Source organism: Rhizobium sp. S163 (assembly GCF_030380805.1).
Lineage (GTDB): Bacteria > Pseudomonadota > Alphaproteobacteria > Rhizobiales > Rhizobiaceae > Rhizobium.
Genome location: NZ_JAUDSA010000038.1, coordinates 283,053 through 395,313, shown reverse-complemented (window position 1 = coordinate 395,313; position 112,261 = coordinate 283,053). Strand labels below are relative to the sequence as shown.

Below are 112,261 nucleotides of genomic sequence, written 5' to 3'. Positions count from 1 at the left end.
GGTGTTGGACAGCCGGCCGACTTCGTCCTTTCCGACGAGGCGCGGCATCATGGAATCGTTGAAGACGATCGAGAATTCCGCGGCGATCGACGCCAGGATCATGAAGATCACCGGATAGATGACCGGTGAACCGGGTGCCGCGAACCAGAGGCAGCAGAGGCTGGCGATCTTGATGACGGCGAAGAAGCCGATCCACGGCTTTCGCCCGCCGGACTGATCGGCGATCGAACCGAGAATGGGCGAGAGAATGGCGATGATCACCGAGGAGATCGTCGCCATGTTGCTCCAGAGCGTTTGTGCGGAGACCGGATCGGCCGTCAGCCTGGCCACGAAGTAGGGGCCGAAGATGAAGGTGGTGACGACGGTGAAGAAGGGTTGCGCCGCCCAGTCGAAGAACATCCAGCCCCAGATGCCGCTGCGCGTGGCGCGCTGGGGCTGTGTTCCCGTCCAGTCAATGCGATTCACCGGCCTGCTCCTGATTTGGGAGCGGACTGTCTCACCTCGTCCCGTCTCTGGCAAGATCGGTCAGCAGGCCAGCGGCGACGGTGATGCGGGCGAGATTAGGATCGCCACCCTCGCTGAGACCCGCCAGTTCCTCGGCGATGCGGTTGATCCTGATCCGGTCGCTCGCATGCCATGCCTGCACCGGCAGCTTTTCCTTGCCGTTGTTTGAGAGCGCGGAGCTCACGATATCGCGGCGCGCGGTCGCGATCTGGTCGAGGCTTCGCGCCAGCGCCAGGTTTTCGTAGTGATCCGAAGTGGTGATACGGCTGCCGGCTGCCAGCAGCCGGCCGATCCGGAAGGTCTGGCTGACCGCGAAATAGCTCTCGGCGGCGCGGATCAGCGGCTCGCCCGTGCGTTCCGCGATCTGCATGATCTCAGGCACGAGCGCGAAGCCGATCAGATGCGCGATCTCGGCCGAAAGCTTGTCCGGCACGCCGGCGGCCTGATACTCGGTCTGGCGCGCCTCGAGTTCGGGAACGACCTGATTGGCGAAGACCGGCTGCAGCTTCTTGAAGGCCGCGCGAAGCCTGTCGATGGTCTCGGCGATGTCACCCTTGGCCATCTGCATCTTCAACAGCAGACGCGTCAGGACGGTGAAGATATGGCTGATTTCCTCGTAGATGCGGTTCTGCATCTGACCGGAAATCCGGCCGTCGAGCGCATCCGTCTCGCTCCAAAGCCGGCTCAGATCGAAGCCGTCGCGGGCGATGATGGCGGCGCGCACCACTTCGGGTGCCGAAGCGGCTGTCGCGTCCATCATGCTGACGGCAAAGCTCGGGCCGCCGCGGTTGATCGCCTCGTTGGCCAGCACGGTCGCCACGATCTCGCGCTTCAGGCGGTGGTTGGCGATATCCGAAGCGTTGGACTTGCGCATCTTGGCCGGGAAGTATTGCGAGAGCGTCGCTTCGAAGTAAGGATCATCCGGCAGATCGCTTGCCGCGATCGCGTCGAAGAGAACGATCTTGGCGTAGGACAAGAGGACGCCGATCTCAGGCCGCGTAAGGGGTCTGTTGGCGGCGTAGCGTTCGGCCATGGTGGTGTCGTCGGGGAGCGTCTCGACCTTGCGGTTAAGCTGCTTGGCGGTCTCCAGCACACCCATGAAGCGGGTGAGCTCGAGGCCGTTCCCGGTGCCCTTGCGCTCGGTCAGTGAGATGGCGAGCGACTGCAGGTAGTTGTTGCGCAGCACCAGTTTGCTGACTTCATCGGTCATCGAGGACAGCAGCTGGTCACGCTTCTGCCGCGTCAGCCGGTCGTCGTGCATGGCGGCTGCGAGCGCGATCTTGATGTTCACTTCGACGTCCGAGGTGTTGACGCCGGCCGAGTTGTCGATCGCATCGGAATTGCAGCGCCCGCCCTTCAGGCCATAGGCGATGCGGCCGCGCTGGGTGACGCCGAGGTTCGCGCCCTCGCCGATCACCTTGGCGCGCACCTCGTCGGCGCTGATGCGGATGGGGTCGTTTGCGCGGTCGCCGACGTCGGTATCGGTTTCGGCTGTCGCCTTCACATAGGTGCCGATGCCGCCGAACCATAGCAGGTCGACAGGGCTTTTCAGGATCGCGGTCATGACTTCAAACGGCGTCGCGACCGTCTTGTCCATGCCGATCGCGGCGGCGGCCTGCGCGGTGAGCGTCACCGATTTCGCCGAGCGCGAGATGATCATGCCGCCCTTCGAGAGCAGGTTCTTGTCGAAATCCTGCCAGCTCGAGCGCGGCAGATTGAACAGCCGCTGACGCTCCGCCAAGGTCTTGGCCATGTCAGGATCGGGATCGATGAAGATGTCGCGGTGGTCGAAGGCTGCCAAGAGCCGGATCTTCGGCGAGAGCAGCATGCCGTTGCCGAAGACGTCGCCCGACATGTCGCCAACGCCGGCGACGGTGAACGGCGTCGTCTGGATGTCGATGTCCATCTCGCGGAAATGGCGCTTCACCGTTTCCCAGGCGCCGCGCGCGGTGATGCCCATCTTCTTGTGATCGTAGCCGGCGGAGCCACCCGATGCGAAAGCATCGTCGAGCCAGAAGCCGGCTTCCTGCGCCAGCGCATTCGCGGTATCGGAGAAAGTTGCCGTGCCCTTGTCGGCGGCGACGACGAAATACGGATCGTCGCCATCGAGCCGTACCGTGTTTTCAGGCGGGATGATTTCGGTGCCGGAAATGTTGTCGGTGATCGAGAGCAGCGTGCGGATGTAGGTCTTGTAGGCTTCACGCCCGGCATTGAAGATCTCGTCGCGATTGCCGCCGACAGGGAGCTTCTTCGGATAGAAGCCGCCCTTGGCGCCGACAGGCACGATCACGGCGTTCTTAACCTGCTGCGCCTTTACGAGGCCGAGCACCTCGGTGCGATAATCCTCGGCGCGATCCGACCAGCGGAGGCCGCCGCGCGCTACCCGGCCGAAGCGCAGGTGAACGCCCTCGACCTCGACGCCGTAGACGAACATCTCGCGGAACGGCTTCGGCGCCGGCAGGCCGTCGATCAGATGCGGATCGAGCTTGAAGGCCAGCATCGCCTTTGCGGAACCATCGGGATTGCGCTGGAAGTAGTTGGTGCGCAGCGTCGAGTCGACCACGTTGACATAGCGGCGCAGGATACGGTCGTCATCAAGGCTTGGAACGTCCGACAGCGCGGTCTCGATCTTGGCGTGAAGATCGGTCGCCTTTTTGATCCTGTTCTTCTCGGTCAGCTTCGGGTCCAGGCCGTCGTGGAATAGGCGGAAGATGAGCGAGGAGATAGCCGGGTATTTATCCAGCGTCGTTGCGATGTAATCCTGCGAATAGGCGATGCCGGCCTGACGGAGATAGCGCGAGTAGGCGCGCAAGACGCTTGTCTCGCGGGCCGACAGGCCTGCCGAGATGATCAGGCGATTGAAGTTGTCGTTGTCGATGACGCCGGCAAAGGCGAACAGGAAGGCTTCTTCCAGCGCGGCTCCATGCTGCTGCAGATCGATCTCGGCGCCGCTTTGGGCCTCAAGTTCCATGTCATGCAGCACCACCAGCTTCTCGCTGCCGTCGGCCAGCGTCACGTTGATGTCGAAGGTGCCTTCGCTGATTACGCTGAAACCGAGGTTCTCGAGGAGCGGAACGCGGCGGGAGAGCGCGAGCTGGCCATTGAAGTGGAAGATCTTCAGGCAGAGCAGCGACACGCCATCCTTGATGCGCGTGTAGAATTCGATGCGGATCTGCTCGCCCGTGGCGCAGGCGACGATGTCGGCGAAGTCGGCGAAGGTTTCTTCCGGCGGGAAGAGATCCTGGTAGGCGTTGCTGACCTTGATCTTTGGCGCCTTCGGACCGGCAAGCATTTCGAAGCGGTCGTCCCAGCGGGCCGTGATGGCGCGGATCGCTTCTTCGAGCTTTGCCTGAGGAATGCGCGGGGTCTTTCCGCCGGAGCGTCCGATGATGAAATGGACGCGCGCGACGCCGCCTTCGGGGAAAGCCGGGTAATAGGCCGAGACGCGGCCATCATAGATGGTCTTGAGGTAGGTGCCGATCTTCTCGCGGACGATTGAATCATATTCCTCGCGCGGCACGTAGACGATGACGGAGACGAAACGATCGAAGTGATCGATGCGCGGCAACACCCGCACGCGCGGTCGGTCTGTGAGATCGTTGATCTGTTCGGCGAAGGTGGCGAGCAGGGCGGTGTCGATCTGGAAGAGATCGTCTCGCGGGTAGGATTCCAGCGTGTTGTCGAGCATGCGGCCGGAATGGCTCATCGGATCGAAGCCGAAATGCTCCTTCACCTTCTCGACCTTCGAGCGTAGCAGCGGGATATCAGTTGCGAGCGACGTATAGGCTGTCGAGGTGAAGAGGCCGACGATGCGCAGTTCGCCGGTGACATTGCCGTTCTCGTCGAAGCGTTTCACGCCGACATAATCCATATAGGCGCGGCGGTGGACGACGGATTTGACGTTCGCCTTCGTGACGATCAAGAACTCTGGGCCATCAAGGAAGGCGAGGATTTCAGGCGTCGTGGTGACGGCGTCGCGGCCGGTCCGGAGCACCAGGACATCGGGATTTGAGAGGATGCCCAGCCCCGTGCCCTTGTCACGCTCGACCTTCGCATCCGAGCCTTTGCCGGAATAGACATATTCGCGCATGCCCAGAAGGGTGAAATTGGCGTCGCGCAGCCATGTCAGGAAAGCGACGGCTTCGTCGCGATCTGCCTTGCGGCGGCCGACATTGCGCGACGACAGTTCATCGATGGCGGTGCCGAGCTTGTCCAGCATCGGTTTCCAATCGGAAACCGACAGGCGCACCTGTTCGAGGACGATTTCGATCCGCTCGATCAGATCAGCGGACTGCGCCGGGGTGAGCGGGGCGAGGTGCAGCTGGATGTGGCTGACGCGGTTTGCCGGCTCGCCCGGCATATCCGGCGAATAGAGTTCCGGCGGATGACCGGGCTGCATGACGAGAATGGGATGAACCGCCATGAAGAGATCGCGGTAGCTGCTCGTCACCTCACCCATGACCGATTCGTAGAGGAACGGCATGTTGTGATCGGTCACCGACAGGACCGAAACCGCCACGCCATCCGGCTCGACATTGTCGAGCGAGGTGACGGTGACGTGCGGCGCGTTGCCTGTCCAGGCGGCAAGCTCGGCTGCGCAGTGGACGGCGGAAATCGCCAGCATTTCAGGCGTGTAGGATTCAAGATCGTCGCCGCTGGCGCGTCCGAAGAGGATATCCGGCGCGAGATAGTGCTCGCCCATCGCCGTCGCGATCTTGTTCGCGCTCTCGATCTGCTTTTCCCGTCTCGGATTGTTTCGAGCAGCCATTGACTGTGTCCCCCATTTTCTCGATTGCGCGCAGGTTAGCAGAAGGTTTGACAGAAAAATTGCTAAAATAGGGACGTCGATCGCAGTTTTCGTGCGAATTTAGCCGGCATGTCGTCAATTCTGTAAAAAATGATCCGAATGTGATTTTCGTCGCCAGAACTTTGATCACGTCCGAATGAAGAGTTGTTGACAGTCGCGCAGCAAAAAGACGATCAACTGAGGATCGGAACCCGGATCGGATAAACATGTCGCAGAATGCAGCAGGCACGGTCATCGTCATATCGAGCCACGTCGTTCGTGGATCGGTCGGCAATCGGGCGGCGGTTTTCGCGCTCGAGACGCTCGGCCACCAAGTATGGGCGCTGCCGACCATCGTTCTGCCCTGGCATCCAGGCCACGGCCGTTCGACGCGGCTGACCTTCGCGGAGGCCGATTTTGATGCGGCGATCGACGATCTCATTCGCGCGCCCTGGATCGGCGAGGTCAAGGCGGTGCTTTCGGGCTATTTCGGCAATGCCGCGCAGGCCCGCTCCGTCGGCCGGTTGATCACTGCGCTCAGGGAGCAAAATCCCGATCTGTTCTACGTTTGCGATCCCGTGATGGGCGATCTCGGCGGGCTTTATGTTCCCGAGGCGACGGCCGAGGCGATCCGGGACCATCTGATCCCGCTGGCATCACTGGCTACCCCAAATCGCTACGAACTCGCCTGGCTTTCCGGCGCGCCGCTGGAGAGCAACACCGAGATCATGGAGGCGGCACTCGCCCTTGGGCCTGCACGCATGCTGGTCACCTCGGCGGTGCCGATGATGGCTGGTGGAACGGGCAACCTCTATCTCTCAGGCCGCCACGCGCTGTTTGCCGAGCACCGGCTGATCGACAATCCGCCAAACGGGTTGGGCGATCTTCTCGCCGCGCTTTTCCTGTCGCGGCTCCAGTCCGGCATGGAAGATGAGAAGGCGCTGCAGTTGGCGACGGCAAGCGTCTACGAGGTGCTGGCCCGGGCGGTGAAGCGCGGCAGCGATGAGTTGACGCTCGCAAACGACGCCTCCAGCCTGTCGACGCCAATGGCAATGGTGCAGATGCGGCATCTGCTGCACCCGGCGCAGCGGCGAAAGAGCTAGCGGCCGCGCCGTTAACGCATTTGGCGCTGCGATATTGATCTTGCATCGTTCACGCTGTAATCGAAGATCATGCAGCGTTTTCCAGATACACTTCTCGACGGCTATCGCAACTTCATGAGCGGGCGTTATGCCGACGCTCGTGACCGGTACAGGACGTTGGCGGAGCACGGGCAGAGCCCGAGCACGCTGGTCATTGCCTGTTCGGACTCGCGCGCGGCGCCGGAGCTCATCTTCGATTCCGGACCCGGCGAGCTCTTCGTCGTCCGCAACGTCGCCAACATGGTGCCGCCCTACGAGCCTGACAGCAATTTCCATGCGACCTCGGCGGCACTCGAGTTCGCGGTTCTGGCTCTGAAGGTTACCGATATCGTCGTCATGGGGCACGGTCGCTGCGGTGGTATCCGCGCGGCGCTCGATCCCGATGCCGAACCTTTGTCGCCTGGCGATTTCATTGGACGCTGGATGTCGCTGGTGCGGCCGGCGGCCGAGCAGATCCAGAGCAATGACGTGATGACCCCTGGCGAACGCCAGACCGCGCTGGAGCGTGTGTCGATCCGCAACTCGATCGACAATCTCAGAACATTTCCGGAGATCAAGGCGCGCGAAGAGGCAGGTGACATCCAGCTGCATGGCGCCTGGTTCGATATTTCGACCGGCGAATTGTGGGTCATGGACGCAGAGACGCGCGACTTCATTCGTCCTGACGTCTGACACTAAAATCCGAGACAAGCAAAAAGGCGCTGCGGTTTCCCGCGGCGCCTTTTCCATTTCATCATCAGGTGTGGATCAGTTCGCGTCGATCTGCTGGCCGATATAGGCGATTGCCTGCTGGTAGACCGTTGCGGCGTTCCAGCCGGAGATGGCTGCGAAGTTCGGCTCGCCCGGCTGATAGCCGGCGCCCGGACGCCAGCCGTGGCCCTTCAGGAAGTTCGCGGTCGAGGCCAGAGCGTCGGCGCGTGAGCCGACCATGTCGACCCGGCCGTCACCATCGCCATCTGCACCGTAGAGCACGACGTTGCGCGGGAGAAACTGTGTCTGACCGATTTCGCCGTGGGCGGCGCCGCGCGCCTGCGGGCTGAGGAAGCCTTCGCCGACGAGTTGAAGCGCTGCGTAGAGCTGGTCAGTGAAATAGGCGGTGCGGCGGCAGTCGAAGGCGAGCGTGGAGACCGCAGACATGGTGTGCTGGGTGCCCATGTAGCTGCCGAAGCCGGTTTCCATGCCCCAGATCGCGATCAGGGGGCCGGCCGGAACACCGTACTTGCGTTCGATGTTGGCAAAGAGCGCTGCGTTGGCGCGCTTCATGCCCTTGCCGCGCGAGATGATGGCCTGGCCACCGCGCTTCTGCATGAAGGCATCAAACGAGAGCTTGAAGCTCTTCTGGCCACGGTCGGCGGAGATGGTCGGTCTGTTGTAGACGACGTTGGCGAAGGCCTTGTCGAGAACGGAACGGCTGACGCCGTTGGCCGCGGCTTCCTGCTTGAAGGCAACCACCCACTGGTCGAAGCCCGCGCTGGTGTTGCTGCACTGTGGTGCCGCTTCAGCCGTTGCCGGAAGTGCCTGGAACATGGCGAACACTGCCGCCGCTGCCAGCAAAAGTCTTGTCTTGCGCATCGAATACCCCGATCCCAATCAGCCTAGCCTTCAGCCGGGCTGCAGCCCGCTATCGGCGATATTGTCCCGACCATCCTTTGATTAAGCGCGGGGAAGCCTTTCGGCACCCCGCGCCTTTGAGAATAAGCCTTAACTTAAGTAACGGGCTTAACAAGACATGGTTAAGAAAATATTCAAGCAGCCTGCTTGCGCGGCTTCACAAGTCCGCGATTGACGAGCAGTTCGGCGATCTGGATCGCGTTCAGTGCTGCGCCCTTGCGCAGGTTGTCGGAAACCACCCACATGTTGAGGCCGTTCTCGACGGTCGCGTCCTCGCGGATGCGCGAGATGAAGGTCGCGTCTTCACCCGCGGATTCGTAAGGCGTGATGTAGCCACCGTTCTCGTGCTTGTCGATCACTTGGCAACCCGGTGCGTCGCGCAGGATATCGCGAGCCTGATCGGCAGTGATTTCCTTCTCGAATTCGATGTTGACCGATTCCGAGTGGCCGATGAAGACGGGAACGCGCACGGCCGTGCAGGTCACCTTGATCTTCGGGTCGAGCATCTTCTTGGTTTCGGCCAGGACCTTCCACTCTTCCTTCGTGTAGCCGTCTTCCATGAAGCTATCGATGTGCGGAATGACGTTGAAGGCGATGCGCTTGGTGAACTTCTTGTTCTCGATCGGATCGGCGACGAAGACCGCGCGCGTCTGATTGAAGAGTTCGTCCATGCCGTCCTTGCCGGCGCCGGAAACGGACTGGTAGGTCGAGACGACGACGCGCTTGATGGTGGCGGCTTCGTGAAGCGGCTTCAGGGCCACGACGAGCTGGGCGGTCGAGCAATTCGGGTTGGCGATGATGTTGCGCTTGGTGAACTGCTCGATGGCGTCAGGGTTCACTTCCGGCACGATCAGCGGAACGTCCTGGTCGTAGCGCCATGCAGAGGAGTTGTCGATGACGACGCAGCCCTGCGCGCCGATCTTCGGCGACCACTTCTTCGATACGTCGCCGCCAGCAGACATCAGGCAGATATCGGTGTCGGAGAAATCGTAGTTTTCGAGGTTCATGACCTTCAGCGTCTTGTCGCCGTAGGACACTTCAAGACCCTGCGAGCGCGCGGAGGCGAGCGCTACGACTTCGTCAGCGGGAAAACCGCGTTCGGAAAGGATGTTGAGCATCTCCCGGCCGACATTTCCGGTGGCTCCCGCAACTGCAACTTTAAAACCCATTTTCAAGCTCTCTTTCTCATCTCTCCTCTTGTTCGGTGAGGGGGAAAGCGCGCAACGATTGCGGCTTTCTGTCCCCAGCCGAGCCGGGGAGAGAGCGGCAGGCCAGAGACGTCAGACGGTTTTCGTCGTCGTTTTGGCCTTGGTTTTGGAAGAAACCGGAAAAATCATAACCATCCCGGCAACTCGTGCCCGGTCACTGCGTGCAGCAATGGCGTGTTCTTGGCGAACCATGGATATTCCTTTTCCACCGCTGCTCTTAAAAGGTTTTCCACAGGAGTCAAGGTTTTTGCGAACGGCCGCGCCCGTGTTGATAGCGCGGACGCGGCCCTTACGATGTCACTTCCGATTGATGCCACGGCCGTTATCGGCGCGCACGGAGACTGTTTGGAGTGCCCGGCCCTGGGGCGCCTTCAGCTTGGCGGAAGCGGCGCGACCCAGCTTTCTCTTGCGCTCCAGATGGTAGGCGTAGACGAACTGGATCACGATTCCGAGAACCACGAAGATCGGGCCGACGATCTTATCGCCATTGTTGATGTAGAGCAGCACCTGACCGACCATCGCCAGGATCGTGCCGGCGACGAAGATGTTGAGCGAATGGCGGCCGAAGATCACCAGCGGGTTGTCCTCGGGACGACGCAGCAGGTCGGAGAGCGCGCCGATGTTGAGCACCAAGTAGGTGAGCGCCAGAACGTGCAGCAGGCGTGGCAGCGACAGGAAGGTCTTGTCGAAGCCGGTGATGACTGGCGGCAGGCCGAGCGAGGCCAGCGCATTGCCGATGCCCCAGAGCTGGCCGACGACCCATACGAAGGACAAGGCGACATAACCGGCGGCCAGAGCCATCAGCAGAGGATGCTGGGGCAGCTTGCCGCCACGGCGCACATGCATCATGCCGACGATGCCGATCGTGAACAGGAACTGCCAGGAGAGCGGATTGAGGAACCAGTAGCCCTCAATCAGGGTGTTGTGAGGGGCGATCTCATATATCCCCGACAGCAGCCAGACCGAACCGGAGACGGCCAAGGCCAGCAGCGGGTTTTTCGCTTCAAGCAACAGGATGATTGGGACCATCAGCATCAGCGCGCCATACATCGGCAGAATATTGTTGTAGCCGATCTGATGGCCGAGCAGCATCAGCGCCGGAATCCCGGCCTGCGGGTTCGTGAGAACCGCAAGAATGTTGATTTCGCAAAGAAGGCCCGCGCGATGGAACAGCCATGCACCCGCGATGAAAAGCGCGAGCGTCATGAATGTCGTGATCATATGGGCGAGATAGAGCGTGAAGGCGCGCTTCGTCGATTTCTTGGCCGTTTCGAACCAGGCGGCGACCTTGAAGCGCGAGCCATAGGCAATGCCCACGGCGATGCCCGAGATCAGCACGAATGCTTCGGCGGCATCAGAGAAGCCGTAATTCTTGGTGGTCAGATGCTCGAAGATCTGGCCGGGCACGTGGTTGATAAAGATCGTGACCAGCGCGAGACCGCGCAGAACGTCCAGCCGCGTGTCTCGTTTGGATGGCGCCGCAGTCACAATTCTGCGTTCTGCACCGAACGTGTTTTCGGGCGTCGATACCATTGACCTCTCCATGCTTCCATTTTGCAAACGCGGTTGAGGCCAAAAGGTTTCCCTCTTGGCCTCAACGAATCGCCGGATGGTTTGCATGAAAAGTGCGGTTATCCGACCGGATATCCCTCTTCGGGATCGGTGACTTGACGTCCGTTGATGGTCAAATCGTAGCCCCTTGGATGGGACGATTTTGAGACCAAAATGAGGTATTTAGCTCCTGCGTGTTCGATTTCCGCGGAGAAGCCTTCCCACGTTGTCGGCAGCGACGGCTTCACATGGATACGGCCGTTCTTGAGCCGGATTCCAAGAATGCCCTCGACTGCCGCGCGGTAGAGCCAACCGGCGGAACCGGTGTACCAAGTCCAGCCGCCACGACCCGTCAATGCGCCGTCGCCATAGACGTCGGCGGCGATGACATAGGGTTCCACGCGGTAGTGCTCGGCGGAGGCTGGGTCCTTGGCGTGGCTGATCGGGTTCAGGAGGTCGAAGCAACGCAGCGCGTCGTCACCGCGATTGAGCTCGGCCAGCGCCATGACGACCCAGGTGGCCGCATGGGTGTACTGGCCACCGTTTTCGCGAACGCCGGGCGGATAAGCCTTGATGTAGCCGGGATCCTTGGCCGAGTTGGCGAAGGGCGGCGTGAACAGGCGGATGATGCGCGCGTCCATGTCGACAAGCTTGGCGAGGACCGAATCCATGGCCTTTGCGGCATGGGCGGGATCGCCCTCCCCTGACAGAACGCTCCAGGACTGCGCGATCGAATCGATCTGGCATTCCAGGCTTTCCTTCGATCCGAGCAGGCTGCCGTCGTCGAAAGTGCCTCGGCGGTAGTGTGCGCCGTCCCAGGCAGCGGTTTCGAGCGCTGCCTTCAGTTCGGTCAGGTGCTTGCTCCAGCGTTCCACGCGGGCGGTGTCGCCACGCGCCTCAGCGAAGGCGCTGAAGGAGCGCAGCGCGCCGGCGAGGAACCAGCCGAGCCATACGCTCGTGCCCTTGCCGCCGATACCGACGCGGTTCATGCCGTCGTTCCAGTCGCCGCCGAGGAAGAGCGGCAGGCCGTTCGCTCCCTTGCGGGCGATGGCGAGATCGAGCGCGATGGCGGCATGCTCGTAGACGCTCACCTTGTCCTCGGATTTTTCCGGGCGGTAGAACGAATCGTGCTGTCCCTGGAGAAGGGCTGGGCCCTCGATGAAGGCTAGCTCGTCGTCGAGAACGCTCTTGTCACCAGTCACCGTGCAATAGTGATGGATGGCATAGGCCAGCCAGACCACGTCGTCGGAGATCAGCGTGCGAACGCCGGCACCCGTTCCCGGCAACCACCAATGCTGGACATCACCCTCGCGGAACTGGCGCGAGGCGGCGTTGACGATCTGCTTGCGGGCGATCGACGGCTCATGCAGCACGAAAGCCAACGTATCCTGCAGCTGGTCGCGGAAGCCGAAGGCGCCGCTCGCCTGATAGAAGGCCGTGCGTGCCATGATGCGGCAGCCGAGGCTCTGGTAGGGGAGCCAGGTGTTGATCAGGGTGTTCATGCCCTGGTCTGGGGTCGAGATCTGCAGCTTGCCGGTGAAGGCTTGCCAGAAATCCCGATTTGCCTGAACCGCGCCGTCGAAGGACGACTTGCGGATATCGGCGATCAGCGCGCGGGCCTCCTCCTTCGTCGCGGTATCGCCGAGATAAAGGATGACATCCCGCTCCTCGCCGACGGCGAGGTCGACGTCGATTGCGAGAGCCGCTGCCGGATCACCATCCAGATCGATGTTGCTCGACAGAATTGTAGCCGGATTCAAGGCTGCAGGAGCCTTGATGGTGCCCGCCTTGCCGATGAACTCGCGGCGGCTTGCCGTGTAGCCCGACAGCGTCTCGCTGGCGGCAAAGAAGGCCACGCGCGAGGAGTAGTCGATGCTGTAGTTGTTGCTCGCAAACAGGGCACCGGTCTCGGCGTCGTGCTCGGAGAGGATGAACGGCGCCGTCTTCTGCGGATTGTTGCCGAGTACCCACTCGACGTAACTGTAGAGACGCAGCTTGCGCTGGCTGCTGCCGTTGTTGCGCAGGCGCAACCGCTGCAGCTTCACCGGCCGTTCGCGATCCACGGTCTGCGTCAGTTCCAGAGAAACGTCGTTCTGGACGCTGGAGAAGACCGAGTAGCCGAGGCCATGGCGGGCTTCGAACTGGATGTCCTGGCGGTCGGACAGGGCGGCAAACGGCGTCATCACGGTTCCGCTGTCGCGATCCATCACATAGATCGCTTCGCCCGGCCGGTTGATGACAGCATCGTTGGTCCAAGGGGTCAGCTGGTAGTCACGCGAATTGGTGCTCCACGTGAAACCGGCGCCTTCGGCCGCGACGTGGAAACCGAACTTCTCGTTCGAGATCACGTTGATCCACGGCTGCGGGGTGGCGTGGCCACCCGGGATGCGGACGACATATTCGCGTCCGTCGCCGGAGAAGCCACCGATGCCGTTCCAGAAGTTCAGATCGCCATGCTCTTCGACAACCCGTGCCGGAACCTGCGCCTTGGCGACCGGTGCCGTGCGCTTGGCACGTGATTTCGTGGCGTTGACCTTCTCGAGTTCCTGCTGCTCTTCCTTGGTCGGCGCAAACAGCGCCACGGCACGATTGATCTGATCGATGATCTTGCCGTTCTTGGCATGGAAGGTGACGCGGGATGCCGAGATCAGCGCATGATAGGTCGATTCTTCCATCAGATCCTTGCGGACCGTGAAGATGTGCTGGCGCAGGCCGTCTGCCTGGCCGAGACGACGGACGTTTTCGGCCATCTGGTCGACGGCGTGTTGCATGTCCTGTGCGTAGGAGGATGCACGCTCGTTCATGATCACGAGATCGGCGGTGACGCCGCGCGAGCGCAGGTATTCCTGTGCCAGCAGGGCCTCTCTGGCGATATCCAGATCCATGTCGTCGTTGATGCGCAGGGTGAAGATCGGGAAATCGCCCGAAATCGCCAGTGGCCACAGCGAGGATTGCGACTGCATACCCGCCTGAACCGCTGCCGTATCCGCACGTAGATACATGTCGGGGTAGACGAGGTGGCGGCCGAGATGCTGGAAGGCGGATGCCTGCTGCGAGGTGACGCCGACATGGCGCATCTGCACCTGCGTGCGCGTCCAGGCCTGGACGAGCTCGTGGTTGAAGGCATCGGCGTGGCGATAGCGATCGACCGCCTGGTCCACCTCGTTGCGTGATGGCGCCGCGATGGTCCAGAAAATGACGCTGACCTTCTTGCCGGCAGGAACACGGACCGTGCGGCGCAGCGACAGTACCGGATCGAGCGTGAAACCGTCGGTGCCCGAGAGCGTGGCGCCTTGGTCGAAGGCGGCAGCGTTTGCAAGGCTGCGGCCGCGTCCGAGGAACTTGCGGCGGTCGGTTTCGAATTCGGTGTGGCGCGTCGCGCCGGCGTTATCGACGATCAGATGCGCGACCGCGATATTCGGCTCGTTGCCGTCGCGCTTGTTGCGCTCGACGCGGATGACGTCGCCGCGCTTGCCGATCTCCGTCTTCACGAACATGCGGGCGAAGGCCGGATGCGCGTTGTCGGTGTCGTCGTTGGTCAAGACCGGCTCGAGATAGGAGGTCACTTCGATGAAGCGATCTTCCGTGCCGGTGTTGAGCAGCGTCAGGCGGCGGCCTTCGGCATCGTGCTCGGTGGCGACGATGACCTCGACTTCGCTGATGAGCTCGCCGACGGTCTTGGTGAACTCCGCCTTTTCATCGGCGAAGAGAACCTTGACCTGCTCGCCTTCGATGCTTTTCGGTTCCGCCGTCGCCGACCACCATTCGTTGGTAGCGGTGTCGCGCAGGAAGATGAAGGTGCCCCAGCGATCCTCGGTCGGATCGGGCTTCCAGCGGGATACGGATTGGCCGTTCCAGCGCGAATAGCCGGCGCCGGTGGCGGTCAGCATCATCGAGTAGTGGCCGTTGGAGAGGAAGACAAGTTCGCGGTCGCGTGCGGCCGGATCGTAGATCTTGCGGATCTCCGGGCGCAACAGGTCGTCCTGGATGCTGGCCGGGGTGTCGGACTCGTGCTTGCCGCTCATGACGGGAATGTCGCGCGGCGCCTTTTCCTGCAGCATCAGCTCTGCCGCTTCGATGACGGGATCGGAGTGGAAGAGTTCGCGCAGGTGACCGTTGAAGGCAACGTTGGCGACGGCCGCGATCGACATGCCATGGTGGTGGGCATAGTAGTTGTAAACGACAGCACAGGTCTTGCCCTCGGGCACGCGGGTCGGCGTGAAGTCCACGGCGTCGTGGAAGCCGTATTTGCCGAGCGCGCCGAGCTTGCGCAGGCGTTCGAGGTTCTCGATAGCCGCCGGCGGATTGTACTGGCTGGCGAGGATCGAGGCGTAAGGGGCGATGACGGCGTTGTGGCCGAGACCGCGCTTCAGGCCGAGCGTCGGTACGCCGAAGTTCGTGTACTGGTAGTTGAGGTTATGGTCGCGGGCGTTGAAGGCCGCTTCCGAGATGCCCCACGGAATGCCCAGCTTGCGGGCGTAATTCATCTGCTCGACCACGACCAGATTGTTGGTCTGGTTGAGGATACCGCCGCCACGCTCCTGCATGACGAGAGGCGGCATCAGATATTCGAACATCGAGCCGGACCAGGAGACCAACGCGCCGCGCGAGCCGACCGGCACGACCTGACGGCCGAGGCGGTACCAGTGTTCGGTCGGCAGGTCGCCCTTGGCGATGCCGAAGAGACTTGTGAGGCGGCATTCCGATGCCAGAAGGTCGTAGCAGGCCTGATCGAGCTCGCCGCTTTCGACGCGGTAACCGATCGACAGAAGACGACGCTCCGGACGGAAAAGGAAGCCGAAGTCCATCGAGAAGGCCAGATCGCGGGCCTTGTCGCGCAGCGCGATCAGGCGCGGGCGTAGAGCGTCGATATTGGCGAGGTCGAAGGTGCTGTCGGAGATATGCGCTTCGCAGACCTTGACCAGCGCCTCGGCCCACTGGGTGACCTCGGCGCTCAGCGCCGACTTCACCTCGTGATCGAGGTTGGCGGCGAGCTTCTGAATGTCGCGGGCAAGAACCGAGAGGTTGATGATGCGGATCGACGCGAATTCGTGCTCGCGCTTGACGGCGGCGAGCGCGTTCTGGAAGCCGATGATGCGTTCTTCCAGGCGGCGGCGCAGCGGACGGACGGTCTTGCGATCATCCGGCAGGTCGGCCAGCACTTCGGCCAGGATGCCCGCCGTGTCGCCGACGCCGTCGAGGCTGCCTTGCATGTGCGCGGACGGGGCTTCGGCCCAGTTGCGGCAGGCGGACGAGATCGCGATCAGGTGGCCGGCGAGGTTGCCGCTGTCGACGGCCGAGACATAACGCGGTCCAAGCGTTTCAAGTGTGTCGGTGTGGTACCAGTTGAACAGGTGGCCGCGGAATTTCTCCATCTTGTCGATGGTGGCGATCGTCTGCTCCAGGCGTTCGATGGTTTCCTCGAAGGAGAACCAGCCGAACTGGCGGCCGGAGACCACCGAGAGCAAGTAGACGCCGATGTTGGTCGGAGACGTGCGGGTCGCGACGATGACGTGCGGCGTCTCCTGAACGTTATCAGGCGGCAGGTAGTTCTGTTCGGCCGTGGTGAAGGTGTCGAAATAGCGCCAGGTGCGGCGCGCGATCTTGCGCAGATCGTTGGAGACGGATTCGGCAACTTCGAGGCGATCTTCAGTCTCGGCCGACTGGCTGACGTAATAGGCGACCAGCGGGGAGAGAATCCAGAGCGCAACGAAGGGGATGCCGACCAGATAAGCCTTGTCGCCGGAGACGACGGCGAAGGCGAGGCCGAGCACGGCCAGCACCGGTGCATGCCACATGGCCTTGTAGTAGGACCAGATCGTGCCCTGCTTACCGGCCTGGACGCTGGCTGCGGTTTTCCACTGCAGCATCAGCTTGTGGCTGACGAAGAGGCGGTAGAGCGAGCGGCCGATGGCATCCGCCATCATGCAGGCGCCGTCGGCAATGAAGACGATGCGGAGCGCCACCTGCGCATTGGCGGCGCGGATGTCGGACCAGACGGTGTAGAGGTGGGCGCGCGCGACGATATCGCTGGTGCGCGGAATGATGCCGTTGATGAGCGACAGCGTCGGAGCGACGAACAGGCAGAAGATCAGAACGATCTGCCAGATCAGGGCGCCGAGCGGATCCATGAAGTACCAGCCGAGCACGGATGCGAAGAACCAGGCGATCGGGGTCAGCGAGCGGCGCAGGTTGTCGAACATCTTCCAGCGGCCGAGCGCGGTCACGCCGTGCTTGGTGCTGAACATGTAAGGCAGCAGCTGCCAGTCGCCACGCGCCCAGCGATGCTGGCGCGACGTCTCGACCTCGTAGCGGGTCGGGAAGTCCTCGACGAGTTCGAGGTCGGTCACGAGCGCGCAACGCGCCATAGAACCTTCGAGAAGGTCGTGGCTGAGAACCGAGTTTTCCTCGATGCGTCCCTTCAGGGCCGCTTCGAAGGCATCGACGTGGTAAAGGCCCTTGCCGGTGAAGGTGCCCTCGCCCGCGAGGTCCTGATAGACGTCGGAGACGGTGAAGACATAGGGGTCCAGACCGCGGTTGATCGAGAAGACGCGCTGGAAGACCGAGGCGTCCTTGCCCGTCGTCAGAGACGGCGTCACGCGCGGCTGCAGGACGCCATAGCCGCTTTCGACGCGACCGGTTTCCGGGTTGATCACGGGGCGGTTGGTCGGGTGATAGAGCTTGCCGACGAGCTTGGTTACGGCGTCGCGCATCAGGCGCGTATCGGCGTCGAGCGTCATCACGTACTGCACGTTTTCAGGCACGATATTGGCGCCCGGCAGATAGGTCGTGTCGCGGTCGCCGCGCAGGAGCAGGTTCAGTTCGTGCAGCTTGCCGCGCTTGCGCTCCCAGCCCATCCACGCGCCTTCCGACGGATTGTAGAGGCGGCGGCGGTGCAGGAGATAGAAGCGGGTCTTGCCGTCATAGGCATAGCGCGCAGAGAGGTTGGCGACTTCGCGGCGAGCGTAGTCGAGAACTTCGAGATCGGCGGCCGTCTCCTCGACCTGGCTGTCTGGCCAGTCGCTCAGCAGAGCGAAATAGATTTCGCCGCGCGGGTTGGCGAGATAATGAACCTCAATGTTGCGGACGAGTTCATCGACGCTGTCGCGGTTCGAGATCAGGCAGGGGACGACCAGAAGCGTGCGGGCGTCCTCAGGAATGCCTTCCTTGAATTCGTAGCCGACGAGGCGCGCCGGCGTGACGAAGAAGGAGAGCACGGTGTTGAAGAGACCCGTCGCGCCTTCCGATGCCGGTAGAGAGAACATGATCAGGAGCAGGATGATGGCGATCGGCGCCATGCCGGCGCTCGCCATGAAATGGCCGACGATAACCATCGCGAGAATGGTCAGGAGCAGCACCGGAACCGCGATCGACAGCCAGTTGAACCGGCGTACTGCGCGAACGAAATGCTGCACCAGCGTCGGGCTGTAGGTCGCTCTCGCTTCCAGCTTCGGGCGCTGCGCGCCGGCCAGGAATGCGCCAACATTCGGCTCATGGGGTTGCTCGTCGGCAGATGCCTTGGCTTCATCCGTCATGTCGAGCGCGAGCTGCGCGATCTCCATTTCGGTCATGGTGGAGCGCTTGGCGAGCTTTTCGATCTGCTTGCGGTACTTGTTGCGCGAGCCGGAATCGAGAAGGCCGTAGTCCGAGTTGTCCCAGAGCAGCTTGTCGACGTGGCTGACCTGCTCGACCCAGACGGACCATTCGGTATCGTCGATCTCGCGCAGGCTGCGAATGATGTTGCCCATCGTGACGTTGCCGGACGAGAGACGGCTGTGCTCGGCCATCGTCGTCGCTTCGGTATCACGGCCCAGCGCCTCGAGGCGCTCATCCAGCCAGGTGATGGCAAGGCTTGAGGTCTGCGAGCCGTCGCGCATGCGGTAGAGGAACTGCGTCGAGAAGGTATTGTCCTCGGCAAGCGGCTCAAGCGTCTTCAGATACTCGGCTGCCTTCGCGGGATCGGTCAGGCGCACCAACTCGTCGGCGGCCTCGTTGGCGCGGCGGCGCATGCGGCGGCTGCGCTCGACGCGGATCGAGATGCGGCGCAGGTTTTCGACCAGAACATAGCGCACCAGCGAAGGCAGCGCCCAGAGCTCGCCGATCCGCAGTGTTTCATGTTCCTGGAAACCATCGACCAGTGCGGTGAGGCTTTCCTGAGAAATGGTGCTGTGCGTGTGCGCGACATAGAGCCAGGCCAGCGCCAGTGTGCGCGGGATCTTGGTGCCGTTCACATCAATCGTCGGCAGTTCGCGGTAGAAGCGCTTGGGGAAGTCGCGGCGGACTTCCTGGATTGCTTCCTCGACGATGTAGTGGTTGTCCAGAAGCCACTCGGCGGCCGGCGTAATCGTTTCGCCTGCCTCCACGTCCGCCGCCGTCGTGCGGTAGACGCGCAGGATTTCCTTCTCGTTCTCCTTATGCCGGGCGAAGAAGTCGAAGGGTGCGAAAGCGACCAGCGAGTTGACACCTGAGTTGGCTGCGGATGCACCCATCGCCCTGATGTCTTCGATCGACATATAGGTCGCGCGGATCGAGTCGTTGTGATCGATCTGCTTGGTTTCGGACTCGCGGGACGGGCTCGGAGACGTGGGGGAAATAGACATGGGTTCGGTTCTGGATCCAAACAAAGTTATGGTCGGTAGGGTTTGCCTTGTGCACTGCCAAATATGACTGCCGCATGAACAATACCGGTCTTTTGCGGCCACACTGAAAACATTGGCAGTGGCAATCGAACGGCAATGCGAATCGATTTAGATTTGATCTTGCGACCAGCCGGGCAAAGAGGTGGGTGAGATTGAACGACGCCTCCCCGCCAAGCCAATCGGGAAAGTTGGACACTATTGCGACAATTCAAGTCAAGAGGTTTCGGCAAGTGGCGAACGCACGAAAAATCCGGCGCCTTTTGGACGCCGGATTTCGTTGATTATGCTGGATTTAGACGCGACGCATGAGCCGCGCGACAAGCGATACAACAAACAGCACCAGGAATATGAAGAACAGTACCTGGGCAATCGATGCTGACGCGCCTGCGATGCCGCCGAACCCCAGAACGCCGGCGATCAGGGCTACAACAAGAAATACGAGTGCGTAGTAAAGCATTGCCATCTCCATTTAGTCGTTCCTGACCAGATAACGATGGTGTGCCTTGTTGGTTCCGTGCCTGGTGAAAAAGGGTTTGTTTTCGGTGCTCTAACCGATAACGCCGCAGACTACGGCTGCGAGAAAGGTGAACGCGGCCACGACCAGCGCCGCATTGACTGCCAGGTGCAAGCGACCACGCGTCGTTGCCGGCTTCTTGGAGCGTGCGGAACGATAGTGGTCCGCGTGAGTATGCGACATACCCAAGTTTGCCATGTGTTGCCTCCGCCTGTTTTCAGCTCTTATTGAGAGCTCAGTTTCTTATATAGTCTATCTGAATGGTAGAGATAAAATTCCACCAGATGTCGCTTGCTGAGAAAATCCGTCTTGCCTTGGACGGCTTAAAAGGGACGGTCTAACAGATGGTGTGCCAGGCCCAGATCAGGGAGCGCTCTACCGCTGTGTCCTTGTAGGAGCTCTTCTTCTTCGCAACGATCTTTCGATCCCGCTTTGCCATCTTGAACAGCGGAGCTGCCCGCTTGGCAGCCTTGGCTGGAGGCGCGAAGTAACCCATGGTCATGCCGCCGAGAAAGAACATCTTTATCTCCATGATCACGAAAGCTAACAGCCGTTAACGCAATCATGACAGAAGCAAGGCAGCTGTCAATAGTCTAGTCGATTGGTCGTGTTTTAACGGACCGTTATTCTTAACGGTCCGCCGATTGTTAAAAATTTCAATTACTTGAAAAGATTGGGCTTCAGACTTTCACGAAGCCCTTGCTCGCGACCATCAAACTTTTCGTGTAGTCTTCGTGAACCTCGGCCTTGGCGAGCTGATCGGCAGTCAAGCGCTCGACCACGGTGCCACCGCGCATGACGGCGAGGTTTTCGCACATGTGGGTGATGACGCCGAGATCGTGGCTGACCATGACGAAGGTTAGTTTCCGGTCGCGCCTGACCTGCTCCAGAAGGTTCAGCACTTCGGCCTGCACGGAGGCGTCCAGCGCGGATGTCGGTTCGTCGAGCAAGAGGATGGACGGCTCGACGATCAGGGCGCGGGCAATGGCGACGCGCTGGCGTTGACCACCGGAGAGCTGATGCGGATAGCGGAAGCGGAAGCCGTTGCCTAGACCGACTTCATCAAGCGCGCGGGCAATGCGTCTGTCGCTGTCCGAGATGCCGTGGATCGCCAGCGGCTCGAGCAGCAGCCGGTCGATTGTCTGGCGTGGATGCAGCGAACCGTAGGGGTCCTGGAACACCATCTGGACCTTGCGGTAGAAGGCCTTGCTGCGCTTGGAACCAGAGAGCTGCTCGCCGTGGATCTTGATCGTGCCGTTCTTGACAGGAGCAAGGCCCGCGACGGCGCGCAGCAGCGTGGATTTCCCAGAGCCGGATTCGCCGACGAGACCGAAAGACTGGCCCTCGGCGATCTCGACGCTGACATCCTTCAGCGCGTGGAAATGGTCGTAGATGACGGTGACATTGTCGACGGAAAGGGCTGCTGTCATGCCGCCCACTCCGGCTTGCGGTCCAGCACCGGCAGTGGATGCCTGTTTTCGCCGATCTGGGGCATGCAGTTCAAAAGTCCTTGCGTATAGGGATGCTGGGCGTTCTTGAGCTCGGAGGCCTTCAGTTCCTCGACGACCTTGCCGGCATACATGACGATGACGCGGTCGCAGAAGGAGGAGACGAGGCGCAGGTCGTGGGACACGAAGATCAGGCCCATGCCGCGCTCGGACACCAGGCGGTCCATGATCCTGAGGACGTCGAGCTGCACGGTCACGTCGAGCGCCGAGGTCGGCTCGTCGGCGATCAGCAGTTCGGGGTCGGCGATCAGCATCATGGCGATCATGGCGCGCTGGCCCATGCCGCCGGATACTTCATGCGGATAGAGATTGAAGACGCGCTGCGGCTCGCGGATCTGCACGGCTTCGAGCATGGCGATAGCGCGGTCGCGCGCTTCGCCCTTGCCGATCTTCTCGTGCGTTCTCAACGTCTCGCAGATCTGCTTGCCTATCGTCATGACCGGATCCAGCGAATATTTCGGATCCTGCAGCACCATGGCGATGCGCTTGCCGCGCAGTTGCCGGCGCTCCTTGGCCGAGGCCGACAGAAGGTCGATGCCGTTGAAGTCGAGCGTGTCGGCGCTGACGATGCCGTGCGGCGGCGTCAGGCCCATGATGGCGCGGCCGGTCTGCGACTTGCCGGAGCCGGACTCACCGACGATGCCCAAGCGTTCCTTGCCGAGCGTGAAGGAAACGCCGCGCACGGCTTCGATGACGCCGGTGCGTGTTGGGTAGCTGACCTTGAGGTTCTTGACGGTGAGAAGCGTGCTCATTGGCCGCTCTCCTTCGGGTCCAGCGCGTCGCGCAGGCCGTCGCCAAGCAGGTTGAAGCCGAGGCTGACAACCAGGATGGCGATCCCCGGCATTGCGGCAACCCACCACTGGTCGAGGATGAAGCGGCGGCCCGAGGCGATCATCGCGCCCCATTCCGGCAGCGGCGGCTGGGCGCCGAGGCCGAGGAAGCCGAGGCCGGCTGCCGTCAGGATGATGCCTGCCATGTCGAGCGTGACGCGGACGATCAGCGAGGAGATGCAGAGCGGCATGACATGGCGCACGACGATGCGCAGCGGCGATGCACCCATGAGGCGGACGGCCGAGATATAGTCGGAGCGCCGCACCGTCAGGGTTTCGGCGCGCGCGATACGGGCGTATGGCGGCCAGGAGGTGATGGCAATGGCAATGATGGCGTTCTGGATGCCCGGGCCGAGCGCTGCGACGAAGGCGAGCGCCAGGACGAGCTTCGGGAAGGCGAGGAAGATGTCGGTGATGCGCATCAGGATGGCATCGACCCAGCCGCCGGCATAGCCGGATACGGTGCCGACCAAGAGGCCGATCGGCGCCGAGATGATGGCGACGAGGACGACGACCATCAGCGTCAGGCGGGAGCCGTAGATCAGGCGCGAATAGATATCACGGCCCTGATCGTCGGTACCGAGAAGATAGCCCTCGGCGCCCGGGGGCAGCAGGCGGGCGTTGCGGAGATCGCCGACGACGGGCGAGTGCGTGGCCAGCACATCGGCAAAGGCGGCCATCACGAGCAGCGCGATGATGATGAAGAGCCCAACGACGGCCAGGCGGTTGGCGGTAAACTGCCGCCAGGTAACGTAAGCACGGCCGAGACGGGCCTGCGTGCGCGACTGCGGGCGGTCGGAAAGCAGCCACTCGCGGCGGGTCATCGGTCTGACATTGGTTGCGGTGTTGTTTGCTTGCATGCTCATCGGGTTCGGGTCCTGGGATCGAGGGTCCGATAAAGAAGATCAGACAAGAGGTTGATGCCGATGAAGACGGTGCCGATGACGATCGTGCCGCCAAGCACGGCGTTCATGTCGGCATTCTGCAGCGAATTGGTGATGTAGAGGCCGATGCCGGGCCAGGAGAAGACCGTTTCGGTAAGGACCGAACCTTCAAGCAGACCGGCATAGGAGAGCGCGATGACGGTGACGAGCGGCACCGCGGCGTTGCGCAGCGCATGGCCCCAGATGACCCGGGTTTCCGACAGGCCCTTGGCGCGCGCGGCAACCACATATTCCTGGCTGAGTTCGTTCAGCATGAAGCTGCGGGTCATGCGGCTGATATAGGCGAGCGAGAAATAGCCGAGCAGCGAAGCGGGCAGGATGATGTGGCGGAAGACGTCATAGAAGACGTCCCACTGCCCCTGCATGGCGCTGTCGAGCAGATAGAAGCCGGTGACCGGCGTGAAGCTGTATTCGAAAACGATGTCGATGCGGCCAGGGAAGGCGACCCAGCGCAGCTTGGCGTAGAAGATCACCAGTGAGATCAGCGACAGCCAGAAGATCGGCACGGAATAGCCGATCAGGCCGATGACGCGCACGATCTGGTCGGCGAAGCTGCCGCGCTTGACGGCGGCGAGCACACCGAGCGGCACGCCGATCACCGAGCCGATGATGGTGCCGAGCGTGGCGAGTTCGATCGTTGCCGGGAAAACGCGCTTGATGTCGACCATGACGGGATTGGTCGTCAGCACCGAGGTGCCGAAATCGCCGGCCAGGATCCCCTTGAGGTAGATATAGAACTGCTGGTAGAGCGGCAGGTCGAAGCCCATTTCGCGCCGTACGCGCTCAACCACGTGGGCGGGCGCGCGGTCGCCGAGAATGGCGAGCACTGGATCGATGGGCACGACGCGGCCGATGAAGAAGGTCACGGCCAGAAGGCCGAGATAGGTGGTGACGGCGGCGACCAGAAAACGGCCCACAGCCTTCGCAACAGGAAGAGCACGGCCGGGTTTCGGCCGTGCTTCCGTCTTTGTTTCGACGATGCTCAATCTATCAATCCTGCCGGATCATTCCTTGCCGATCGTGCCGACATAGTTGGTGTCGAAGCTCGGGCCGAGTTTGAAGTTCGATACGCCCTTGCGGTAACCCGCGACTTCGGTCTGCTGGAAGATGAAGACGAACGGGCTGTTGGCCAGGTACTTCTTCTGGATATCCTGATACATCGCCGCGCGCTTGTCGTTGTCGCGTTCGAGCAGGGCAGCCTTGGCTTCCTTGTCCAGTTCAGGCGCTTCAAACGTGTTGCGCCAGGCGAGCGTCTTCACAGTACCGGCGTCGGAGTTATCCGGGTTGCTGGTGAAGGTGTCGGCGTTGGAGTTCGGGTCGAAATAGTCGGAGCCCCACTGGCCGATGTAGATGTCGTGCGTGCGGGCGCGGAACTTGGTCAGCGTCTGCTTGCCGTCACCCGGGATGATCTCCATCTTGATGCCGGCCTGGGCGACCGACTGCTGGATGGATTCGGCGATACCGGTTACCGGCTGCGTGTTGCGCACGTCGATGGTGACCGAGAAGCCGTCCTTCAGGCCTGCCTTGGCGAGCAGTTCCTTGGCCTTGGCGACGTCGAACTTGTAGGGGTTCTCGTCAAGCGCGCCGAGCTGGCCCTTGGGCAGGAAGGTCTGGTGGATTTCGCCGATGCCCTTGATCAGCGTCGCGCCAATCGCGTCGTAATCGACCAGGTACTTGAAGGCTTCCTGGACTTCCGGCTTCTTCAGGTTCTCGTTCTTGGAGTTGAGGCTGATGAAGTAGACGGTGCCCTTCGGCGCGCTTTCGCTGGCGAGATCGGCGTTCTTTGCGACTGCGTCGAGGTCGCCGGGCTCAAGGTTGCGGGCGATGTCGATGTCACCGGCCTCGAGCGCCAGGCGCTGCGCCGAGCTTTCCTTCATTAACCGATAGATGACGCGGGCAAGCTTGGCCTTTTCGCCGTAGTAGTTGTCGTTGCGCTCGAGCACGACCACTTCGTTGGCGCGCCATTCGCGCAGCTTGAAGGCGCCGGAGCCGGCATAGCCGGTCTTCAGCCACTCATTGCCGAAATCGTTGTCGTACTTGTAGTCGGCCGACGGGGTGACCGGCTTGACGTGGTCGAGAACCAGCTTCTTGTCGACGACGGAAGCAACCGTTGCCGTGAGGCAGTTCAGGACGAAGCTTGGTGCGTAGGGCTTGTCGACTGTGAAGGTGAAGGTGTTTTCGTCGGTCGCCTTGGCCTTTTCGGTGACGTTGTCGCCGGTGATGCCGAACTGGGTGATGATGAAGGCGGGGCTCTTGTCGAGCTTGACGGCGCGCTCGAAGGACCATGCAACGTCTTCGGCGGTGATCGGGTTGCCGGAGGCGAACTTCATGCCGGGCTTCAGCTTGAACGTATAGGTCAGGCCGTCATCCGAAACGGTCCAGCTTTCGGCGAGATCGCCCTTGACCTTGGACGTGTCGGCCATGTCGAGGCGCACGAGCAGGCTGTAGGTGTTGCTGGTCATCTCGGCGGTCGAGAGCTCGAAGGCTTCGCCCGGATCCATGGTGATGATGTCGTCGATCGCGAAGCCCTCGACGAGGGTATCCTTCGGGGTCTCGGCGAAGGCGGCGGGCGCGGCCATCATCAGGATGGAGAGAGCGGCGCCGGCGGAAAGCGCACGGAAGCTGCGGTTCAATCTGGTCATCATCATATTTTTCGTCCCCTGTTCATTTTTGAATTCAGTCAAAGCACGTCAGCAGTCTCAGGCAGCCTCTTCTCCCCATGCCGAAGACAAAATCCGAAGCCAGTTTTCGCTGGCTATTTTCTTCAAATCCTCGCCACCATATCCAGCGCGCTGAAGTGCATCAATCAGCTTCTGGTTGCCAGCGGCGTCACCGATTTCATCCGGTATGGTTGCGCCGTCGAAGTCCGATCCGAGCGCCACGCAATCGATGCCGATGCGCTCGACGAGGTAGTCGATATGGCGAACCATGTCGCTGAGCGGCGTGTCGCCGTCCGAGCGGGCGTCGTCGCGCAGCATGGCGGTCGCATAGTTGAGGCCGACGATGCCGCGGCTTTCCTTGATCGCGTCGAGCTGCCTGTCGGTCAGGTTGCGGGCAACCGGTGTCAGGGCATGGACGTTCGAGTGGCTGGCGACGAGCGGCTGGTCCGTCGTCTTCGCTACATCCCAGAAGCCCTTTTCGGTGATGTGGGCGAGGTCAATCATGATGCCCAGGCGGTTGCACTCGCGAACCAGTTCGAAGCCGGCGTCGGTCAGGCCAAGGCCGGTATCCGGCGACATCGGGAAGGCAAACGGAACGCCGTGGCCGAAGATGTTGTGCCGGCTCCAGACGGGACCCAGCGAGCGCAGGCCCGCCGCATAGAAGACCTCCAGAGCGGCCAGATCCGTGCCGATCGCCTCGCAGCCTTCCATATGCATGACAGCGGCGAAAACGCCGTCATTGATGGATTTGCGGATGTCCTTGACCGTGCGGCACAGGCGCCAGGCGCCGGCGCGATCGAGGCGCAGTGCGATAGCGGCCATTTCATTGGCGATCCGCAGCGATGGCAATGGATCGAGAGGCGCTGCAAGCGGGGTGACGTAGTGGCCGTCCTTGTCGGGATCGGCGAAAACCAGATCGCCCGACGGGATATAGATGGCGCAGAGGCCGCCGGCGAGGCCGCCTGCCTTGGCGCGCGGCGCGTCGATGTGGCCGGTGTCCGTTCCGTTCGCAAACTCGGCAATGGGATCGCCGCCCTCCCGCTCATGCGTCCAGAGGCGGAGGAGAACGTCGTTATGGCCGTCGAATACGAATTGCATGTCAGTTCCTGTAAGCCCTCATCCCTAGAGGCAGGGTGGGCGATGCGAAGCGCGCAGAATAGAAAAGCTGGCGGAATACGCCACCCCTTTTTTGAGATTATTTTGAAGCAACAACCCATGGTTAGGTGCAGCATTGCCGTCGCGAGAGGCCTCTCCAAAAACACAGAGAATGCTGCGCCGGCCGATGAAAATCAGATGCTGCCCGACTATATGATATCGCGGAAACGGTGGCCGATCATCGGCCCCGGCGGAGAGCGCAATGTCTATTTCAATCTATCGCCTGACAGTGCCTGTATTTCAGCGTGGCCTGACAACCTTGACCAACTATCTCGACAAGGCGGAGGCCTTCGCTGGCGAGAAGGGCATCGATCCCGTGGAGCTGGTCGCGACGCGGCTGGCGCCGGACATGCTGCCGTTTTCCGGCCAGTACCAGCGCGCCACCGATAGCGCCAAGCTTGCCATTGCACGGCTAACGGGTACGGATGCGCCGAAATTCGAGGACAACGAGACGACGATCGCCGAGCTCAAGGCGCGTGTCGCGAAGACGGAAGCCTATCTCGCAACTGTTTCGCCGAATGCGCTCGATGGCGCTGAAACCCGCGAGGTCGTCATTTCTCCCGGCGGCAACAGAACGGTCTTTCGTGGCGACGATTACGTCTTGAGCTTCGCGCTGCCGAATTTCTATTTCCACATCTCGATGGCGCACGCGATCCTGCGCAACAAGGGTGCGCAGGTCGGCAAGCTCGATTATCTCGGGCGGTTCTCCTGACGATCAATCAGGGCCGGTGTCGAACCGGCCCTTTCTCCGTCAGCTCGGTGTAGGCCAGAGTCTGGTCGAGATGGCGGGCGCGCAGCGACAGCAGTTTTTCGGCGTAGGCGAGCCGTGTCGAAGCGTGCGCCGGGTCGGCCGCGATATTTCGCAGCTCCATCGGGTCGTTCCTGAGATCGAAGAGCAGCGGCGCCAATCCAGCGAAGTGCACGTATTTGAAGTTTTCGTCCCTGACGACGGCGAGATTGCATTCGTTCGATCGCAGGCCGAAATGCCGCTCAGCATCTTGGTGGGCGATGTCGCGGAAATCGAACTCCCAGAAGGCCGCATCCCTCCAGCTCGCGACGCCCTTCCCTTCGGTGAATGGTAGCAGCGACTGCCCGTCCAGGCCGTTTTCAGGCTCGACGTCCAGGCGCTCGCAAAGCGTCGGAAAGATATCGGCGGCGCTGGTGAAGTGCTCGACCGTTCCGCCGCGGGTGCCCGATCGCGGATCACGGATGACCAAAGGGATGTGATAGCTCCCGTCAAAGAAGCCGCCCTTGCCGAAGGTCCAGTGATCGCCGGCCATCTCCGCATGATCGGACGTGAAGATGATGAGGGTGTTATCCCAGACGCCTGCATCTTTGAGCGCGGCCCAGATACGGCCGAGCTGCGCGTCCACCTCAGCGATCATTCCATAGTAGATGGCGCGAATGGCTGCGATGTCCCCGGCATTCCAGTCATCGACCCGGCCGGTCGCGCCGTGGATGAAGCTGCCCTTGTCGTTTCGCGGCATCGCGTAGGCGAGATAGGGGTGGGATGCCTCCTCGCTTTGGCGATCGGCAGCGCGGGAAAAGGCCGACCCATCCTCAGGTGAGAACATGTCGTTGTAGGGCGCCGGCGCGGAAAAGGGCGGATGCGGGCGCAGGAAGGATATGTGCGCGAACCACGGACTATCCTGTTCGCCCAGCCAGCGAATGAACTCGCCTGCCAGAAAGGCCGTCTGCGTCTCGTCTTTGGAATATGCAGTCGGCGCGTTGGAGATTTCGCCGGGCCGGGCGCCCAGGGGGACATGAATATCCCGGCTCGTGGCATCCTGATGGCCGCGCGAACGAAGCCAGGATAGCCATTGTTTCTCATGTTCCGGGAGCAGTTGCCGCGCGGTAAAGCCGGGCAGCAGGCCTTCATAGGTGGTCAGATGCGGATCGTTGGCATCGACGCCGCGCGGGTCGGGCGCCGTATCCGTATAGCCGAACAGTGTCGGCTCGTAGCCGGCGCGGCGTGCTGCCAGCGCCAGATTGTCGAACCTGCCATCGAGGGGCGAGCCGTTGCGGCAAACCCGATGGTTCATCTGGTAGAGGCCGGTATAGAGCGTGGCGCGCGCCGGCGAGCACGGCGCGGCGCCAGCGAAATGACGGGCAAACAGCGTGCCTTCGGCCGCCAGCGCGTCGACATTCGGCGTTCTGACGCAGGCGTGATTGCGTGCCGAGAGGCAATCACCGCGCCACTGGTCCGCGGTGATCAGCAGAATGTTCGGTTTGCCCGTCATCGATCTGGCCAATCAGTGATGGTTGGATTTCGAATGCCAGTTCCAGGCCGAGCGGATGATCTGGGACAGATCATGCTGCGGCACCCAGCCGAGCACTTCGCGCGCCTTGTCGTTGTTGGCGACCAGCGTATGCGAATCGCCTTCGCGGCGGTCGACATATTCGACGGGGAATGGCTTGGCGGAGACGTCTTCGATCGCGCCGAGCAATTCCTTGACCGTCGTGCCGGTGCCGGTGCCGAGATTGAGCGCAACCGATTCACCGCCGCGCAGCAAATGCTCGACGGCGCGGACATGCGCATCGGCAAGATCGAGCACGTGGATATAGTCACGTACGCAGGTTCCGTCACGGGTCTCGTAGTCGCTGCCGAATACCTTGAAGCCGTCGCGCCGTCCGAGTGCTGCGTCGATCGCGAGCGGGATGGCGTGGGTTTCCGGCTGATGCCACTCGCCGATCCGGCCTTCGAAATCGGCGCCGGCGGCGTTGAAATAGCGCAGCACGACCGAGCGGAAGCCGGTGTACTTGTCGTAGTCGGCAAGCGCCTGCTCGACGATGTATTTCGTCTGGCCATAGGGGTTGATCGGCACCTGGCGGTGGGTTTCATCCAGCGGCACACTCTGCGGCAGACCATAGGTCGCGCAGGTGGAGGAGAAAACGAAAGCCTTGATGCCGGCGGCCTGGGCCGCTGCCAACAAGGTGAGCGTGCCGATAACATTGTTTTCGTAGAAGGCGACCGGGTCCTTGACGGATTCACCGACCTCGATCAGGGCCGCGAAGTGCAGGATGGCTGCGGGCTTGTGCTTGGCCAGAACCTCGTCGAGGCGCGCGCGATCCCTGATATCGCCTTCTTCGGCCGGACCCCATTTGACGAACTCGCGGTGTCCGTTCGAGAAGTTGTCGTAAACGACGGGCTTGAAGCCCTTGTTGGCGAGATCGAGACATGTGTGGGAGCCGATATAGCCTGCACCACCAACGACCAGAACTGTTTCACCTGCCATGCACCACCTTCTGTGATTTGGAATCGGACAGCACCAGAGTTAGGCCAACGACATGGCGATAAAAAGAACGAAGTGGGTTGTACGCCGCTTTCGCCGCATCTTATGGCCAACGCCATTAGCGAATTTCGTTAGCCGAGATCCAAGGCCGGTCGAATGAGGATTGTTCGCCTGCGATGCATGATCAGCACATGCCTAGCCGACAATATCACTGGAATTATCGGTAGTGACAGAAAATCTTGCTACCTATGATACTGCCTTATTTTAGCTTTCATGCATGGTCTATGCTTTGTGTCTTGTTATGTCTGTTTCACTAGACTTCAAAGATATCTGGAAAAACATCGCGCATGGATGCAGCTATTCGCAAGTTTATCTTTCATGACCTTCAAACGATCGAGGGTTACATCGATCCCCCGGATGCGCTGGTGTTCCTGGCGATCCTCCAGCATCAGGCTCTGGCCGGTTTTGAAGGGGCGATCGCCGAGATCGGCGTCTATTACGGACGATCCTATTTCCTCTTTCGGCGCATCTGCGGTGACGAGGAGCGAATCGTCGCCATCGATCTTTTCGATCTCGACAGTGCGCCGAAAGGCAGCGCGCAATATCTGCAGTTTGTCGAAAACGGCCGCCGGCTTGGCCTTCCTGTGCTGGAAGACTTGGTGATCAAGGGCGACAGCACGCTTCTGAAGCCCGCCGATATTTTTGCGAAGGTGGGGCCGGTCCGCTTTTTCAGCATCGATGGCGGGCACATGCTGCATCACGTGATGTCCGACACGCATCTGGCGGCGGACACGCTGACCGATCATGGCATCATCGCCTTCGACGATACGTTCAACCCGACTTGGCCGGAGGTGACGGTTGGCGTTGCCGACTTCCTGCGCGAGCAGCAGGGCGAGTTCGCGGTCTTCTGCATCACCAAATACAAGACCTATGTCTGCCGCCGGGCATTTCACGCCGAATATTCCAGGGCGATCGCCGTCTCTCCCGATCTTGCCGCTTTTGAACATGTCGAAACCGAGTTTCTCGGCTCCAAGGCGGCGCGGCTTGAAAATCCGATGCGCCGACGGCTCGTGCACCAGCTTCTGGTGCGCAGCGGCATGAGCGTGTTTTCGGAGCGAGCCTATCGATAGCCGGCTTTGCTGTGAGCGGGCGATAGAAAGAAAAATGCCTCGCCGAAGCGAGGCTAGTCCAAGGTCGCTTCGGGGAAAACAGAAGCGACGCGGCTGTTTTATTGCTGCGCTAACTTTCCGCAAGCGCAGTTTCGCGAATTTTGGTACGCCCGGCAAAATGGTCGCCGGGGGAGTGTCAGGAGCGGTTGCTACCGCTCTTCAAGCCCGCAACAAGCCGGCGTCCGCGACGCAGGGCTGTGAATGCGGCGCCGACCGCGATCAGCCATAGCGCGGCAAGCAAGATTTCATTGGTGCCACCCCAGAGTGGCTGAAACACCGATAGAATAGCGGCGCCCGTTATCGTTGCCATGCGGTGCTGCTTGGCCATGGGGCCGGAGAAATCGCTCGGCTGGCCGGTGGCGCGGCCGAGCTCGCGGACATAGGCGGTGAGCACAGCAAAGGCCGCCGCCGCCCAGCCGAGCCCCGGCGCCCCGATGCCCGCCCCTGCCCCGACGAGGATCAGGATATCGGCAACCCGGTCCGGGAATTCATTCCAGAATGGCCCATCGGCCGCCCCCTTCCCGCCCTCGACCGCGACCATGCCGTCGAAAAGATTGCAGAGCAGCCGCAGCTGGCAAAAGAGCGCGGCCGCGACGAAGAAGGGCGCCTGCGCCCAGCCGGCCCGATATCCCGACAGAAAGAACGCGCCGCCGGCGAGTGCTGCCGCGATCATGCTTGCCTGCGAGATCTGGTTGGGCGTGATTGATTTCGACGCCAGCCATTGCGCAATCGAACGCGCCCAGTGCGTGTCGCGGCTCGCCAGCGGCCTGCGGTCACCTGTTTCGGTCATGCCCGCTCCCCTTCCGGTACAGTGAATAATTGTAGATCGCCGCATAGCTGGTCGAGACCGCCAGCGGCAGCGCGATCGTTTTCAGGATTTCAGGCGTGCCGCTCAACGCGTGGATTGTTGCGAGAATGGCGCTGGAAGCCAGGCAGGCGATCAGCGGCGGCGCCCAGAGGGCCTGCGTTCCATTCATCCGGCGTGACAGTTGCTCGACTGCGGTCTTGAGAAACAGCGTCAGGCAGGCGGACAATGCGCCCTGGACGAGGCCGGCAAGCAGAAAGCGGCCGGGCGGGTAATCCCGGTTTGCAAACATCGCCCAGCCGCCCATGGCGCAGAAGGCGAATGCGACATGGGTGATGCTGTTGCCGGCGATGCGCCGCAGCCGGGTCGTCATGTGGCCGACCACCAGTAGCGGACAAGATGGAAGAAGATCGGTGCGGAAAAGACGACGGAATCGAGCCGGTCGATCAGGCCGCCATGGCCCTCGATCAGGTTGCCCCAGTCCTTGACGCCGCGGTCGCGCTTGATCGCCGACATCACCAATCCGCCGAAGAAGCCCATCATGGTGATAACGAAAGCCAGCAGCCCGGCCTGGAAGGGCGTGAACGGCGTGATCCACCAGAGACCGGCGCCGATCAGCGTGGCGCTGGCAACGCCGCCAACAAAGCCCTCGACGGTCTTGGAGGGCGACAGCTTTGGCGCGATCTTGGTGCGGCCGAAAAGCTTGCCCCAAACATATTGGAGCACATCGCTCAGCTGCACGATGATGACCAGAAAAGCGATGAGCAACACATTGCGGCCCTCATAGCCCGGAATATCGAGCGTCAGCAGCGCCGGCACGTGGGAGGCGCAGAAGACGCAGATCATCAGCGCCCATTGTACCTCCGCGATCCGATCGAGAAAGCGCTCGGTATCGCCGCGCAGCACCGAGATGATCGGCATCAGCAGGAAGGCATAAACGGGAATGAAGATCGCGAAGATGCCGTATTGCTTGGTCCAGAGCAGAAAATACTGCAGCGGCAGCACGACGAAGAAGGCGGTCGCCAGTGCCCAGTGATCGGCGCGCTTCGTGTGCGTCAGCGTGATGAATTCGCGCAGCGCCGCGAACGAGCAGAAGCCGAAGAGGATAAGGATGCCGACCCGGCCGATCATGAAGGCGATGCCGATCAGGATCGCCATCACCCACCACGCCTTGATGCGCGCGTTGAGGTTCTCGATCGAGGCGTTGGCGCCATCGGGCGAGAGACGGCGCTGTAGGACATAGCCGACAGCGGATGCGATGACGAGCACCGCGAGAATGCCGAGGACGAGCGTGAGGAGGTCGGAATTGGCCGTGTTCATTCGCTACCGCCTGGCTGTTTTGGAGAAAGATCGAGAAGGGCCGCCCGCGCCCGGTCGAGAAAGGCCTGCTTGTCTTCGCCGGGATGCATGAGCATCGGCTCTCCGAAGGTGACGGTGCAGATCAGCGGGATCGGGACGATCTCGCCCTTCGGCATGACGCGGTTGAGATTGTTGATCCAGACCGGGACGAGGCGAATATCCGGACGCGCTGACGCGAGATGGAAAAGCCCGCTCTTGAACGGCAGCAGCGAGGCCTCCGTCAGATTGCGGGTTCCCTCGGGAAAGAGAATAAGCGACGAGCCGGCATCCAGCGCATTGGCCATAACCTCGATCGGATCGCTGGTCCGCTTCTCGCGCTCGCGCTCGATCAGCACGGCGTCGAACACATCGCTGCCGATGAAGCGCGTAATCGCGGATTTCAGCCAGTATTCGGCGCCAGCCACCGGACGCGTGGATCGGCGCAAACGGGGCGGCAGAACAGCCCAGACCAGAATGAAGTCGCCATGGCTCGAATGATTGGCGAAATAGATGCACGTGTCCGTTGTCGGGCCGTCGCTTGTCCAAATGGCGCGCACGGCCGTTATGGCGCGCGCAAACAGAACGATGGCCGTCGCCACCGGCCCCGCGATCATCTTCCGTACCAAATCGATCCCCCATCCACCTGACACATATAAGATGTGTAGCCGTGTTTAAGGCGGATCAAAAGCCCCCGACTTCGCGCAACCGTCGGCTGGTCGCGGTCATCACGGCACAACGCGTCGAATGGTGGAGGAAAGCGTTAACCATGCTTCGGTAGGAATGGTGTCGAACACAACGGAACGAATCGATGTCGGTAAACACAAGCAAGAGTTTGAAGGCCATGACCACAAGTGAAATCGTCCTTTTCCCTGTGGCCTCGCGCGCCGGCGACATCGATCGCAGCGCCGCCGAGCTTGAGCGCCTGCATGGTGCCGATGCCGTTCAATACTGGAAGACCGAATGCCGGCGTCTGGCGAGCGAACTCGAATCGCTCGGCCTGCCGGAGGCGGAAGTTCGTCATCAAGTCATGGTTTTCCAGACCGAGGTACAGCAGGCCCTCGTACAGCGCTCGCAGTCGCGGGCGATTTCGCAAAGCCGCAGCGGGCGCGCACTGAAGCGGTAAGCGGGCGAGGCATAGGCCTCTCTCACGGCATGGCGACATAGAGCCGAAGCTGCTAGACGCAAGGCCAACCCGCCACGCGAAAAGGAATACGCGATGATCCAGCCCACGGCTTCGTTCAAGGACAATCTGCAGCTGCTGCCGTCAGTCGAAGGCCTTGCTCGCATAGACCTGACCGACCCGGCCGGCGTCCTTGTCGCAACGATCGAAAACCAGCCGGGCAAACAGGGATCGCTCGCGGTCTATCAATATCTGCAGCAATGTTTCGGCATCCTCGATAAAAAGGCCGCAACCTACGCCCTCGACCTTTTCGCCGAGCACACCGCCGATGCCAAAACCCGCCCCGGCGCCCATCCCAATATCGACCGCTTGCTTGATATCATCGGCGGCGCTGCGCCATTGGGCATTCAGCTTGTTGCTCGCTGACAAACGCCGCACAGGCTAAGCTGCGAGTTTGATGACGAGCTGATGAAGCACGTGGGGTCGATGACGTCGCCTTTGGCGCGCCAGCGTACTGTGATCTGATCTCGAGAATATCGACCGCGAACAAAGGACATCTCGAACAATCGACAACCCGTTCGGCACGAGCTTGTCATCTATGTCTGAGGTGCGGATTGTTACCCATGTGTCCGGATCGGACAAGGAAATATGGCGGAGAGGGTGGGATTCGAACCCACGATACGGTTGCCCGTATGCCGCATTTCGAGTGCGGTGCTTTCGACCACTCAGCCACCTCTCCGCTTCGTTGGTCGGCGCTTGTTCGGCGCGGGCTGTCTCATAGCGAGAGTTTGGCGGGCTGGCAAGTCGTAATCTCAAGCCATTTCATCCTTTTGTCATCCTTTTACCTTGACAGTTTTTTTAGGCTCGCGTATCTGCGCAACCCAATAGGTGTGGATAAGTCCGCGCCTTGTCCGTCCCGCGCTCGCGTGGGGCATCACCGGCAGCCAGAGTTCCTGGGCAAAAGCCCTGAAATCCCTGCTTAACATCGACTGATAAAAAGACGGCCACCTGTTTGATGCGGGTCGAGCCGGAACGAACATGAAAGGATAAAAAATGTTCGCAGTCATCAAGACCGGCGGTAAGCAGTACCGTGTGGCAGCAAACGACGTGCTGACCATCGAGAAGCTTGAAGTCACCGCTGGCGAATCGATCGAATTCACCGAAGTCCTCGTAATCGGCGAAGGCGCCGATGCCGCGATCGGTGCTCCCTTCGTCAAGGGCGCGTCCGTCAAGGCCGAAGTCGTCGAGCACAACCGCGGCAAGAAGGTCATCGCCTTCAAGAAGCGCCGTCGTCAGAACTCGAAGCGCTCGCGCGGCCATCGCCAGCACCACACCGTTGTCCGTATCACGGACATCGTGGCTGCTAAGTAAGATCACGGGACTTAAGGTTTAAAGGAGAACTCCAATGGCACACAAAAAAGCTGGCGGTTCGTCGCGCAACGGTCGCGATTCTGAATCCAAGCGCCTTGGCGTGAAGAAGTTCGGCGGCGAAGCCGTCATCGCAGGCAACATTATCGTGCGTCAGCGCGGTACGCAGTGGCACCCGGGTTCCAACGTCGGCCTCGGCAAGGATCACACGATCTTTGCTCTCACCGCCGGCAATGTGAACTACCGTACGAAGGCCAACGGCCGCGTATACGTATCCGTGATGCCGAAAGCGGAAGCAGCGGAATAAGCCGGTAGCGCTTTATAGCAGCCGGTGTCTCATCGACCCGGCTGAGCGTATCAGGTTCAGTCAAGACAAAAGGGGAGATGGGGCACCACCCATCTCCCCTTTTTCTTTACCCTCAAGGAGGACTGAACCATGCAAGGCGAATTGTTACGGAGAGACCAAAGGTCTCCCGAAGAAAGGCTGCGGCCTGAGCGGTTAAGGACCGATTGCCCTGTCTTACTGTCGGAACGGCTCGTCATGCGCGCGCCCCACGAAGAAGACATCGACGCCCTTGCCCATCTCGCCAACAACGCCAAAGTCGCCACAATGGTGTCGCGCATGCCGCACCCGTATACGGCCAATGATGCCGCCGACTTCGTGCGACGCACGAAAAATGGCGAGATTGGCAAGTGCGTCTATGCGATCACTAAAGCCGAAAACGGCGCCTTTATCGGTTGCTGCGGGGTCGAGCCGCATCTTGATGGTCGCACCGTCGAGATCGGCTACTGGCTGGGCGAGCCTTACTGGAACCAGGGCTTCATGACCGAGGCCTGCCATGCGCTCGTCGATATGGTGTTCCGCACCCGTGAGGATGTCGACCAGATCGACGCCCGTTGCCGGGTGATGAACATCGCCTCGCGCCGCGTCATCCAAAAGTGCGGTTTTCAGTTCCAGGGATCGGGGCTTGCCGCGTCGCTGGCGCTTGGCAGCAACGTGCCGGTCGAATGGTACAGGCTCGACCGCAAGACCTGGATGTCGCTGAGAAGCTGGGGGAGCGTATTATGAGCGCGCTCAGCCTCGAAAGGCCAAGACCCCAGGTCGCCACCGCCGGCTCGCAGCCCGACATCAAGACCGAGCGGCTTTTGCTGCGGGCGCACCGGCTAAGCGATGCCGATGCGATCGCAGAATCGCTGTCCGATTTCGCGGTGACGCGGATGCTGGCGCGGGTGCCCGCACCCTATGACCGGCAGGATGCGCTCGACTGGCTGGTGCCGGTCACGGCCGGCCGGTTGCCGGACTGGCAGATGGCGATCACCAATGGCGACGACGCGCATATCGGCGTGGTGTCGATCGAGCTCCGGCACGGCCGCTGGCATCTCGGCTACTGGCTGAACCGCTACTACTGGCGGCGCGGCTATATGAGCGAGGCGGTTTCTGCCACGCTCGAGCGCTTCTCGCGGCGCATGCCCGAGACTGTCGTGCATTCCGGTGTATTCGCCGACAATCCGGCGTCGCTGAGGCTGCAGGAAAAGCTCGGCTTTCGCATGACCGGTTGCAGCGAGGTCTTCAGCTTCGCCCGCAACACGATGGTCACGCATGTCGAGACCATGCTGAAGCCCGGTGCGTTGCAGCAGAGCAAGAGCGCCTGATGAAAATTGGAGGCGCCCCACACGCATCGGGGCGCCTTCTTCAATTGTCGATCTCGACCCAGACGGGGAAGTGATCGGACCCCATGGCCGAGGTGTCGATCCGCGCGGACCTTAGCCGGCTTTCGAGGCCAGAACTGACGAAGACGTAATCGAGATGCATGCGCTTGCCATGATTTGCGGGATCCATCCAGCTGTAGCTGTCGGGCTGATAGGCGCGGAGCGCTTCGAAGGCGTCAACAGGCGTGCCGATGCGCGCCGTGCGCCCGTAATATCCGTCCTTTCGGCCCGCGAAAGCGCAGTATTCGGGCGATTCCGGCAGCATGTTGAAGTCGCCCATGACGAGATAGTCTTCGGGCAGCGGAAGCTCCTCGATCTCGAATTCGCGGGCGCCGGTCAGCGATCCGCCTTCATGGGTGAAGGCGTTGATGCGCTCATTGAGGTGAGCGAGTTGGCGGATGCGCTCGTCGCTGGAGACATGATCGAGATGGACCGAGTAGACGCGCACGGCATCGCCGGGAAGGTCGATGACGGCCTCTGTGGCGCTGCGTTGCAGGTTGAGCTTGGCGAGCGTCCGGCTGCGCGGCAGAAGCAGCGTGCGGGTCGACAGGATCGGCCAGCGCGACAGAACCATGTTGCCGAACTGCATGCGCATGCTGCGCGGCGCGGGACTGCCGTCAATCTCCGACACATGCAGGTCGCAGCCCGGTCCGTAGACCCAGAAATGGTCGGGGAAGAGGGCGCCGAGGTCGGCCACCATGTCGGCATATCGGTTTCGCGCGAAGCCGCGGGTGACTTCCTGGAGCGCGATGATGTCGGCGCCGGCAAGACTGTCGGCGATTCGTTTCAGATCGTACGTGCCGTCGAGACCGAAGCCGTACTGTATGTTATAGCTCGCAAACCTAACGATAATCTTTGACCTCCGGCTGAACGGCCTATATCGATCAGGCCAAGACGGGCGTCCAATGACACCGAATGATGGAAGTAAAATGAAATTTCTCGACGAAGCAAAGGTCTATATCAAATCCGGCAGCGGCGGCGCGGGTGCCGTGTCGTTCCGGCGCGAGAAGTTCATCGAGTTCGGCGGGCCTGACGGCGGTGACGGCGGACGCGGTGGTGACGTGTGGGTGGAAACCGTGAACGGTCTCAACACGCTGATCGATTTCCGCTTCCAGCAGCACTTCAAGGCGACGATCGGCACGCACGGCATGGGCCGCAACCGCACCGGCGCCAATGGCGAGCATGTGACGCTGAAGGTGCCTGTTGGCACACAGATCTTCGAGGAAGACCAGGAAACGCTGATCTGCGACCTGACGGAAGAGGGGCAGCGCTACTGCCTCGCCCGCGGTGGCAATGGCGGTTTCGGCAATGCGCACTTCAAGACCTCGGTCAACCAGGCGCCGGATTGGGCCAATCCTGGCCTCGAGGGCGAGGAAAAGACGATCTGGCTGCGTCTGAAGCTGATCGCCGATGCCGGCCTTGTCGGTCTGCCGAATGCCGGCAAGTCGACGTTCCTCGCGGCGGTTACCCGCGCGCGCCCGAAGATCGCCAATTATCCTTTCACGACGCTGCACCCCAATCTCGGTGTTGCGACGATCGATGAGCGCGAATTTATTCTGGCGGACATTCCCGGTTTGATCGAAGGTGCGCATGAAGGCGTCGGCATCGGAGACCGGTTCCTCGGCCATGTCGAGCGCACGCGCGTTCTGCTGCATCTCGTTTCCGCGCAGGAAGAGAATGTCGGCAAGGCCTACAAGACGGTCAAGCACGAGCTCAGGGCCTATAGCGACGAGATCGGTGACAAGCCGGAGATCGTGGCGCTGTCGCAGATCGACGTTCTCGACAAGGCGACGCTGACGAAGAAGACCAAGGAACTGGCCAAGGCTTGCGGCAGCACGCCCTACCAGATCTCGGCGGCAACGGGCATGGGCATGACCGAGGTGTTGCGTGCGCTGCGCGATATCATCGTCGAGGCCAATGCAGAGGCCAACATTGCCGAGAAACCGGCCAAAGCTTTGAAGGTGCGTCATCGCGATGTGATCGCCGACGAGGACGAGGCCAATGACTAGGCAGAAGGCGCTGGGTAGCTACCGGCGTATCGTTATCAAGATCGGCTCCGCGCTGCTCGTCGACCGCAAGACCGGCCTGAAGAAGAGCTGGCTGGACGCGATGTGCGCCGATATCGCGAAATTGAAGGCCAAGGGTGTCGATGTGCTGGTGGTGTCCTCTGGCGCCATCGCGCTTGGACGCTCGGTTCTCGATCTGCCATCGGGCGCGTTGAAGCTTGAGGAAAGCCAGGCGGCAGCTGCGGTCGGCCAGATCGCGCTTGCGCGCGATTGGTCCGAGAGCCTGTCGCGCGACAGCATCGTCGCCGGCCAGGTTCTGCTGACGCTTGGCGATACGGAAGAACGCCGTCGCTACCTCAATGCGCGCGCGACGATCAACCAGCTCCTGAAGATCGGCGCCGTTCCCATCATCAACGAGAACGACACGGTTGCCACCAGCGAAATCCGTTATGGCGACAATGACCGTCTGGCGGCGCGTGTCGCGACGATGGCGGGTGCGGATCTTTTGATCCTGCTCTCCGATATCGACGGCCTCTATACCGCTCCGCCGCATCTCGATCCGGATGCACAGTTCCTGGAGACGATCGCCGAGATCACGCCTGAAATCGAGGCGATGGCTGGCGGCGCCGCGTCCGAGCTGTCGCGAGGCGGCATGCGTACCAAGATCGATGCCGGCAAGATCGCGACGACCTCAGGCTGCGCGATGATCATCGCTTCAGGCAAGACCGACAGTCCGCTGTCTGCGATCGAAAGCGGCGCGCGGTCGTCATGGTTCGCGCCGTCGGGTACGCCCGTGACTGCGCGCAAGACCTGGATTGCCGGTCAGCTGCAGCCAGCCGGTGAGCTTCATGTCGATGACGGCGCGGTAACGGCGCTGGGCGGTGGGAAGAGCCTGTTGCCCGCCGGTGTGCGCAAGGTTGTCGGCGTGTTCAGCCGTGGTGATACGGTGGCGATCATCGGCCCGAATGGGCGGGAAATCGCGCGCGGGTTGGCCGGCTATGATGCCGAGGAAGCGCGGCAGATAACCGGCCGCAAGTCCAGCGAGATCGAGGCCATTCTCGGCTATGCCGGGCGCGCGGCGATGATCCATCGTGACGACATGGTCATGACCTCGCAAATCAATTCGAAATCGGAAAGGCAGAAGAAGGACGCCGCCCATGCTTGATACAGTCGTGCAACGCCCTGACATTGACGCGCTGATGAATGACATCGGCCGCAAGGCCAAGGCTGCTGCGCGACCGTTGGCCTTCGCCTCGACCGACGCCAAGAACGCTGCCCTGAATGCCATGGCTGATGCGATCCTAGCGGACAAGGACCATATCCTCGCTGAGAACGCGCGGGATCTCCAGGATGCGGCGGGCTCGGACATGTTGCCCTCCTTCATCGACCGGCTGACACTCACCGACAAGCGCGTCGCGGAGATGGCCGATGGCATTCGCGCGATTGCCGCGCTGAAGGACCCCGTCGGCGAAGTGGTCAGCGCTTGGGATCGGCCGAACGGCTTGCAGATCGAGCGCGTGCGCACGCCGCTTGGCGTGATCGGCGTCATCTTCGAAAGCCGCCCGAATGTTACGGCGGACGCCGGTGCGCTCTGCGTCAAGGCGGGCAATGCCGTCATTCTGCGCTGCGGATCGGATTCCCGTCGTTCATCGCAGGCTATCTATGAATGCATGGTGCGCGGCCTGAAGGCGGCGGGTCTCCCAGAGTATGCTATCCAGCTCGTTCCGACCACCGATCGCGCGGCCGTCGGCGCCATGTTGCGCGGATTGGATGGCGCGATCGACGTGATCATTCCGCGCGGCGGCAAAAGCCTTGTCGCGCGCGTGCAGAACGAAGCCCGGGTGCCCGTCTTCGCGCATCTGGAAGGGCTCTGCCATATCTATGTCGATGCATCGGCCGATCTCGACATGGCCAAGGAGATCGTTGTCAACGCCAAGATGCGGCGGCCGGGGATTTGCGGTGCGGTCGAGACCATTCTGGTCGACAGCGCTGTCAGCGACACGCACCTCGTGCCGCTGCTTGAGGTTCTCTCGGATGCCGGCTGCGAAGTTCGCGGTTCTTCAAGTGTCGTGGAAGCGGCGCCGGGAACGAAGGCTGCCACCGAGGAAGATTGGTCCACGGAATATCTCGACGCGATCGTTTCGGTCGCTGTCGTCGATGGCATCGATGGTGCGATCAAGCATATCCAGACCTATTCGTCGAACCATACCGAAGCCGTCATCGCCGAAGACCCAGCTGTCGTGGAGCGCTTCTTCACCGAGGTTGATTCCGCCATCCTGCTCCACAATGCATCGACGCAGTTTGCCGATGGCGGTGAATTCGGCATGGGTGCGGAGATCGGCATCGCCACCGGCAAGATGCATGCGCGAGGCCCTGTCGGCGTCGAGCAGCTGACCTCGTTCAAATACCGCGTGCATGGCACCGGCCAAGTCCGGACCTGATGTGATCAACGACGAATTGGACCGACGCTATCTTCGCGTGCCGCATGCCGAGCGGGGCATGGTGGTCGGTCTGTTCGGCGGTTCCTTCAATCCTCCGCACCAGGGCCACGCCCTTGTGGCGGAGATCGCCATCAAGCGGCTCGGTCTCGATCAGCTTTGGTGGATGGTCACTCCCGGCAACCCCTTAAAGGATCCGAGCCAGCTCTTGCCTCTGGCGGAGCGGGTGCGGCTCAGTGAAAAGCTCGCCAAACATCCAGCGATCAAGGTTACGGCTTTCGAAAAGAAATTCGGCACGACCTTCACCGCGGAAACGCTGGCGCGGATCAAGATCAGCAACCCGCATGTGCATTTCATCTGGATCATGGGCGCCGACAGCCTGAAGACTTTTCATCGATGGCAGCGGTGGCAGGATATCGCCCGCATGTTTCCGATCGCGGTCATCGACCGGCCGGGTGCGACGCTGTCGTTCCTGTCGTCGAAGATGGCCAAGACCTTCGACTTCGCTCGGATCGACGAGGATGATTCGAGAGCGCTCTGGAAGAAGCCGGCGCCGGCCTGGACATTCATCCACGGTCCGAGATCGCGACTGAGCTCGACAGCGATCCGCGCGCGGAACGGCGCTTAGCTCATTTCTCTCAATAATACGCTGGAAAATGAAAAGCCCGACGGGGGAGGATCCGTCGGGCTTAAAACTTGACCGGCAACTGGGAGGAGGAGTGTTGCCGATCCGTTACCGAACAGCTTGGGAGGAGGAGATCGCTGTCCGGTGAGAGACTTGTATGATGAGTATCACAGAAAGGAAAGCGGAATTGGTGCATCGCAGCAATGCATTTCTGGCATGTGTTTAAGTGTCGCACCCATCCAAATGCTCAATATCTGCGCACTACACTGGAGGTTTATCAAGTTTGAGGGCCTTTTGTCAGATGGATACTAGCAAATGGCTACCTCCTGGCCGCGCGCATTGCTGCCTTGCGGCAGTCTACCGCCCATGACCCACGCCAGTGCGATCAGCTCGGCTGCGGACCTATTCCACGCGTTGCGTTCAAGTGAATATAGCGCTGGTCAATAGCCAAGTTTCCGTTATATCTCTGCAGATATCTCGAAGTGTTGGGGAAACAATATGCAGAATCGTCGTCAATGGGTGAAATTCGCAGCCGTCGCGGTCTCCGCGATCTGGCTTGGTGCGACCGCCGGCACTGCCTTCGCCGCTGAAAAAGTTACGGTATTCGCTGCCGCGAGCATGAAGAATGCGCTTGATGCGGCCAATGCCGAATGGGCCAAGGAAAGCGGCAAGGAAGCCGTTGTCTCCTATGCGGCGAGCTCCGCTTTGGCAAAGCAGATCGAAGGCGGCGCGCCGGCGGATGTGTTCATCTCGGCCGACCTCGACTGGATGGACTATCTCGCCAAGAAGAACCTGATCAAGGCGGACACCCGCTCCAACCTGCTCGGCAACAGCATCGTGCTCGTCGCCGCCAAGGACAAGGTCAAGCCTGTCGACATCAAGCAGGGCTTCGATCTGGCCGGCCTGCTCGGCGACGGCAAGCTCGCGATGGGCGAAGTCAAGTCGGTACCTGCAGGCAAGTACGGCAAGGCGGCGCTTGAAAAGCTCGGCGTCTGGTCGTCGGTCGAAGGCAAGGTCGCCGGCGCTGAAAGCGTGCGCGCGGCGCTGGCGCTGGTCTCGCGCGGCGAAGCGCCGTTCGGCATCGTCTACCGGACCGACGTGAACGCCGATCCGGGCGTTGCCGTCGCCGGCACCTTCCCTTCCGATTCGCACCCGCCGATCACCTATCCGATCGCGATCCTGTCCGAGAGCAAGAATGCCGATACCGCCGCCTATCTCGACTTCCTGAAGTCGGAGAAGGCTGCGCACTTCTTCACCGAACAGGGCTTCACCATCCTCAAATAATTGCGGTTTTATACGCAACTTCGTAATCTGAAGGCCCGCCACGGTGGGCCTTCGTTTTTTCAGGAGCATCGCATTTGGAAGCACTTGGTCTGAGCAGTGACGAATGGACGGCGATCATGCTCAGCCTGCGGGTGTCGATCGTCGCGATGCTGGCAAGCCTGCCCTTCGGCATCGGCGTCGCGCTACTCCTCGCCCGCGGGCGCTTCTGGGGCAAATCCGTTCTCAACGGCATCGTGCATTTGCCGCTCATCCTGCCGCCCGTCGTTACCGGTTTCATCCTGCTTGTGCTGTTTGGCCGGCGCGGGGTGATCGGAGCCTTTCTCGATCAGTATTTCGGTATCGTCTTTTCCTTCCGCTGGACGGGAGCGGCGCTTGCCTGCGCGGTGATGGCCTTTCCGCTGATGGTGCGCAGCATCAGGCTCTCGATTGAGGCGATCGACCGCAAGCTTGAGGAAGCCGCCGGCACGCTCGGCGCCAGCCCGTTCTGGGTCTTCCTGACGGTGACGCTGCCCCTCACCTTGCCCGGTATCATCGCCGGCATGATCCTCGCGTTTGCCAAGGCGATGGGCGAGTTCGGCGCGACGATCACCTTCGTTTCCAATATTCCCGGCGAGACGCAGACGCTATCGGCTGCGATCTATTCCTTCACGCAGGTGCCGGGCGGGGATGCAGGCGCGTTGCGGCTGACTTTGGTGGCCGTGGTTATTTCCATGGCTGCGTTGCTCGCATCCGAATTTCTGTCACGTCTCATCGGGCGGAGAATCGATCCGCAATGACGCTCGTTGTTCAGGCAAAGCATCGGTTTGACGCGTTCTCGCTCGAGGCGGGGTTCACGTCGGAGCGCGGGATTACCGCGCTGTTCGGCCGTTCGGGCTCGGGAAAGACCTCGATGATCCGGATGATCGCCGGCCTGACGCGGCCCGACGAGGGGCGGATCAGCCTCGACGGCGAGATACTGACGGATACCGCCAAGCGCATTTTCGTCGCCAAGCATCGCCGGAGGTTCGGCTATGTGTTCCAGGAAGCACGACTCTTCCCGCATCTGACGGTGCGCCAGAACCTGACCTATGGTCGCTGGTTCGCGCCGAAGGGGGCGCCACGGGAGAGTTTCGAGCGGATCGTCGGCTTGCTCGATATCGAGAGGCTGCTTGGCCGCAGTCCCGAGCATCTGTCCGGCGGCGAGAAGCAGCGGGTGGCGATCGGCCGCGCGCTCTTGTCCTCACCGCGCCTGCTTCTCATGGATGAGCCGCTTGCCGCGCTCGACGAAGCGCGCAAGGCGGAGGTGATGCCTTTCCTCGAGCGTCTGCGCGACGAGATGGATATTCCGATCGTCTATGTCAGCCATTCGGTGGCGGAAGTGGCGCGGCTTGCCGATCAGGTCGTCGTCATGCAGGACGGCCGGGTGAAGGCCGTGGGCGCGGCAACCGAGGTGCTCAGCCTGCCCGCGGCGTCGCTTGATCGGCGCGAGGCGGGTGCCTTGTTGCAGGGGCGGGTCGAGGCTTTGGACGAACGGCATCGCCTGGCCACCGTTGCGATGGCGACCGTGCGGCTACGTGTGCCAGATGCCGGTCTTGCGCCGGGCAAGGCGGTGCGTGTTCGTATTCCCTCGCGCGATGTCATGCTCGCCACCGAACGGCCAAACGGCCTCAGTGCGCTCAACGTGCTTGAAGGTACGATCCTGGCGGTGACGCCTTCCGACGACGCGACCGTAGACGTCACAGTCGATTGCGGAGGCGATGCGATCCTGTCGCGGATCACCAGCTTCTCGGCGGAGCGCATGGCGCTGCGTCAGGGCATGCCGGTGTTCGCAATTATCAAGACAGTTGCGTTGGAGCCTTAGACAGCCGGCTCGGTGCCATCGATCAGACGGTTGCTTTCCAGCCAGGCGAGATCGTCGGCCAGGGTCACCCGGATCGTTTGCTCCATCTGCCGAAAGCGCGCCAGAAGTTCCTCGCCGAATTCAGTCAACGCCGCGCCGCCGCCCTTCTGGCCGCCGCGTTGCGATTCGACGACGGGATGTTTGAACATCCGGTTCATTTCGCTGACCAGCAACCAGGCGCGCCGGTAGGACATGTCCATCGCGCGGCCGCCGGCGGAGATCGAGCCGGTCTCCCTGATGTGCTCCAGCAATTCCATCTTACCGTGCCCAAGGCGATCCTCATGAGGGAAGCTGATGCGAAGGACCGGGACAAGCGTGTTTTCTAAAGGGTTTTTCATTTGCAATCTTCGCACTGGGACGAAGCATCACTTTACTGAGGGCGACAGCAACTGTACACAGCCCCGCAGGATGCACTTGAGGCTGAGCCATCCGTTGCTGCCGCGCCAAATCCGGCATTCATGCTTTGTGATCGCGGGCGTCTTGAAACATTTATGGTTCGGTGCCTATCTTAACCATGATTTGGTTCGCCAAATCAGTGATGTGCATGCTTTGTCATTCCGAGAAAGGGAAAGCACTGACAACAGTACACGCAAAGGGAAGCACGAAAGTCGTTGTCCCGAAGAGCCCGGAACGTGGCGTTGATGCCGCTGCCCGCGCCCTGCACACCGTCCTCGTCAGCCTCGAGGACTCCAAAGCTGAAGATATCGTTTCCATCGACATTGCCGGAAAATCGGCGCTCGGCGACTTCATGGTTGTTGTCTCGGGCCGCTCGAGCCGCCATGTCATGGCGATTGCCGACCACCTGCTCAGCGACCTCAAGGACGAGGGCTTCGGCTCCGCCCGGGTCGAAGGCCAGGATGCCGGCGATTGGATCCTTATCGATACCGGCGATGTTATCGTGCATGTCTTCCGTCCCGAAATTCGCGAGTTCTACAACATCGAAAAGATGTGGCAGGCTCCCGACCTGGACGAGACGCTGCACTGATACTGCGGCTGGCGGGCTGTCTGGACGCTGCGTCCGGCGCCTGATAGATGGCTGTGATTGGGCCGGCGGTGCTTTAGCCCCGGCCTGCGGCAGCTTTGAGCCGCGAAAAGCCTGATAGCAGGAGCGGATACATGCGCGTTGGTCTTTTTGCCGTGGGGCGGCTCAAATCCGGCCCGGAGAAGGATCTTGCGGCGCGTTATTTCGACCGCTTCGCGAAGGCTGGTCCCGCCATCGGCCTTGAATTCTCCCGCGTTGTCGAAGTCGCCGAAAGTCGCGCGTCCAATGCCGATACGCGCAAGCGCGAGGAAGCAGGCATGCTTCAGAAGTCGCTGGCGGATGGCAGCATCCTCATTCTTCTCGATGAGCGCGGCAAGGCGCTCGACAGCGAAGGCTTCGCCACTCTTCTCGGCAATTACCGCGATCAGGGAAAGCGCGAGATGTTGATCGCGATCGGCGGCGCCGATGGACTTGATCCGGCGCTCTACGATCGCGCCGACGCAACGCTGTGCCTGGGCAAGATGACGTGGCCGCATCAACTCGTTCGCACGTTGATCGCCGAGCAGCTTTATCGCGCCGTGACGATCCTCTCCGGCCATCCCTACCATCGCGTCTGAGCGCTCACGATCATTCACGCAGGTGTGTCTTGCGCGATCGGGCGGCAGGCCTCAATCTTTCTGGCAAAGATGGTCAAATCAGCTTAATCTTCGCGCGGTTTAAGAGGATTTACCGATCGGCATGCCGACACCTGCATCCAAGCGAAACTATGTGATCTTGTCGGTTGCCGTGGCGGGCCTCGCCGCGTCGGTTCTCGGCGTGTCCGGGTGGGTTTCCGCTCTGGCGCAGGAGCAGCCGGCCGCTGCACAGCCGGCCGCTGCACAGGCGGCGAACGCGCCCGTTGCGGCTGCGGCGCCCGATCCGGCCGTCGAACTGGAAAAGAAGCGTGACCAGACGCGCAGCGAACTGGATGCGCTGTCGAAGACCATCAATCTCTCTTCGAGCAAGGTCGCGGAACTGCAGAAGAGCATCGAGGATCTGGACAAGAGCACCAGCAGTGTTCGCCAGGCGCTGATCGATTCCGCCGCGCGGCGCAAGTCGCTGGAAAAGCAGATATTGGAGAGCGAGAAGAAGCTTGCCGATCTGGGCGTGAAGGAAGACGCGGTTCGCCACTCGCTGCACGAGCGGCGTGGATTGCTGGCCGAGGTGCTCGCGGCTTTGCAGCGGATGGGCCGCAACCCGCCGCCGGCGCTTCTGGTGACGCCTGATGATGCGCTTGCGTCCGTGCGCAGCGCCATCCTGCTCGGTGCCGTCGTTCCCGGCATCCGTAAGGAAACGGATAAACTCGCCGCCGATCTCGGCAGCCTGGCCTCTCTGCAGGCCGCAAGTGCCGCCGAGAAGGCCGGCTTGACGACGACGATGACCAACAGCCTCGAGGAAGAGCGGCGCATGGATCTGCTTCTCGCCGAGAACGAGAAATTGAGCCGGAGCAATACAGCCGAGCTCAATGCCGAGCGCCAGCGCTCCGAGGAGCTCGCGGGCAAGGCCACGAGCCTGGAGAGCCTCGTGGCATCGATGGAAAGCGAGATTTCATCCGTTCGCCAGGCGACCGCCGCGGCGCGTCAGGCGGAGGAAAATCGCAGGCTGCTGACGGATGAACAGCGCGCGCAGGCCAAGGCTTTGGCCGACAGCGGGGTGCCCGATAAAAACCGCATTGCGCCCGCATATCCGTTCGGAGAATTGAAGGCCAAGCTGGAGTTGCCCGTTGCCGGCGATATCCTGCGCCAGTTCGGCGATGCCGATGGAACAGGCCATGAGGCGATGGGTATGACGCTGGCGACCAACCCGGAAACGGTGGTCACCGCACCGGCGGATGGTCTGATCGTTTATGCCGGCGCGTTTCGCAGCTACGGGCAGATGATCATTCTCGATGCCGGCGACGGATATCACCTGGTTCTCTCCGGAATGGAGACCATGAACGCGCGGCAGGGCAAGTTTGTTTTCGCCGGCGAACCACTTGCGGTGATGGGTGCGAAAAGAGTGGCCAGTGCGACTGCATTGGCGCTGGAAACAAACCGACCAACGCTTTACATTGAATTTCGAAAAGACGGAAAGCCGGTCGATTCCCGACCATGGTGGACCGCCAAAGACACCGGAAAGGCACGCAATGATTCGTAGGGCTTCTCTTGTTCTGGTTGGCGCATTGATGGGTGCGACGGCCATGAGCGTCATCTATTCCGCCGGTGTGCCCGCGGAAGCGGCGGGGGCGTCCACCTACAAGGAACTGTCCGTTTTCGGTGACGTATTTGAGCGTGTTCGCGCCCAGTATGTGACGCCGCCGGCCGAGGACAAGCTGATCGAGAATGCCATCAACGGCATGCTTTCTTCGCTTGACCCGCATTCGAGCTACATGAACGCCAAGGACGCGGCGGACATGCAGACCCAGACCAAGGGCGAGTTCGGCGGTCTCGGCATCGAAGTCACGATGGAAGACGAGCTGGTCAAGGTCATCACGCCGATCGACGATACGCCGGCCGCCAAGGCAGGTGTTCTCGCCGGCGATTATATCTCGGAAATCGACGGGCAGTCCGTCCGTGGCCTGAAGCTCGAAGACGCTGTCGAGAAGATGCGCGGTGCCATCAACACCCCGATCAAGCTGACGCTGATCCGCAAGGGCGCCGACAAGCCCATCGAGCTGACGATCGTTCGCGATGTCGTGGCCGTGCAGGCGGTCAAGTCGCGTGTCGAGGATGATGTCGGGTATCTCCGTATCATCTCGTTCACCGAGAAGACGTATCCGGACATGGAAAAGGCGATCGAGAAGATCAAGAAGACCGTTCCGGCCGACAAGCTTAAGGGCTACGTGCTCGACCTGCGCCTCAATCCGGGCGGCCTGCTCGATCAGGCGATCCAGGTGTCGGATGCGCTTCTGCAGCGCGGCGAGGTTGTTTCCACGCGTGGCCGCAATCCGGACGAAACCCGCCGCTTCAATGCCGGCCCTGGTGATCTGACAGATGGAAAGCCTGTGATCGTTTTGATCAACGGCGGTTCGGCTTCGGCCTCGGAAATCGTCGCCGGCGCCCTGCAGGATCTGCGTCGCGCCACGGTTCTCGGCACGCGCTCCTTCGGCAAGGGATCGGTTCAGACCATCATCCCGCTCGGCGAGAACGGTGCTCTTCGCCTGACGACGGCGCTCTACTACACGCCGTCGGGCCGCTCGATCCAGGGCACCGGCATCACGCCTGACATCAAGGTCGAAGAGCCGCTGCCGGATGATCTGAAGGGCAAGATGGTGACCGAGGGCGAATCCGCCCTGCGCGGCCACATCAAGGGCCAGAGCGAGACGGACGAGGGCTCGGGCTCCGTCGCCTACGTGCCACCGGATCCGAAGGATGACGTGCAGCTCAACTACGCGCTCGACCTTCTGCGCGGAAAGAAGACGGACCCGTCTTTCCCGCCGAACCCTGAAAAGGCCGTCAGCGCCAAGTAACCATCAGATGAGGCGTCAGGCCGGATGAGTATCCGGCCTGACGCCTTTTTGCTGTCCTGATGATGGAAGCAGCCGAAGAATGAATACCGATCTGCACGCGCCTCTTGGACAGAACCGCAAGCCGGGCGGCAAGCGCCCTGGCGTCTTGCGCACGGGGCGGGTGGTTGCCGGGCTTTGCCTCGTGCTGATCGGCGGCTTTTCGGTCTATACCGCCTTTCGCGGCGATGGCCTGAAGCGCGAGACACCGCCCGCCAAGGAACAGGCCTCCGCCGTCCCCACCGACACCACGCAACAGGTCGCCACGCCCGATGCCGCGCCTCCCAACGGCATGCCGCGCAGCGAGCCGAATTCCGGCGCCAATGTCGAGCGGATGACGACGGGCGATGGCTCGGTGGTCACCAAATACAGCCCGAAGACCCGCGACGGAAACGGCCCCGTGCTGATCGACGCCATGCAGGTGGGGCAGGATCCGCGAATGGCCGCGCTGCCGAATGATGCCCTGCTCGAGGCGTCGTCATTCGGGCGGCTGCCGATCGTCGGGCCCGATGGCCGCCGGCCGATGGATCAATATGCACGGCCATGGTCTGGCGCGCATGGAACGCGGATCGCGATCGTCGTAAGCGGGCTTGGTCTCAGCCAGACGGGGACGCAGCGGGCGATCCAGCAGTTGCCCGAGGAGGTGACGCTTGCATTCGCCGCCAGCGGCAACAGCCTGCAGCGCTGGATGCAGGAGGCGCGCCGGTCCGGTCACGAAATCCTGATCCAGGTGCCGCTAGAGCCATTCGATTACCCGGCGAACGATCCAGGCCCTGATACGCTGCTGACGTCGAAAAGCGTGGCCAAGAATATCGAGAGCCTGCACCGAGCGATGGGCGAAATCACCAACTATACCGGTGTGCTGAACTACCAGGGCGGCCGTTTCCTCTCGGATGCGAACGCGCTGGAGCCCGTCATGCGCGATATCGGCAAGCGCGGGCTGCTGTTTCTCGATGACGGCACCTCGGCGCAGTCGAAGACGGCCGCGATCGCGAAGGGCACCGAGACGCCCTACGCCTTTGCCGACGTGCAGCTCGACGGGCAGGTGGATTTCAACGCGATCACCAACAAGCTTGACGAACTCGAGCGCGTGGCCAAGCGCAACGGCCAGGCGATCGGTGTTGCCTCTGCATTTGACGAGAGCATCGATGCCATTTCAAAGTGGACGGAAGAAGCGGCGATGCGCGGCATCGAGGTCGTCGGGATCGCCGCGCTGACCAATGATCCGAAGAAACCCTAGCAGAGACAACCATGAGCCAATCGACCGTTAAAGCCGAAGATCTGCCCTATCGCCCCTGCGTCGGCGTGATGATCCTCAACCGCGCCGGGCTGGTCTGGGCCGGTCGCCGAATTCCGGCGGAAAATTCGGAATATGACGGCTCGCCGCAGCTGTGGCAGATGCCGCAGGGTGGCATCGACAAGGGCGAAGATCCGCTGACAGCTGCTTATCGCGAGCTTTATGAAGAGACGGGGATGAAGACAGTAACGCTGCTTGCCGAGGCGAAGGACTGGATCAACTACGACCTGCCGCCGCAGCTGATCGGTATCGGGTTGAAGGGCAAGTTTCGCGGGCAGACGCAGCGCTGGTTCGCCTTCCGCTTCGATGGCGATGAGAGCGAGATCGCCATCAACCCACCGCCGGGTGGGCATTCCGCGGAATTCGACGCGTGGGACTGGAAGCCGATGGCGGAGTTGCCGGAGCTGATCGTGTCGTTCAAGCGCGGCGTGTACGAACAGGTGGTCGGCGAGTTCCGCCATCTCGCGGGGTTGCCGGCCGCCTGATTGACGGCTGTGTGATTGGATGCCGGCCGCCTGAGCGGCCGGGTCCAGGGCTCGATTATTCGGCTTGGTCGGCGGAGTCGGCGTTCAGCTGGCCATACTTGGCTTCGCCGATCTTGCCGAGCAGCTCAAGCTGCGTCTCGAGGAAGTCGATGTGGCCTTCTTCGTCCATGAGGAGCTCTTCGAAGAGCTTCATGGAAACGTAGTCGCCTGCCTCGTGACAGATATCGCGGGATTTCTTGTAGGCGGTGCGGGCGTCGTATTCGCCGGCGAGATCCGCTTCCAGGACTTCCTTGACGTTCTGGCCGATGCGCAGCGGCGCAAGCGTCTGCAGGTTGGGGTGGCCTTCGAGGAAGATGATGCGTGCGACGAGTTTGTCTGCATGCTGCATTTCTTCGATCGATTCAGCGCGCTCCTTCTTGGCGAGCTTGGTGTAACCCCAATCTTCAAGGAGTCGGTAGTGAACCCAGTACTGGTTGACAGCACCGAGTTCCAAAAAGAGGGCCTCGTTAAGCCGCTCGATGACTTTTTTGTCGCCTTTCAATGTCCGCTCTCCTGTTTTCTTCATGGAAGTTTCTGAGGCGAGACATGAAATCAAATATTTCGGCATCCGTCGAGTGCCGACGGGCGTGATAGTCCTCGGTCGTCTGAATGATGATGTCGACCACATTCGGGAAACAGCCGCAGCAGCGGCCGCGTTTTTCCATGGCGTGGTAGACTTTCGCAGGGACAATAAGCTGCCAACAGTCCTCATCGAGAAGGCTGTTGATAACCTCCCGGATTTCGGTGTCGGTTATGTAGTTGCAACTGCAGACAAGCACGTCTTCATTCCAAACATGACAATGACTATCGTCTTTTTGCTAAAGAAGACGCTCGTTGTCAAGAAAGATTCATATTCAGGCACTCCCGCTTCGCCCGCCTTCCGGCTCGTTTACGATCCAATCGAAGCGTATAGCTCTCCGCTTGCGACGATGCCCGATCGGACTCGATATTGAAAATCAATGAAAATTACGTCCCTTCGGCATGACCGAGGCCGTGGCTTCATCACGCCCGCGCTTGTCCTGCGTGGTTATTCTTTTTTCCATCACCGCCTTCTCCAATGTCTCGTTGAGCTTCTTCTGCCGGGGATCGGCGGTCGGGCGGCGCGCTTCGTCCGAGCGATCGCAGACGCCGAAGCGGTTCGCCTCCTTCTGCAGCAGCCCCAGCGCGTGCGTCATGTCCTCGATGTGATCGACAACCGTATGGATCACCCCGCTCTGGCTCTGCAGCTTGCCGCGTATCTTGACGAGCCGGGCGCCCATGACGATGGCACGGTATTTCTCGAAGGTCTTCGGCCAGACGATGGCATTGGCCACGCCGGTTTCATCCTCCAGTGTCATGAAGATCACACCCTTGGCCGAGCCCGGGCGCTGACGCACCAGAACTAGGCCGGCGATCGTCACCCACCGGCCGTTCGCCACCTTGAGCAGGTCGACGCTGCGGGTGATGCCGATGCCACGCAGCTCGTCGCGCAGGAAGGACAGAGGATGCGCCTTGAGCGACAGCGACAGATACCGGTAGTCCTCGACCACCTGCTCGCCTGGCAGCATTTCAGGCAGTCTGGCTTGCGGCTCGACTTGCAGGTCGAGATGAGATGCCTGATCGAACAACGGCAAGCGCTCGGCAGCACTCTTCGCATCCAGCGCACGGACCGCCCATAGCGCCTCGCGCCGGGACAGGCCAATGCTGTTGAAGGCATCCGCATCCGCCAGCCGCTCGATATCGGATTTATCGAGGCCCGAGCGCAGCCAGAGATCGCGGATGGAGGTGTAGCCGTATCCCCGGTGTGCCATCAGCTTCTCGCATATGGCGTCCTCGGATAATCCCTTTACCTGGCGAAAGCCGAGCCGGACGGCGTGGTTGGCCTTGATGACATCGCTCATCTCGCGGTGGCGGAAATCAATCCGACGATTGTCGAAGCGTCCGTCTTCCAGCAGGCAGTCCCAATCCGAACTGTTGATATCGACCGGCCGGATTTCGACGCCATGCTCCCTGGCGTCGCGGACCAGCTGCGCTGGCGCGTAGAAGCCCATTGGCTGCGAGTTCAGCATGGCCGCACAGAAGATATCGGGATAATAGGCCTTCATCCAGGAGGAGGCGTAGACGAGCAGCGCGAAGGAGGCCGCGTGGCTTTCCGGAAAGCCGTATTCGCCGAAGCCCTTGATCTGGTTGAAACACTGTTGCGCGAATTCCCGAGGGTACTCCTTGGATACCATTCCGTCGATGAAGCGCTGTTCGAAATTGCCGATGGTGCCCGTCCGCTTGAACGTTGCCATGGCACGGCGCAGTTGATCGGCCTCGGCAGGCTCGAAACCGGCCGCCGTGATGGCGATTTGCATGGCCTGCTCCTGAAAGAGCGGTACTCCAAGCGTTCGTTTCAGAACCTCCTTCAACTCTTCACTGGGGTATTCGATTGGAATATTTAGCTTTTCCTGTTCCCTTCGCTTCAGATAGGGGTGGACCATGTCACCCTGGATAGGCCCTGGCCGGACAATGGCGACCTCTATAACGAGGTCGTAAAATCTTCTCGGCCGAAGGCGCGGCAGCATGCTCATTTGCGCCCGGCTTTCGATCTGGAAGACGCCCAGCGTATCGGCCCGGCACATCATGTCGTAGACCGGCTTCTCGTCCTCATGCGTGTCATTGCCGAGATCGGCCAGCGTCTTCTTCACGTCGTAGTGCAGCAGCAGAAGATCGAAGGCCTTGCGCAAGCAGGTCAGCATTCCGAGCGCCAACACGTCGACCTTGAGGATCTTCAGATTGTCGAGATCGTCCTTGTCCCACTCGATCATGTAACGGTCCGGCATGGCCGTGTTCATGATAGGCACGACTTCATCGAGCCGATCGCGGGTGATGACGAAACCGCCGACATGCTGAGTGAGGTGGCGCGGAAAGCTCAAGAGTTCGGATGCGTATTGCAGGACGTGGTTGGTTACGGGGTTTCCGGTGTCGAGGCCGGCGGCCCTTGCTTCGCGTTCAGACAGCTTGTCATCCGACCAGCCCCAAACCAGACTGCCGATCGCCGATTGCACATCTTCTGACAAGCCGAATGCCTTTGCGACCTCGCGGCCTGCGGAACGGGTGCGATAGCTGGTGACGGCCGCCGTCAGTCCAGCGTGCTCCTTGCCGTATCGCTTGTAGATATGCTGGATGACCTCCTCGCGCCGATCATGCTCGAAATCGACGTCGATATCGGGTGGTTCGTCGCGGTCCGTCGACATGAATCGGTCGAACAGCAGCACGCTTTTTTCCGGGTTAACCTCCGTGACTTCAAGGCAGTAACAGATCACCGAATTGGCGGCCGAGCCGCGGCCCTGGCAAAGGATCTTGAGCTCATAGCGGGCATGCATGATGATGCGGTGGACCGTCAGGAAATAGGGCGCGTATTGCTTCTGCTTTATGAGGTCCAGTTCGTAGACGATCTGCTCCCGGGTCTTCTCCTTGATGCCTTCAGGAAAACGCCTTGCCGCTCCCGCCCATGTCAGGCGCTCCAGCGTTTCGTAAGATGTTTCGCCCGCGTCGTTCTCATCGGGATAATTGTGTTTCAGTTCGTCCAGGCAAAAGCTCAGCCTGGAGAAGAACTTCTCCGTGTTGGCGATCGCATCGGGATATTCCCTGAAAAGCCGCGCCATCTCGGCTCCATACTTCAGATAGCGTTCGGCATTCGGCGCCAGCAGAAAGCCGGCTTCCGGGATTGGTACGTGCTCCCTTATCGATGTGACGATATCCGACAGAGGGCGGCGGGCGGTGTCGTGATAAAGCGGCTGGTTGGAGGCGATAAGGGGCACGCGGTTTCTGGAAGCGAGGATCGAAATCACCGCAAAGACGCGCTTGTCGCGACCGTCATAGGTTGATGTCATCGTCATGTAGAGCTTGTCACGGAAGCGGGCGCGGAGACGACCGACGCAGGCTTCGAATGTGTCGCAGCGCAGGGGATCGTCGGCAACGACAAGATCAGGGATGATCGCCAGCATCATCTGGTCTCCCCATTCCATAAGGTCCGATTCCGTGAGGATGCAGTTACCCTTTTCTGCGCGCAGATTGCCGGCGCTCAACATGCGGCAGAGATGTGCCCAACCCTTTCGATTTTGAGGATAGGCTAGAATATCGGGTGTTCCGTCCGAAAAGACCAACCGGGCGCCGGGTTGCAGACGGACCGGGTCAAGGATGTTTTCTGGGTTCTCTCCCTTTTCCAGCAGGCCCTTTTCTTTCCGCTCGAATTTCTTCTGAAGCGCCGTTGCCTGCGCGTGCGCCCTCACCACGCCCGCGACCGAGTTGCGGTCGGCGATGCCGATGCCGCCTAGCCCCAGGACTGCGGCCTGCAGCACCATTTCCTCAGGCTTGGAGGCCCCTTCCAGAAAGGAGAAATTGGTCTTGGCGCCGATCTCGAAGAAAGCCTGTGTCATGCGAACATCCCGTGCATGTACCAGCTTTGCGTCTCGTCCTGGCCGTACAGACCCTTGCGATAGATCCAGAAGCGGTGGCCCTGATCATCCTCGACGCGGAAATAGTCGCGGGGCTGCGTATCCTTGCCGTCGAGCCACCATTCCATGGCAAGCCGTTCCGGCCCCTCGCTTTTGACGATACGGTGGCGCATGCGGCGCCAGTGAAAATTGGCCGGCGCGCCATCTGGCACCTCGATGGCAAAGGCATCCATCGGTTCCGCCCTTTCCAGCAGACGCGCGGGTCTCTCGCCGCGTGAGGGGGCGGGATTGCCTGGCGGGATCTTTGCGGTGAGGCCGTCGATGGCGGGAACCGAAATCACGGCCCTTTCCGGCAGGTGGCTTTCGCGCAACTGGAACGTCTGCAGGCAATCCGATCCCAATCGCGCGGAAACACGATCGACGAAGGCTGCCAGTGAGGCATCCTTCTGCTGGTGTCCCTCGAAATCGCTCTGGGCCGTATCGAAGGCTTCGTGCCGCAGGACATTGAGGCGCAGGATCTCGAAGCCGTAACCGGCATCGAGATCGTCATGGACGGCCTGCAGGCGTTCGGTGAACAGGACGGCGATGCGCCTTGGTTCCCGCAGCGGCCTGGTCGTGCCGGCCGCGATGCGGAAGACCTTGCCATCGACGCGAAACAGGACGAGTTCGAAAACACGGCCGCCGACGCCGCGCGCCTCCAGCGACGGTTTCAGCGCATGGGCGATCTGGTCGGTCACGGCTAGAATCTCCTCTTCCGCGGCGACCGGTTCCATCAAGCGGCGCTCGGCCGAGAGGCTGGCGACGGGCAGGCGTGGCGATATCGGCTCCTCGTCCGTTCCAAGAACCTGATCAAGCCGCAACAGCACGCTTGCGCCGAAGCGGCGGGTCAGCGGCGCGCGCGGGGTTTCCATCAGGTCGCCGATGTATTTCAGGCCCATCTTGGTGAGCCCTGCAACCGTGTCGTCCGAGAGGCGAAGTGCAGCGACAGGAAGGGGAGCCACGACCCTTTCCGTCTCATCCGCGTCGATTACACCCCCTTGGCCGAAGCGGCTGACCGCCCAGGAGAGGCCCGGGGAGGAGGCGATGGCGCCCCGGACGTCGATGCCCATTTGAAAGAGCCTAGACAGGATATCCTTGAGGAGCGCCTTTTCTCCACCGAAGAGATGGGCGCAGCCGGTGATATCGAGAAACAGGCCATCCCTGCCGTCGAGCGCCACCAGAGGCGTATAGCGGTCGCACCAGTCGGCAATGCCTTCGAGAAAGCGCAGGTCGGCGGCCGGATCCTCCTCGATTACCTCGATCGTCGGGTGGATGGCGCGGGCTTCGGCGACCCCCATGCTCTTTTTCAGGTTGATCGCCTCGGCTGCCTCGTCCAGCGCCGTCAGCCGCATGGTGTTGGCGTGGCGGCCGGAACAGACGATCGGCGGCGTCTCAGGACGATTGCGCAAACGCCAGGCGAGACCCCACTTCTTCCTGGATATGCGATCGGTCGGCAAATGCGGGAAATGCAGTGCCAGAATGCGCTGAGCGTTCGCCTGGAAAGCGAGTGTTGGCTGATGGGCGGACAGGGAAAAACCGGCGGTCATGGGGGTTCCACTCCAGAAGAATGGAGAAGGGAGCCGGGTTTCGGCTCTTCTCCAAGGTGATGCGAAAGATCGGATTGCCGATGCTGCCGCCCAGCATCGAGCCATCAGGCAAGGGCCGCGCCGCAGATGGCGCGGGTTCGGCAAGGAAGCGGAAGATGGCGCTGCTGGCCTCTTCCTCCGCTGCCTGCCGCAACAGGAAAAGCGGGCGGCGCGACGCCTTGGCCCGCAGGTTGAGACGACGGCTTTCCGTCAGGCCGAAGGGCCTGGGATTGCCGCGAACCTCAAGAATGGTGGCCGGGAAAACGCCGCTTTCGACGGCGGTTTCCGCCAACCACAGCGCGTCCTCCAGCTTTTTGGGTGCGGCGTGCAGGAAGAGCCGCGGCTTCAGGCCGAAATCGCTGAGGCCGACGGCATAGGGCCGCCCCGCCTCCATCGTCGCCACCGTGTCGGCGATCCAGAGGATCGGCAGGTGCGCGTAAGCGCCGTCCTCCTCCTGCCGCTGCAACATGGCCGCTATCGCCAGAACGAAGCCGCTGCTTGCGCCGGCATTGCGCAACAGCGTCGTGCGGATTTCGGTCAGGCCATCGAGCGGCAGGCCGCCGTCGAGCGCTTCATCCAGAGCGGGGATTCCGAGCGGCAGGCGCAAGGCGTCTTCGCTCCTCGGCTTGTCGAGAACGGTATCGGCCAAAGCCTGGTTTTCCGCCGCCGCCAATGCGGGCACCGGTTTTCCTTCAAGCTTTGCAATGGTTTCGCGGAGCGCAAAAAGCCGCTCGCGCGCCACGGCCGACTGTGCCACGACGTCACTCCATCTATCGTATGTTCCTATTATGTTCTTATGGATTCCAGAGCTCGACCGAAGAGTCAACAGCCGTTTGATGTGAATTTATTCCTGCCCTTGATTCCGCTCTCGAAAATCAGCTGCAAAGGCTCTATATGGGCGGCAAAGGAAAGGAGCTTTTATGGCTCGCATAGACCAGAGCGACAATTGGCAGGATCGCCACGCTCCGACAATCAGCACGTTCGAGTCCCTGGCGATGGAGGCCTACAGCCACCTGCCGGAAGAATTCCGTGCGCTGACGACCAATCTGACGATCGAGATCGAAGACTTCCCTGATGACGAGGTGTTCGAGGACATGGCGCTGGAAACGCCGTTCGATCTGCTCGGCCTGTTCGAGGGGCGCGGGATTTCCGAGCGCTTCACCCTGGAAACGGGCGAGCTTCCCAATCGCATCCGCCTCTACAGGCGGCCGATCCTCGATTATTGGGCCGAGAACGACGAAACGCTGGGCGATATCATCACCCATGTGCTGATCCATGAGATCGGGCACCATTTCGGTCTCAGCGACGATGATATGGAGCGGATAGAGGCGAGCGCGGAAGAGGCGGCCGAGCGCTAGACGCTGGGCGCTTCGTGCAGGCCTCGACCGAAAATTCTTACTGCTCGGAGAGCTTCATGTCGGGGTGGTAATCCTTGCCCTCGACATGCTTGACGATCGCCTGGGCGCACATCACCTGGCCGGTCTGCGAGTTGAAAGTCATGGCCGGCGAGCCGTTCAGCGACCAGCCCTTGTTGAGGGCATCGGTTACGCGGTGGCAGAAGGCGGCGTCGTCCTGGCCGGTCAGAAGGCGGTAGAGCTTCATCACATCGTCTTTCAGTTTGCCGTCTGGCCTTTTGCCTTTTGGCGATCTGCAATCAGGCGGGCTTTATGAACCAGAGTTTCCGCCTGGACAAGATGCAGCCGTTCGATCATGCGTCCGCCGACATTGATGACGTTGAGGCCATCCGTGGCGGGGTCGGCGAAGGCTTTTATGATCGCCTCAGCTTCGGCGATGGCGGAGGCATCCGGGCCGAAATGCCGGTTGGCGGGCTCGATCTGCGCGGGATGGATCAGCATCTTGCCATCGAAGCCCATGGCGCGCGCCTCGGCGCATTCGGTGTCGAAGCCATCGATATCCTTGAAATCGTTGAAGACGCTGTCTATGGCGCAGAGGCCGTAAGCGCGCACGGCGAGGATCACCTGCATCAGCCAGGGCACGAGATATTGCCGGCCGGGCTGCGGCAAGACGCCTGTTTCCTTGCGCAAATCGTTGAGGCCGACGACGAAGCAATCGAGCCTTGAGCCCGCCGTTCGGCCGGCCTCGGCGATCGCCGCGGCATTGAGGATGCCGCGCGGTGTCTCGATCATCGCCCAGATCCGCACTTCGTCGGGCGCATCGGCATCCGCGAGAAGATCGCTGACCGACATCACGTCTTGCGGTTCGTTGACCTTCGGCAGCAGAACGGCATCCGGCTCAAGCGCGCTCACGAGCTCCATGTCGGCGCGGCCCCAGTTGGTGTCGAGGCCGTTGATGCGGATGATGCGTTCCTTGTCCTTGAGCGGTTTGCCCCGGAAGAAGGCGGCCAGGTTTTCGCGCGCTTCGGCTTTCTTCTCGGGCGCCACTGAATCCTCGAGGTCGAAGATCACCGCATCGCAATCGAGCTGATGGGTCTTTTCAAGCGCGCGTGGGTTGATCGCGGGAACGCTCAGCACCGAGCGGCGCAGGTTCATCGAACGGGTGAGGGGAGACTGGCTCATCACGAATGTGTGTCAAGCTTTGTGACCGATGGCAAGACAACAAAAAGCCATGCTTATCTTGCAGAAGACAAGACGAAGGACCACATTCCTTTCCTAGAAAGGTTTCAAACCCATGCAGAATATTCGTTCCGTCTTCCTTTTGCTTGCAGGCATCACCGCATTCGCAGCATTGGCGCTCCTCACCTTTTCGGTGACGCTCGCCGTCGGCGCCATTCTGACGGTGCTGATGGTCGGCCGCGCGCTCTCGCTGAAGATGAAGGCGGCTCCGGTCTGTGCAAGGGCGAAGTCCAAGACGCGCGATGGTCAACCCATGCGCATCTGGAACGACGGTCGCGGCACGATCATCGATCTCTGATCGTCCCTATCTGATCGCTTCTGGCGCCCCGAATTTATTTCATTCAGTCTGTCGGCTGGCGTTTTGCTCGCGCGTCCTAGATGCGGCAAGGCTTGTGGCTGCACAAGCATCACGCCCAGGCATCAATGGAGGACTGCATGGAAAGCGAAACGCAAACCGGCCAGATGGCCATGCCGCCGGTCAAGAACGGGCTGCTCCCCTACATCACTGTCGATGGCGCGCTGAAGGCGGCGGAATTCTACGGAAAAGCTTTCGGCGCCGAGCAGGCATTCGTCGTGCCGCCTGATGAAAATGGACGCACCATGCATGTGCATCTCTATATCAACGGCAGCTCACTGATGCTGAGCGACGCTTATCCCGAACACGGCCACCCTTTCCGGCCGCACCAGGGCTTCTCGCTGCAGCTCGTCGTCGACGATATCGATCTCTGGTGGGATCGGGCGGTGAAGGCCGGTGTAGAAGTGGTCATGCCCGTCGAGCGCATGTTCTGGGGCGATCGCTATGGTCAGCTGCGTGATCCCTTCGGCGTCTCCTGGGCGATGAACGAGCCCGCCAAGGCCGGCTAGATCAGCCGCGCCCGGCCGGACGATTCTTCGGGGCGCTGGCCGGGGCTGCAGATTCCCCTTCATTTTGCCGGGAAACTGGACTAAACGCTGATCAACACACTATCTCTGCCGAACTGGAGGCCAGGCCATGGAAAAATTCACCAAGCTGACGGGCGTCGCCGCCCCTCTGCCGGTTGTCAACATCGACACCGACATGATCATCCCGAAGGATTACCTGAAGACGATCAAGCGCACCGGCCTCGGCAAGGGTCTCTTCGCGGAAGCCCGTTACAATGAAGACGGCACGCCGAACGAGGATTTCGTTCTCAACAAGCCGGCCTACCAAAACGCCAAGATCCTCGTCGCCGGCGACAATTTCGGCTGCGGCTCCTCGCGCGAGCACGCGCCGTGGGCGCTTCTCGATTTCGGCATCCGCTGCGTCATCTCCACCAGCTTCGCCGACATCTTCTACAACAACTGTTTCAAGAACGGCATTCTGCCGATCAAGGTCAGCCCGGAAAATCTGGAAAAGCTCCTGGACGACGCCTCGCGCGGCTCCAACGCCATCCTGACGGTCGACCTGGAAAACATGGAAATCACCGGCCCCGACGGCGGCTCCATCAAGTTCGATCTCGATGCCTTCAAGCGTCACTGCATGCTGAATGGTCTCGACGACATCGGCCTGACGATGGAAAAGGGCAAGGAAATCGACCAGTTCGAAAAAGCCAATGCCGCTTCCCATCCCTGGGCCGCCTAAGCGCCTCGACAGGATTGCATGATCAAGCCGGTGGGTTCTCCCGTCGGCTTTTTCTTTGGCTTCAGAGCAGCTGTTCTCTCCACATCTTGAGCTTTTCCAGCGACACGCCGATGCCGCCGCAGACCTCGATCAGCGGGTTTTTGAAGCGGGCGAGGAGGTCGGGGTGGGTGTCGGCGACGGCAAGGGCGGCGCCGCAGGCGGGTTCGACGAGGATGCGATAGGCGTCGGCGAATTTCAGGCAGGCGGCGATGGCTTCAGCGTCGGTCACCGTCACGCTCTCGATCGGATGATGTCTGGGAAGGTCGAAGACATGCTGGGCGACCTGGCGCGCGCCGAGCGAGGTGGCGATCGAGGTGATCGCGGGAAGGGTGATGCGTTCGCTGGCTTTCAGGCTGGCGTTGAAGGATGCGGCCCCTTCGGTCTCGACGGCGATGACGGGCACATTGTCGAGGCCGTTCCGCTTCAGGCCGGCCACGATACCGGCAAGCAAGCCGCCGCCGCCGACACTGGCAATCACGCAATCGAATTCGGCGCCCTTTTTCACCACTTCGTCAATCAGCGTGCCGTGGCCTTCCCAGAGCAGCGGATGGTCGAAGGGGTGCACATAGGCGGCCTTGCGCTCTGCGGCGAGATTGACCGCATGGGCGTTGGCCTCGTCGAAGACGGAGCCGCGGACGAGAACGGCGGCGCCAGTGGCTGCGATCGAGCGGCGGACGTCCTCGGAAGTGGTTTCCGGCACGACGATGGTGACAGGTACGCCGAGCGCGCGGCCGGCATAGGCAGCGGCGATGCCGGCATTGCCGCCGGAGGCGCAGAAGATTTCCTTGGCACCGTTTTCCACCTCATGCTGGCACAACCTGCCGACGCCGCGCAGCTTGAAGCTTCCCGCCGGCTGCAGCGCGTCCAGCTTCAGCCAGAGCGGCCGGTTTGCGGCGCTATAGTCGGCGGATGTCTGAAAGAGCGGGGTGTCGAGATGGAGCGGTGTGGCGGGCATGGGCGTTTTCCGGGTCATGGTCACGATGCCCTTCTTGTTGCCGATGCAAATCGAGGGGTCAACCGATCGTTCAACTCTGGCGCCAACCGTACCGAAACGGCCCCTTGGTCGCTTGAAATGCCTTCTGTCGAGGGATAATAAGCCGCAACTTGTTTTTCCCGGAGGGTTTCATGACGACGCGCAATCTTTTCCTGCTGCCGGGTGACGGCATTGGTCCCGAGGCCATGGGCGAGGTCCGCAAGATCATCGCTTACATGAACGAGGAAATGTCCGCTGGCTTCGTCACCGACGAAGGTCTGGTCGGCGGCAGCGCTTACGACGCCCATGGTGCCGCTATCTCTGAAGCCGATATGCAGAAGGCGCTTGCTGCCGATGCGGTTCTCTTCGGCGCCGTCGGCGGCCCGAAGTGGGACGACGTTGCCTATGAAGTGCGCCCGGAAGCCGGCCTGCTGCGCCTGCGCAAGGATCTCGAGCTGTTCGCCAACCTGCGTCCTGCCATCTGCTACCCGGCGCTCGCTGCCGCTTCTTCGCTGAAGCCGGAGCTGGTCGATGGCCTCGATATCCTGATCATCCGCGAACTGACCGGCGGCGTCTATTTCGGCGAGCCGAAGACCATCACCGATCTCGGCAATGGCCAGAAGCGTGCCATCGACACGCAGGTCTACGACACCTACGAGATCGAACGCATCTCCGCCGTGGCCTTCGAAATGGCCCGCACGCGCCAGAACCGCGTCTGCTCCATGGAAAAGCGCAACGTGATGAAGTCGGGCGTGTTGTGGAACCAGGTCGTGACCGCGACGCACAAGGACAAGTATTCGGACGTCAAGCTCGAGCACATGCTGGCGGATGCCGGCGGCATGCAGTTGGTGCGCGCGCCGAAGCAGTTCGACGTCATCGTCACCGACAACCTGTTCGGCGACATGCTGTCCGACGTTGCCGCCATGCTGACAGGCTCGCTCGGCATGCTGCCATCGGCTTCGCTCGGCGCGCCTGACGGCAAGACCGGCAAGCGCAAGGCGCTTTACGAGCCGGTGCACGGTTCGGCACCCGATATCGCCGGCAAGGGCATTGCCAACCCGATCGCGATGATCGCCTCGTTTGCCATGTGCCTGCGCTATTCCTTCGGCATGGTCAAGGAAGCCGACAACCTCGAGAAGGCGATCGCCAACGTGCTCGACAAGGGCATCCGCACCGCCGATATCATGGCTGACGGCGCCAGGAAGGTCGATACGGTCGAGATGGGAGAAGCGATCCTCTCCGAGTTCAAGGCGCTTTCAGCCTGATTTTTCACGTGAAACACCTTTCAGGCCCTTCGCATCTCAGGATGCGGAGGGCCTTCGCATTGAAGGCAACCGCCGCAGCCCCTATCTCCCTCCTCTATTGATAAAAGAGCGGGAGTGGAATGAGCGAGAGCGTCGATCGAAGGCCGGGTTTCTGGGGCTATCTGAAAAAGCGCTACCAGGCGCGCCGCACGATCCATCGCCGGGTTCCCTGGAAGGGGTTTGCCTTTTCCGCGATCAATGCCGTGGCCATCGCCTTTTTCGTGTTCGATCGCCCGCTCGGTATTGCGGCCAAGGAACTGGCGCAGCCGCTGGTCACGCTTGCCGGCGATGTCACCGACATCGGCAGGCTTGCCTGGATTCTCACCGGTCTGACAACCGTTGTTGCGACCGCCTATCTGGTCCGACGGCGCTTGTGGAAAGTGCGCGAGCGGTTCCGGATGATCTATTTCGGGCAGATGACTGCCTATGTAGCGCTATCCGTCCTGTTCACCGCCATCATCGCCAACTCCCTGAAGTTTGCGATCGGGCGCGCGCGACCGCTGATCTATGATCAGGAGGGTATCTTCAGTTTCGCGCCGTTCAACATGGATTTTCTGCACCAGAGTTTTCCCTCCGGGCATTCGGCGAATATCGGGGCGCTGTTCATGGCGCTGGCGCTGCTCTTTCCCCGTTTTCGCCTCGGCTTCATCGGCATCGGGCTGTGGCTCGGCGCAACGCGCATCATCATCGGCGTTCACTATCCGAGCGACGTTACGGCGGGGCTTGCGCTTGGCGCGTGGATGGCTTTTGCCACCTCGGTGCTGTTTGCACGCTTCGGTCTGGTGTTCTCCATCGGGCGCGATGGCGGATGGCCGATACCGCGGCTCAGCCGCTTGTTGTAAGCGTCTCCGTAAAAATTCTGTAGTCTGCTTCTGCTAGGTCTTGGTCGTTGATCGACAACCCCTGATCAGGACCGCCGACAGACATGAAATCCTTTCTCTCTTCGCTCGAGAAACGCAGGCTCCGCTGTCGTCACGGCATGCCGCACCTGCGTTGGCAATCCTGTCTATTCGTCACCGTGAACGCCGTGATCCTCTCGCTCCTGTTGTTCGATGGTCCTGTCGGCGGCGATCACGTGCCGCCAACCATTCGCAGGATCGGCCTGATGTTGACCGATTTCGGCAAGTCCGACTGGATCATCATCGTCACCGCTTTCCTTCTGTTCCAGGGCTGGGCATCGTCGCGCACCGCCACCAGCGTGCGTCACCGCCTGCAGGCACTCAGGGTCAGCTGGATCGGCTGTTATCTCCTTACCTCGATCGCGCTGTCGGGATTGGTCGCCAATCTCCTGAAGCGGCTGATCGGGCGGGCCCGACCGGAGCATTTCCAGGACTACGGCATCTTCTCGTTTTCGTCCTTCTCCGGTCATTCCTTCGAAAGCTTCCCATCAGGCCACGCGACGGCGATCGGTGCCTTCTTCGCCGCCTTCGCGCTGCTCTTCCCGCGCTATCGCATTGCTTTCGTGGCTTGTGCGCTGTGGTTCGGCATGACCCGGGTCATGGTGAGTGCGCATTATCCCAGCGACGTGATCGCCGGCCTAGCGCTCGGCGGATGGTTTTCGATGATGATCGCCATCGTCTACGCGCGCCACAATCTTCTGTTTCGCCCAGGCGTCGGCGGCTGGCCGCAGCCCAAGCGGCTATTTCCGGCAATAGAAAACCCGGCGCCTTTGGAGCGCCGGGCGTGGTCTGTCTTTTCGGGAAAGATCAATCCATTGCGTGGATATCGCGGTTCTTGGTTTCCGGCAGGAAAATCAGGCCGATCACAAGCGTGATCGCGGCGAAGATGATCGGGTACCAGAGGCCGAAGTAGATGTCGCCTGTGGCCGCACTCATCGCGAAGGCCGTTGCCGGCAGCAGGCCGCCGAACCAGCCGTTGCCGATGTGATAGGGAAGCGACATGCCGGTGTAGCGGATGCGGGTCGGGAAGAGTTCTACCAGCAATGCGGCGATCGGGCCGTAGACCATCGTCACATAGAGAACCAGCACGAACAAGATGGCGATCGTGCCGATCCAGTTGACGCGTGCAGGATCGGCCGCCATGGCGAAGGTGCCGCCGCCGGCTACGTTGTAGACAGCCATGTCGGTGACGCCGTTGGCTTCATCCGCCGTCAGCAGCTTGGCTGCCACCAGCTTGTCGGCCGGCATCGTCTCCTTGGTGCCTGCGCGGATCGCGTCGGCGTTCAGGGCAAGCTCGGGATTGGCGGCGATGAAGGCATCGAGCTTCGCGTCAGGCACCTTGATGGCGCCGCGGTTAAGCGGATAGCCACCGTCGTGAAGCGCGATGTTGATGCTCTTCTCGAATGCCGCCGTCAGGCCCTTGGCCTTGTCGCCGGCTGCGACTGCGTCGAAGCTGGTGATGGTTTCGTCACCGATCTTCACAGTCGCCGGCTGGCCGGCAGGGCCGGGGACGACATCATAAGGCACCGAGTTCTTGGTCAGGAAGGCTGTCGCCACGTCGCAGGAGCTGGTGAACTTCGATGTGCCGGTCGGGTTGAACTGGAACTTGCAGTCCGTCGGATCGGCCGTGACCGTTGCCCTGACCGAGGCCTGAGCTTCGGCAAGCGCCGGGTTGGCTGTCCATGTCAGCGCCTTGAACAGCGGATTGTACGTGACGGCCGCGATCAACAGGCCAGCCATGATGATCGGCTTGCGGCCGATCCTGTCCGACAGGCCGCCGAAGATCACGAAGAACGGTGTCGCAAGGATGAGGGCCACGGCGACCATGATATTGGCTGCCTGCAGGTCGACCTTCAGAACGTTCTGCAGGAAGAACAGCGAGTAGAACTGACCGCCGTACCAGACGACCGCCTGGCCCATGGTGGCGCCGAGCAGGGCGATAAGTGCGATCTTGGCGTTCTTCCACTGGCCGAATGCTTCCGTCAGCGGCGCCTTGGAGCCCTTGCCTTCCGCCTTCATTTTCTGGAAGGCGGGGGATTCGTTCATCCGCACGCGGATCCAGACGGAGACGCCGAGAAGGACGACCGAGACCAGGAACGGAATGCGCCAGCCCCAGGCGGCGAAGGCTTCCTTGCCCATGATGAACTGGACGCCGACGATGACGATCAGCGACAGGAAAAGGCCGAGCGTTGCCGTGGTCTGGATCCATGAGGTGAAGTAGCCGCGGCGGCCATTCGGCGCGTGCTCGGCCACATAGGTGGCGGCCCCGCCATATTCACCGCCGAGCGCCAGGCCCTGCAGCAGGCGAAGTGCGATCAGGATGATCGGAGCGGCGATGCCGATCGTGGCGGCACCGGGGAGGATACCGACCAGGAAGGTCGAGAGACCCATGATCAGGATCGTCACCAGGAAGGTGTATTTACGCCCGACGAGATCGCCGAGGCGGCCGAAGACCAGCGCGCCGAACGGGCGTACCAGGAAGCCGGCGGCAAAGGCCAGCAGCGTGAAGATGTTGCGGGTGGCTTCTGGATATTGGGTGAAGTAGGTCGCGCCGATATAGGTGGCGAGGGACCCGTAGAGATAGAAATCGTACCACTCGAATACGGTGCCAAGCGAGGAGGCGAAGATGACCTTCTTCTCCTCCGATGTCATCGGTCCGGCTTTCGCGCCCCCGACGCTTGCGACATTTGCCATGTTCTGTCCTCCACAGAATGATGTGAAATGCGGCGCGCGACCATACTCTCCTCAAAGCATACCCCTGGTCGCGGTTCGCCCGAGGAAAGTGTGCCAGAAAACACCCCGCTTACGGAGAGCGGCTTTGGGATTATGACTTTAGTCTAACGCCCCTTGCGCAGGCCTCTCGTTCAGCCTGTATGCGAGACGATGTTCACGAGGGTGCCAAAGGGATCCCGGACATAGAAGCGTCGTACACCCCAGGGCTCATCGGCCGGCCCATAGGTGATTTCGAAACCGGCGGCGCTCATGGCTGAAAATGCCTCATCGACGTCATCGACTTCGATCGACAGGCCCGGCACGGGTGTTCCGGAGCCGCCTTCGCTGGCAACGCTCACCTGAACCGCCATCTGCTGGTCGGAGCCATAGGTTGCTATCCAGCCGTGATCCATCAGCAGCTCAAGGCCGAGGATGTCCTGATAGAAAGACCTGGCGGCCTTCTGATCGATGGTCGCGATATTGGCGACAATTCGTTTGACCTGCATACGGGGCTCCCGGCTCAAGTTCCGGATTATCTAGACGTGCGGGCCTGTCAGGCAAGAAAAAAGCCGGATGGCGGAACCATCCGGCTTCGATCATTTTCGTTAATCGCCTGTGTTAGGCGGCTTCGGTCGTGTGTGCCTTGCGGACTTCCTCGTCCGTCAGGATACCGCTGGCGCGGAGCAAGGCGGCGAAGCGGCCGTTACTCTGGCTGAGCTCGTCGAAGCTGCCTTCTTCGACGACGCGGCCGTTGTCGAGGAAGAGAACCTTGTCGGCTTCGCGAACCGTCGACAGGCGGTGGGCGATGATGAAGGTGGTGCGGTTCTGACGAAGATTGTCGATCGCGGCCTTCACGCGGTTCTCGGTCTCGACGTCGAGCGCGCTCGTCGCCTCGTCCAGCACCAGGATCGGCGCATCCTTGAGGATGGCGCGGGCGATGGCCACACGCTGGCGCTCGCCGCCCGAAAGCCTGTTGCCGCGCTCGCCGACATGGGTGTCGTACTGGTCTTCGCGGGTCTCGATGAAGTCGGCGGCGGCGGCAGCTTCAGCCGCACGGCGCATGTCTTCATCCGAAGCGTTCTCCCGGCCGAGGCGAATGTTGTCGCTGATCGAGCGGTTGAGCAGGCCTGCGTCCTGGAACACCGTGGCGATATAGCGACGCAGCGACTTGCGGGTGACCTTCGTCGTATCGTGGCCGTCGACGAGGATCTGGCCGCTGTCAGGGTCATAAACGCGCTGCAGCAGGTTGATCATCGTGGTCTTGCCTGAGCCGGTCGGACCGACGATCGCAACCGTCTGGCCAGCCTTGGCGGTGAAGGACACGTTGTGCAGGCCCTGTGCCGTGTTGCCGAAGCGGAACGACACGTTGCGGAACTCGACTTCGCCCTTCACGTCGGTGATATCGGCGTTGCCGGCAGGCTCTTCGCGGTCGCGGACCGAGTCTTCGAGAGCATAGAAGTCCTCGAGCTTGGAACGGGCCTCGAAAATCTGCGAGGCGAACTGGCGCATCTGGTCGAGACGCGAGATCAGAAGGTTGGCAAAGCCGATGAAGGCAATGACGTCACCGATGCGCAGCTCGCCGGCCTGGACCATGACGGTACCGATGACGAGAATGATCATCATGGCGATGGTCGAAGCCATACGGTTCATCGCGCCGGCCAGCGCCCACCAGTCGAGAACCGGGTACTGGGCCTGCAGCAGGCGTTCGGTAAAGGACCGCAGCGCCTTGGTTTCAGCTTCGATACGGTTGTAGCTGTGCAGCACCGAGACGTTGCTGATCGAGTCGCTGACATGCGAGAAAACCGTGTGGTAGTGGTTTTCGACCGAAGCCTGGCCGTCCTTCGTGCGGCTCATGACGAGGCGGCCGATCAGCCAGTAGGCGATGCCGAGCACGACAAGCACGCCGGACAGACGGACGTCCATCGAGATCGCCGTCGGGATGAGGATGGCGATGGCAACGACGGTCGCGAGGTGGTTGCGCATGAATTCGAGCCAGAGGCCGAACAGCGTCTCACAGGCACGAAGCAGCGTATGCAGGGCATTGGACGTGCCACGCTGATGATGCCAGGAGAGCGGCATGGAGATGATGCGGCCGAAAGCTTCCGTCAGAAGCGTCGCGCGACGGCCATGCGCCAGCCGGTCAGCCTCGCGGGCGACCAAAACGAAGGCGATCGTGTTGAAGACGGCGAAACCGGCCCACATGAACAAGATCGGCTTGACCTCGCCTTTGCCGGAAATTGCATCTATAATGAGGCCGAAAAGGATCGGCTCGGCGATGGTGATCGCTGCGAGCACGATGTTCGCGATAACGACCAGGGATACGCGGAACTTGTAGGCGCCAAGATAGCGCAAAGCTCTTGCATAGACCTTGAAAAGCGACACGGCGAATTCCTCTTTGTGCATCTGCGAAATAGCGGATGTTGCGATGCTACAAAAACCTATCTGAACTGGCGATTAACAAGGCATTCATTGTTGGCGTTTCGCCGTCGTGCCGACGCTCGTTTTCATGAGCGGGTGCCAGATGTGGTAAAATTTCTTAGTGAAATGAAAAGGCCCGACATTTAACCCTTGCGTTGTCGCGTCAAACTGGCACAACCATAAACGATATTCTGAACTCTAATTTAATTGCATCGATAACCGTTCGCTATCGGGGCAAGTCCTGTCGCAGCGGCTTCACTTGAAAGCCTGTGATGGGATGGGGGCATTTTAGTGAATATTCATTCATTAATTCAATTACTTGTCGTTCTTGAAGAGTGCCGGAAGCCGGAGGCGGTGGTCGAGGAGCTAAGACACGTCGTCCTGTCTTATGGCTTCGAGTTTCATGGGCTGCTCCGGTATCCGAAGCATAGCGAGGATATGACCGGAGCGGTGCTCGCCGGCGAATGGCCCGAGGGATGGCCGCAGGTCTATGTCGGCAAGAAATACATGCTGAACGATCCGACGATCCGCTATCTGGCTTTCGCGCAACAACCGTTCCGCTGGAAGGATGGCCTGGCGGCGTTCCGCAAAGATCCGCACTATCGGCGGATGGAGCAGATGATGTCGGCCGCTTCGGGCTATGGCCTGAAGGATGGCTACACATTTCCAGTGCATGGAAGAAGCGGCGTGCTCGGTTATCTGAGCGTCGGCGGCAAGCCTGTCGATCTGTCTCCGCTCGAAATGACCCTCTTCGATGCGATCGCCAAGCGCGCATTCTGGCGCATTCTCGAACTGCGCGGTGAAGACGGTTCAGTAACGGATGACCTGCCTGGCGCCGACACAAGGCTTACACGCCGGGAAATGGAAATCCTGCAATATCTCGCGGAGGGTCTGACGTCGGTCGAGATCGGCAAGCTCTTGCAGATCTCCAACCATACGGTGGATTGGTACATGAACGGTCTGCAGGACAAGCTGAAGGCAAAGAACCGCCAGCATGCCGTGGCCGTTGCGTTCCGCCATGGGCTCATCAGCTAGCTAGTTTAGAGAAATTCGATCTTGCGTCGTCGTGGGAAATTGAACTTTCCGTGACAGCGGGTTAAGACTCCTTTCGCGGGTGCAGCATTGCCCGTTTTTATGCCGTGAGGAGACTGCATTTGCCCATTTCCAAGATCCTTGTCGCCAACCGTTCCGAAATTGCCATCCGCGTGTTTCGCGCTGCCAACGAGCTCGGGATAAAAACGGTCGCGATATGGGCTGAGGAAGACAAACTGGCGCTGCATCGCTTCAAGGCGGACGAGAGTTACCAGGTCGGCCGCGGCCCGCATCTTGCGCGCGACCTCGGCCCGATCGAGAGCTACCTGTCGATCGACGAAGTCATCCGCGTCGCCAAGCTCTCCGGCGCTGATGCGATCCATCCGGGTTACGGCCTGTTGTCGGAAAGCCCTGAATTCGTCGACGCCTGCAACAAGGCCGGCATCATCTTCATCGGCCCGACCGGCGACACGATGCGCCAGCTCGGCAACAAGGTGGCGGCCCGCAATCTGGCGATCTCGGTCGGCGTTCCCGTGGTGCCGGCAACCGATCCGCTGCCGGATGATATGGCCGTCGTCGCCAAGATGGCCGACGAGATCGGTTATCCCGTCATGCTCAAGGCTTCCTGGGGCGGTGGCGGTCGCGGCATGCGCGCCATTCGCGATCCGAAGGACCTTGCCCGCGAGGTGACGGAAGCCAAGCGCGAGGCGATGGCCGCCTTCGGCAAGGACGAGGTCTATCTCGAAAAGCTCGTCGAGCGCGCCCGTCACGTCGAAAGCCAGATCCTTGGCGATACGCATGGCAATGTCGTGCATCTCTTCGAGCGTGACTGCTCGATCCAGCGCCGTAACCAGAAGGTCGTCGAGCGCGCGCCCGCCCCTTATCTCTCCGAAGCGCAGCGCCAGGAACTGGCCGCCTATTCGCTGAAGATCGCGGGTGCCACCGGCTATGTCGGCGCCGGCACCGTCGAATATCTGATGGATGCCGATACCGGCAAATTCTACTTCATCGAAGTCAATCCGCGCATCCAGGTCGAACACACGGTGACCGAAGTCGTCACCGGCATCGATATCGTCAAGGCGCAGATCCATATTCTCGACGGCTTCGCGATTGGCACGCCGGAATCGGGCGTTCCCGCACAGGCCGATATCAAGCTCAACGGCCATGCCCTGCAGTGCCGCATCACCACCGAGGATCCGGAGCACAACTTCATCCCGGATTACGGCCGCATCACCGCCTATCGTTCGGCTTCCGGCTTCGGCATTCGTCTCGATGGCGGCACCTCCTATTCGGGCGCCATCATCACCCGCTATTACGATCCGCTGCTGGTCAAGGTCACGGCCTGGGCGCCGAGCCCGTCGGAAGCGATCTCGCGCATGGACCGTGCGCTGCGCGAATTCCGTATCCGCGGTGTCGCCACCAACCTGACCTTCCTGGAAGCGATCATCACGCATCCGAAGTTCAAGGATAACAGCTACACCACGCGCTTCATCGACACGACGCCGGAGCTGTTCCAGCAGGTCAAGCGCCAGGACCGCGCCACGAAGCTTCTCACCTATCTGGCCGACGTCACCGTCAACGGTCACCCCGAGGCCAAGGACAGGCCGCGCCCGACAGCGGATGCCGCCGAGCCTGTCGTGCCCTACACCAACGGCACGACGATCAAGGACGGGACCAAGCAGCTGCTCGACACGCTGGGTCCGAAGAAGTTCGGCGAATGGATGCGCAACGAAAAGCGCGTGTTGATGACCGACACGACGATGCGCGATGGCCATCAGTCGCTGCTTGCCACCCGCATGCGCACCTATGATATCGCCCGCATCGCCGGCACCTATGCGCATGCGCTGCCGAACTTGCTCTCGCTGGAATGCTGGGGGGGCGCAACTTTCGACGTCTCCATGCGCTTCCTGACGGAAGATCCGTGGGAGCGCCTGTCTCAGGTGCGCGAGGCGGCGCCGAACCTGCTGCTGCAGATGCTGCTGCGCGGCGCCAACGGCGTCGGCTACAAGAACTATCCCGATAACGTCGTCAAATACTTCGTCCGCCAGGCGGCTGCCGGCGGTATCGATCTCTTCCGCATCTTCGACTGCCTGAACTGGGTCGAGAACATGCGTGTCTCGATGGATGCAGTGGCGGAAGAGAACAAGCTTTGCGAAGCGGCAATCTGCTATACCGGCGATATCCTGAATTCGGCGCGTCCGAAGTATGATCTGAAGTACTACACCGATCTCGCCGTGCAGCTCGAAAAGGCCGGCGCGCATATCATCGCGCTGAAGGACATGGCGGGTCTGTTGAAGCCGGCCGCCGCCAAGGTGCTGTTCAAGGCGCTGCGCGAGGCGACCAGCCTGCCGATCCACTTCCACACGCACGACACATCGGGCATTGCAGCGGCGACCGTTCTGGCTGCCGTCGACGCCGGCGTCGATGCCGTCGATGCCGCCATGGACGCGCTGTCGGGCAACACCTCGCAGCCCTGCCTCGGCTCGATCGTCGAAGCGCTGCGCGGTTCCGAGCGTGATCCGGGTCTCGATCCGGAATGGATCCGCCGCATCTCCTTCTACTGGGAAGCGGTGCGCCACCAGTACGCGGCATTCGAAAGCGATCTCAAGGGACCGGCGTCTGAAGTCTACCTGCACGAAATGCCGGGCGGCCAGTTCACCAATCTCAAGGAGCAGGCCCGCTCGCTCGGCCTAGAGACCCGCTGGCACCAGGTGGCGCAGGCCTATGCCGACGCCAACCAGATGTTCGGCGATATCGTCAAGGTGACGCCATCCTCCAAGGTGGTCGGCGACATGGCGCTGATGATGGTGAGCCAAGATCTGAGTGTCGCCGACGTCGTCAGCGCCGACAAGGAAGTGTCCTTCCCCGAATCCGTCGTCTCGATGCTGAAGGGCGATCTTGGTCAGCCGCCCTCGGGCTGGCCGGCAGCACTGCAGAAGAAGGCGCTGAAGGGTGACGCGCCCTATACAGTGCGTCCGGGCTCGCTGCTCGAGGATGCCGATCTCGATGCGGAGCGCAAGACGATCGAGACCAAGCTGGAGCGCGAGGTCAACGACTTCGAGTTTGCCTCTTATCTCATGTATCCGAAGGTCTTCACCGACTTCGCGCTGGCGTCCGACACATACGGCCCGGTCTCGGTTCTGCCGACGCCTGCCTATTTCTACGGTCTTGGCGACGGCGAGGAGCTGTTTGCCGATATCGAGAAGGGCAAGACGCTCGTCATCGTCAACCAGGCGATGAGCGGCACCGACAGCCAGGGCATGGTCACCGTGTTCTTCGAACTTAACGGCCAGCCGCGCCGCATCAAGGTTCCGGATCGCGCCCATGGTGCCACCGGCGCCGCCGCCCGCCGCAAGGCGGAGCCGGGCAATGCCGCCCATGTCGGCGCGCCGATGCCTGGCGTGATCTCGCGCGCCTTCGTCTCGGCCGGCCAGACGGTCAGCGCCGGCGACGTGCTGGTGTCGATCGAGGCCATGAAGATGGAAACGGCGATCCATGCCGAGAAGGACGGCACGATCGCCGAAGTTCTCGTCAAGGCCGGCGACCAGATCGACGCCAAGGACCTGCTGGTCACTTACGCGGGCTGATTGCCAGCCAACAGACTGAAAAAGGCAGCCTCGGGGCCGCCTTTTTCATGTCCACGCATGGGATGTCTGCCCTCAGATATCGTAGGTATGCGCGGCGTTGATCGTCGAGATGAAGCGCTTGGTGCGGTCGCGTTCCGGGGCGGTGAAGATGTTCCGCGCGCTGCCGGTCTCGACCACGCTTCCCGCTTCCAGGAAGACGACGTCGTTGGCGATCTTCGAGGCGAGCCTCAGGTCGTGGGTCGCCATGACCATGGTCGTCCCCTCGCTGGCGAGACGGCCGAGGACGTCGACGACTTCGGCGGAGAGTTCCGGGTCGAGCGCCGATGTCGGCTCGTCGCAGAGAAGGACGCGGGGCGAGGGGGCAAGCGCACGGGCGATCGCCACGCGCTGCTGCTGGCCGCCTGAGAGCGTGGAGGGCCAGGCATCGGCCTTGTGGGCCATGCCGACTTTGGTCAAGAGCTCCATGGCGCGGTTGCGGGCCTTTTCCTTCGGCCATTTGAGCACCGTCACCAGGCTTTCCATGACGTTTTCGATCGCCGTCTGGTGGGGGAAGAGCTGGAAGTTCTGGAAGACCATGCCGGTCTGGCGGCGGATTTTCTGGATCGCCTGCCAGCTGGTCTTCTGGCCGGGTTTGAAGGTCAGCGTCTCCTCGCCGAGGCGGATCGTGCCCGCCGTCGGGATCTCCAGGAGGTTGATACAGCGTAGAAGCGTGCTCTTGCCGCCGCCCGAGGGGCCGACGAGTGCTGTGACGCTGCCTTCTGGAATGCGGATGCTGATATCCTTCAGGATGACGGCGTCGCCGAAGCGTTTTTCGATGTTATCAAGCTCGATCATGCGTTTGCCTCCAGCATGCCGCCATAGCGGGCGAAGCGGCGCTCCAGCCTGACCTGCAAGGCCGAGAGCACGGAGCTCAGCGCGAGATAGATGAGGGCCGCCTCGATATAGAGGATCAGCGGTTCATAGGTGGTGGCGACGATGCGCTGGGCGGCCTGGAAGAGCTCCGGGACGGTGATGGCGGCGGCGAGCGAGGTGTCCTTGACCAGCGAGATGAAGGTGTTCGACAGCGGCGGAACGGCAACGCGGCCGGCCTGCGGCAGGATGGTGCGTGTCATTGCCTGGCGCCAGCTCATGCCGATCGAATAGGCGGCCTCCCATTGGCCCTTGGGCACCGAGGAGATGACGGCGCGAATGATCTCGGAGCTGTAGGCGCCGATGTTGAGCGTGAAGCCGATCAGGGCGGCCGGGAAGGCGTCGAGCAGGATGCCGATGCTGGGCAGGCCGTAGAAGATGACGAAGAGCTGCACCAGAAGCGGCGTGCCGCGGATCACCCAGACGTAGAAGCGGGCAATGGCCACGAAGGGAGCGGCGCCGAAGAGCCGGGCGATCGCGGTGATCAGACCGAGCACGAGCCCGAAGGTGAAGGACAGCAATGTCAGCGGAATGGTGAAGACCAGCCCGGCCCACAACAGGGGCACGAGCGAATCCGCCATCAATTGAAGCCAGTGCGGCACGGGCGTTCCCTTTCGCGGGGGTTATCGGTTCGACGTGGAATACCCCTCCCCAACCCCTCCCCACAAGGGGGAGGGGCTAAGAGGCGGCACCGTGCGTGCAAAGTTAGTCTGAAAGTGCCCAATAAAAAGCCCCTCCGCCTTGCGGGGAGGGGTTGGGAGGATATCTGCGCTGTGGCTCAGACTTACTTCGAGACGTCCTGGCCGAAATACTTGTCGGAGATCGTCTTGTAGGTGCCGTCGGCCTTGATATCGACGAGCGCCTTGTTGATGGCTTCAAGCAGTTCCGGTTCGCCCTTGCGGATGATGATGCCGGAGTGGTCGGCATTCGCTTCCTGTGCAGCGATCTTCACCGGGGCGTCGGGCTTGTGCTTCTTGAAGTCGAGGAAGGACAGGCTGTCGTTGATGGTGGCGTCGGCGCGCTTGGTCAGAACCAGCTGGATCGACTGGTCGAAGCCGTCGGTGCCGACGAGTTCGGCGCCGGACTGCTCAGCGAGCTTGCCGAAATTGCTGGTCAGCGACTGGGCCGACTTCTTGCCCTTTAGATCGGCGAAGGTCTTGATGCTGTCGTCGCCGTCGCGAACGATGAGCACGGCCTTGGAGGCGATGTAGGGCTCGGAGAAGTCGTACTTCTGCTTGCGCGCATCGGTGATGCCGACCTGGTTGATGACGGTGTCGTAGCGCTTTGCGTCGATGCCGGCGATCAGGCCGTCCCACTTGCCTTCGACGAACTCGGCCTTGACGCCGAGCTTGGCGGCGACGGCTTCGCCGATCTCGACGTCGAAGCCGACAAGCTTGCCGCTGGCATCATGGAAGGTGAACGGGGCGTAGGTGCCTTCGGTGCCGATCTTCAGCACGCCTGCCTGCTTGATGGCGGCGAGGTTTTCGCCGGCCAGTGCCGGCATCAGGGCGGCGGCCTGGATCAGGGCTGCGGTGGCGAGGGTCTTCAGGAGGTTCATGTGTCTGTCCAATTCACCAGTGTGTTCGATGGCTGGAAAATCGCAGAAAAGCCGATGCCGCGATGCGTCAAAAACTGCGAAGAAAATCGGCAATTGCGAATATTTTTCTCATTTATCACGGTTTTGGTGTTCAGTGTTTCACAATGTGAAGCGATGATTTGTTCGCGCCTGCTTGTTTGCACGTTTGTATCGGTTTATGCATGATTCAATCGATTTGAGATTGGTCAGGCTAAATCCGGCATGAACACGAACGAACTTCTGCTGCAGGAGCGCAAGAGCGTCATTTCGCGCAAGCTGCAGACCCATGGGCGCGTGCTTGCTGCCGAGCTCGCGGCGGAATTCGGCGTGTCGGAAGATACGGTGCGCCGAGATCTGCGCGAGATGGCGGCGGCGGGGCTCTGCGAGCGGGTCTATGGCGGCGCGCTACCGGTTTCGCCTGCCGGCGGCAGCCTCAATCACCGCGCTGGCATCGCGCGCGACCGCAAGCAGGCGCTGGCGGCGGCCGCCGTTTCGCAGATCGCGGCCGATATGACCGTGTTCTTCGATGCGGGCAGCACGAACCTGGCGATCGCCATGGCGCTGCCGATGGATCTGCCGCTGACGGCGGTGACCAATGCGCCGTCGATTGCCGCTGCGCTGATCGACAAGCCGCTCGTCAACGTCATCCTGATCGGCGGATTGATCGACCGGCAGGTGGGCGGCGCGCTGGGGGCGAAGGCGATGCGCGACATGGAGCCGCTGTCGCCGGATCTCTGCATTCTCGGCGCCTGCGGTGTCGATATCGCGGCCGGCGTCACCGTCTTCGGTTTCGAGGATGCGGAGTTCAAGCGCTTCGTCGCGACCAAGAGCCGGCAGGTGCTCGTCGCCGTCACGTCCGACAAGTTCGGCACGGCCGCGCCGCATGGCGTGCTCTCGGCCGCCGATTGCGGCTGCCTCGTGGTCGAGCGCGATGCCGATCCGCAGATGCTGGCGCGCTACCGCGATCTCGGCTGCAAGGCGCTGGTTGCCGGCGAAACCGAATAGATATCGTTCAATGACGCGCCGGACGAGGAGTGCCGGCGCCAGTGCATAATGGGAAGAGACATGGATAATCACGTCAACACAGCGCTTCCGGTCAGAAGCGGCTACGTCACCAAGAACAGGACGGCGGTGTCGCTGTTGTTCCTGATCAACGGCTTTACCGTCGGTTCCTGGGCGCCGAAGATCCCCGAATTCGCCGAACGGCTGGAGCTCAGCAAGTTCCAGCTCGGGCTGATGATCCTGGTGCTTGGGATCGGCTCGCTGACGTTGATGCCGATCGCTGGCGCTCAGATCGCGCGGCATGGATCGCGGGTCGTATCGCTTGCCATGGCGGTCTGCCTGCTGCCCGGCCTGCTGGCGCTGACGCTGGCGCCCAATATCGTGACGGCGGCGATCGCGATCTTTCTGTTTGGCGGCTTCATGGGGGCCATGGATGTCGCCATGAATGCCAATGCGGTTGCCGTCGAGCAATCGATGCGGCGGGCGATCATGTCGTCCTGCCATGCCTTCTGGAGCCTCGGCGGCCTGATCGGCGCCGGTCTGGGCGGGCTTCTGATCGCGCATTTCGGCGTGTTCGCGCATGCCGTCGTCGCCACGGCTCTCGCGGCCATCACGCTTGCCGTCGCCTGGAACATGATCCTTGCCGACCAGCCGCATCCCGATACGAAGAAAGAGAAGACACGCCTGCCGATGGTGCCGCTGCCCTGGCTGCTCGGTCTCGTCGCGCTGTTTTCGATGATGCCTGAAGGTGCGGTGCTCGATTGGGGCGCGCTTTATCTCCGCGAGGAACTCGGCGCTTCGGTTGCGCTCTCGGGCTTCGGCTTCGCGGCCTTCTCGCTGACGATGGCGGCGATGCGGTTTGCAGGCGATCTCGTTCGTGATCGCCTGGGCGGCGTCATGACGCTCAGGATCTGCACGTTGTTCGCCATCGCGGGAATGCTTCTCGCAGGCTTCGCGCCGAATGCGGAGATCGCCATCCTCGGCTTTGCCTTCTGCGGTATCGGCATCTCCAACATGGTGCCGATCGCGTTTTCGGCCGCGGGCAATATTCCGCATCTGAAGGCGGGTATCGGTATCTCGGTCGTTACCACCATGGGCTATTCCGGCATGCTGGTGGCGCCGTCGGCGATCGGCTTCGTGGCGGAGCACGTCGGTTTTTCCGTCGTGTTCATGGCGCTACCGGTGCTGCTCCTCGTCGTGCTGGCGCTTTCCAGTCTGGCGCGCTACGCCGACGGCATCTCCGGTGGCGGTCACTGAGAGACGTCAAACAAAGTGATGGATGCCGCGGGTTGACAAGCGGGCGGTCATGATCCACCTGAAAGGCACGAAATTTAAGGGTTCAAGAGCTCTATCCATGTCTTCAGCTACGGATTTTGATCCGAAACCGCGCCGCGCATCGGTTGCCGTCGATGTCGGCGGCGTCATCGTCGGAGGCGGCGCGCCCGTCGTCGTCCAGTCGATGACCAATACGGATACGGCCGATATCGACGCGACCGTCGCCCAGGTGGCCGCGCTCTACAAGGCCGGCTCCGAGCTCGTCCGCATCACCGTCGATCGCGATGAAAGTGCCGCCGCCGTGCCGCGCATCCGCGACCGGCTGCTCCGTCTCGGCATGGACGTGCCGCTGGTGGGCGATTTCCACTATATCGGTCACAAGCTGCTTGCCGATCATCCCGATTGCGCCGAAGCGCTGGCGAAGTACCGGATCAATCCCGGGAATGTCGGCTTCAAGGACAAGAAGGACAAGCAGTTCGGCGACATCATCGAGATGGCGATCCGCTATGACAAGCCGGTGCGTATCGGTGTCAACTGGGGGTCGCTCGACCAGGAACTGCTGACCGCGCTGATGGACCAGAACTCGGCTGCCGGTTCGCCGCTGTCTGCGCGCCAGGTTACCCGCGAGGCGATCGTGCAGTCGGCGCTGATCTCGGCCAATCTCGCCGAAGAGATCGGTCTGCCGCGCAACCGTATCATCCTGTCGGCCAAGGTCAGCCAGGTGCAGGATCTGATCGCGGTCTATTCCATGCTGTCGGAACGTTCCGACCATGCGCTGCATCTCGGCCTCACCGAAGCCGGTATGGGCACAAAGGGCGTCGTCGCCTCGTCGGCCGCCATGGGCTATGTGCTGCAGCACGGGATCGGCGATACGATCCGCGTGTCGCTGACGCCGGAGCCGAATGGCGATCGTACGCGCGAAGTGCAGGTGGCGCAGGAAATCCTGCAGGTCATGGGCTTCCGCCAGTTCATTCCCGTCGTCGCGGCTTGTCCCGGCTGCGGCCGTACGACGTCGACGGTCTTCCAGGAGTTGGCGCAGAACATCCAGAACGACCTGCGCAAGAACATGCCCGTGTGGCGCGACAAGTATCCTGGCGTCGAGGCGCTCAACGTCGCGGTCATGGGTTGTATCGTCAACGGCCCGGGTGAGAGCAAGCATGCCGATATCGGCATTTCGCTGCCCGGCACCGGCGAAAGCCCGTCTGCGCCCGTCTATATCGATGGGCAGAAGGCGATGACGCTGCGCGGACCGAATATCGCGTCGGATTTCGAGGCGCTGGTCGCCGATTACATCGAAAAGCGCTTCGGCCAGAACAGGACGGCGGCGGAGTAATTCGCACCGTCGCATTTCCTATCCAAAAATCAGATCCGGCTGGTGAGCAGCTTCAACCCTGCGAAGCAGTAGAAGGCTGCCATGGCTCCCTCGATCCAGCGGCGCAGGCTTGAATAGATCTTCAGCGCCTGCGGTGTCGAGAAGAGCACGGCATAGCCCATGAAGACGATGAAGCCCGTCGTCAGGCAGATGCCGACGATCAGGCCGGCAACGGATGCCGGCGCGCCCTGCGGCATGCCGAGCGCGATGATCGCCAGCCATGCGAAGATCGCCTTCGGATTGGTGACGTGAATGCCGTAGCCGCGCAGGAGCAATGCGCGCGTCGACATGTTCTTCGGCGTCGTGGCCTGCTGGATATCGGGGTTGGCGCGTACGGCCTTGAAAGCCTTGTAGGCGAGATAGAGCAGATAGAGGCCACCGAATATCTTCAGGATCTCGAGCGCGACCGCGTAGGTGTTGAGGATGGTGGCAAGCCCGAGTGCCGCCGCGCAGGCCCAGGTGAAGGAGCCGGCGAAGATGCCGAGCGAGATCGTCATGCCGGCCTTGCGGCCATGCACCATGGATGTCGAGACGATCGCCATGATGGCCGGGCCGGGGCTGATGACGGCGACGATATAGGCGATGTAGGCCGGCAGGATCTGCGGAAGGTAGCTGAGGGTCTCGTGCATGGCGCTTCTCTTGGAAACGGCCGCGCATCGTTGCGGCCTTTCGCCAAGTTCTAAGCGCGGTTCTCGTCGCTCGGCAAGAGAGCGGAGCCTGACGGAGCGCCGGAATCTTGTCTCGGTGACGCTTTTTCAGTAGTTGCTGATGCTCGTCCGTCTCAGCTCTTGCGCTCGGCGATGAAGCGGGCGGCTTCGACGAGAACCGTGGCGCGCTCGCCATAGGGAGCCAGCAGCGCTTCGGCTTCCTCCACATGGGCTGAGAGCGCCGCCTCGGCCCAGGCCATGCCGTGCAGGCCCACCAGCGTGCCCTTGCCGCGGCCGGCGTCCTTGCCGGTTGCCTTGCCCATGGTGGCGCTGTCGGCTGTCAGGTCGAGGATGTCGTCGGCCAGCTGGAAAGCGAGGCCGATGCGTTCGCCGAACCGGCGCAATGTCGCGCGGTCCTCAGCCGGGCTGCCGGCAACGATGGCGCCCGCCTCGCAGGCGAAGCGGATGAGGGCCCCCGTCTTCATCGCCTGCAGCATGATGATGCCCTGTTCGTCCGGCGCTCGCTTTTCGGCGGCCAGATCGAGCGCCTGTCCGCCGGCCATGCCGCCGAGGCCGGAGGCCCGCGACAGCGCCAGGATCAGCGCGACCTTGCTCGCCTCGTCGATACCTGAAGTCGAGGCGATGATGTCGAAGGCATAGGTGAGCAGGCTGTCGCCGGCGAGAATGGCGGTGGCCTCGTCATAGGCGATGTGCACCGTCGGCTTGCCGCGGCGCAGGTCGTCGTCGTCCATGGCGGGAAGGTCGTCGTGGACGAGCGAATAACAGTGAACGCATTCAAGTGCCGCGCCGATCCGCAAGGCGGCATCGCGATTGCCGCCGAGCATCGTTGCCGTCTCGACAACCAGAAACGGGCGCAGCCGCTTGCCGCCGTTCAAGACCGCGTAATGCATGGCCGAGCGCAGGTTTTCCGGGCGGGCGATCTCGTCGTCCAAGACCGCTTGAGAAAGCAGCGCGTCGAGCACGCCCTCGATCTCACGGGCGTTGGCTGCGAGCCGGTTTTCGAATGTCGTCAGATGCGCGTTCATGCGGCGTTGTTTGGCACGGTCGGGCTTGGGCTTGCAACGGAATTGTCGACAGAGCGACCAAGATTTCCTTTGTGTCTGGCCATGCCAGTTTGCAGGCGGTATGGAGAAGAGGGGAACGAGACTGGGTCAGGGGAATTGGACATCACGCCGGAGACAGACGACATCATGGCCATGCCGATCCATCGGCGCGCCCTCGTTTGGCTGAAGGGTCGTTCGCTTATGATGCGTATTGTTCTGGCGATCGCCGCGCTGCTTGTTCTGCCCTATGTGCTGATCTTCCTTTACGTGCTGCCCTTCATTCATCCGGTCTCGACTTTGATGCTGCGCGATCTGGTTCTCTTGCGCGGCTACGACCGGCAATGGGTGTCGATCGACCAGATCTCGCCGGTTCTGGTGCAATCGGTAATGATGTCTGAAGACGGGCAGTTTTGTTTCCATGGCGGCGTCGACTGGGGCGAGATGCGGATGCTGGTCACCGACACGCTGCGCGGTGAAGCAACGCGCGGCGGCAGCACCATACCGATGCAGACGGCAAAGAACCTGTTCTTGTGGAACAGCCGCTCCTTCGTGCGCAAGGCGATGGAGTTGCCGCTGGCGGTGACGGCCGATTTCGTCTGGTCGAAGCGGCGGCTGATGGAGATCTATCTCAACATCGCCGAATGGGGACCGGGCATCTACGGCATCGAGGCGGCTGCGCGCTATCATTTCAAGGTGCCGGCGTCGAAGCTCACCAGCCGGCAGGCGGCGCTGCTTGCCGTGTCGCTGCCCAATCCGATCGATCGCAATGCCGGCAAGCCGGGCCGCGGCCTGCGCAGTCTTGCCGGCGTCATCGAGCGCCGGGCACGAAATTCCGGCGAATACATCAGATGCATTTATGACTGACATTAGAAGATGTCGCTGGTGACCCCAGATGTCATCTGGCATGCGTGATCGCACGTATGAGGGATGATGTGCGGCTCGGCCGCGCTTGCTTGCAAGGGAGAGATCTTTGGACCGGCTGACGCTCTATATCGGCAACAAGAACTATTCCTCGTGGTCGTTTCGTCCGTGGATCGCGCTTGCCGCGGCTGGCATACCATTCGACGAGGTGCTCGTTCCCTTCGACATGGCGGCCGGCAATCCGCATTTCCGAGCGTTTTCGCCGACCGGGCAGGTGCCGGTGCTGCAACATGGCGCTGTCCGTGTCTGGCAGTCTCTCGCCATCATCGAATATGTCGCCGAGCTTTTTCCCGAAGCCGACCTGTGGCCGAAGGCGCGCGACAAGCGGGCCGTGGCGCGCGCCGTGTCGATGGAGATGCTTTCGGGCTTCAGGGCGCTTCGCAACGCCTGTCCGATGAACATGCGCCGCCCGAAGGGGCGCATCGTGCTCGCCGACGGCGTCATGGCCGATGTGGCGCGCATCGAGACGATCTGGCGGGATCTGCGCGCCCATTCCGGCGGCCCCTTTCTGTTTGGTGAATTCTCCGGCGCCGATGCGATGTTCGCGCCTGTCGTCAATCGCTTCGAGATCTACGATCTGGTGGCGTCGGGCGACACGTTGAGCTATATGGCGGCGATGAAGGCTCTTCCGGCCTGGAAGGCCTGGGAGGATGCGGCGCGCGCGGAGCCCTGGATCGTCGACGAAGACGAGGTCTGAACGGAGATTCAAGTGAATCTCAAAAAATAAAGCTGGGGACTGGTCAAGCCCCTCCAAGGCATGTATAAGCGCGCAAAATTTCCGAAATCGCGATATGTCGTTTCGGCCGCCAGTCTGGCCGTTGGATGTGTTCGCCTGTGAAGTGGAGTAAGAAAAATGGCTGTACCTAAGAGAAAAACAAGCCCGTCCAAGCGCGGTATGCGCCGCTCTGCTGACGCGCTGAAGGCCCCGACCTACGTTGAAGACAAGAACTCCGGCGAACTGCGTCGCCCGCACCATATCGATCTGAAGACCGGTATGTACCGCGGCCGTCAGGTTCTGACGCCGAAGGAAAGCGCATAATTTCATTATGCGTTCTGCTTCAGCAGAATTCGCAAGGCCGGCCGTGTGCCGGCCTTTTGCGTTTTGGCAATAATATATCGCATGATCACTTGAAGTGACGCGGTGATTTACGGCACTATTCTTCCGCCGAGGGAGAATACCGCCACATGTTCACTGCAATTCCGCTGATGGTCGTGCCTTTCATTCTCTATAATCTTGCGATGGTCGGGTTCATGGGCAGCGGCGGACTTCCCGCGCTTCACAATGACCTCATCGTACTGTCGATGATCTCAGGGGCGATCTGGAGCATGTCGCTCGGCGACCTGTTCATCGTGGTGGCGCTCGTCGTGTTGTTCTTCGAGATCTTGCGCGCGACGCGCAACGCGCGCGGCAGCCTGGCCAACCACATGCTGTCCATGCTTGTCTTCATCGCGTTTCTGGTGGAGTTCCTGCTTGTTCCCGATGCGGCGACGCAGGTGTTCTTCATTCTTCTGACGATCGCATTGATCGATGTCGTCGGCGGCTTCGCGGTATCGATCCGCAGCGCCGGGCGGGATGTCTCGATCGGGCTATGAGTTCTGGCATCCCCCCGAGCCATGGCTAGAGGAGATGCGAAGCGATCGGGTCTGGTATCAGAGACTGTCGAGCTTGCTCTGAAGCGCGCGCAGCTGTTCCTTGAGTTCGTCGATGTCCTTGGCTTCGGCCTTGCGGCTTTCCTTGGCGGCCGTTGCCGGCGCCTTGAAGGGCGAGAACATCTGCATGGCTTGCTGGAACATCTCGGTGTTGCGGCGCACCTGGTCCTCGACCATCTGCATGGGCAGCTGCAGGTTCTTGGTCAGCGGCGTCTCGCCGAAGGCGCGCGTCACCTGCTCGCGCATCTGCGTCTGCTGTTCGGTAAAGGCGCGCATGGAGTGTTCCAGGAAGCTCGGAACCACCATCTGCATCTGGTCGCCATAATAGGTGATCAGCTGGCGTAGGAAGGAAATGGGTAGCAGCGTGTTGCCGGTCTTCGATTCCTGCTCGAAGATGATCTGCGTCAACACGGAATGCGTGATGTCGTCGCCGCTCTTGGCGTCTTGTACGGTGAAGTCCTCTCCCTTCTTCACCATCTCCGCCAGGTCTTCCAGCGTCACGTATGTGCTGGTGCCGGTGTTATACAGTCGGCGATTGGCGTATTTCTTGATTGCTACCTGGCCCTCATTCTTCGCCATATGAATCTCCCAAAGCCCGTCTTATTGTCATTGAAATTCCTCCACTTGGGAGTGTAGACGCAAAATCGGGCCGGTGACAATCTCTTTGTGCGATGCGGCAAGCCCCTTTTAGTGCAGGACAATTCACGCAGCGTAAGTTCTTTCGAAAATTCGCATGTGCTGTCTTGTCGTTTGACTTGGCGATGAAGCTTTGTCAGTTTCAACCTATATGTGGTGGAGCAAACGAGGAGACCTTCATGTCCAGTCCGTCTATCGTCATCGCCAGTGCCGGCCGTACGGCTGTCGGCTCTTTCAACGGCGCTTTCGCCACCGTCGCCGCCCATGAATTGGGTGCCGCGGCCGTCAAGGGCGCGCTCGATAGAGCGGGCGTCGATGCCTCCGAAGTGGACGAGGTCATCCTCGGGCAGGTGCTGCCGGCGGGCGAGGGGCAGAACCCGGCGCGCCAGGCGGCGATGAAGGCCGGCGTTCCCAAGGAAGCGACCGCGTGGGGTATTAACCAGCTCTGCGGCTCCGGCCTGCGCGCCGTCGCGCTCGGCATGCAGCAGATCGCGCTCGGCGATGCGAAGATCATCGTTGCCGGCGGCCAGGAATCGATGTCGATGGCGCCGCATGCAGCGCACCTGCGCGCCGGCACCAAGATGGGCGACATGAAGATGGTCGACACCATGATCAAGGACGGCCTGACGGACGCCTTCTACGGCTACCACATGGGCGTGACCGCCGAAAACATCGCACGCCAGTGGCAGCTGACGCGCGAGGAGCAGGACATGTTCGCCGTCGCCTCGCAGAACAAGGCCGAGGCCGCGCAAAAGGCCGGGCGTTTTAGCGACGAGATCATTCCCTTCGTCATCCAGGGGCGCAAGGGCGACGTGACCGTCGATGCGGACGAATATATCCGCCATGGCGCCACCATGGAGGCAATGGCGAAGCTTCGCCCGGCGTTCGACAAGGAAGGCACGGTGACGGCCGCCAACGCTTCGGGTCTCAACGATGGTGCGGCCGCTGCCGTGCTGATGACCGAACAGGAAGCATCGCGTCGCGGCATCCAGCCGCTGGCGCGTATCGTGTCCTGGGCGACCGCCGGCGTCGATCCGCAGATCATGGGCACGGGGCCGATCCCGGCTTCGCGCAAGGCGCTGGAGAAGGCCGGCTGGTCGATCAACGATCTCGACCTCGTCGAGGCCAACGAGGCCTTCGCCGCGCAGGCTTGCGCGGTCAACAAGGACCTCGGCTTGAACCCAGAGATTGTCAACGTCAATGGTGGGGCAATCGCCATCGGCCATCCGATCGGTGCGTCCGGCGCGCGCGTGCTCAACACGCTTCTGTTCGAAATGAAGCGCCGCGGCGCCAAGAAGGGACTTGCGACATTGTGCATCGGCGGCGGAATGGGCGTCGCCATGTGCTTCGAAGCACTCTAATAGCCTGCTTTATATCGTGTGGTGGTTGAGCTCCGGTCATAGCGGAGCCTTACATATGGGGAGCGGAACATGAGCAGAGTCGCTGTTGTCACCGGCGGTACGCGCGGTATTGGCGCCGCCATTTCACTGGCCTTGAAAAGTGCAGGCTATCGGGTCGCGGCCAATTACGCCGGCAATGACGAGGCTGCGCAGGCGTTTCACGCGGAGACCGGCATTCCAGTCCTCAAGTGGGACGTGTCTAGCTACGAAGCTTGTTCCGAAGGTCTGGCGCGGATCGAGGCCGAGGTCGGTCCGATCGAGGTGCTGGTCAATAACGCCGGCATCACGCGCGACGCGATGTTCCACAAGATGACGCCGCAGCAATGGCACGAGGTGATCAACACCAACCTCACCGGTCTCTTCAACATGACGCATCAGGTCTGGGCCGGCATGCGCGAGCGCAGCTTCGGCCGTATCGTCAATATCTCGTCGATCAATGGTCAGAAGGGCCAGATGGGGCAGGCGAACTATTCGGCGGCAAAGGCCGGCGATCTCGGATTCACCAAGGCGCTTGCCCAGGAAGGGGCGGCGAAGAACATCACCGTCAACGCCATCTGCCCCGGCTATATCGGCACCGAGATGGTGCTGGCTATCCCGGAGAAGGTGCTCAACGAACGCATCATTCCGCAGATCCCGGTCGGGCGTCTCGGTACGCCCGACGAGATCGCGCGCTGCGTTGTGTTCCTGGTTTCGGATGATGCCGGCTTTATCACCGGCTCGACGCTCAGCGCCAATGGCGGGCAATTGTTCGTCTAAAGCGCATCGCGCTCTAGCGATGCATGCTTAGCGGATCGAGGCGGTATGTTCGGTATCGCTGACGGTCGTCTGGTGCGACGGCTTATGCGGGGTCTTGCTCGTGTCGTATGGGTTGAGCGAGGCCGCATAAGTGGCGAGCGCAATCGTCAAGATTGCCGCAGCGCCGATGATCTTCGTCATTGTCTTTCCCTCCCAAGCCGGTCGAGGCATTCCTGATCCCGACCGGTGTCGATATTGGGGCGAATTCGAGGAATTATTCGGTCATTCAACCGTTGGGATGGTGCCGGTCGCGGACCTTCACCGGTACGCGGACGCGCACCTGGTTTTCAGTGCGCAGCGCCATTGCTGCCGTTGCCAGAAATGCCGCCGCGATCAGGATGGCGGTTGCCGAATTCAGAATGATCTGGGCCATGGTCTTGTCCTCTCACAGGGGCGGCACGTCTGATGGGCCGCCGTTTCGTGAGGGGAATATGAGCCTGCAGGCCGTTGCCGAATAGATCGGGCTTTAGCGACCAATTGTCAACAAGTTGTTGACAATCGGCGTTTCGCGGTCACGCAAACTCACCATTGATCCAGGTCCGGTTGATCTTGATGGCGTCGCTCATGTGCACGAGATCGGCGCGCAGGCCGGGCGCGAGGCGGCCACGGTCATCAAGCTTCAGGAAGCGGGCAGGATAAAGCGTTGCCATGCGCAGCGCTTCTGATAGCGATAGGTCGAGATAGGTCAGACCATAGCGGATCGCCGAGGCCATATCGACGTCGGAGCCGGCAAGCGTGCCGTCTGACAGCACCAGCCTCGAGCAGAAGCCGCCCGTCTCGCGTCGCACCGTGCGGCCGTTCAGCGTGAAGCTGTTCTCGGCGGAGCCCACCAGCGACATGGCGTCGGTAACGAAGAACAGCTTGCCCTCGCCGCGCTTGGCTCGAAGCGCCGTGCGCAGCGCCTTGGGATCGACGTGGTGGCCATCGGCGATGATGCCGCACCAGACGGCCGGATGATCGATTGCCGCGCCCACAAGCCCGGGCGTGCGATGGCCAAGCTGGCTCATGGCGTTGAAGAGGTGCGTCACCCCACGGGCGCCGGCGTCGAAGCGCGCCTCGGCGGCCTCGCTCGTGCAATCGGAGTGGCCAATGCTGACGGTGACGCCGGCCTCGCTCAGTTCGCGCACCTGTCGTGCCGTGACCTGCTCGGTCGCCATCGTCACCAGCAACGTGCCGATCGCCTCTGCGGCGGCTGAAAGCGCCTTGACGTCGCGGTCGTCCACCGGCCGCATCAGTTCGGCCAGATGCGCGCCCTTGCGGGCAGGTGCAAGATGCGGCCCTTCGAGGTGCAGGCCGGCCACGCCGCGGTTCGCCTTGACCGCTTCTTTCGCGGCGTCGATCGCGGCGGCTGTCGCCTCGCCTGTATCGGTGATCAGCGTCGGCAGCAGCGACGTCGTGCCATAGGGGCGATGTCCCTCGGCGATCCGGTACATGGAGGCCGGCGACGGTTCATCGTTCAGCATCCGGCCGGCGCCGCCATTCACCTGGGCGTCGATGAAGCCGGGCGCGAGAATGCCGCCGTCGAGCGTGATCGTTTCGCCATCCGGCAGGTCGTTCAGGCCGGCGATCGTCTCGATGCGGCCGTCGGCGACGACAAGCGCCTTGTCGTCGTGAAAGCGCTCGCCGTCGAAGATGCGGGCGCCGGTAAAGATCTTGCGCGACATCAGACGGTCTCCGTCACCTTCAAGAGGTTCGCCGGCTTGTCGGGATCGAAGCCCTTGCGGCGGGTGACCGCCTCGATCATCCGGTAGTAGACCAGCAGCGAGACCAGCGGGTCCAGGAGGCCGTTGCCTGTCGTGGGTACCCGCAGGTTGATGCCGGGGAGTTCCTTGGTCGAGAAGGGCACGGTGGTGGCGCCGAGCTTGCTCAGGCGCTCCAGCGCTTTGACGTTGTTGGCGTAGGCGGCGTCATCGGGCGTGAAGGCGAGGATCGGGAAGCCCGGCTGGACCAGGCGCATCGGGCCGTGCATGAGCTCGGCAAGCGAGAAGGCTTCGGCATGCAGGCCGGAGGTCTCCTTGGCCTTCAGCGCCGCCTCGAGCGCGATGGCGAAGGCAGGGCCGCGGCCGCCGGTGTAGAGCGAGGTGGCGTTGAAGAGCACGTCTTCGGCGGCAGCCGTATCGATGCCCGATGTGGCGCTCAGCGCTTCGGGAAGCTTTTCAAGTGCTGCCTGCAGGTCGCCACTGGCGCCGATTGCCGCCGTGACGCCTGACAGGGCCGCCACCGAGGCGATGAAGGACTTGGTCGCCGCGACGCTCTTTTCGGCGCCGGCGTTGAGGTCGAGCACGAGATCGGCCTGCTTGGCGAGCGGGCTGTCGGTGACGTTGACGACGGCGATGGTCGTCGCGCCGCCGCGCTTGGCCGCTTCCTGAAGCGCCACGATATCGGGGCTCGCGCCCGACTGCGATACGGTGAAGTGGATGCCGCCCTTGAGGCGCAGCGGCGTGCCATAGACCGACGCGATCGACGGGCCGACCGAGGCCACCGGAATGCCGCAGGTGATCTCGAACAGATATTTGAAGAAGGTGGCGGCGTGGTCGGACGAGCCGCGCGCGGCGGTGGTGACGACGCTTGGCGCATTCTTGGAAAAGAGCTTGGCAATCTCGTCGAAAACAGGCTTTTCCTTGCGCAGCAGCGTGGCGACCACCTCGGGGGACTGGCCGGCTTCCTGCAACATCAGCGATTGGGTTTCACTCATAGCTCGTCTCCAATTCTCAATTCTGCAACAAAATCATATGCATCCCCACGATAGTGGGAGCGGGTGTATTCAACGACGCGCTGGTCCTCCAGGCGCGATACGCGTTCGATCAGAAGAGCGGGTGCGCCGGCCGCAACGTCGAGCGCTGCAGCGGATGTCGCATCGAGCGTGACGGCGGAGAGTTTCTGCAGCGCGCGCACCGGGCGATGGCCGCTTGCCGTCAACGCGTCGTAGAGCGAGCCTTCGCCGCCAGCGGTGTCATCGAGGAACTTCACGGGGACCACGGAGCGATCAATCGCCAGCGGCAGCCCGTCGGCAAGGCGCAGGCGATCGAGGCGCAACACGCGCTCGTCGACGCCGAGGCCCAGCAGGAAGGCTTCCTCCGGCGAGGGCTTGTTGATGGTGCGCGACAGGATCCGCGCCGCCGGCACGCGACCGCGCGAGCGCATGTCTTCGGAGAAGGACGAAAGCCGCCAGAGCGACTGCTCCATGCGCTCGACCTTGGCGGAGACGAAGGTGCCGCTGCCGTGGCGCGATTCCAGCGTGCCTGAATTCAGGAGATCGCGATAGGCGGTGCGCACGGTGACGCGACCGATCTTCAGGGCTTCCGCCAGATCACGCTCGCTCGGAAGTGCGGCCCCAGGCTTCAGTAGCCCCTCATTGATCAGGCCGGTCAGTGTCTGCGCGAGACGGCGATAGAGAGGCCCGCTGCGCGCTGTGTCGCGCAGTCCGCGTGCCTCGATCTCGGCTATCAGACTGGTTCTATCCATGAGATTAAAGTAGAACCTCTTTGGAACCAATTGCAAGCGCTAACTTGCATGAAAAAAACCCTCGCAGAGGTCTGCGAGGGTTTGATGACATCAGGAGCGGTCGGCTTGCTGCCGTCAGCTCTTGGAGAAAATGTAGTCCGTTTCCTGGCGCAGGACTTCGCCGGGGCGCAGAACCGCGTTGGGGAAGCCCTCGTGGTTGATGGCGTCTGGCCAGATCTGGGTTTCCAGGCAGAAGCCGGCAAAGGGGCCGTATTTGCGGCCGCCGATGCCGGGCACCGGCACGTCGAGTTTGAAGGCGGCGTAGAACTGGACGCCGGGCTCGGTCGTGCGCACTTCCATCGAGACGCCGGAATAGAGGCTGCGCGCCAGAACCACGGAGCGCTTGGCGACACGTTCGGACGAGAGGCAGAAATTGTGGTCGTAGAGCGCCTGGGTGTCGCCCTCGAAGCGCTTCAGCGAGGCCATTTCGCGGAAGTCGAAGACCGTGCCTTGCACCGGGCGGATTTCGCCGGTCGGGATCTGGCGCTCGTCAGTCGGAAGATAGCTGTCGGCTGCGATCATGATGTCGTGGCCAAGCGTGTCGTCGCGGCCGTCGAGATTGAAATAGGCGTGCTGGCAGACATTGGCGATGGTCGGCTGGTCGCTCGTCGTCTCGTAGACCACCGAGAGTTCGCCATCGCCATGCACGCGGTAGGTGACGAGGATGGTGCAATTGCCGGGATAGCCGCCGCGGCCATCGGCATCGACGATCTTCAGAACGACGCGGTCGCTGTCATGCTCGACGATCGTCCAGTTGCGCAGCGCGATGTTCTCGAAGCCTCCATGCAGGTGGCTGACGCCGTTTTCGTTGAGGTCGAGCTGATAGTTATTGCCGTCGATCGTGAACTTGCCGCCGCCGACGCGGTTGGCGTTGCGGCCGGGCGTCGCGCCGAAATAGGCGGAATGGGCGGGATAGCTGTCGAAATCATCAAAGCCGAGGGTGAGCGGTGCATCATGGCCTTCGAGCCTGAGATCCTGGATGACGGCGCCCCAGGTGATCACCTTGGCGGTTAGCCCGCCGCCCGATATTTCGACGCGATGGACGGTCTCGCCCGTCTTCGTCGTTCCAAAAACGTCCCGCTTCAATCCATCCGCCATCCTGTTTCCTCCCCGGTTCGCGTCCGCAATTTCGCGAGGGAACCTGCTCTCAATTGAATGAAATCGCAACCGCCGCGATATAAAAAACAAACGCCGCCGGTCAGGTCCGGCGGCGTATCATGCAAAGCGAAAAGTCTCAGCCGTCCTCGCCAATATCTTCCAGATTGTACGGCGTCGTCTGGTAGATTTCGTTGATCCAGTTGCCGAAAAGCAGATGCGCGTGGCTGCGCCAGCGGTTCTGCGGCGGGATCGACGGGTCGTTGTGCGGGAAATAGTTGTGCGGCATCTTGATCGGAACGCCGGCATTCACATCGCGAAAATACTCGTCGCCGAGCGATGTCGAATCATATTCGACGTGATTGAAGATATAGAGCCGGTTGCCCTTCTTCTCGTGAACGAGGCAGATGCCCATCTCGCTCGATTCCATCAGGATTTCCAGCGTGTCGGATTTTTCGATATCGGCGCGGCGCACTTCCGTCCAGCGCGAGACCGGAACCTCGAAATTGTCGGAGAAACCATTCAGGTAGACCGACGACGGCTTGAGGTTCTTGTGGCGGTAGACGCCGAATGCCTTTTCCGTCAGCGCGTGCTTCGGAATATCGTGGAAATGGTAGATCGCGGCCATCGCACCCCAGCAGACATTCATCGCGGAGTGCACGTTGGTGCGCGTCCAGTCGAAAATCTGCTGCATTTCATCCCAATAAGTAACGTCTTCGTATGGAAGCGTTTCGATCGGCGCGCCTGTGATGATGAAGCCGTCGAACTTCCGGTGTTTGATCTCCTCCCAGGTCTGGTAGAAGGAGAAGAGATGATCTTCCGAGGTGTTCTTCGCCTTGTGGTTCCCGACGCGAACAAGCGACAGCTCGACCTGCAGCGGCGAGGCGCCGATGAGGCGCGCCATCTGGATCTCGGTCTTGATCTTGTTCGGCATGAGGTTCAGAAGCCCGATCTGCAGGGGGCGAATGTCCTGACGGATCGCGGCCGTCTCGGTCATCACGCGCACACCTTCCTGAACCAGGGTTTCAAAGGCGGGCAGGGTATCGGGGATCTTGATCGGCATGGCGGTCACTCGATGAAAAAACGAAAATATCGCTATCGGTCCGCACGCGGCCCTTTAGCAACTTCTTTAACGTGGCTGCAAGCCGGCCGGCCAAATCACCACGGAGCGCTCTAAATAGACCCAGTCAGGCCGCGAATCAATGACCGATACGCGGCGTCACCTATTTGCCGAGGTAACTCGCGCATTACCTGATGCTAGAAACTGTTGCTGGACAGGCTGACTCACGGTGCTATTCAGGTGCTACATACGCGTAAGGAAGCATGATGGCAGAGGACGTCAAAAGCAGACCGAGCATCCAGGGGCAGGACCGGGTAGGGTATGATCTCAGCCTGATCTTCCGGCTCAAGGTGATGTTTTCGGCATTCTGGCATTCCAGGGTGCGTGCGCCGGTGCTCATTCTCTCGACGGCGCTGATCGGGATTATTCTGGCGACAGCCTATGCCACTGTTATCCTCAACCAGTGGAACGCGCCATTTTACGACGCCATCTCGCGGCGCGACCTGCCGGGGTTCTTCCACCAGCTGAAGATTTTCGCGCTGATCGCCGGCATGCTGCTGCTGCTCAACGTGGTGCAGGCCTGGTTGAACCAGATGACGGCGCTCTACATGCGCGAGGGGCTGACGCGCGACCTCGTCGACCAGTGGCTGCAGCGTAAGCGGGCGCTCAGGCTCGCCTCCAGCGGGCTGATCGGTGTCAATCCGGACCAGCGCCTGCATGAGGACGCTCGCAATCTGGCGGAAAGCACGACCGGGCTCGTCATCGGCCTGGTGCAATCGACGATCCTGCTGGTGAGCTTCATCGGCGTTCTCTGGGAGCTGTCAAGCGGCTTCGTCTTCCGCTTCGGCGAATACGCCTTTTCCATTCCGGGCTATATGGTCTGGGCCGCGATCTTTTACGCCGCGTCCGCCTCGGTGCTCAGCCAGCTTGTCGGGCGCAAGCTCGTCAAGCTCAATGCCGATCGTTTCTCCAAGGAAGCCGAGCTGCGTTTCGCGCTGATGCACGCCAACGAGAACATTCCAGCGATCACGGCTGCGCGTGGCGAGGAGAACGAGCGGGGGCGGATCAACACCGACATCAGCGCCGTTCTCGCCGTCATCAAGAAGCTGGCGATGGCCAACGTCAATCTGACCTGGGTGTCGGCTGGTTACGGCTGGCTCGTCGTCGTCATTCCGATCATCGTGGCCGCACCCGCCTATTTCTCCGGTGGCCTCACCTTCGGTCAGCTGATGATGTCGGTCGGCGCCTTCAACCAGGTCAATACGGCGCTGCGCTGGTACGTGTCCAACTTCGGCCCGATTGCCGAGTGGCGCGCAACCTTGATGCGCGTCACCGATTTCCGCCAGGCCTTGACCACCATGGGCGACGATGTCGATCTCAAGGAAACGATCGCCTATGAGCGCAGCGCGCCGGGTACGCTGACGCTCGAGGATGTGACCATCGCTACCAAGATGGACGAGGAGATCGACCAGTGCGGCGGCTTCCGCCTGCATGAGGGCAGCGTCACCATCAAGGCCGGCGAGAAGGTGATGATCAACGGCGATCACAACGTCAATCGCAAGCTGCTGTTCCTGGCGATGTCGGAACTGTGGCCGTGCGGCAGCGGCAAGATCGGCCTGCCACCGACAGACGACATGCTGTTCGTGCCGCAATCGGCCTATATTCCGGGTGGTACTTTGCGCGAAGCGCTGGCGTTTCCTGCTGCCGCCGACACCTACAAGAACGATGATGTGGTGGCGGCGCTCGAAAAGGCGGGGCTACACAATCTCGTTGCCCGCCTGGACACGCGCGCGCGCTGGGACAAGCTGCTCGATGCCGATGAACAGCGGGCTATCGGCTTCGCTCGGCTGTTGCTGGTGCGGCCGCAATGGATGGTTTTCGACGAAGTGCTCGAGGGCATGGAGCCCGAATGGCAGTCGACGATGATGAAGGTGCTCGAGGCGATGCCGGATGCGACGATGATCTATATCGGCCGCTCCGACGCCTATATCGAGGCCTTCCATCCGCGCGTGCTGCATCTCGAAGCGCTTGCCGCCAAGCCCGACGAAAACAAGGTTGCGGACAAGGCGCCGAACACGCCGGCGCCAGCACTCTGATCGCTTCGACCGGGATCACATCGGCGGGACGATGCCGTTGGTGCCGACCGTGACCTGTGCCGCGGAGACCGTTCCGTCCGCTGCCTTCTCGCCCATGACGATGACATGCGCGCCCGGCGTCAGGTCCGACTTATGCGCGGCGGTGAAGGTCACGATCGGCGTATCGTCTGATATCGAGATGGTCTTTTCCTTGCCCTGATAGGTCAGCGTCACGGTGTGGCCATCGACGGATTTGACCGCCTTGGCGACGGTCGCGTTGGTCATGCTGCTGTTGGGCTTCAAATCCCAGGGGCGGCTGCCTTCGCCGGTGCCTTTCATGGCAGCCGGAAAGATCAGCACCTCGAGCGCGCCATCGCCGCCGTTCTGTTTGGGCAGCGAGGCGATGCCGACGAAATCGCCGGGCTTGATGTCCTCGACCGACGCCTTCTTGATGCCGCCGACCTTCCATTCCGGCTTCAGCGCAATGGTCTGATCGGCGCCCTCGCGGGTCTTGACGACGAGCGTGTCGCCGGAAAGGCTGGCGATATCGCCACGGACGCGCACGCGCTGCGCATCAGCCGCCGATGTGATCTGCGACGTGCTCAGAAGAATGCCGACGGCAAGCGCCGCGGCATGGCTGGTAATCAGATAGCGAGACATGGGTTTTCTCCTCTTGGCTCCGGGGGCGGGAGCCTTTGGGAGCTTAGGCACGAGGTCTCGACGCTGGCCAATCAATGAAATGTGAGGGTTTCCGGCTCGGCGACGGGAACTATCTGGCAGGATATCGCCAATGGGCAGGAGTGCTCGAATGCCGGAGACAAGACTTGCTGACGTATATCGCGCCTATATCGACTGCCTGAATTCCCAGGATTGGGAAAGCCTCGGCACCTATGTCGGGCAGGGCGTGCGCTATAACGGCCAAATGGTTGGCCTCGATGGCTATCGGCAGGCGCGTGAGGCCGAGTTTTGCGCGATACCCGACCTCCATTTCGACGTTCAGATTCTGATCGCCGATGACACCACGGTGGCCAGCCGGCTGAATTTCGACATCAGCCCGCAAGGCACATTCCTCGGCCTGCCCGTCAACGGCAGGCGAATCTCGTTTTCCGAGAACGTGTTCTACGAATTTGCCGAGGGCAAGATCGCCAACGTGTGGTCGATCGTCGACAAGGCGGCGATCGAGGCTCAGCTTTCGGCGGCGTAGAGGGCGATCAGCCCTCCAGCTCTTCCCGGAGCATTTCGAGTTCCAGCCACTCTTCTTCCATCTTCACCAGGCTGTCGCGGAATTTCTCCATCTCGGCGGCCAGGCGATTGAAGGTCGTGGGGTCCTTGGAGAAGAGGTTGGGGTCGGCCATCTTTTCCTCGCGCTTGGCGATCTCGGCTTCGGCCTTGGCCATCTCCTTGGGCAGGTTTTCGAGCGCGAACTTCTGTTTGAAGGAGAGCTTTCCCTTGCCCTTCGGCGCTTCGGCGGTAGGGGCCGCATCCTGCGCTTTCGCCTTCTCGGCTTTCTCCGCCTTCTTGCGCTCGTCGGCAGCACCCTTGCGCTGCGCCAGCATGTCGGAATAGCCGCCGGCATATTCGATCCAGCGGCCATCGGGCGCATCGGGAACAGCGGGCGCGATGGTCGAGGTCACGGTGCGGTCGAGGAAGTCACGGTCGTGGCTGACGAGGATGACGGTGCCCGGGAAGCCGGCGACGACCTCCTGCAGCAGGTCCAGCGTCTCGATGTCGAGGTCGTTGGTCGGTTCGTCGAGGATCAGCAAGTTGGACGGCCGCGCCAGCATGCGGGCGAGCATCAGGCGGGCGCGTTCGCCGCCAGAGAGGTTCTTGATCGGCGTGCGGGCCTGCTCCGGCTGGAACAGGAATTCCTTCATGTAGCCGGTGACGTGGCGCTGCTCGCCGTTGACAAGCAGGTTCTCGCCGCGTCCGTCGGTCAAGTAGTGCGCCAGCGTGTCCTCGGGGTTGAGGTCTTCACGCTTCTGGTCGAGCGTGGCGATCTCCAGATTGGTGCCGAGCTTGATGATGCCGGTATCGGGCGCCAGCTGGCCGGTCAGCATTTTCAGGAGCGTCGTCTTGCCGGCGCCGTTCGGGCCGACGAGGCCGATGCAATCGCCGCGATGGACGCGGATCGAAAACGGCGTGACGATCGGGCGCTCGCCATAGGTCTTGGTGATCTTGTCGGCTTCGATGACGAGCTTGCCGGATTCCTGCGCGTCGGAGACGGTGGCCTGCACGGTGCCCTGCGGACCCTTGTGGCCGCGATAGCTGGCGCGCATCGTCTGCAGCTCGCCGAGGCGGCGCATGTTGCGCTTGCGGCGCGCTGTAACGCCATAGCGCAGCCAGTGCTCCTCGCGCTCGATCGCCTTGCCGAGCTTGTGCTGTTCCATTTCCTCGGCCTCCAACACCTGGTCGCGCCAGGCCTCGAAATGCGCGAAGCCGCGGTCGAGGCGGCGCGAGGTGCCGCGGTCGAGCCAGACGGTGGCGGTCGAGACTTTTTCGAGGAAGCGCCTGTCGTGCGAGATCAGCACCAGCGCGCTGCGGGTCTTCTGCAGCTCGCCTTCCAGCCACTCGATGGTGGGGAGATCGAGATGGTTGGTCGGCTCGTCCAGGAGCAGGATGTCGGGCTCTGGCGCGAGAACGCGGGCAAGCGCCGCGCGGCGCGCTTCGCCGCCGGAGAGGTTCTTCGGGTCTTCCTCGCCGGTGAGGCCGAGATGCGACAGAAGATACGTGACGCGGTAGGGATCGTCGCCCGGCCCGAGGCCAGCTTCCGCATAGGCCTGCACCGTGTTGTAGCCGGCGAAATCGGGCGCCTGCTCGAGATAGCGCACGGTCGACGACGGATGGCGGAACACTTCGCCGGACTGCGCCTCGACCATGCCCGCGGCGATCTTCAGGAGCGTCGACTTGCCGGAGCCGTTGCGGCCGACAAGGCAGATCTTGTCGCCGGGCTCCACCTGCAGGGCAGCACCCGCCAGAAGCGGCGCGCCGCCGAAGCTCAGGAAGATATCGTCGAGTTTAAGGATAGGGGGCGCCAAAAATCAGACTCCGGAAAGATCGTAAGGGCGGGCGAGCACGATGGCGCGGCCGCTTTCAAGCGAGAAGCGCACGGGGCCTTCCGCGACATTGGAAATGGTGCGCGACGAGCCGAAGGGCAAATGGAAATCGCTGAGCGGGTAGCGGGCGTTCTCGATAAAGAGGCCGTTGAGCTCGCTGAAGGCGGGAACGGAAAACAGGCTGTTCTTCGGCAGATCGAGCGTGATGCTGCCGGCGATCAGCGGCACGGCTTCCTCCGTGCCCGAGGTGAGCAGCACATCGAGGCCGGTTTCGGCGAGGCTGACGGCGTAGAGCAGGTGCTGCAGCGCGTGGTCTGAACGGTCGCCTGAGAGGGCGCCCACGAGGATAAGCCGCGTTGCGCCGCGGGCGATCGCCTCAGACACGGCGATCTCGCCATCGGTGGCGGCCTTGGCAGCGGGGTAGGGTTTTCTCGGGATATCGGAGAAAGCGGCCGTCAAATCATCCGGCGTGGAATCGAAATCGCCAACCCAGAGCTCCGGCCTGACATCGAGCGCCAGCGCGTGCCGCATGCCACCATCGGCCGCGATGAAACGGCTGCCGGATACGGCGGCGCGAAGGCGCTCCGTCATGTGCAGCTCGCCGCCGAGCAGGATGGTGAAGGTGGATTGGCTCATGGGCATTGCCCATAGCGCAAAGCGGAGGAAAAGGGAAAGGGCGCGGACATGGTTTGTCCGCGCCCTCAAGCGTTTCTCGGCGAAAGACCGCGCTTAGAACCGGTAGGTCACACCGGCGCCGATCAGCCAGGGATCGAGCTTTGCCTTGCCGGTCATGTCGGTGCCGCCGACGTTCACGTTGAAATCGGGACGCAGGAAGATCTTCTTGACGTCGACGTTGAGGCCCCAGTGCTCGTCGAACATGTAGTCGAAGCCGGCCTGGAGCGCGACGCCGAAGGTGTTGTCGATATCGAGGCTCTGGGCGCTCTTGCCCTTCTCGTTGTAGAAGATGGTGTAGTTCAAGCCGGCGCCGACATAGGGCTTGAAGTTGCCGAAATCGTTGAAGTGATACTGCAGCGTGACGGTCGGCGGCAGCAGCCAGGTCTTGCCGACCTTGCCGAGCCCGTCGATCGAGCCTTCGCCGGTGACGTTGGCGAAGGTCGTGCCGAGAATGAGTTCGGCGGCGATGTTGTCGGTGAAGAAGTAGGTGACGTCGAATTCAGGAACGACGGTGTCCGAATAGGAGAGATCCGATCCCGCGACGCCGCCAACGTAGCCGGAATCCTGGGTGATAACGCCTAGCGCGCGCAGGCGGATCATCCAGGGGCTCGGGCCCTGCGTTGCTTCCTGAGCCGCGGTCGGCTGGGTCAGGTCGGCGGACATAGCCGGAAATGCGGCGCTGGCGAGGGCGGCGGCAGCAAAAATGGCTTTGAGTTTGAAATGGCGGGGGTTCACTGATTCTCTCCTGAATTTTACGTCCAGCAGAGCTTTAGGAAATGACGCCAATCAATAGATTGATTCAGATCAATTCGTGCGCTTATTTTGACAGGCTTGGCGCAGGTGGCAGGTTCTTGTCCTTGACGGCGAACACGCGCTCGAAACCACCCATGAACTTGTCGAACAGCCCGGCGAAGGCTTCCGCCTCTTCCGCCGACCAATCGGCAATCACGTCCTTGATAATGGCGAGCTTCTGGGCCTTCAGTTCCTGCAGGAGCCGCTGACCGAAAGGCGTGACCTCCACGAGGATGCGCCTTGCATCCTGCTGCGAGGCGGCGCGCTGCAGGACGTTTCTGCCCACCATATCGGCGACGATGCGGCTGGCGCGCGAGGGGTCGATGCGCATGGCCTCGGCTATGGTGCCGACAGTGACCTCTCCCTGTTCGGAGGCGCGCATGACGGCATCGAGCACGTCGAGATGCGAGAGCTCGATATCCGGCGCCACCTTGGCGATGGCGAGGCGGGCGATGAGGCGCCGCCCCGTTATCATCCGCATACGGGTCATGCTTTGCCCGATATGCACGATGTCCTCAATCGCGGCGTCCGGCTCGCGGGTTTCTTCTGCGGTGTCATTCATGTGTGGGACGATAGCAGGAACTGTCGCGCAAGAAAACATGCCGATGTCATTTATGTGACATTGACATTTATATGCTGATAGCACATAAATGCGACGAAACCCTGAAAGATCACCCGATGAACATGCAAGTTGCCGTGCAGCCCCTGGTCACGGATCCCCGTCGCCGGCTCATTCTCTTTCTTTTCCTGATGGCCGCGCTTTTCATGGCCACGCTCGACAACCAGATCGTCGCCACCGCGCTTCCCACCATCGTCGGCGAGTTCGGGCAGATCGAGCGGTTCGGCTGGATCGGCTCGGCCTATCTCCTTGCCGTCAGCGCCGTCATGCCGCTCTACGGCAAGCTGGGAGATCTCTTCGGGCGCAAATACGTGATGATGGCGGCGATCATCATCTTCACCGTGGGCTCGACGCTGTGCGGCTTGGCCGTGTCGATGGATACGCTCATCGCGGCGCGCGTGCTGCAGGGGCTCGGCGGCGGCGGCATCATGGTGTCGATCTTCGCCGTCAATGCGGATCTCTTCGAGCCGCGCGAGCGGGCGAAATACCAGAGCTATTCCAGCCTTGTGCTGATGGCATCCGGCGCCATTGGTCCTGTCCTCGGCGGCGCGATGAGCGATCTGTTCGGCTGGCGCTCGATCTTTCTCGTCAATGTGCCGATCGGCGCGATCGTGATCGCCGGGCTGGCCTTCATGCTGCCCTATCGCAAGCCGAACCGCCGCCCGAAGATCGATTACGCCGGCGCGCTGCTCTTGGCGATGACCACAAGCTGCATCGTGCTTGCCGCCGATGGCAGCCAGCTTTTCGGCTCGCTGGTCGCGCCGGGCAATCTTGCGATCATCGCGCTCGGCATCGTCTGCGCCATTGCCTGGGTGCTGGTGGAGCGGCGCGCCGCTGAGCCGATCGTTCCGTTGTCGCTGTTTCGTAACCCGACATTCGGCCTGCTCTTGGTCATGTCGGTCATGAGCGGCGCGATCGGTATCGGCATGGTCAACTACTTCGCACTGTTCCTGCAGACGACCACAGGCCTGTCGCCATCGGCGGCCGGTGCGCTCTTCATTCTGCTCACCGGCGGCATCGTATGCGGCTCGCTGTCGGCCGGGCGGTTCATTTCGGCGACGGGACGCTACAAGCCGTTCGCCGTCGCCAGCCTCTCCTTCGGCACTGTCGCCTTCGCGCTGCTGTCGCAGGTGCATGCCGGAACACCCGTGCTGATCATCGGCGCGATCATGGCGGTGCACGGCATCGGTATCGGCCTCGCGCAGCAGGTGCCGATCATCGGCGTGCAGAACGCGGCGCCTGCCCGCGATGTCGGGGCGGCGACCGGATCGGTAACGCTGTCGCGCATGGGCGGAGCCTCGATCGCCATCTCCATCTACGGCGCGATCATCGGCTCGCAGCTCGGTCGGACGGGAGCGTCCATCCCCGGCGTTGAGAATATCGAGCAGCTGACGCCGAAGATGATGGCGGCCTTGCCGGAAGCCGCGCGCCAGGCGGTGGCAGATGCCTATGCCAGCGCCTTCGTGCCATTGTTCCTGACCTCGTGTCTCATTGCCTTCATCGGCCTGCTCGCGGCACTGATGCTGAAGCCGGTGCAATTGCCGCGCACCGGTGCGGCGCCCGCAAAAGCGGCCGCCGAATAGCCGACGAATCTGCCTGACGAACCCTGGCCGACGTCCGCTCTTGCCAGACGCCGGCTACGGATATACACCTTGCGACGCTCTAACGGGGTGCCTCGTATCTTCAGGATGCTTGGCTGAGAGGCTTGCAAAAGCCAACCCGCGGAACCTGATCCGGCTAACACCGGCGGAGGGATTAGACGCGTGACACCAGGCACCGCCCTTTTCCCCTTCAATGAACCTAGAGGAGAGGTGTCATGACCCATTTCAAGACCTATGCGCTCGGCGCTGCCATGCTGTTGGCGGGCTTTTCGGCAACGGCAGTACACGCCGCCGACAAGACGCTCACCATCTACACCTATGAGAGCTTCACTTCCGAATGGGGTCCCGGTCCCAAGGTAAAGGCCGCGTTCGAGAAGACCTGCGGCTGCACGGTCAACTTCGTCAGCGTCGCGGATGGCGTGGCACTGCTGTCGCGTCTGAAGCTCGAAGGTGCCGGCACCAAGGCCGATGTCGTGCTCGGCCTCGACACGAACCTCATCACGGAAGCCAAGGCCACCGGCTTGTTCGATGCAAGCGGCGTCGATACCAGCGCGCTAAAGGTCCCCGGCGGCTTCAAGGATGATGTCTTCGTGCCCTATGACTACGGCCATTTCGCCGTGATCTACGACACGCAGACAATCAAGACGCCGCCGGCGAGCTTGAAGGAACTGGTAGACGGCGATCCCGCGCAGAAGATCGTTATCGAGGATCCCCGCACCTCTACGCCGGGCCTCGGCCTGCTGCTCTGGGTCAAGTCGGTCTATGGCGACCAGGCGCCGGAAGCCTGGGCCAAGCTCAAGAAACGCGTGCTGACGGTGACGCCGGGCTGGTCGGAGGCCTATGGCCTGTTCACCAAGGGCGAGGCGCCGATGGTGCTCTCCTATACGACGTCGCCCGCCTATCACATGGTTTCGGAAAACACCGATCGTTACCAGGCAGCGGCATTCTCCGAAGGGCATTACATCCAGATCGAGGTTGCCGGCCTCCTGAAGAATGCGCCGGACAAGGCGCTGGCGCAGGACTTCCTGAAGTTCATGGTGACATCAGGCTTCCAGGACACGATCCCGACCAACAACTGGATGATGCCGGTGTCGAAGACCTCGGAACCGCTGCCGGATGCTTTCGGCAAGCTTGTCAATCCGTCGAAGACCTTCCTAATGAGCTCGGATGAGGTTGCCAAGAACCGCAAGGCCTGGATCGACGAGTGGCTGGCCGCCATGAGCATGAATTGATGCTTCTTGCGCCGTCCGAAAGACGATACGCGCTGGCTGGCGGGGCGCTTAGCCTCGCCGCGATCATCGTCTTCGTGACGGTCGCGACGCTGTCCCTGCTGATCTCCACCGATGGCATGCCCGTCGGCGCGATCGTTTCCGATCCATACATCCTGCGCGTTCTGCGCTTCACGCTTCTGCAGGCGGCGCTTTCGACGCTGCTGTCTGTCGTGCTGGCCATTCCGGTCGCACGGGCGCTGGCGCGGCAGCCGCGATTTGTCGGTCGCATCTGGATCATCCGGCTCATGGCGGTGCCGATGGGGCTGCCGGTGCTGATCGGCGCGCTCGGCCTGATCGGTATCTGGGGCCGGCAGGGCGTCGTCAACACGATGCTGTCATGGGCGGGGATCGATCAACCCGTCAGCATCTATGGGCTGTCGGGCATTCTGCTCGCGCATGTGTTCTTCAACCTGCCGCTCGCCTGCCGGCTGATGCTGGCGGCGCTGGAGCGGGTGCCGGGCGAATACTGGCTGGTGGCGAGCGGCCTCGGCATGCGGCCGGTTTCCGTCTTCCGCTTCATCGAGTGGCCGGTGCTGCGCTCCGTCATACCGGGCGTGGCGGGGCTGATCTTCATGCTCTGCGCCACCAGCTTCACGCTGGTGCTGATGCTCGGCGGCGGACCGGCGGCGACCACGATCGAGGTGGCGATCTACCAGTCGCTGCGCTTCGATTTCGATCCCGGCCGCGCCGTGGGCTTGTCCCTGCTGCAGATCGCGCTGACGGCCGTGGTGCTCGGCATTCTGTCGCTGCTGCCGGCATCAGGAGATGCGGGGCTGACGGCGGGCCGCACGATCCGGCGGCCCGATGGCACGCTGTTCGGTGCATGGATCGCCGATCGCGCGCTTCTCACGCTGGCGGTGCTGTTTCTCGGCCTGCCGCTGCTTTTCGTCGTCATCGCCGGCCTGCGCGCCGATCTAGTGAAGCTCGTCGGCGAAGCGATCTTCTGGAGGGCGCTTGCCACCAGCGGCGTGATGGCGCTCTCGTCGGCCCTGCTGTCGCTCATTCTGTCGATGCCGCTTGTGCGTGCGCGCCATACGCTTTCGCTTGAGAAGAGAGCACGGCGCGGCGCGGGGTCCTTCCTTGCCGCCATGGGTGCGGCCTCGTCCCTCGTGCTGCTCTTCCCGCCCATCGTTCTCGCCACGGGTTGGTTCCTAGCGGCGCGTGATGTCGGTGACGTCAATGTCGTGGCGCCGGTGCTCGTCGTCGCCATCAACGCGCTGATGGCGATGCCCTTTGTCGTCAGGGTGCTGGAGCCGGCCTATGCAATCCACCAGCGCCGTACGCAGCGGCTGAGCGCGAGCCTCGGCATCTCCGGCCTCGCCAAGCTGCGGCTGATTTCGTGGCCGGATCTGCGCAAGCCGGTGCTGACGGCGCTCTCCTTCGCCATGGCGCTGTCGCTGGGCGATCTCGGTGCCGTCGCGCTGTTCGGTTCGGATAGTTTCGTGACGCTGCCATGGCTGGTCTATTCCAGCCTCGGGAGCTATCGCACCAATGATGCGGATGGGCTGGCGCTGATCCTCGGCGTGATCTGCCTGCTATTGACGATTTCGGGCACGATGGGCTCGGGGCTGGCGGATGAACCGAAGCGGGAGGCGCTATCGCATGACTGATGCCATCGAGATGCGCGGCGTGACGCTGCGGCTGGGCCAGAATTCATTCCTGTTCGATTGCGCGCTGCCTGAGGGCGCCGTCATTGGCGTCACCGGCGCATCGGGCGCGGGCAAGTCGACCTTCCTCAATCTGCTGGCCGGTTTTGACACGGCGGATGCAGGTCAGATCCTGTTTGACGGGAAGAATATCGGCCATCAGCATCCGGCGGAGCGGCCCGTGTCGCTGGTGTTTCAGGACAACAACCTCTTTGCGCATCTCGATGTCTTCACCAATATCGGGCTCGGCATCCATCCGGCGCTGAAACTTGGCGATGCCGATCGGCGGGCGATCACGTCGGCGCTCGAGAAGGTCGGGCTGTCAGGCTTTGAAAAGCGGATGCCGGCGACGCTTTCCGGTGGCGAGCGGCAGCGGGTGGCCTTTGCCCGGGCGCTGGTGCGTCAGCGCCCCATCCTTTTGCTCGACGAGCCCTTCGCCGCGCTCGATCCAAGCTTGCGGCGCGACATGGCGGGGTTGCTTCTGGCCATGCACCGCGACAGCGGCAACACTGTCGTGATCGTGTCGCACGATGCCGACGAGATCAGGCGGATTGCCGACTATGCGATTTTCATCGACCAGGGCAGGGTCGCGGTGGCGGCGCCGATCGACCGGTTTTCGACCGGCGAGAACAATTCCGCGCTGCGGCAATTTCTGCGGATCGACGAATCTTAACAAGACAACGGCACTTTCGCCATAATTTGCGGCGACCCAGAGAACTCCTTAACCACGTTAGGCTTGCTAAAGTATAAAGCCGCCATATTTAGGCAGAGTCTCGCTATGCAACCGATGCGGAAATCAGCTAAAGCAAAGACTTGGGCCCTCGATTGTGCACTGCGGAAACGGGGGCGTACGCCTGTTGAACCTTGATGAAGACGACCGGGGCGCCATGACGGCGAGCCGGCCGAGAAGCGCGATGACTCGGAGAGCCAGACTGGACCGCATGACGACGTGGAAACTGCCCGCGCCTTCCAGTGATGTGTTCTTCGCAGCGTGCCGCTGGGCGCGACGGGCGTCGATCCTGTCCGCCTCCACCGTGGCGCTCTACGGCTGTCAGTCGGCGCTCGAACAATCCTATCAGCCCAGTGTCGGCCCTTCCTCCAATCCGCAGATTGTCGACGAGGTGCAGAAGAACGATCCGCGTGCCGCCATGGGCGCGCGCGAGCACCCGCGCATCGTGGCCAGCTATGGCGGCGAGTATAAGGACGCCAAGACCGAGCGTCTGGTGGCGCGTATTGCCGGCGCGCTGACGGCAGTGTCGGAAAATCCGAGCCAGTCCTATCGCATCACCATCCTGAATTCGCCCGCGATCAACGCATTCGCGCTGCCTGGCGGCTATCTCTATGTCACGCGCGGTCTTCTGGCGCTTGCGAACGATGCGTCGGAAGTGGCGGCCGTGCTGTCGCACGAAATGGGCCACGTCACCGCCAATCACGGTATCGAGCGGCAGAAGCGCGAAGAGGCGGAAGTGATCGCCAGCCGCGTCGTCGCCGAGGTGCTTTCGAGCGATATCGCCGGCAAGCAGGCTCTGGCGCGCGGCAAGCTGCGCCTAGCCGCTTTCTCGCGCCAGCAGGAATTGCAGGCCGACGTCATCGGCGTGCGCATGCTCGGCGAAGCCGGCTACGATCCTTATGCCGCCAGCCGCTTCCTCGATTCCATGGCCGGCTACAGCCGCTTCATGTCTGTTGATCCCGATGCCGACCAGAGCCTGGACTTCCTGTCCAGCCATCCGAACTCGGCGCAGCGCATCGAGCTTGCGCGCGACCACGCCCGTGCCTTCGGCCAGGAGGGCAAGGTCGGCGATACCGGGCGCGGATATTATCTCGACGGCATCGATGGCCTGCTCTACGGCGATAGCCCGGAAGAGGGTTACGTTCGCGGCCAGACCTTCCTGCATGGTGGTCTCGGCATCCGCTTCGACGTGCCGCCGGACTTCAAGATCGACAACAAGGTCGAGGCGGTCATGGCGACCGGTCCCGGCGATATCGCGATCCGCTTCGATGGCGTGGCCGACAATCAGAACCAGTCGCTGACCAATTATATCTCAAGCGGCTGGGTCACCGGGCTCGATCCGTCGACCATCCAGCAGATCACCGTCAACGGCATGGAGGCGGCCACCGCGCGCGCCAGTGCCGATCGCTGGGATTTCGACGTGACTGTCGTGCGCAACAACTCGCAGATCTTCCGCTTCCTCACGGCCGTGCCGAAAGGAAGCACCGCGCTGCAATCGACCGCCGACGTGCTGCGCTCCAGCTTCCGGCGCATGACGCCGGCCGAGGCCGCGTCGCTGAAGCCACTCCGGGTGCGTGTGCTGACGGTGCAGCCTGGAGATAACATCACCACGCTTGCGGCGCGGATGATGGGGACGGATCGCAAGCTCGATCTGTTCAAGCTGATCAACGCCCTGCCGACCGGTGCCTCGGTGGCACCCGGCGATCGTGTGAAAATCATCTCGGAATAAAAAGAGGCCCGGCTTGCGCCGGGCCAGTTGCATCACTGGGGAGTAATCTCGAGGATGTCTTAATGCGCGGCCATGTACGGGTCGGCGCTGACGAGCGCTGTCCGGAGCTTTTCCATGGCGCGGCTTTCGATCTGGCGGACGCGCTCCTTGGAGATGCCGAGGTCGGCGCCGAGCTCTTCCAGCGTCGCACCATCTTCGGCAAGGCGGCGGGCGCTGATGATCTTCATCTCGCGTTCGTTGAGATGGGTGAGCGCGGAAGCCAGCCACACGCGGCGGCGTTCGCCGTCGATCATGTTGGTGACCTGTTCATCGGGCAGAGGCTCGTTGCTGACGAGGAAATCCATCTTCTCGGCGCTGTCGGCATCGCCAGACACCGATGGTGCCTGCAGCGACGCGTCGTTGCCGGAAAGGCGTGCATCCATGGTCTGGACGTCGGAGAGGCTGACGCCGAGTGCTGCCGCGATTTCCTGGTGGATCGACTGTAGCGTCAGCTGCGTGTCACCCTTGGCGAGCTTGGCGCGCAGGCGGCGAAGATTGAAGAACAGCGCCTTCTGAGCCGAGCTGGTGCCGCCGCGCACGATCGACCAGTTGCGCAAGATGTAATCCTGGATCGAGGCGCGGATCCACCAGCTTGCATAGGTGGAGAAGCGGACATCGCGCTCCGGCTCGAAGCGGGCGGCTGCTTCCAGAAGGCCGACATAGCCTTCCTGGACGAGGTCGCTCATGGGAAGTCCGAAGTTGCGAAATTTCGCGGCCATGGAAATGACGAGGCGCATATGCGCCATTGCGATCTGGTTGCGTGCCCCGCGGTCGTCGTTGTGCTTCCAACGGACAGCGAGGTCATGTTCTTCCTCGCGGGCAAGATAGGGAGCCGCCATGGCGATCTTGATCATGCGCCGGTCTGCAGACATGTTCTTCATATCGGTCTCCTGAGTTCAGACTTTTAGCCCTGAAAAAGGGCAAACAAGGCTTGCTTCCGGACATTGCGGACCGGATCAAATTCATGGCTGGAAGATATGAAGGCCTCTAACTCTGGACGTCTCAGAGAGAGGCCCTAGTTACTGCTATGTGCTGGTTATGCCGCGAGCCCAGACCGTTTTCTTCACGTTGCCAAATCGGCAATTTGTAGAAGGCATGATCCGCTCCTCGTCGCATCCTGACATGAAAACCGGACCTCCAGCGAAATTGCTTTCTCCCGGAAGTCCGTGGTGACAGTGTGTAAACGCGCGACCGTGGAAAAGGTTCCAATAAAAAAACCCGGCACGATGGCCGGGTTTTTTGGTGAGAAGAAAGCCTGAGATCAGGCTGCTTCTTCCTCTTCTGCTTCGTCTTCTTCCACAGCCTTGCCGCGCTTCGGACCCTTGTTCAGGTTCGTTTCGACGAGGCGGACGGCTTCGGTTTCCGAGAGCTTGTTGACGGCGGCGATTTCGCGCGCCATGCGGTCAAGCGCTGCTTCGTAAAGCTGGCGTTCGGAATAGGACTGTTCCGGCTGGTTTTCGGCACGATAAAGGTCGCGAACGACTTCAGCGATCGAGATCAGGTCGCCGGAGTTGATCTTGGCATCGTATTCCTGCGCGCGACGGGACCACATGGTGCGCTTGACGCGCGCCTTGCCCTGCACGACCTTCAAAGCACGCTCGACGAAATCCGTCTCGGAAAGCTTGCGCATGCCAATGCTCATGGCCTTTGCGACCGGCACTTTCAGGCGCATCTTGTCCTTCTCGAAATCGATAACGAAAAGTTCGAGCTTCATCCCGGCAACTTCTTGCTCTTCGATGGCGGTGATGGTACCGACTCCATGAGCGGGGTACACGATCGATTCACCGGTCTTGAAACCATGGCGGGCTGCTGAAGGCTTTTTCTGCTGGATCGTCATTCTTGTCAAAAACTCCCTGTTACGCTTCCGGCCAAGGCCGGAGCCGGGTCAGTCAGGCCCGGATGAGACGGTCGGATCCGTCGGGTGACTTTACTTCTGGTCCCACCGGGAAGAAGCAAGCATATTCAGACACGCAATCTTGGGGCGTGACAGCTCAAGATGATGATATGTCACGGAAATCGCGCTTGGATTTGTTTGCTTTCGTGGTGGTTTGGGGCATCCTTGATGCCGCAAAAGGAACAGTGTGTGAAAGTTACCACAAAAATATGAGGAAATCAATAATTTACTGCGTATGAGTCATGCGGGCAACACATGTCGCCCCCATAAGTCATGCATATCCGCCGTGAGATTGGGCAGATTCCGCCCCTGTCTCAGACTATAGTATCAACGGGCGATCAATCGCCGGCGCCGGGCTTTTCCGAGAAGTATTTCTCGAACTTTCCGGTCTCGCCATCCACGTCCTTGGCGCCGTCCATCGCGTCCTTCTTGACGGTGATGTTGGGCCAGATGCTGGCGAACTCGGCATTGATCTTCAGCCACTTGTCGAGGCCCGGTTCGGTATCCGGCTTGATCGCCTCGGCGGGACATTCCGGCTCGCAGACGCCGCAGTCGATGCATTCGTCAGGATTGATCGCGAGGAAATTCTCGCCTTCATAGAAGCAATCAACGGGGCAGACTTCAACGCAATCGGTATATTTGCAGCGAATGCAGTTGTCGGTCACGACATAGGTCATGAAGAACTCCAGGATTTTCACGCAGACGGGGCCGGGCAACCTGGAACGTCGCGCCTTTCCCCTGGCCGGAGACGGACATGACCAGTCTTGGGAACCGCCACGCCATCCGGCAAGTTGCTTGTGAAGTATCGGCTTTAGTGCCGGATTTCAAGGATAAAGAAAGCGCGAAAGCGTCGAGTTTGGAGACGGATTTTCTAATCGTCGTCGGACATCAGGCGGTCGATTGCGCGGCGCTCTTTCTTGGTCGGGCGTCCAGCGCCCGTATCGCGCGTCGCCTGCTCGTAGGGCGTCAGCTGTTTGCGGTCTTGCGCGGAGGGTGAGATGTCGTCGTAGAGGAGGCGGGCCTCCTCGAAAGGGCCGCGCCGCGCGCCACCCGCTTTGACGACTAGAACGAACTCGCGGCGGTCGAGCGAGAGCTCGATCTTGTCACCGGTCTTGATCTGGTGACTTGGCTGGGAAACGCGCTCGCCGTTGATGCGCACATGCCCGGATTGAACATGGGCCTGCGCCAGCGAGCGCGATTTGATCATGCGCGTGAAGAACAGCCACTTGTCGATGCGCTGGCGCGAACCGCTTGATGGCTGTGTCTTCTCGCTCATCGATTACTTCTTCATCTGCTCCTTCAAGGCAGCGAGCTTTGCGAAGGGCGAATCCGGATCGACCGGCTTTTCCTTGCGCGGGGGCTTTGCCTCGAAGCGCAGCGGCTGGGAGCCGCCACGGTTGTTGTTGCGGTCGTCGCGACCCTTGCCGCCACGGTCCTGACGGTCGCCGCGCTGGTCGTTGCGGCCCTGGTGCGGCTTGCCGCCGTCCTTGCCGCGGTTCTGGCGGTTACCGTCGCGGTTCTCGCCTTCGCCGCCCTGGCGACGATGGCCGTGGCCACGATCCTGGCGATCACCCTGGCGCTCGCCACGCTCCTGACGCTCACCCTGGCGTTCGCCGCCACGGCGTTCGCCATGGCCGCGTGCCTGGCGCTGGTTGCCGTCGGTGCGGCCACCAA

General features: G+C 61.7%; 105 protein-coding genes, 1 tRNA gene, 1 pseudogene and 2 riboswitches (2 of these 109 only partly in view). Of the genes and pseudogenes, 48 read left to right on the top strand and 59 right to left on the bottom strand.

Translation table 11 applies throughout. The features are described from left to right. A protein-coding gene (locus QTL96_RS30850) for an MFS transporter (RefSeq protein WP_289730395.1) crosses the window boundary here: on the bottom strand, nucleotides 1-465 show its 5' portion. Its footprint begins 921 nt before the window's first position; 465 of the gene's 1,386 nt are visible here — the first part of the coding sequence; it begins with the start codon at nucleotides 463-465; its stop codon lies off the left edge, out of view. 31 nt (nucleotides 466-496) lie between these two features. Beyond that, on the bottom strand, nucleotides 497-5,272 hold the full coding sequence (locus QTL96_RS30845) for an NAD-glutamate dehydrogenase (RefSeq protein WP_289730394.1): 4,776 nt from the start codon (nucleotides 5,270-5,272) through the stop codon (nucleotides 497-499). 245 nt (nucleotides 5,273-5,517) lie between these two features. On the opposite strand from QTL96_RS30845, the gene pdxY reads away from it, so the two are divergent. Continuing rightward, complete coding sequence (pdxY, locus tag QTL96_RS30840) at nucleotides 5,518-6,393, top strand: pyridoxal kinase PdxY (RefSeq protein WP_289730393.1); 876 nt, start codon at nucleotides 5,518-5,520, stop codon at nucleotides 6,391-6,393. Nucleotides 6,394-6,462: 69 nt separating this feature from the next. After that, on the top strand, nucleotides 6,463-7,104 hold the full coding sequence (locus QTL96_RS30835) for a carbonic anhydrase (protein WP_018901094.1): 642 nt from the start codon (nucleotides 6,463-6,465) through the stop codon (nucleotides 7,102-7,104). Nucleotides 7,105-7,179: 75 nt separating this feature from the next. Here QTL96_RS30835 and QTL96_RS30830 read toward each other — a convergent pair whose 3' ends face one another. The 14 genes from QTL96_RS30830 to QTL96_RS30765 all read right to left on the bottom strand — a co-directional run bounded on the left by QTL96_RS30830 (nucleotide 7,180) and on the right by QTL96_RS30765 (nucleotide 26,995). Next, complete coding sequence (locus tag QTL96_RS30830) at nucleotides 7,180-8,004, bottom strand: lytic murein transglycosylase (RefSeq protein ID WP_113011936.1); 825 nt, start codon at nucleotides 8,002-8,004, stop codon at nucleotides 7,180-7,182. Between the two features lie 173 nt (nucleotides 8,005-8,177). Further along, nucleotides 8,178-9,212 (bottom strand): aspartate-semialdehyde dehydrogenase, encoded by a 1,035-nt coding sequence (locus QTL96_RS30825; RefSeq protein ID WP_026283462.1) that lies wholly within the window; start codon nucleotides 9,210-9,212, stop codon nucleotides 8,178-8,180. A gap of 111 nt (nucleotides 9,213-9,323) precedes the next feature. Continuing rightward, entirely contained in the window at nucleotides 9,324-9,524 is a 201-nt protein-coding gene (locus QTL96_RS30820) for a hypothetical protein (protein ID WP_289730458.1), read from the bottom strand. A gap of 24 nt (nucleotides 9,525-9,548) precedes the next feature. After that, entirely contained in the window at nucleotides 9,549-10,784 is a 1,236-nt protein-coding gene (gene opgC / locus QTL96_RS30815) for an OpgC domain-containing protein (RefSeq protein ID WP_354669162.1), read from the bottom strand. Nucleotides 10,785-10,882: 98 nt separating this feature from the next. Continuing rightward, on the bottom strand, nucleotides 10,883-19,402 hold the full coding sequence (locus QTL96_RS30810; RefSeq protein WP_289730392.1) for a glucoamylase family protein: 8,520 nt from the start codon (nucleotides 19,400-19,402) through the stop codon (nucleotides 10,883-10,885). Between the two features lie 331 nt (nucleotides 19,403-19,733). Next, entirely contained in the window at nucleotides 19,734-19,898 is a 165-nt protein-coding gene (locus tag QTL96_RS30805) for a DUF1328 domain-containing protein (protein WP_018901089.1), read from the bottom strand. 90 nt (nucleotides 19,899-19,988) lie between these two features. Next, nucleotides 19,989-20,153, bottom strand: coding sequence for a hypothetical protein (locus QTL96_RS30800; protein ID WP_289730391.1), 165 nt, complete (start codon nucleotides 20,151-20,153; stop codon nucleotides 19,989-19,991). Between the two features lie 139 nt (nucleotides 20,154-20,292). Next, on the bottom strand, nucleotides 20,293-20,475 hold the full coding sequence (locus QTL96_RS30795) for a hypothetical protein (RefSeq protein WP_289730390.1): 183 nt from the start codon (nucleotides 20,473-20,475) through the stop codon (nucleotides 20,293-20,295). A gap of 160 nt (nucleotides 20,476-20,635) precedes the next feature. Then, nucleotides 20,636-21,385, bottom strand: a complete 750-nt coding sequence (locus tag QTL96_RS30790) for an ABC transporter ATP-binding protein (RefSeq protein WP_289730389.1) — start codon at nucleotides 21,383-21,385, stop codon at nucleotides 20,636-20,638. Continuing rightward, complete coding sequence (locus QTL96_RS30785) at nucleotides 21,382-22,215, bottom strand: ABC transporter ATP-binding protein (RefSeq protein ID WP_018901086.1); 834 nt, start codon at nucleotides 22,213-22,215, stop codon at nucleotides 21,382-21,384. Before QTL96_RS30785 ends, QTL96_RS30790 begins: the two co-directional genes overlap by 4 nt. Continuing rightward, nucleotides 22,212-23,159 (bottom strand): ABC transporter permease, encoded by a 948-nt coding sequence (locus tag QTL96_RS30780; protein ID WP_289730388.1) that lies wholly within the window; start codon nucleotides 23,157-23,159, stop codon nucleotides 22,212-22,214. The genes QTL96_RS30785 and QTL96_RS30780 overlap by 4 nt, the downstream gene beginning before the upstream one ends. After that, a complete protein-coding gene (locus QTL96_RS30775) occupies nucleotides 23,156-24,223 on the bottom strand; it encodes an ABC transporter permease (RefSeq protein WP_113011941.1) in 1,068 nt (355 codons plus the stop codon). Before QTL96_RS30775 ends, QTL96_RS30780 begins: the two co-directional genes overlap by 4 nt. A gap of 18 nt (nucleotides 24,224-24,241) precedes the next feature. Further along, the gene (locus QTL96_RS30770) at nucleotides 24,242-25,885 is read right to left on the bottom strand and encodes an ABC transporter substrate-binding protein (RefSeq protein ID WP_289730387.1); all 1,644 of its coding nucleotides are present in this window, start codon (nucleotides 25,883-25,885) and stop codon (nucleotides 24,242-24,244) included. 51 nt (nucleotides 25,886-25,936) lie between these two features. Next, nucleotides 25,937-26,995, bottom strand: a complete 1,059-nt coding sequence (locus tag QTL96_RS30765) for a dipeptidase (protein WP_289730386.1) — start codon at nucleotides 26,993-26,995, stop codon at nucleotides 25,937-25,939. 259 nt (nucleotides 26,996-27,254) lie between these two features. Between QTL96_RS30765 and QTL96_RS30760 the strand changes: the two genes are divergently transcribed. Then, nucleotides 27,255-27,764, top strand: coding sequence for a DUF1993 domain-containing protein (locus QTL96_RS30760; protein WP_289730385.1), 510 nt, complete (start codon nucleotides 27,255-27,257; stop codon nucleotides 27,762-27,764). A gap of 7 nt (nucleotides 27,765-27,771) precedes the next feature. Here QTL96_RS30760 and QTL96_RS30755 read toward each other — a convergent pair whose 3' ends face one another. Together QTL96_RS30755 and galE are read right to left on the bottom strand one after the other, a co-directional pair. Next, nucleotides 27,772-29,292 carry an alkaline phosphatase family protein gene (locus tag QTL96_RS30755; RefSeq protein WP_289730384.1) on the bottom strand — a complete coding sequence of 507 codons (1,521 nt, stop codon included), beginning with the start codon at nucleotides 29,290-29,292 and terminating at the stop codon, nucleotides 27,772-27,774. 12 nt (nucleotides 29,293-29,304) lie between these two features. Next, nucleotides 29,305-30,288: a UDP-glucose 4-epimerase GalE gene (galE, locus tag QTL96_RS30750; protein ID WP_289730383.1), complete on the bottom strand. Its 984-nt coding sequence runs from the start codon at nucleotides 30,286-30,288 to the stop codon at nucleotides 29,305-29,307. Between the two features lie 344 nt (nucleotides 30,289-30,632). On the opposite strand from galE, the gene QTL96_RS30745 reads away from it, so the two are divergent. Beyond that, nucleotides 30,633-31,415 carry a class I SAM-dependent methyltransferase gene (locus QTL96_RS30745; protein WP_289730382.1) on the top strand — a complete coding sequence of 261 codons (783 nt, stop codon included), beginning with the start codon at nucleotides 30,633-30,635 and terminating at the stop codon, nucleotides 31,413-31,415. Nucleotides 31,416-31,590: 175 nt separating this feature from the next. Here QTL96_RS30745 and QTL96_RS30740 read toward each other — a convergent pair whose 3' ends face one another. From QTL96_RS30740 to QTL96_RS30725, 4 genes are read right to left on the bottom strand one after another with little or no spacing between them, the layout of a single operon-like run. Beyond that, the gene (locus QTL96_RS30740; RefSeq protein WP_289730381.1) at nucleotides 31,591-32,244 is read right to left on the bottom strand and encodes a CDP-alcohol phosphatidyltransferase family protein; all 654 of its coding nucleotides are present in this window, start codon (nucleotides 32,242-32,244) and stop codon (nucleotides 31,591-31,593) included. After that, nucleotides 32,228-32,632: a hypothetical protein gene (locus tag QTL96_RS30735; RefSeq protein ID WP_289730380.1), complete on the bottom strand. Its 405-nt coding sequence runs from the start codon at nucleotides 32,630-32,632 to the stop codon at nucleotides 32,228-32,230. The genes QTL96_RS30740 and QTL96_RS30735 overlap by 17 nt, the downstream gene beginning before the upstream one ends. After that, complete coding sequence (locus tag QTL96_RS30730) at nucleotides 32,629-33,579, bottom strand: phosphatidate cytidylyltransferase (RefSeq protein WP_289730379.1); 951 nt, start codon at nucleotides 33,577-33,579, stop codon at nucleotides 32,629-32,631. The genes QTL96_RS30735 and QTL96_RS30730 overlap by 4 nt, the downstream gene beginning before the upstream one ends. Further along, complete coding sequence (locus QTL96_RS30725; RefSeq protein ID WP_289730457.1) at nucleotides 33,576-34,211, bottom strand: lysophospholipid acyltransferase family protein; 636 nt, start codon at nucleotides 34,209-34,211, stop codon at nucleotides 33,576-33,578. Before QTL96_RS30725 ends, QTL96_RS30730 begins: the two co-directional genes overlap by 4 nt. A gap of 194 nt (nucleotides 34,212-34,405) precedes the next feature. Here QTL96_RS30725 and QTL96_RS30720 point away from each other — a divergent pair, with 194 nt between their 5' ends. Continuing rightward, nucleotides 34,406-34,720, top strand: a complete 315-nt coding sequence (locus tag QTL96_RS30720) for a DUF6074 family protein (RefSeq protein WP_111562701.1) — start codon at nucleotides 34,406-34,408, stop codon at nucleotides 34,718-34,720. A 93-nt stretch (nucleotides 34,721-34,813) separates the two neighbouring features. After that, a complete protein-coding gene (locus tag QTL96_RS30715; RefSeq protein ID WP_289730378.1) occupies nucleotides 34,814-35,143 on the top strand; it encodes a DUF2322 family protein in 330 nt (109 codons plus the stop codon). A 223-nt stretch (nucleotides 35,144-35,366) separates the two neighbouring features. Here QTL96_RS30715 and QTL96_RS30710 read toward each other — a convergent pair. Then, nucleotides 35,367-35,456: transfer RNA gene (locus tag QTL96_RS30710), tRNA-Ser, on the bottom strand. 314 nt (nucleotides 35,457-35,770) lie between these two features. Between QTL96_RS30710 and rplU the strand changes: the two genes are divergently transcribed. The 4 genes from rplU (at nucleotide 35,771) to QTL96_RS30690 (ending at nucleotide 37,738) form a co-directional block, all read left to right on the top strand. Next, a complete protein-coding gene (gene rplU / locus QTL96_RS30705; protein ID WP_018901071.1) occupies nucleotides 35,771-36,088 on the top strand; it encodes a 50S ribosomal protein L21 in 318 nt (105 codons plus the stop codon). A gap of 34 nt (nucleotides 36,089-36,122) precedes the next feature. Continuing rightward, nucleotides 36,123-36,392, top strand: a complete 270-nt coding sequence (gene rpmA, locus QTL96_RS30700) for a 50S ribosomal protein L27 (RefSeq protein WP_004127267.1) — start codon at nucleotides 36,123-36,125, stop codon at nucleotides 36,390-36,392. 129 nt (nucleotides 36,393-36,521) lie between these two features. After that, complete coding sequence (locus QTL96_RS30695; protein WP_113009310.1) at nucleotides 36,522-37,154, top strand: GNAT family protein; 633 nt, start codon at nucleotides 36,522-36,524, stop codon at nucleotides 37,152-37,154. Further along, nucleotides 37,151-37,738, top strand: a complete 588-nt coding sequence (locus QTL96_RS30690; protein ID WP_289730377.1) for a GNAT family N-acetyltransferase — start codon at nucleotides 37,151-37,153, stop codon at nucleotides 37,736-37,738. Before QTL96_RS30695 ends, QTL96_RS30690 begins: the two co-directional genes overlap by 4 nt. Nucleotides 37,739-37,778: 40 nt before the next feature. On the opposite strand, the gene QTL96_RS30685 is transcribed toward QTL96_RS30690, so the two are convergent. Beyond that, nucleotides 37,779-38,645, bottom strand: a complete 867-nt coding sequence (locus QTL96_RS30685) for an endonuclease/exonuclease/phosphatase family protein (protein WP_289730456.1) — start codon at nucleotides 38,643-38,645, stop codon at nucleotides 37,779-37,781. A gap of 79 nt (nucleotides 38,646-38,724) precedes the next feature. On the opposite strand from QTL96_RS30685, the gene obgE reads away from it, so the two are divergent. The 7 genes from obgE to modC all read left to right on the top strand — a co-directional run bounded on the left by obgE (nucleotide 38,725) and on the right by modC (nucleotide 45,988). Continuing rightward, a complete protein-coding gene (obgE, locus tag QTL96_RS30680) occupies nucleotides 38,725-39,804 on the top strand; it encodes a GTPase ObgE (RefSeq protein WP_018901066.1) in 1,080 nt (359 codons plus the stop codon). Then, nucleotides 39,797-40,966, top strand: a complete 1,170-nt coding sequence (gene proB / locus QTL96_RS30675; RefSeq protein WP_289730376.1) for a glutamate 5-kinase — start codon at nucleotides 39,797-39,799, stop codon at nucleotides 40,964-40,966. The genes obgE and proB overlap by 8 nt, the downstream gene beginning before the upstream one ends. After that, entirely contained in the window at nucleotides 40,959-42,242 is a 1,284-nt protein-coding gene (locus QTL96_RS30670) for a glutamate-5-semialdehyde dehydrogenase (RefSeq protein ID WP_289730375.1), read from the top strand. Before proB ends, QTL96_RS30670 begins: the two co-directional genes overlap by 8 nt. Next, nucleotides 42,217-42,867, top strand: a complete 651-nt coding sequence (locus tag QTL96_RS30665) for a nicotinate-nucleotide adenylyltransferase (RefSeq protein ID WP_289730374.1) — start codon at nucleotides 42,217-42,219, stop codon at nucleotides 42,865-42,867. The genes QTL96_RS30670 and QTL96_RS30665 overlap by 26 nt, the downstream gene beginning before the upstream one ends. A 495-nt stretch (nucleotides 42,868-43,362) precedes the next feature. After that, nucleotides 43,363-44,148 (top strand): molybdate ABC transporter substrate-binding protein, encoded by a 786-nt coding sequence (modA, locus tag QTL96_RS30660; protein WP_289730373.1) that lies wholly within the window; start codon nucleotides 43,363-43,365, stop codon nucleotides 44,146-44,148. A 74-nt stretch (nucleotides 44,149-44,222) separates the two neighbouring features. Then, nucleotides 44,223-44,924, top strand: coding sequence for a molybdate ABC transporter permease subunit (modB, locus tag QTL96_RS30655; protein WP_113197533.1), 702 nt, complete (start codon nucleotides 44,223-44,225; stop codon nucleotides 44,922-44,924). Next, nucleotides 44,921-45,988 (top strand): molybdenum ABC transporter ATP-binding protein, encoded by a 1,068-nt coding sequence (gene modC / locus QTL96_RS30650; RefSeq protein ID WP_289730372.1) that lies wholly within the window; start codon nucleotides 44,921-44,923, stop codon nucleotides 45,986-45,988. Before modB ends, modC begins: the two co-directional genes overlap by 4 nt. Here modC and QTL96_RS30645 read toward each other — a convergent pair. Next, complete coding sequence (locus QTL96_RS30645) at nucleotides 45,985-46,365, bottom strand: winged helix-turn-helix domain-containing protein (protein WP_018901059.1); 381 nt, start codon at nucleotides 46,363-46,365, stop codon at nucleotides 45,985-45,987. The two genes, modC and QTL96_RS30645, sit on opposite strands and share 4 nt — an antisense overlap. A gap of 206 nt (nucleotides 46,366-46,571) precedes the next feature. On the opposite strand from QTL96_RS30645, the gene rsfS reads away from it, so the two are divergent. The 6 genes from rsfS (at nucleotide 46,572) to QTL96_RS30615 (ending at nucleotide 52,314) form a co-directional block, all read left to right on the top strand. Beyond that, nucleotides 46,572-47,012: a ribosome silencing factor gene (gene rsfS, locus QTL96_RS30640; RefSeq protein WP_037112036.1), complete on the top strand. Its 441-nt coding sequence runs from the start codon at nucleotides 46,572-46,574 to the stop codon at nucleotides 47,010-47,012. A gap of 131 nt (nucleotides 47,013-47,143) precedes the next feature. After that, a complete protein-coding gene (gene rlmH, locus QTL96_RS30635) occupies nucleotides 47,144-47,626 on the top strand; it encodes a 23S rRNA (pseudouridine(1915)-N(3))-methyltransferase RlmH (RefSeq protein ID WP_289730371.1) in 483 nt (160 codons plus the stop codon). Nucleotides 47,627-47,747: 121 nt separating this feature from the next. Beyond that, on the top strand, nucleotides 47,748-49,184 hold the full coding sequence (locus QTL96_RS30630; protein WP_289730370.1) for a murein hydrolase activator EnvC: 1,437 nt from the start codon (nucleotides 47,748-47,750) through the stop codon (nucleotides 49,182-49,184). After that, nucleotides 49,174-50,496 carry a S41 family peptidase gene (locus tag QTL96_RS30625; protein WP_047509025.1) on the top strand — a complete coding sequence of 441 codons (1,323 nt, stop codon included), beginning with the start codon at nucleotides 49,174-49,176 and terminating at the stop codon, nucleotides 50,494-50,496. The genes QTL96_RS30630 and QTL96_RS30625 overlap by 11 nt, the downstream gene beginning before the upstream one ends. Before the next feature lie 79 nt (nucleotides 50,497-50,575). Further along, nucleotides 50,576-51,772: a divergent polysaccharide deacetylase family protein gene (locus QTL96_RS30620; protein WP_289730369.1), complete on the top strand. Its 1,197-nt coding sequence runs from the start codon at nucleotides 50,576-50,578 to the stop codon at nucleotides 51,770-51,772. 11 nt (nucleotides 51,773-51,783) lie between these two features. Next, entirely contained in the window at nucleotides 51,784-52,314 is a 531-nt protein-coding gene (locus QTL96_RS30615; RefSeq protein ID WP_289730368.1) for an RNA pyrophosphohydrolase, read from the top strand. A gap of 55 nt (nucleotides 52,315-52,369) precedes the next feature. Here QTL96_RS30615 and bfr read toward each other — a convergent pair whose 3' ends face one another. The 5 genes and pseudogenes from bfr to QTL96_RS30590 all read right to left on the bottom strand — a co-directional run bounded on the left by bfr (nucleotide 52,370) and on the right by QTL96_RS30590 (nucleotide 59,156). Then, nucleotides 52,370-52,855, bottom strand: coding sequence for a bacterioferritin (gene bfr / locus QTL96_RS30610; RefSeq protein ID WP_018901052.1), 486 nt, complete (start codon nucleotides 52,853-52,855; stop codon nucleotides 52,370-52,372). After that, nucleotides 52,821-53,215 (bottom strand): annotated as a pseudogene (locus tag QTL96_RS30605) ((2Fe-2S)-binding protein). Before QTL96_RS30605 ends, bfr begins: the two are co-directional and overlap by 35 nt. Before the next feature lie 94 nt (nucleotides 53,216-53,309). Next, entirely contained in the window at nucleotides 53,310-56,756 is a 3,447-nt protein-coding gene (locus tag QTL96_RS30600; protein WP_289730367.1) for an error-prone DNA polymerase, read from the bottom strand. Then, entirely contained in the window at nucleotides 56,753-58,165 is a 1,413-nt protein-coding gene (locus QTL96_RS30595) for a DNA polymerase Y family protein (RefSeq protein WP_354669164.1), read from the bottom strand. The genes QTL96_RS30600 and QTL96_RS30595 overlap by 4 nt, the downstream gene beginning before the upstream one ends. 40 nt (nucleotides 58,166-58,205) lie before the next feature. Further along, nucleotides 58,206-59,156 carry a hypothetical protein gene (locus QTL96_RS30590; RefSeq protein ID WP_289730366.1) on the bottom strand — a complete coding sequence of 317 codons (951 nt, stop codon included), beginning with the start codon at nucleotides 59,154-59,156 and terminating at the stop codon, nucleotides 58,206-58,208. 163 nt (nucleotides 59,157-59,319) lie between these two features. Here QTL96_RS30590 and QTL96_RS30585 point away from each other — a divergent pair, with 163 nt between their 5' ends. Further along, the gene (locus tag QTL96_RS30585; protein ID WP_018901047.1) at nucleotides 59,320-59,757 is read left to right on the top strand and encodes a metallopeptidase family protein; all 438 of its coding nucleotides are present in this window, start codon (nucleotides 59,320-59,322) and stop codon (nucleotides 59,755-59,757) included. A 37-nt stretch (nucleotides 59,758-59,794) separates the two neighbouring features. Here the strand turns inward: QTL96_RS30585 and QTL96_RS30580 are convergent, their stop codons facing one another. Further along, a complete protein-coding gene (locus QTL96_RS30580; RefSeq protein ID WP_018901046.1) occupies nucleotides 59,795-60,001 on the bottom strand; it encodes a DUF1737 domain-containing protein in 207 nt (68 codons plus the stop codon). Between the two features lie 11 nt (nucleotides 60,002-60,012). Beyond that, a complete protein-coding gene (locus QTL96_RS30575) occupies nucleotides 60,013-60,936 on the bottom strand; it encodes a CoA ester lyase (RefSeq protein WP_289730365.1) in 924 nt (307 codons plus the stop codon). Between the two features lie 112 nt (nucleotides 60,937-61,048). Here QTL96_RS30575 and QTL96_RS30570 point away from each other — a divergent pair, with 112 nt between their 5' ends. The 3 genes from QTL96_RS30570 (at nucleotide 61,049) to leuD (ending at nucleotide 62,593) form a co-directional block, all read left to right on the top strand. Further along, nucleotides 61,049-61,291 carry a hypothetical protein gene (locus QTL96_RS30570; RefSeq protein ID WP_018901044.1) on the top strand — a complete coding sequence of 81 codons (243 nt, stop codon included), beginning with the start codon at nucleotides 61,049-61,051 and terminating at the stop codon, nucleotides 61,289-61,291. Between the two features lie 137 nt (nucleotides 61,292-61,428). Continuing rightward, on the top strand, nucleotides 61,429-61,857 hold the full coding sequence (locus QTL96_RS30565; protein ID WP_112942701.1) for a glyoxalase/bleomycin resistance/extradiol dioxygenase family protein: 429 nt from the start codon (nucleotides 61,429-61,431) through the stop codon (nucleotides 61,855-61,857). 127 nt (nucleotides 61,858-61,984) lie between these two features. Continuing rightward, complete coding sequence (gene leuD, locus QTL96_RS30560; protein ID WP_018901042.1) at nucleotides 61,985-62,593, top strand: 3-isopropylmalate dehydratase small subunit; 609 nt, start codon at nucleotides 61,985-61,987, stop codon at nucleotides 62,591-62,593. Nucleotides 62,594-62,654: 61 nt separating this feature from the next. Here the strand turns inward: leuD and QTL96_RS30555 are convergent, their stop codons facing one another. Next, nucleotides 62,655-63,587, bottom strand: a complete 933-nt coding sequence (locus tag QTL96_RS30555) for a pyridoxal-phosphate dependent enzyme (protein WP_289730364.1) — start codon at nucleotides 63,585-63,587, stop codon at nucleotides 62,655-62,657. 170 nt (nucleotides 63,588-63,757) lie between these two features. On the opposite strand from QTL96_RS30555, the gene leuB reads away from it, so the two are divergent. From leuB to lpxE, 3 genes are all read left to right on the top strand, one after another. Next, entirely contained in the window at nucleotides 63,758-64,870 is a 1,113-nt protein-coding gene (leuB, locus tag QTL96_RS30550; RefSeq protein ID WP_289730363.1) for a 3-isopropylmalate dehydrogenase, read from the top strand. 119 nt (nucleotides 64,871-64,989) lie between these two features. Beyond that, nucleotides 64,990-65,751, top strand: a complete 762-nt coding sequence (locus QTL96_RS30545) for a phosphatase PAP2 family protein (protein ID WP_289730362.1) — start codon at nucleotides 64,990-64,992, stop codon at nucleotides 65,749-65,751. A gap of 83 nt (nucleotides 65,752-65,834) precedes the next feature. Next, nucleotides 65,835-66,683 carry a lipid A 1-phosphatase LpxE gene (lpxE, locus tag QTL96_RS30540; protein ID WP_354669161.1) on the top strand — a complete coding sequence of 283 codons (849 nt, stop codon included), beginning with the start codon at nucleotides 65,835-65,837 and terminating at the stop codon, nucleotides 66,681-66,683. On the opposite strand, the gene QTL96_RS30535 is transcribed toward lpxE, so the two are convergent. From QTL96_RS30535 to QTL96_RS30525, 3 genes are all read right to left on the bottom strand, one after another. After that, nucleotides 66,616-68,502 carry an MFS transporter gene (locus QTL96_RS30535; RefSeq protein WP_289730361.1) on the bottom strand — a complete coding sequence of 629 codons (1,887 nt, stop codon included), beginning with the start codon at nucleotides 68,500-68,502 and terminating at the stop codon, nucleotides 66,616-66,618. The two genes, lpxE and QTL96_RS30535, sit on opposite strands and share 68 nt — an antisense overlap. Nucleotides 68,503-68,672: 170 nt before the next feature. After that, complete coding sequence (locus tag QTL96_RS30530) at nucleotides 68,673-69,026, bottom strand: VOC family protein (RefSeq protein WP_113238180.1); 354 nt, start codon at nucleotides 69,024-69,026, stop codon at nucleotides 68,673-68,675. Nucleotides 69,027-69,138: 112 nt separating this feature from the next. Further along, the gene (locus tag QTL96_RS30525; RefSeq protein WP_289730360.1) at nucleotides 69,139-70,902 is read right to left on the bottom strand and encodes a glucan ABC transporter ATP-binding protein/ permease; all 1,764 of its coding nucleotides are present in this window, start codon (nucleotides 70,900-70,902) and stop codon (nucleotides 69,139-69,141) included. 327 nt (nucleotides 70,903-71,229) lie between these two features. Between QTL96_RS30525 and QTL96_RS30520 the strand changes: the two genes are divergently transcribed. Both QTL96_RS30520 and pyc read left to right on the top strand, forming a co-directional pair. After that, entirely contained in the window at nucleotides 71,230-71,973 is a 744-nt protein-coding gene (locus tag QTL96_RS30520; RefSeq protein WP_289730359.1) for a LuxR family transcriptional regulator, read from the top strand. Between the two features lie 119 nt (nucleotides 71,974-72,092). After that, nucleotides 72,093-75,557: a pyruvate carboxylase gene (gene pyc / locus QTL96_RS30515; protein ID WP_289730358.1), complete on the top strand. Its 3,465-nt coding sequence runs from the start codon at nucleotides 72,093-72,095 to the stop codon at nucleotides 75,555-75,557. 72 nt (nucleotides 75,558-75,629) lie between these two features. On the opposite strand, the gene QTL96_RS30510 is transcribed toward pyc, so the two are convergent. From QTL96_RS30510 to QTL96_RS30500, 3 genes are all read right to left on the bottom strand, one after another. Next, complete coding sequence (locus QTL96_RS30510) at nucleotides 75,630-76,391, bottom strand: amino acid ABC transporter ATP-binding protein (RefSeq protein ID WP_289730357.1); 762 nt, start codon at nucleotides 76,389-76,391, stop codon at nucleotides 75,630-75,632. Beyond that, nucleotides 76,388-77,068 carry an amino acid ABC transporter permease gene (locus QTL96_RS30505; RefSeq protein ID WP_113197550.1) on the bottom strand — a complete coding sequence of 227 codons (681 nt, stop codon included), beginning with the start codon at nucleotides 77,066-77,068 and terminating at the stop codon, nucleotides 76,388-76,390. Before QTL96_RS30505 ends, QTL96_RS30510 begins: the two co-directional genes overlap by 4 nt. A gap of 182 nt (nucleotides 77,069-77,250) precedes the next feature. Then, a complete protein-coding gene (locus QTL96_RS30500; protein ID WP_289730356.1) occupies nucleotides 77,251-78,024 on the bottom strand; it encodes an amino acid ABC transporter substrate-binding protein in 774 nt (257 codons plus the stop codon). A 240-nt stretch (nucleotides 78,025-78,264) separates the two neighbouring features. Here QTL96_RS30500 and QTL96_RS30495 point away from each other — a divergent pair, with 240 nt between their 5' ends. The 3 genes from QTL96_RS30495 (at nucleotide 78,265) to ispG (ending at nucleotide 81,652) form a co-directional block, all read left to right on the top strand. Next, nucleotides 78,265-79,047 carry a DeoR/GlpR family DNA-binding transcription regulator gene (locus QTL96_RS30495; protein ID WP_289730355.1) on the top strand — a complete coding sequence of 261 codons (783 nt, stop codon included), beginning with the start codon at nucleotides 78,265-78,267 and terminating at the stop codon, nucleotides 79,045-79,047. Between the two features lie 60 nt (nucleotides 79,048-79,107). Continuing rightward, a complete protein-coding gene (locus QTL96_RS30490; protein WP_289730354.1) occupies nucleotides 79,108-80,301 on the top strand; it encodes an MFS transporter in 1,194 nt (397 codons plus the stop codon). Nucleotides 80,302-80,398: 97 nt separating this feature from the next. Further along, nucleotides 80,399-81,652, top strand: coding sequence for a flavodoxin-dependent (E)-4-hydroxy-3-methylbut-2-enyl-diphosphate synthase (gene ispG, locus QTL96_RS30485; RefSeq protein ID WP_289730353.1), 1,254 nt, complete (start codon nucleotides 80,399-80,401; stop codon nucleotides 81,650-81,652). 29 nt (nucleotides 81,653-81,681) lie between these two features. Here ispG and QTL96_RS30480 read toward each other — a convergent pair whose 3' ends face one another. Both QTL96_RS30480 and QTL96_RS30475 read right to left on the bottom strand, forming a co-directional pair. Continuing rightward, nucleotides 81,682-82,320, bottom strand: a complete 639-nt coding sequence (locus QTL96_RS30480) for a LysE family translocator (protein WP_018901839.1) — start codon at nucleotides 82,318-82,320, stop codon at nucleotides 81,682-81,684. 152 nt (nucleotides 82,321-82,472) lie between these two features. Continuing rightward, entirely contained in the window at nucleotides 82,473-83,384 is a 912-nt protein-coding gene (locus QTL96_RS30475) for a polyprenyl synthetase family protein (RefSeq protein ID WP_289730352.1), read from the bottom strand. A 135-nt stretch (nucleotides 83,385-83,519) separates the two neighbouring features. Here QTL96_RS30475 and mtgA point away from each other — a divergent pair, with 135 nt between their 5' ends. The 4 genes from mtgA (at nucleotide 83,520) to QTL96_RS30455 (ending at nucleotide 85,916) form a co-directional block, all read left to right on the top strand. Next, nucleotides 83,520-84,266: a monofunctional biosynthetic peptidoglycan transglycosylase gene (gene mtgA / locus QTL96_RS30470; RefSeq protein WP_289730351.1), complete on the top strand. Its 747-nt coding sequence runs from the start codon at nucleotides 83,520-83,522 to the stop codon at nucleotides 84,264-84,266. A gap of 106 nt (nucleotides 84,267-84,372) precedes the next feature. After that, a complete protein-coding gene (locus tag QTL96_RS30465) occupies nucleotides 84,373-85,020 on the top strand; it encodes a glutathione S-transferase family protein (RefSeq protein WP_289730350.1) in 648 nt (215 codons plus the stop codon). Between the two features lie 156 nt (nucleotides 85,021-85,176). Further along, nucleotides 85,177-85,362: a 50S ribosomal protein L32 gene (gene rpmF / locus QTL96_RS30460; RefSeq protein WP_003543812.1), complete on the top strand. Its 186-nt coding sequence runs from the start codon at nucleotides 85,177-85,179 to the stop codon at nucleotides 85,360-85,362. A gap of 146 nt (nucleotides 85,363-85,508) precedes the next feature. Continuing rightward, nucleotides 85,509-85,916, top strand: a complete 408-nt coding sequence (locus tag QTL96_RS30455; RefSeq protein WP_047508975.1) for a hypothetical protein — start codon at nucleotides 85,509-85,511, stop codon at nucleotides 85,914-85,916. A gap of 57 nt (nucleotides 85,917-85,973) precedes the next feature. Here QTL96_RS30455 and phaR read toward each other — a convergent pair whose 3' ends face one another. Next, the gene (phaR, locus tag QTL96_RS30450; protein WP_018901844.1) at nucleotides 85,974-86,552 is read right to left on the bottom strand and encodes a polyhydroxyalkanoate synthesis repressor PhaR; all 579 of its coding nucleotides are present in this window, start codon (nucleotides 86,550-86,552) and stop codon (nucleotides 85,974-85,976) included. A gap of 236 nt (nucleotides 86,553-86,788) precedes the next feature. Here phaR and QTL96_RS30445 point away from each other — a divergent pair, with 236 nt between their 5' ends. Both QTL96_RS30445 and QTL96_RS30440 read left to right on the top strand, forming a co-directional pair. After that, nucleotides 86,789-87,970: an acetyl-CoA C-acetyltransferase gene (locus tag QTL96_RS30445; RefSeq protein ID WP_289730349.1), complete on the top strand. Its 1,182-nt coding sequence runs from the start codon at nucleotides 86,789-86,791 to the stop codon at nucleotides 87,968-87,970. 69 nt (nucleotides 87,971-88,039) lie between these two features. After that, nucleotides 88,040-88,765: a beta-ketoacyl-ACP reductase gene (locus QTL96_RS30440; protein WP_289730348.1), complete on the top strand. Its 726-nt coding sequence runs from the start codon at nucleotides 88,040-88,042 to the stop codon at nucleotides 88,763-88,765. Nucleotides 88,766-88,792: 27 nt separating this feature from the next. Here QTL96_RS30440 and QTL96_RS30435 read toward each other — a convergent pair whose 3' ends face one another. From QTL96_RS30435 to metA, 7 genes are all read right to left on the bottom strand, one after another. Next, nucleotides 88,793-88,945, bottom strand: coding sequence for a hypothetical protein (locus QTL96_RS30435; protein ID WP_018901847.1), 153 nt, complete (start codon nucleotides 88,943-88,945; stop codon nucleotides 88,793-88,795). An 85-nt stretch (nucleotides 88,946-89,030) separates the two neighbouring features. Next, nucleotides 89,031-89,177, bottom strand: coding sequence for a hypothetical protein (locus QTL96_RS30430; protein WP_018901848.1), 147 nt, complete (start codon nucleotides 89,175-89,177; stop codon nucleotides 89,031-89,033). Nucleotides 89,178-89,316: 139 nt separating this feature from the next. Beyond that, the gene (nagA, locus tag QTL96_RS30425; RefSeq protein ID WP_289730347.1) at nucleotides 89,317-90,468 is read right to left on the bottom strand and encodes an N-acetylglucosamine-6-phosphate deacetylase; all 1,152 of its coding nucleotides are present in this window, start codon (nucleotides 90,466-90,468) and stop codon (nucleotides 89,317-89,319) included. Further along, a complete protein-coding gene (locus QTL96_RS30420) occupies nucleotides 90,468-91,499 on the bottom strand; it encodes an SIS domain-containing protein (protein WP_047508964.1) in 1,032 nt (343 codons plus the stop codon). The genes nagA and QTL96_RS30420 overlap by 1 nt, the downstream gene beginning before the upstream one ends. After that, nucleotides 91,496-92,269: a GntR family transcriptional regulator gene (locus QTL96_RS30415; protein ID WP_112942684.1), complete on the bottom strand. Its 774-nt coding sequence runs from the start codon at nucleotides 92,267-92,269 to the stop codon at nucleotides 91,496-91,498. Before QTL96_RS30415 ends, QTL96_RS30420 begins: the two co-directional genes overlap by 4 nt. A gap of 114 nt (nucleotides 92,270-92,383) precedes the next feature. Then, nucleotides 92,384-93,406, bottom strand: a complete 1,023-nt coding sequence (locus QTL96_RS30410; RefSeq protein ID WP_289730346.1) for an aldose epimerase family protein — start codon at nucleotides 93,404-93,406, stop codon at nucleotides 92,384-92,386. A 136-nt stretch (nucleotides 93,407-93,542) separates the two neighbouring features. Next, on the bottom strand, nucleotides 93,543-94,466 hold the full coding sequence (gene metA, locus QTL96_RS30405) for a homoserine O-succinyltransferase (RefSeq protein ID WP_289730345.1): 924 nt from the start codon (nucleotides 94,464-94,466) through the stop codon (nucleotides 93,543-93,545). A gap of 34 nt (nucleotides 94,467-94,500) precedes the next feature. Further along, nucleotides 94,501-94,578, bottom strand: a riboswitch (SAM riboswitch). A gap of 151 nt (nucleotides 94,579-94,729) precedes the next feature. On the opposite strand from metA, the gene QTL96_RS30400 reads away from it, so the two are divergent. Next, on the top strand, nucleotides 94,730-96,559 hold the full coding sequence (locus tag QTL96_RS30400) for an ABC transporter ATP-binding protein/permease (protein WP_112982836.1): 1,830 nt from the start codon (nucleotides 94,730-94,732) through the stop codon (nucleotides 96,557-96,559). Between the two features lie 15 nt (nucleotides 96,560-96,574). Here QTL96_RS30400 and QTL96_RS30395 read toward each other — a convergent pair whose 3' ends face one another. Continuing rightward, nucleotides 96,575-97,198: a DUF5666 domain-containing protein gene (locus tag QTL96_RS30395; protein ID WP_289730344.1), complete on the bottom strand. Its 624-nt coding sequence runs from the start codon at nucleotides 97,196-97,198 to the stop codon at nucleotides 96,575-96,577. Nucleotides 97,199-97,346: 148 nt separating this feature from the next. Here QTL96_RS30395 and QTL96_RS30390 point away from each other — a divergent pair, with 148 nt between their 5' ends. Beyond that, nucleotides 97,347-97,742, top strand: coding sequence for an ester cyclase (locus tag QTL96_RS30390; protein ID WP_289730343.1), 396 nt, complete (start codon nucleotides 97,347-97,349; stop codon nucleotides 97,740-97,742). A gap of 7 nt (nucleotides 97,743-97,749) precedes the next feature. On the opposite strand, the gene QTL96_RS30385 is transcribed toward QTL96_RS30390, so the two are convergent. From QTL96_RS30385 to QTL96_RS30370, 4 genes are all read right to left on the bottom strand, one after another. Next, nucleotides 97,750-99,573: an ABC-F family ATP-binding cassette domain-containing protein gene (locus QTL96_RS30385; protein WP_289730342.1), complete on the bottom strand. Its 1,824-nt coding sequence runs from the start codon at nucleotides 99,571-99,573 to the stop codon at nucleotides 97,750-97,752. 3 nt (nucleotides 99,574-99,576) lie between these two features. Further along, nucleotides 99,577-100,233: a thiamine diphosphokinase gene (locus tag QTL96_RS30380; protein ID WP_289730341.1), complete on the bottom strand. Its 657-nt coding sequence runs from the start codon at nucleotides 100,231-100,233 to the stop codon at nucleotides 99,577-99,579. Between the two features lie 87 nt (nucleotides 100,234-100,320). Then, nucleotides 100,321-101,001: an OmpW family protein gene (locus QTL96_RS30375; protein ID WP_289730340.1), complete on the bottom strand. Its 681-nt coding sequence runs from the start codon at nucleotides 100,999-101,001 to the stop codon at nucleotides 100,321-100,323. Between the two features lie 82 nt (nucleotides 101,002-101,083). Beyond that, nucleotides 101,084-101,620: a MarR family transcriptional regulator gene (locus QTL96_RS30370; RefSeq protein WP_112942676.1), complete on the bottom strand. Its 537-nt coding sequence runs from the start codon at nucleotides 101,618-101,620 to the stop codon at nucleotides 101,084-101,086. A 116-nt stretch (nucleotides 101,621-101,736) separates the two neighbouring features. Here QTL96_RS30370 and QTL96_RS30365 point away from each other — a divergent pair, with 116 nt between their 5' ends. The 5 genes from QTL96_RS30365 to QTL96_RS30345 all read left to right on the top strand — a co-directional run bounded on the left by QTL96_RS30365 (nucleotide 101,737) and on the right by QTL96_RS30345 (nucleotide 108,654). Beyond that, nucleotides 101,737-103,260, top strand: a complete 1,524-nt coding sequence (locus QTL96_RS30365) for an MDR family MFS transporter (RefSeq protein WP_289730339.1) — start codon at nucleotides 101,737-101,739, stop codon at nucleotides 103,258-103,260. Nucleotides 103,261-103,333: 73 nt separating this feature from the next. Continuing rightward, a riboswitch (TPP riboswitch) is annotated at nucleotides 103,334-103,449 on the top strand. 80 nt (nucleotides 103,450-103,529) lie between these two features. Then, nucleotides 103,530-104,510: a thiamine ABC transporter substrate binding subunit gene (gene thiB, locus QTL96_RS30360; protein ID WP_289730454.1), complete on the top strand. Its 981-nt coding sequence runs from the start codon at nucleotides 103,530-103,532 to the stop codon at nucleotides 104,508-104,510. Next, a complete protein-coding gene (gene thiP / locus QTL96_RS30355) occupies nucleotides 104,510-106,159 on the top strand; it encodes a thiamine/thiamine pyrophosphate ABC transporter permease ThiP (protein WP_289730453.1) in 1,650 nt (549 codons plus the stop codon). Before thiB ends, thiP begins: the two co-directional genes overlap by 1 nt. Then, complete coding sequence (locus QTL96_RS30350) at nucleotides 106,152-106,868, top strand: ATP-binding cassette domain-containing protein (protein ID WP_289730338.1); 717 nt, start codon at nucleotides 106,152-106,154, stop codon at nucleotides 106,866-106,868. The genes thiP and QTL96_RS30350 overlap by 8 nt, the downstream gene beginning before the upstream one ends. A 241-nt stretch (nucleotides 106,869-107,109) precedes the next feature. Beyond that, nucleotides 107,110-108,654, top strand: a complete 1,545-nt coding sequence (locus QTL96_RS30345) for a M48 family metalloprotease (RefSeq protein ID WP_026283613.1) — start codon at nucleotides 107,110-107,112, stop codon at nucleotides 108,652-108,654. 59 nt (nucleotides 108,655-108,713) lie between these two features. On the opposite strand, the gene QTL96_RS30340 is transcribed toward QTL96_RS30345, so the two are convergent. From QTL96_RS30340 to QTL96_RS30320, 5 genes are all read right to left on the bottom strand, one after another. Further along, nucleotides 108,714-109,574: an RNA polymerase factor sigma-32 gene (locus tag QTL96_RS30340; protein WP_018901866.1), complete on the bottom strand. Its 861-nt coding sequence runs from the start codon at nucleotides 109,572-109,574 to the stop codon at nucleotides 108,714-108,716. Nucleotides 109,575-109,954: 380 nt separating this feature from the next. After that, nucleotides 109,955-110,530 (bottom strand): CarD family transcriptional regulator, encoded by a 576-nt coding sequence (locus QTL96_RS30335; protein WP_112425590.1) that lies wholly within the window; start codon nucleotides 110,528-110,530, stop codon nucleotides 109,955-109,957. A gap of 395 nt (nucleotides 110,531-110,925) precedes the next feature. Then, nucleotides 110,926-111,264, bottom strand: coding sequence for a ferredoxin FdxA (gene fdxA, locus QTL96_RS30330; RefSeq protein WP_026283614.1), 339 nt, complete (start codon nucleotides 111,262-111,264; stop codon nucleotides 110,926-110,928). 194 nt (nucleotides 111,265-111,458) lie between these two features. After that, a complete protein-coding gene (locus QTL96_RS30325; protein WP_289730337.1) occupies nucleotides 111,459-111,863 on the bottom strand; it encodes an RNA-binding S4 domain-containing protein in 405 nt (134 codons plus the stop codon). A 3-nt stretch (nucleotides 111,864-111,866) separates the two neighbouring features. Next, nucleotides 111,867-112,261: the 3' portion of a helicase-related protein gene (locus tag QTL96_RS30320; RefSeq protein ID WP_289730336.1), read on the bottom strand. The gene runs 2,725 nt beyond the window's last position; only the last 395 of its 3,120 coding nucleotides appear in the window; its start codon lies off the right edge, out of view; its stop codon occupies nucleotides 111,867-111,869.

What these genes read in the sequence shown, in the direction of transcription:
- QTL96_RS30325 (WP_289730337.1), bottom strand. Translation starts at nt 111,863, where the DNA reads ATGAGCGAGAAGACACAGCCATCAAGCGGTTCGCGCCAGCGCATCGAC.
- QTL96_RS30600 (WP_289730367.1), bottom strand. Translation starts at nt 56,756, where the DNA reads ATGACACAGGCTTTCTTCGAGATCGGCGCCAAGACCAATTTCTCCTTT.
- leuD (WP_018901042.1), top strand. Translation starts at nt 61,985, where the DNA reads ATGGAAAAATTCACCAAGCTGACGGGCGTCGCCGCCCCTCTGCCGGTT.
- QTL96_RS30665 (WP_289730374.1), top strand. Translation starts at nt 42,217, where the DNA reads ATGGCACCGGCCAAGTCCGGACCTGATGTGATCAACGACGAATTGGAC.
- QTL96_RS30390 (WP_289730343.1), top strand. Translation starts at nt 97,347, where the DNA reads ATGCCGGAGACAAGACTTGCTGACGTATATCGCGCCTATATCGACTGC.
- modA (WP_289730373.1), top strand. Translation starts at nt 43,363, where the DNA reads ATGCAGAATCGTCGTCAATGGGTGAAATTCGCAGCCGTCGCGGTCTCC.
- QTL96_RS30730 (WP_289730379.1), bottom strand. Translation starts at nt 33,579, where the DNA reads ATGAACACGGCCAATTCCGACCTCCTCACGCTCGTCCTCGGCATTCTC.
- QTL96_RS30430 (WP_018901848.1), bottom strand. Translation starts at nt 89,177, where the DNA reads ATGGCCCAGATCATTCTGAATTCGGCAACCGCCATCCTGATCGCGGCG.
- QTL96_RS30335 (WP_112425590.1), bottom strand. Translation starts at nt 110,530, where the DNA reads ATGACGATCCAGCAGAAAAAGCCTTCAGCAGCCCGCCATGGTTTCAAG.
- rsfS (WP_037112036.1), top strand. Translation starts at nt 46,572, where the DNA reads ATGCTTTGTCATTCCGAGAAAGGGAAAGCACTGACAACAGTACACGCA.
- QTL96_RS30370 (WP_112942676.1), bottom strand. Translation starts at nt 101,620, where the DNA reads ATGAATGACACCGCAGAAGAAACCCGCGAGCCGGACGCCGCGATTGAG.
- QTL96_RS30535 (WP_289730361.1), bottom strand. Translation starts at nt 68,502, where the DNA reads ATGGCAAATGTCGCAAGCGTCGGGGGCGCGAAAGCCGGACCGATGACA.
- QTL96_RS30365 (WP_289730339.1), top strand. Translation starts at nt 101,737, where the DNA reads ATGAACATGCAAGTTGCCGTGCAGCCCCTGGTCACGGATCCCCGTCGC.
- lpxE (WP_354669161.1), top strand. Translation starts at nt 65,835, where the DNA reads ATGAAATCCTTTCTCTCTTCGCTCGAGAAACGCAGGCTCCGCTGTCGT.
- QTL96_RS30810 (WP_289730392.1), bottom strand. Translation starts at nt 19,402, where the DNA reads ATGTCTATTTCCCCCACGTCTCCGAGCCCGTCCCGCGAGTCCGAAACC.
- QTL96_RS30410 (WP_289730346.1), bottom strand. Translation starts at nt 93,406, where the DNA reads ATGGCGGATGGATTGAAGCGGGACGTTTTTGGAACGACGAAGACGGGC.
- pdxY (WP_289730393.1), top strand. Translation starts at nt 5,518, where the DNA reads ATGTCGCAGAATGCAGCAGGCACGGTCATCGTCATATCGAGCCACGTC.
- QTL96_RS30420 (WP_047508964.1), bottom strand. Translation starts at nt 91,499, where the DNA reads ATGAGTGAAACCCAATCGCTGATGTTGCAGGAAGCCGGCCAGTCCCCC.
- QTL96_RS30795 (WP_289730390.1), bottom strand. Translation starts at nt 20,475, where the DNA reads ATGTTCTTTCTCGGCGGCATGACCATGGGTTACTTCGCGCCTCCAGCC.
- QTL96_RS30565 (WP_112942701.1), top strand. Translation starts at nt 61,429, where the DNA reads ATGGAAAGCGAAACGCAAACCGGCCAGATGGCCATGCCGCCGGTCAAG.
- QTL96_RS30440 (WP_289730348.1), top strand. Translation starts at nt 88,040, where the DNA reads ATGAGCAGAGTCGCTGTTGTCACCGGCGGTACGCGCGGTATTGGCGCC.
- QTL96_RS30580 (WP_018901046.1), bottom strand. Translation starts at nt 60,001, where the DNA reads ATGAAGCTCTACCGCCTTCTGACCGGCCAGGACGACGCCGCCTTCTGC.
- QTL96_RS30695 (WP_113009310.1), top strand. Translation starts at nt 36,522, where the DNA reads ATGCAAGGCGAATTGTTACGGAGAGACCAAAGGTCTCCCGAAGAAAGG.
- QTL96_RS30825 (WP_026283462.1), bottom strand. Translation starts at nt 9,212, where the DNA reads ATGGGTTTTAAAGTTGCAGTTGCGGGAGCCACCGGAAATGTCGGCCGG.
- QTL96_RS30770 (WP_289730387.1), bottom strand. Translation starts at nt 25,885, where the DNA reads ATGATGATGACCAGATTGAACCGCAGCTTCCGTGCGCTTTCCGCCGGC.
- nagA (WP_289730347.1), bottom strand. Translation starts at nt 90,468, where the DNA reads ATGTCGCGCAAGATCTTTACCGGCGCCCGCATCTTCGACGGCGAGCGC.
- QTL96_RS30805 (WP_018901089.1), bottom strand. Translation starts at nt 19,898, where the DNA reads ATGCTTTACTACGCACTCGTATTTCTTGTTGTAGCCCTGATCGCCGGC.
- QTL96_RS30735 (WP_289730380.1), bottom strand. Translation starts at nt 32,632, where the DNA reads ATGACGACCCGGCTGCGGCGCATCGCCGGCAACAGCATCACCCATGTC.
- QTL96_RS30490 (WP_289730354.1), top strand. Translation starts at nt 79,108, where the DNA reads ATGGATAATCACGTCAACACAGCGCTTCCGGTCAGAAGCGGCTACGTC.
- QTL96_RS30500 (WP_289730356.1), bottom strand. Translation starts at nt 78,024, where the DNA reads ATGAACCTCCTGAAGACCCTCGCCACCGCAGCCCTGATCCAGGCCGCC.
- QTL96_RS30530 (WP_113238180.1), bottom strand. Translation starts at nt 69,026, where the DNA reads ATGCAGGTCAAACGAATTGTCGCCAATATCGCGACCATCGATCAGAAG.
- QTL96_RS30575 (WP_289730365.1), bottom strand. Translation starts at nt 60,936, where the DNA reads ATGAGCCAGTCTCCCCTCACCCGTTCGATGAACCTGCGCCGCTCGGTG.
- modC (WP_289730372.1), top strand. Translation starts at nt 44,921, where the DNA reads ATGACGCTCGTTGTTCAGGCAAAGCATCGGTTTGACGCGTTCTCGCTC.
- QTL96_RS30340 (WP_018901866.1), bottom strand. Translation starts at nt 109,574, where the DNA reads ATGAAGAACATGTCTGCAGACCGGCGCATGATCAAGATCGCCATGGCG.
- opgC (WP_354669162.1), bottom strand. Translation starts at nt 10,784, where the DNA reads ATGGTATCGACGCCCGAAAACACGTTCGGTGCAGAACGCAGAATTGTG.
- QTL96_RS30495 (WP_289730355.1), top strand. Translation starts at nt 78,265, where the DNA reads ATGAACACGAACGAACTTCTGCTGCAGGAGCGCAAGAGCGTCATTTCG.
- QTL96_RS30615 (WP_289730368.1), top strand. Translation starts at nt 51,784, where the DNA reads ATGAGCCAATCGACCGTTAAAGCCGAAGATCTGCCCTATCGCCCCTGC.
- phaR (WP_018901844.1), bottom strand. Translation starts at nt 86,552, where the DNA reads ATGGCGAAGAATGAGGGCCAGGTAGCAATCAAGAAATACGCCAATCGC.
- QTL96_RS30845 (WP_289730394.1), bottom strand. Translation starts at nt 5,272, where the DNA reads ATGGCTGCTCGAAACAATCCGAGACGGGAAAAGCAGATCGAGAGCGCG.
- QTL96_RS30415 (WP_112942684.1), bottom strand. Translation starts at nt 92,269, where the DNA reads ATGGATAGAACCAGTCTGATAGCCGAGATCGAGGCACGCGGACTGCGC.
- leuB (WP_289730363.1), top strand. Translation starts at nt 63,758, where the DNA reads ATGACGACGCGCAATCTTTTCCTGCTGCCGGGTGACGGCATTGGTCCC.
- rpmA (WP_004127267.1), top strand. Translation starts at nt 36,123, where the DNA reads ATGGCACACAAAAAAGCTGGCGGTTCGTCGCGCAACGGTCGCGATTCT.
- QTL96_RS30760 (WP_289730385.1), top strand. Translation starts at nt 27,255, where the DNA reads ATGTCTATTTCAATCTATCGCCTGACAGTGCCTGTATTTCAGCGTGGC.
- QTL96_RS30345 (WP_026283613.1), top strand. Translation starts at nt 107,110, where the DNA reads ATGACTCGGAGAGCCAGACTGGACCGCATGACGACGTGGAAACTGCCC.
- QTL96_RS30555 (WP_289730364.1), bottom strand. Translation starts at nt 63,587, where the DNA reads ATGCCCGCCACACCGCTCCATCTCGACACCCCGCTCTTTCAGACATCC.
- QTL96_RS30740 (WP_289730381.1), bottom strand. Translation starts at nt 32,244, where the DNA reads ATGACCGAAACAGGTGACCGCAGGCCGCTGGCGAGCCGCGACACGCAC.
- ispG (WP_289730353.1), top strand. Translation starts at nt 80,399, where the DNA reads ATGTCTTCAGCTACGGATTTTGATCCGAAACCGCGCCGCGCATCGGTT.
- QTL96_RS30510 (WP_289730357.1), bottom strand. Translation starts at nt 76,391, where the DNA reads ATGATCGAGCTTGATAACATCGAAAAACGCTTCGGCGACGCCGTCATC.
- QTL96_RS30800 (WP_289730391.1), bottom strand. Translation starts at nt 20,153, where the DNA reads ATGGCAAACTTGGGTATGTCGCATACTCACGCGGACCACTATCGTTCC.
- QTL96_RS30620 (WP_289730369.1), top strand. Translation starts at nt 50,576, where the DNA reads ATGAATACCGATCTGCACGCGCCTCTTGGACAGAACCGCAAGCCGGGC.
- QTL96_RS30400 (WP_112982836.1), top strand. Translation starts at nt 94,730, where the DNA reads ATGGCAGAGGACGTCAAAAGCAGACCGAGCATCCAGGGGCAGGACCGG.
- QTL96_RS30645 (WP_018901059.1), bottom strand. Translation starts at nt 46,365, where the DNA reads ATGAAAAACCCTTTAGAAAACACGCTTGTCCCGGTCCTTCGCATCAGC.
- metA (WP_289730345.1), bottom strand. Translation starts at nt 94,466, where the DNA reads ATGCCGATCAAGATCCCCGATACCCTGCCCGCCTTTGAAACCCTGGTT.
- QTL96_RS30435 (WP_018901847.1), bottom strand. Translation starts at nt 88,945, where the DNA reads ATGACGAAGATCATCGGCGCTGCGGCAATCTTGACGATTGCGCTCGCC.
- QTL96_RS30785 (WP_018901086.1), bottom strand. Translation starts at nt 22,215, where the DNA reads ATGAGCACGCTTCTCACCGTCAAGAACCTCAAGGTCAGCTACCCAACA.
- QTL96_RS30475 (WP_289730352.1), bottom strand. Translation starts at nt 83,384, where the DNA reads ATGAACGCGCATCTGACGACATTCGAAAACCGGCTCGCAGCCAACGCC.
- thiP (WP_289730453.1), top strand. Translation starts at nt 104,510, where the DNA reads ATGCTTCTTGCGCCGTCCGAAAGACGATACGCGCTGGCTGGCGGGGCG.
- rplU (WP_018901071.1), top strand. Translation starts at nt 35,771, where the DNA reads ATGTTCGCAGTCATCAAGACCGGCGGTAAGCAGTACCGTGTGGCAGCA.
- obgE (WP_018901066.1), top strand. Translation starts at nt 38,725, where the DNA reads ATGAAATTTCTCGACGAAGCAAAGGTCTATATCAAATCCGGCAGCGGC.
- QTL96_RS30835 (WP_018901094.1), top strand. Translation starts at nt 6,463, where the DNA reads ATGCAGCGTTTTCCAGATACACTTCTCGACGGCTATCGCAACTTCATG.
- QTL96_RS30585 (WP_018901047.1), top strand. Translation starts at nt 59,320, where the DNA reads ATGGCTCGCATAGACCAGAGCGACAATTGGCAGGATCGCCACGCTCCG.
- proB (WP_289730376.1), top strand. Translation starts at nt 39,797, where the DNA reads ATGACTAGGCAGAAGGCGCTGGGTAGCTACCGGCGTATCGTTATCAAG.
- QTL96_RS30380 (WP_289730341.1), bottom strand. Translation starts at nt 100,233, where the DNA reads ATGCCCATGAGCCAATCCACCTTCACCATCCTGCTCGGCGGCGAGCTG.
- QTL96_RS30830 (WP_113011936.1), bottom strand. Translation starts at nt 8,004, where the DNA reads ATGCGCAAGACAAGACTTTTGCTGGCAGCGGCGGCAGTGTTCGCCATG.
- QTL96_RS30755 (WP_289730384.1), bottom strand. Translation starts at nt 29,292, where the DNA reads ATGACGGGCAAACCGAACATTCTGCTGATCACCGCGGACCAGTGGCGC.
- QTL96_RS30545 (WP_289730362.1), top strand. Translation starts at nt 64,990, where the DNA reads ATGAGCGAGAGCGTCGATCGAAGGCCGGGTTTCTGGGGCTATCTGAAA.
- QTL96_RS30765 (WP_289730386.1), bottom strand. Translation starts at nt 26,995, where the DNA reads ATGCAATTCGTATTCGACGGCCATAACGACGTTCTCCTCCGCCTCTGG.
- QTL96_RS30690 (WP_289730377.1), top strand. Translation starts at nt 37,151, where the DNA reads ATGAGCGCGCTCAGCCTCGAAAGGCCAAGACCCCAGGTCGCCACCGCC.
- QTL96_RS30630 (WP_289730370.1), top strand. Translation starts at nt 47,748, where the DNA reads ATGCCGACACCTGCATCCAAGCGAAACTATGTGATCTTGTCGGTTGCC.
- QTL96_RS30720 (WP_111562701.1), top strand. Translation starts at nt 34,406, where the DNA reads ATGTCGGTAAACACAAGCAAGAGTTTGAAGGCCATGACCACAAGTGAA.
- QTL96_RS30745 (WP_289730382.1), top strand. Translation starts at nt 30,633, where the DNA reads ATGGATGCAGCTATTCGCAAGTTTATCTTTCATGACCTTCAAACGATC.
- QTL96_RS30725 (WP_289730457.1), bottom strand. Translation starts at nt 34,211, where the DNA reads ATGATCGCGGGGCCGGTGGCGACGGCCATCGTTCTGTTTGCGCGCGCC.
- QTL96_RS30715 (WP_289730378.1), top strand. Translation starts at nt 34,814, where the DNA reads ATGATCCAGCCCACGGCTTCGTTCAAGGACAATCTGCAGCTGCTGCCG.
- thiB (WP_289730454.1), top strand. Translation starts at nt 103,530, where the DNA reads ATGCTGTTGGCGGGCTTTTCGGCAACGGCAGTACACGCCGCCGACAAG.
- QTL96_RS30455 (WP_047508975.1), top strand. Translation starts at nt 85,509, where the DNA reads ATGTTCACTGCAATTCCGCTGATGGTCGTGCCTTTCATTCTCTATAAT.
- QTL96_RS30670 (WP_289730375.1), top strand. Translation starts at nt 40,959, where the DNA reads ATGCTTGATACAGTCGTGCAACGCCCTGACATTGACGCGCTGATGAAT.
- fdxA (WP_026283614.1), bottom strand. Translation starts at nt 111,264, where the DNA reads ATGACCTATGTCGTGACCGACAACTGCATTCGCTGCAAATATACCGAT.
- QTL96_RS30480 (WP_018901839.1), bottom strand. Translation starts at nt 82,320, where the DNA reads ATGCACGAGACCCTCAGCTACCTTCCGCAGATCCTGCCGGCCTACATC.
- QTL96_RS30625 (WP_047509025.1), top strand. Translation starts at nt 49,174, where the DNA reads ATGATTCGTAGGGCTTCTCTTGTTCTGGTTGGCGCATTGATGGGTGCG.
- QTL96_RS30395 (WP_289730344.1), bottom strand. Translation starts at nt 97,198, where the DNA reads ATGTCTCGCTATCTGATTACCAGCCATGCCGCGGCGCTTGCCGTCGGC.
- QTL96_RS30595 (WP_354669164.1), bottom strand. Translation starts at nt 58,165, where the DNA reads ATGCGGCTGACGGCGCTGGACGAGGCAGCCGAGGCGATCAACCTGAAA.
- galE (WP_289730383.1), bottom strand. Translation starts at nt 30,288, where the DNA reads ATGGCAGGTGAAACAGTTCTGGTCGTTGGTGGTGCAGGCTATATCGGC.
- QTL96_RS30570 (WP_018901044.1), top strand. Translation starts at nt 61,049, where the DNA reads ATGCAGAATATTCGTTCCGTCTTCCTTTTGCTTGCAGGCATCACCGCA.
- rlmH (WP_289730371.1), top strand. Translation starts at nt 47,144, where the DNA reads ATGCGCGTTGGTCTTTTTGCCGTGGGGCGGCTCAAATCCGGCCCGGAG.
- QTL96_RS30790 (WP_289730389.1), bottom strand. Translation starts at nt 21,385, where the DNA reads ATGACAGCAGCCCTTTCCGTCGACAATGTCACCGTCATCTACGACCAT.
- QTL96_RS30445 (WP_289730349.1), top strand. Translation starts at nt 86,789, where the DNA reads ATGTCCAGTCCGTCTATCGTCATCGCCAGTGCCGGCCGTACGGCTGTC.
- rpmF (WP_003543812.1), top strand. Translation starts at nt 85,177, where the DNA reads ATGGCTGTACCTAAGAGAAAAACAAGCCCGTCCAAGCGCGGTATGCGC.
- QTL96_RS30780 (WP_289730388.1), bottom strand. Translation starts at nt 23,159, where the DNA reads ATGAGCATGCAAGCAAACAACACCGCAACCAATGTCAGACCGATGACC.
- QTL96_RS30350 (WP_289730338.1), top strand. Translation starts at nt 106,152, where the DNA reads ATGACTGATGCCATCGAGATGCGCGGCGTGACGCTGCGGCTGGGCCAG.